General features: G+C 41.4%; 101 protein-coding genes and 1 pseudogene (2 of these 102 only partly in view). 52 read left to right on the top strand and 50 right to left on the bottom strand.

Annotated elements, in window-relative coordinates; all coding sequences use genetic code 11:
• Positions 1 to 310, bottom strand: partial view of a tRNA (N(6)-L-threonylcarbamoyladenosine(37)-C(2))-methylthiotransferase MtaB gene (mtaB, locus tag AC13CS_RS08905; protein ID WP_293164112.1) — the 5' end (the start) only. Its footprint begins 1,019 nt before the window's first position; 310 of the gene's 1,329 nt are visible here — the first part of the coding sequence; it begins with the start codon at positions 308 to 310; its stop codon lies off the left edge, out of view.
• Between the two features lie 230 nt (positions 311 to 540).
• Here mtaB and AC13CS_RS08900 point away from each other — a divergent pair, with 230 nt between their 5' ends.
• Both AC13CS_RS08900 and AC13CS_RS08895 read left to right on the top strand, forming a co-directional pair.
• Complete coding sequence (locus AC13CS_RS08900; protein ID WP_293164114.1) at positions 541 to 1,842, top strand: alpha-L-fucosidase; 1,302 nt, start codon at positions 541 to 543, stop codon at positions 1,840 to 1,842.
• 87 nt (positions 1,843 to 1,929) lie between these two features.
• Positions 1,930 to 3,975 carry an amidohydrolase family protein gene (locus AC13CS_RS08895; protein WP_293164116.1) on the top strand — a complete coding sequence of 682 codons (2,046 nt, stop codon included), beginning with the start codon at positions 1,930 to 1,932 and terminating at the stop codon, positions 3,973 to 3,975.
• Between the two features lie 235 nt (positions 3,976 to 4,210).
• On the opposite strand, the gene AC13CS_RS08890 is transcribed toward AC13CS_RS08895, so the two are convergent.
• From AC13CS_RS08890 to AC13CS_RS08875, 4 genes are all read right to left on the bottom strand, one after another.
• On the bottom strand, positions 4,211 to 4,618 hold the full coding sequence (locus AC13CS_RS08890; protein WP_293164117.1) for a hypothetical protein: 408 nt from the start codon (positions 4,616 to 4,618) through the stop codon (positions 4,211 to 4,213).
• Positions 4,618 to 5,085, bottom strand: coding sequence for a Fic family protein (locus AC13CS_RS08885; protein ID WP_293164119.1), 468 nt, complete (start codon positions 5,083 to 5,085; stop codon positions 4,618 to 4,620). Before AC13CS_RS08885 ends, AC13CS_RS08890 begins: the two co-directional genes overlap by 1 nt.
• Before the next feature lie 205 nt (positions 5,086 to 5,290).
• Positions 5,291 to 6,466, bottom strand: coding sequence for a GlmU family protein (locus AC13CS_RS08880; protein ID WP_293164121.1), 1,176 nt, complete (start codon positions 6,464 to 6,466; stop codon positions 5,291 to 5,293).
• A 127-nt stretch (positions 6,467 to 6,593) separates the two neighbouring features.
• Positions 6,594 to 6,863 carry a type B 50S ribosomal protein L31 gene (locus tag AC13CS_RS08875; protein ID WP_163627426.1) on the bottom strand — a complete coding sequence of 90 codons (270 nt, stop codon included), beginning with the start codon at positions 6,861 to 6,863 and terminating at the stop codon, positions 6,594 to 6,596.
• A 159-nt stretch (positions 6,864 to 7,022) separates the two neighbouring features.
• Here AC13CS_RS08875 and AC13CS_RS08870 point away from each other — a divergent pair, with 159 nt between their 5' ends.
• The 4 genes from AC13CS_RS08870 to AC13CS_RS08855 are packed head-to-tail and all read left to right on the top strand — an operon-like array spanning position 7,023 to position 12,130.
• A complete protein-coding gene (locus AC13CS_RS08870; protein WP_293164124.1) occupies positions 7,023 to 7,544 on the top strand; it encodes a DUF4199 domain-containing protein in 522 nt (173 codons plus the stop codon).
• Between the two features lie 42 nt (positions 7,545 to 7,586).
• Positions 7,587 to 8,534, top strand: coding sequence for a glycosyltransferase family 2 protein (locus tag AC13CS_RS08865; RefSeq protein WP_293164126.1), 948 nt, complete (start codon positions 7,587 to 7,589; stop codon positions 8,532 to 8,534).
• A gap of 58 nt (positions 8,535 to 8,592) precedes the next feature.
• Positions 8,593 to 10,299, top strand: coding sequence for a phospho-sugar mutase (locus tag AC13CS_RS08860; protein ID WP_293164128.1), 1,707 nt, complete (start codon positions 8,593 to 8,595; stop codon positions 10,297 to 10,299).
• Between the two features lie 4 nt (positions 10,300 to 10,303).
• A complete protein-coding gene (locus tag AC13CS_RS08855) occupies positions 10,304 to 12,130 on the top strand; it encodes an ABC transporter ATP-binding protein (RefSeq protein WP_293164130.1) in 1,827 nt (608 codons plus the stop codon).
• 566 nt (positions 12,131 to 12,696) lie between these two features.
• Here the strand turns inward: AC13CS_RS08855 and AC13CS_RS08850 are convergent.
• On the bottom strand, positions 12,697 to 13,761 hold the full coding sequence (locus AC13CS_RS08850) for a beta propeller repeat protein (RefSeq protein ID WP_293164132.1): 1,065 nt from the start codon (positions 13,759 to 13,761) through the stop codon (positions 12,697 to 12,699).
• 59 nt (positions 13,762 to 13,820) lie between these two features.
• Here AC13CS_RS08850 and AC13CS_RS08845 point away from each other — a divergent pair, with 59 nt between their 5' ends.
• A complete protein-coding gene (locus AC13CS_RS08845; RefSeq protein WP_293165246.1) occupies positions 13,821 to 15,035 on the top strand; it encodes a methyltransferase domain-containing protein in 1,215 nt (404 codons plus the stop codon).
• Positions 15,036 to 15,315: 280 nt separating this feature from the next.
• Here the strand turns inward: AC13CS_RS08845 and AC13CS_RS08840 are convergent, their stop codons facing one another.
• Entirely contained in the window at positions 15,316 to 16,908 is a 1,593-nt protein-coding gene (locus tag AC13CS_RS08840) for an amidohydrolase (protein WP_293164134.1), read from the bottom strand.
• A 596-nt stretch (positions 16,909 to 17,504) separates the two neighbouring features.
• Between AC13CS_RS08840 and purL the strand changes: the two genes are divergently transcribed.
• A complete protein-coding gene (purL, locus tag AC13CS_RS08835; protein WP_293164137.1) occupies positions 17,505 to 21,212 on the top strand; it encodes a phosphoribosylformylglycinamidine synthase in 3,708 nt (1,235 codons plus the stop codon).
• A 127-nt stretch (positions 21,213 to 21,339) separates the two neighbouring features.
• A complete protein-coding gene (locus tag AC13CS_RS08830; RefSeq protein ID WP_293164140.1) occupies positions 21,340 to 23,109 on the top strand; it encodes a long-chain fatty acid--CoA ligase in 1,770 nt (589 codons plus the stop codon).
• A gap of 247 nt (positions 23,110 to 23,356) precedes the next feature.
• On the opposite strand, the gene AC13CS_RS08825 is transcribed toward AC13CS_RS08830, so the two are convergent.
• Positions 23,357 to 24,949 (bottom strand): BspA family leucine-rich repeat surface protein, encoded by a 1,593-nt coding sequence (locus AC13CS_RS08825; protein ID WP_293164143.1) that lies wholly within the window; start codon positions 24,947 to 24,949, stop codon positions 23,357 to 23,359.
• 203 nt (positions 24,950 to 25,152) lie between these two features.
• Here AC13CS_RS08825 and AC13CS_RS08820 point away from each other — a divergent pair, with 203 nt between their 5' ends.
• Genes AC13CS_RS08820 through AC13CS_RS08795 form a run of 6 tightly spaced genes read left to right on the top strand, consistent with a single transcriptional unit; the run spans position 25,153 to position 31,923 of the window.
• Positions 25,153 to 25,602 (top strand): MarR family transcriptional regulator, encoded by a 450-nt coding sequence (locus AC13CS_RS08820; protein WP_293164146.1) that lies wholly within the window; start codon positions 25,153 to 25,155, stop codon positions 25,600 to 25,602.
• Positions 25,603 to 25,618: 16 nt separating this feature from the next.
• Positions 25,619 to 28,045 carry a 3-hydroxyacyl-CoA dehydrogenase/enoyl-CoA hydratase family protein gene (locus AC13CS_RS08815; protein ID WP_293164148.1) on the top strand — a complete coding sequence of 809 codons (2,427 nt, stop codon included), beginning with the start codon at positions 25,619 to 25,621 and terminating at the stop codon, positions 28,043 to 28,045.
• Between the two features lie 33 nt (positions 28,046 to 28,078).
• Positions 28,079 to 28,438, top strand: a complete 360-nt coding sequence (locus AC13CS_RS08810; protein ID WP_293164151.1) for a four helix bundle protein — start codon at positions 28,079 to 28,081, stop codon at positions 28,436 to 28,438.
• Positions 28,439 to 28,488: 50 nt separating this feature from the next.
• Positions 28,489 to 29,682 (top strand): acetyl-CoA C-acyltransferase, encoded by a 1,194-nt coding sequence (locus AC13CS_RS08805; RefSeq protein ID WP_293164154.1) that lies wholly within the window; start codon positions 28,489 to 28,491, stop codon positions 29,680 to 29,682.
• A 38-nt stretch (positions 29,683 to 29,720) separates the two neighbouring features.
• Positions 29,721 to 30,074 (top strand): four helix bundle protein, encoded by a 354-nt coding sequence (locus AC13CS_RS08800; protein WP_293164157.1) that lies wholly within the window; start codon positions 29,721 to 29,723, stop codon positions 30,072 to 30,074.
• Positions 30,075 to 30,117: 43 nt separating this feature from the next.
• Positions 30,118 to 31,923, top strand: coding sequence for an acyl-CoA dehydrogenase family protein (locus AC13CS_RS08795; protein WP_293164160.1), 1,806 nt, complete (start codon positions 30,118 to 30,120; stop codon positions 31,921 to 31,923).
• A gap of 184 nt (positions 31,924 to 32,107) precedes the next feature.
• Here AC13CS_RS08795 and AC13CS_RS08790 read toward each other — a convergent pair whose 3' ends face one another.
• Positions 32,108 to 33,907, bottom strand: a complete 1,800-nt coding sequence (locus AC13CS_RS08790; RefSeq protein WP_293164163.1) for a glycoside hydrolase family 15 protein — start codon at positions 33,905 to 33,907, stop codon at positions 32,108 to 32,110.
• Positions 33,908 to 34,010: 103 nt separating this feature from the next.
• On the opposite strand from AC13CS_RS08790, the gene AC13CS_RS08785 reads away from it, so the two are divergent.
• From AC13CS_RS08785 to AC13CS_RS08770, 4 genes are all read left to right on the top strand, one after another.
• Positions 34,011 to 36,221 (top strand): bifunctional alpha,alpha-trehalose-phosphate synthase (UDP-forming)/trehalose-phosphatase, encoded by a 2,211-nt coding sequence (locus tag AC13CS_RS08785; protein WP_293164166.1) that lies wholly within the window; start codon positions 34,011 to 34,013, stop codon positions 36,219 to 36,221.
• Positions 36,218 to 37,741, top strand: coding sequence for a nuclear transport factor 2 family protein (locus AC13CS_RS08780; RefSeq protein ID WP_293164168.1), 1,524 nt, complete (start codon positions 36,218 to 36,220; stop codon positions 37,739 to 37,741). The genes AC13CS_RS08785 and AC13CS_RS08780 overlap by 4 nt, the downstream gene beginning before the upstream one ends.
• Positions 37,742 to 37,766: 25 nt before the next feature.
• Complete coding sequence (locus AC13CS_RS08775) at positions 37,767 to 39,098, top strand: M28 family metallopeptidase (protein WP_293164171.1); 1,332 nt, start codon at positions 37,767 to 37,769, stop codon at positions 39,096 to 39,098.
• Positions 39,099 to 39,291: 193 nt separating this feature from the next.
• Positions 39,292 to 40,902 (top strand): M1 family metallopeptidase, encoded by a 1,611-nt coding sequence (locus AC13CS_RS08770; protein WP_293164174.1) that lies wholly within the window; start codon positions 39,292 to 39,294, stop codon positions 40,900 to 40,902.
• A 71-nt stretch (positions 40,903 to 40,973) separates the two neighbouring features.
• On the opposite strand, the gene AC13CS_RS08765 is transcribed toward AC13CS_RS08770, so the two are convergent.
• A complete protein-coding gene (locus AC13CS_RS08765) occupies positions 40,974 to 44,357 on the bottom strand; it encodes a ThuA domain-containing protein (protein ID WP_293164177.1) in 3,384 nt (1,127 codons plus the stop codon).
• Positions 44,358 to 44,580: 223 nt separating this feature from the next.
• Positions 44,581 to 45,840, bottom strand: coding sequence for an MFS transporter (locus AC13CS_RS08760; protein ID WP_293164180.1), 1,260 nt, complete (start codon positions 45,838 to 45,840; stop codon positions 44,581 to 44,583).
• A gap of 100 nt (positions 45,841 to 45,940) precedes the next feature.
• Between AC13CS_RS08760 and AC13CS_RS08755 the strand changes: the two genes are divergently transcribed.
• The 7 genes from AC13CS_RS08755 to AC13CS_RS08725 all read left to right on the top strand — a co-directional run bounded on the left by AC13CS_RS08755 (position 45,941) and on the right by AC13CS_RS08725 (position 50,927).
• Entirely contained in the window at positions 45,941 to 46,972 is a 1,032-nt protein-coding gene (locus AC13CS_RS08755) for an amidohydrolase family protein (RefSeq protein ID WP_293164183.1), read from the top strand.
• A gap of 16 nt (positions 46,973 to 46,988) precedes the next feature.
• A complete protein-coding gene (locus tag AC13CS_RS08750; RefSeq protein ID WP_293164186.1) occupies positions 46,989 to 47,348 on the top strand; it encodes an amidohydrolase family protein in 360 nt (119 codons plus the stop codon).
• Positions 47,349 to 47,444: 96 nt separating this feature from the next.
• Complete coding sequence (locus tag AC13CS_RS08745; protein WP_293164189.1) at positions 47,445 to 48,137, top strand: DUF2490 domain-containing protein; 693 nt, start codon at positions 47,445 to 47,447, stop codon at positions 48,135 to 48,137.
• Between the two features lie 64 nt (positions 48,138 to 48,201).
• Entirely contained in the window at positions 48,202 to 48,789 is a 588-nt protein-coding gene (locus AC13CS_RS08740) for a superoxide dismutase family protein (protein ID WP_293164192.1), read from the top strand.
• A 106-nt stretch (positions 48,790 to 48,895) separates the two neighbouring features.
• Positions 48,896 to 49,519 carry a hypothetical protein gene (locus AC13CS_RS08735; protein ID WP_293164195.1) on the top strand — a complete coding sequence of 208 codons (624 nt, stop codon included), beginning with the start codon at positions 48,896 to 48,898 and terminating at the stop codon, positions 49,517 to 49,519.
• Positions 49,520 to 49,599: 80 nt separating this feature from the next.
• Positions 49,600 to 50,127 (top strand): sigma-70 family RNA polymerase sigma factor, encoded by a 528-nt coding sequence (locus tag AC13CS_RS08730; protein ID WP_293164198.1) that lies wholly within the window; start codon positions 49,600 to 49,602, stop codon positions 50,125 to 50,127.
• A 2-nt stretch (positions 50,128 to 50,129) separates the two neighbouring features.
• On the top strand, positions 50,130 to 50,927 hold the full coding sequence (locus AC13CS_RS08725) for an anti-sigma factor (RefSeq protein ID WP_293164201.1): 798 nt from the start codon (positions 50,130 to 50,132) through the stop codon (positions 50,925 to 50,927).
• A 13-nt stretch (positions 50,928 to 50,940) separates the two neighbouring features.
• Here the strand turns inward: AC13CS_RS08725 and AC13CS_RS08720 are convergent, their stop codons facing one another.
• On the bottom strand, positions 50,941 to 51,921 hold the full coding sequence (locus AC13CS_RS08720; RefSeq protein ID WP_293164204.1) for a CorA family divalent cation transporter: 981 nt from the start codon (positions 51,919 to 51,921) through the stop codon (positions 50,941 to 50,943).
• Positions 51,922 to 51,991: 70 nt separating this feature from the next.
• On the opposite strand from AC13CS_RS08720, the gene AC13CS_RS08715 reads away from it, so the two are divergent.
• Positions 51,992 to 52,528: a mechanosensitive ion channel domain-containing protein gene (locus AC13CS_RS08715; protein WP_293164207.1), complete on the top strand. Its 537-nt coding sequence runs from the start codon at positions 51,992 to 51,994 to the stop codon at positions 52,526 to 52,528.
• 92 nt (positions 52,529 to 52,620) lie between these two features.
• On the opposite strand, the gene AC13CS_RS08710 is transcribed toward AC13CS_RS08715, so the two are convergent.
• The 3 genes from AC13CS_RS08710 to AC13CS_RS08700 all read right to left on the bottom strand — a co-directional run bounded on the left by AC13CS_RS08710 (position 52,621) and on the right by AC13CS_RS08700 (position 55,425).
• Entirely contained in the window at positions 52,621 to 53,910 is a 1,290-nt protein-coding gene (locus AC13CS_RS08710) for a tetratricopeptide repeat protein (RefSeq protein ID WP_293164210.1), read from the bottom strand.
• Positions 53,911 to 53,975: 65 nt separating this feature from the next.
• Complete coding sequence (locus AC13CS_RS08705; RefSeq protein WP_293164213.1) at positions 53,976 to 54,713, bottom strand: DUF4331 family protein; 738 nt, start codon at positions 54,711 to 54,713, stop codon at positions 53,976 to 53,978.
• Positions 54,714 to 54,732: 19 nt separating this feature from the next.
• Positions 54,733 to 55,425 (bottom strand): DUF4331 family protein, encoded by a 693-nt coding sequence (locus tag AC13CS_RS08700; protein WP_293164216.1) that lies wholly within the window; start codon positions 55,423 to 55,425, stop codon positions 54,733 to 54,735.
• A gap of 165 nt (positions 55,426 to 55,590) precedes the next feature.
• Here AC13CS_RS08700 and AC13CS_RS08695 point away from each other — a divergent pair, with 165 nt between their 5' ends.
• Positions 55,591 to 56,781 carry an LETM1-related biofilm-associated protein gene (locus AC13CS_RS08695; RefSeq protein ID WP_293164219.1) on the top strand — a complete coding sequence of 397 codons (1,191 nt, stop codon included), beginning with the start codon at positions 55,591 to 55,593 and terminating at the stop codon, positions 56,779 to 56,781.
• Between the two features lie 90 nt (positions 56,782 to 56,871).
• Here AC13CS_RS08695 and AC13CS_RS08690 read toward each other — a convergent pair whose 3' ends face one another.
• The 7 genes from AC13CS_RS08690 to AC13CS_RS08660 all read right to left on the bottom strand — a co-directional run bounded on the left by AC13CS_RS08690 (position 56,872) and on the right by AC13CS_RS08660 (position 61,240).
• Positions 56,872 to 57,627 (bottom strand): LytR/AlgR family response regulator transcription factor, encoded by a 756-nt coding sequence (locus tag AC13CS_RS08690; RefSeq protein WP_293164222.1) that lies wholly within the window; start codon positions 57,625 to 57,627, stop codon positions 56,872 to 56,874.
• Between the two features lie 85 nt (positions 57,628 to 57,712).
• Positions 57,713 to 58,048 carry a 2TM domain-containing protein gene (locus AC13CS_RS08685; RefSeq protein WP_293164224.1) on the bottom strand — a complete coding sequence of 112 codons (336 nt, stop codon included), beginning with the start codon at positions 58,046 to 58,048 and terminating at the stop codon, positions 57,713 to 57,715.
• Position 58,049: 1 nt separating this feature from the next.
• Positions 58,050 to 58,355, bottom strand: a complete 306-nt coding sequence (locus tag AC13CS_RS08680; RefSeq protein WP_293164227.1) for a 2TM domain-containing protein — start codon at positions 58,353 to 58,355, stop codon at positions 58,050 to 58,052.
• Positions 58,356 to 58,357: 2 nt separating this feature from the next.
• The gene (locus AC13CS_RS08675; protein WP_239057419.1) at positions 58,358 to 58,660 is read right to left on the bottom strand and encodes a 2TM domain-containing protein; all 303 of its coding nucleotides are present in this window, start codon (positions 58,658 to 58,660) and stop codon (positions 58,358 to 58,360) included.
• Positions 58,661 to 58,704: 44 nt separating this feature from the next.
• On the bottom strand, positions 58,705 to 58,983 hold the full coding sequence (locus AC13CS_RS08670) for a 2TM domain-containing protein (RefSeq protein ID WP_293164232.1): 279 nt from the start codon (positions 58,981 to 58,983) through the stop codon (positions 58,705 to 58,707).
• Positions 58,984 to 59,281: 298 nt separating this feature from the next.
• Positions 59,282 to 60,610, bottom strand: coding sequence for a 2TM domain-containing protein (locus AC13CS_RS08665; RefSeq protein WP_293164234.1), 1,329 nt, complete (start codon positions 60,608 to 60,610; stop codon positions 59,282 to 59,284).
• Positions 60,611 to 60,616: 6 nt separating this feature from the next.
• A complete protein-coding gene (locus tag AC13CS_RS08660) occupies positions 60,617 to 61,240 on the bottom strand; it encodes a hypothetical protein (RefSeq protein WP_293164237.1) in 624 nt (207 codons plus the stop codon).
• Between the two features lie 183 nt (positions 61,241 to 61,423).
• On the opposite strand from AC13CS_RS08660, the gene AC13CS_RS08655 reads away from it, so the two are divergent.
• Complete coding sequence (locus AC13CS_RS08655) at positions 61,424 to 62,035, top strand: FMN-binding negative transcriptional regulator (RefSeq protein ID WP_293164240.1); 612 nt, start codon at positions 61,424 to 61,426, stop codon at positions 62,033 to 62,035.
• Positions 62,036 to 62,038: 3 nt separating this feature from the next.
• Here the strand turns inward: AC13CS_RS08655 and AC13CS_RS08650 are convergent, their stop codons facing one another.
• Positions 62,039 to 63,829 (bottom strand): PorP/SprF family type IX secretion system membrane protein, encoded by a 1,791-nt coding sequence (locus tag AC13CS_RS08650; protein WP_293164243.1) that lies wholly within the window; start codon positions 63,827 to 63,829, stop codon positions 62,039 to 62,041.
• A 272-nt stretch (positions 63,830 to 64,101) separates the two neighbouring features.
• Here AC13CS_RS08650 and AC13CS_RS08645 point away from each other — a divergent pair, with 272 nt between their 5' ends.
• Positions 64,102 to 64,581: a GNAT family N-acetyltransferase gene (locus AC13CS_RS08645; RefSeq protein WP_163625695.1), complete on the top strand. Its 480-nt coding sequence runs from the start codon at positions 64,102 to 64,104 to the stop codon at positions 64,579 to 64,581.
• Positions 64,582 to 64,699: 118 nt separating this feature from the next.
• Complete coding sequence (locus tag AC13CS_RS08640; protein ID WP_293164249.1) at positions 64,700 to 65,122, top strand: DoxX family protein; 423 nt, start codon at positions 64,700 to 64,702, stop codon at positions 65,120 to 65,122.
• Position 65,123: 1 nt separating this feature from the next.
• Here AC13CS_RS08640 and AC13CS_RS08635 read toward each other — a convergent pair whose 3' ends face one another.
• On the bottom strand, positions 65,124 to 67,286 hold the full coding sequence (locus AC13CS_RS08635) for a TonB-dependent receptor (RefSeq protein WP_293164252.1): 2,163 nt from the start codon (positions 67,284 to 67,286) through the stop codon (positions 65,124 to 65,126).
• A gap of 212 nt (positions 67,287 to 67,498) precedes the next feature.
• On the opposite strand from AC13CS_RS08635, the gene AC13CS_RS08630 reads away from it, so the two are divergent.
• Positions 67,499 to 67,918: a DUF2141 domain-containing protein gene (locus AC13CS_RS08630; RefSeq protein WP_293164254.1), complete on the top strand. Its 420-nt coding sequence runs from the start codon at positions 67,499 to 67,501 to the stop codon at positions 67,916 to 67,918.
• Between the two features lie 277 nt (positions 67,919 to 68,195).
• A complete protein-coding gene (locus tag AC13CS_RS08625) occupies positions 68,196 to 69,137 on the top strand; it encodes a LysR substrate-binding domain-containing protein (RefSeq protein WP_293164257.1) in 942 nt (313 codons plus the stop codon).
• A 33-nt stretch (positions 69,138 to 69,170) separates the two neighbouring features.
• On the opposite strand, the gene AC13CS_RS08620 is transcribed toward AC13CS_RS08625, so the two are convergent.
• Entirely contained in the window at positions 69,171 to 69,368 is a 198-nt protein-coding gene (locus tag AC13CS_RS08620) for a hypothetical protein (RefSeq protein ID WP_293164260.1), read from the bottom strand.
• A gap of 121 nt (positions 69,369 to 69,489) precedes the next feature.
• On the opposite strand from AC13CS_RS08620, the gene AC13CS_RS08615 reads away from it, so the two are divergent.
• The gene (locus tag AC13CS_RS08615; protein WP_293164263.1) at positions 69,490 to 70,773 is read left to right on the top strand and encodes a D-alanyl-D-alanine carboxypeptidase; all 1,284 of its coding nucleotides are present in this window, start codon (positions 69,490 to 69,492) and stop codon (positions 70,771 to 70,773) included.
• Here AC13CS_RS08615 and AC13CS_RS08610 read toward each other — a convergent pair.
• Entirely contained in the window at positions 70,767 to 71,354 is a 588-nt protein-coding gene (locus AC13CS_RS08610) for an NUDIX domain-containing protein (protein WP_293164265.1), read from the bottom strand. The genes AC13CS_RS08615 and AC13CS_RS08610 overlap by 7 nt on opposite strands.
• Before the next feature lie 130 nt (positions 71,355 to 71,484).
• On the opposite strand from AC13CS_RS08610, the gene AC13CS_RS08605 reads away from it, so the two are divergent.
• Positions 71,485 to 73,041: a M81 family metallopeptidase gene (locus tag AC13CS_RS08605; RefSeq protein WP_293164267.1), complete on the top strand. Its 1,557-nt coding sequence runs from the start codon at positions 71,485 to 71,487 to the stop codon at positions 73,039 to 73,041.
• Here AC13CS_RS08605 and AC13CS_RS08600 read toward each other — a convergent pair.
• From AC13CS_RS08600 to AC13CS_RS08580, 5 genes are all read right to left on the bottom strand, one after another.
• The gene (locus AC13CS_RS08600) at positions 73,038 to 73,691 is read right to left on the bottom strand and encodes a DUF2461 domain-containing protein (RefSeq protein WP_293164270.1); all 654 of its coding nucleotides are present in this window, start codon (positions 73,689 to 73,691) and stop codon (positions 73,038 to 73,040) included. The genes AC13CS_RS08605 and AC13CS_RS08600 overlap by 4 nt on opposite strands.
• Positions 73,692 to 73,784: 93 nt before the next feature.
• A complete protein-coding gene (locus tag AC13CS_RS08595) occupies positions 73,785 to 74,147 on the bottom strand; it encodes a four helix bundle protein (RefSeq protein WP_293164273.1) in 363 nt (120 codons plus the stop codon).
• 154 nt (positions 74,148 to 74,301) lie between these two features.
• The gene (locus AC13CS_RS08590; protein WP_293164276.1) at positions 74,302 to 75,102 is read right to left on the bottom strand and encodes a TIGR00266 family protein; all 801 of its coding nucleotides are present in this window, start codon (positions 75,100 to 75,102) and stop codon (positions 74,302 to 74,304) included.
• 73 nt (positions 75,103 to 75,175) lie between these two features.
• Positions 75,176 to 75,889 (bottom strand): type II CAAX endopeptidase family protein, encoded by a 714-nt coding sequence (locus tag AC13CS_RS08585; RefSeq protein ID WP_293164279.1) that lies wholly within the window; start codon positions 75,887 to 75,889, stop codon positions 75,176 to 75,178.
• 75 nt (positions 75,890 to 75,964) lie between these two features.
• Positions 75,965 to 76,420 carry a DUF4442 domain-containing protein gene (locus AC13CS_RS08580; RefSeq protein ID WP_293164282.1) on the bottom strand — a complete coding sequence of 152 codons (456 nt, stop codon included), beginning with the start codon at positions 76,418 to 76,420 and terminating at the stop codon, positions 75,965 to 75,967.
• Between the two features lie 169 nt (positions 76,421 to 76,589).
• Here AC13CS_RS08580 and AC13CS_RS08575 point away from each other — a divergent pair, with 169 nt between their 5' ends.
• The 8 genes from AC13CS_RS08575 to AC13CS_RS08540 all read left to right on the top strand — a co-directional run bounded on the left by AC13CS_RS08575 (position 76,590) and on the right by AC13CS_RS08540 (position 84,374).
• Positions 76,590 to 77,072 carry a DUF4870 domain-containing protein gene (locus tag AC13CS_RS08575; protein WP_293164285.1) on the top strand — a complete coding sequence of 161 codons (483 nt, stop codon included), beginning with the start codon at positions 76,590 to 76,592 and terminating at the stop codon, positions 77,070 to 77,072.
• 241 nt (positions 77,073 to 77,313) lie between these two features.
• Complete coding sequence (locus tag AC13CS_RS08570; RefSeq protein WP_014031488.1) at positions 77,314 to 77,643, top strand: PadR family transcriptional regulator; 330 nt, start codon at positions 77,314 to 77,316, stop codon at positions 77,641 to 77,643.
• Positions 77,644 to 77,652: 9 nt separating this feature from the next.
• The gene (locus tag AC13CS_RS08565) at positions 77,653 to 79,374 is read left to right on the top strand and encodes a PspC domain-containing protein (RefSeq protein ID WP_293164294.1); all 1,722 of its coding nucleotides are present in this window, start codon (positions 77,653 to 77,655) and stop codon (positions 79,372 to 79,374) included.
• 37 nt (positions 79,375 to 79,411) lie between these two features.
• Positions 79,412 to 80,014, top strand: a complete 603-nt coding sequence (locus tag AC13CS_RS08560) for a GIN domain-containing protein (RefSeq protein WP_293164297.1) — start codon at positions 79,412 to 79,414, stop codon at positions 80,012 to 80,014.
• Between the two features lie 209 nt (positions 80,015 to 80,223).
• The gene (locus AC13CS_RS08555) at positions 80,224 to 80,946 is read left to right on the top strand and encodes a head GIN domain-containing protein (protein ID WP_293164300.1); all 723 of its coding nucleotides are present in this window, start codon (positions 80,224 to 80,226) and stop codon (positions 80,944 to 80,946) included.
• Positions 80,947 to 81,054: 108 nt separating this feature from the next.
• The gene (locus AC13CS_RS08550; RefSeq protein ID WP_293164303.1) at positions 81,055 to 82,065 is read left to right on the top strand and encodes a dipeptide epimerase; all 1,011 of its coding nucleotides are present in this window, start codon (positions 81,055 to 81,057) and stop codon (positions 82,063 to 82,065) included.
• A complete protein-coding gene (locus AC13CS_RS08545; protein ID WP_293164306.1) occupies positions 82,065 to 83,111 on the top strand; it encodes a pyridoxal phosphate-dependent aminotransferase family protein in 1,047 nt (348 codons plus the stop codon). Before AC13CS_RS08550 ends, AC13CS_RS08545 begins: the two co-directional genes overlap by 1 nt.
• 60 nt (positions 83,112 to 83,171) lie before the next feature.
• Complete coding sequence (locus AC13CS_RS08540; protein ID WP_293164314.1) at positions 83,172 to 84,374, top strand: SH3 domain-containing protein; 1,203 nt, start codon at positions 83,172 to 83,174, stop codon at positions 84,372 to 84,374.
• Positions 84,375 to 84,447: 73 nt separating this feature from the next.
• Here AC13CS_RS08540 and AC13CS_RS08535 read toward each other — a convergent pair whose 3' ends face one another.
• Positions 84,448 to 85,839: a SusD/RagB family nutrient-binding outer membrane lipoprotein gene (locus AC13CS_RS08535; protein WP_293164317.1), complete on the bottom strand. Its 1,392-nt coding sequence runs from the start codon at positions 85,837 to 85,839 to the stop codon at positions 84,448 to 84,450.
• An 11-nt stretch (positions 85,840 to 85,850) separates the two neighbouring features.
• Entirely contained in the window at positions 85,851 to 89,018 is a 3,168-nt protein-coding gene (locus tag AC13CS_RS08530; protein ID WP_293164320.1) for a SusC/RagA family TonB-linked outer membrane protein, read from the bottom strand.
• 294 nt (positions 89,019 to 89,312) lie between these two features.
• On the opposite strand from AC13CS_RS08530, the gene AC13CS_RS08525 reads away from it, so the two are divergent.
• On the top strand, positions 89,313 to 89,756 hold the full coding sequence (locus AC13CS_RS08525; protein ID WP_163625715.1) for a hypothetical protein: 444 nt from the start codon (positions 89,313 to 89,315) through the stop codon (positions 89,754 to 89,756).
• A gap of 65 nt (positions 89,757 to 89,821) precedes the next feature.
• Here AC13CS_RS08525 and trxB read toward each other — a convergent pair whose 3' ends face one another.
• From trxB to AC13CS_RS08475, 10 genes are all read right to left on the bottom strand, one after another.
• Positions 89,822 to 90,790: a thioredoxin-disulfide reductase gene (gene trxB / locus AC13CS_RS08520; protein ID WP_293164326.1), complete on the bottom strand. Its 969-nt coding sequence runs from the start codon at positions 90,788 to 90,790 to the stop codon at positions 89,822 to 89,824.
• Positions 90,791 to 91,338: 548 nt separating this feature from the next.
• Positions 91,339 to 92,709 (bottom strand): 30S ribosomal protein S6--L-glutamate ligase, encoded by a 1,371-nt coding sequence (gene rimK / locus AC13CS_RS08515; RefSeq protein ID WP_293164329.1) that lies wholly within the window; start codon positions 92,707 to 92,709, stop codon positions 91,339 to 91,341.
• Between the two features lie 13 nt (positions 92,710 to 92,722).
• On the bottom strand, positions 92,723 to 93,508 hold the full coding sequence (locus AC13CS_RS08510; RefSeq protein ID WP_293164332.1) for an RMD1 family protein: 786 nt from the start codon (positions 93,506 to 93,508) through the stop codon (positions 92,723 to 92,725).
• 181 nt (positions 93,509 to 93,689) lie between these two features.
• Positions 93,690 to 93,998: a hypothetical protein gene (locus tag AC13CS_RS08505; RefSeq protein ID WP_163625719.1), complete on the bottom strand. Its 309-nt coding sequence runs from the start codon at positions 93,996 to 93,998 to the stop codon at positions 93,690 to 93,692.
• Positions 93,999 to 94,000: 2 nt separating this feature from the next.
• The gene (locus AC13CS_RS08500) at positions 94,001 to 94,975 is read right to left on the bottom strand and encodes a deoxyhypusine synthase family protein (RefSeq protein WP_293164335.1); all 975 of its coding nucleotides are present in this window, start codon (positions 94,973 to 94,975) and stop codon (positions 94,001 to 94,003) included.
• A 53-nt stretch (positions 94,976 to 95,028) separates the two neighbouring features.
• The gene (gene speB / locus AC13CS_RS08495; protein ID WP_293164338.1) at positions 95,029 to 95,901 is read right to left on the bottom strand and encodes an agmatinase; all 873 of its coding nucleotides are present in this window, start codon (positions 95,899 to 95,901) and stop codon (positions 95,029 to 95,031) included.
• Positions 95,902 to 95,920: 19 nt separating this feature from the next.
• Positions 95,921 to 97,375, bottom strand: coding sequence for an arginine decarboxylase (locus tag AC13CS_RS08490; protein WP_293164341.1), 1,455 nt, complete (start codon positions 97,373 to 97,375; stop codon positions 95,921 to 95,923).
• A 462-nt stretch (positions 97,376 to 97,837) separates the two neighbouring features.
• Entirely contained in the window at positions 97,838 to 100,042 is a 2,205-nt protein-coding gene (locus AC13CS_RS08485; RefSeq protein WP_293164343.1) for a molybdopterin cofactor-binding domain-containing protein, read from the bottom strand.
• 17 nt (positions 100,043 to 100,059) lie between these two features.
• Entirely contained in the window at positions 100,060 to 100,515 is a 456-nt protein-coding gene (locus AC13CS_RS08480) for a (2Fe-2S)-binding protein (protein ID WP_293164345.1), read from the bottom strand.
• Positions 100,516 to 100,696: 181 nt separating this feature from the next.
• On the bottom strand, positions 100,697 to 101,527 hold the full coding sequence (locus AC13CS_RS08475) for an endonuclease/exonuclease/phosphatase family protein (protein ID WP_293164347.1): 831 nt from the start codon (positions 101,525 to 101,527) through the stop codon (positions 100,697 to 100,699).
• 358 nt (positions 101,528 to 101,885) lie between these two features.
• Here AC13CS_RS08475 and AC13CS_RS08470 point away from each other — a divergent pair, with 358 nt between their 5' ends.
• Both AC13CS_RS08470 and AC13CS_RS08465 read left to right on the top strand, forming a co-directional pair.
• Positions 101,886 to 102,881 (top strand): transporter family protein, encoded by a 996-nt coding sequence (locus AC13CS_RS08470; protein ID WP_163625726.1) that lies wholly within the window; start codon positions 101,886 to 101,888, stop codon positions 102,879 to 102,881.
• Positions 102,871 to 104,412, top strand: coding sequence for a vanadium-dependent haloperoxidase (locus AC13CS_RS08465; RefSeq protein WP_293164352.1), 1,542 nt, complete (start codon positions 102,871 to 102,873; stop codon positions 104,410 to 104,412). Before AC13CS_RS08470 ends, AC13CS_RS08465 begins: the two co-directional genes overlap by 11 nt.
• On the opposite strand, the gene AC13CS_RS08460 is transcribed toward AC13CS_RS08465, so the two are convergent.
• The 5 genes and pseudogenes from AC13CS_RS08460 to AC13CS_RS08440 form a co-directional block, all read right to left on the bottom strand.
• Entirely contained in the window at positions 104,413 to 105,024 is a 612-nt protein-coding gene (locus tag AC13CS_RS08460) for an alpha-ketoglutarate-dependent dioxygenase AlkB (protein WP_293164355.1), read from the bottom strand.
• Entirely contained in the window at positions 104,993 to 105,259 is a 267-nt protein-coding gene (locus AC13CS_RS08455) for an Ada metal-binding domain-containing protein (protein WP_293164358.1), read from the bottom strand. The genes AC13CS_RS08460 and AC13CS_RS08455 overlap by 32 nt, the downstream gene beginning before the upstream one ends.
• Position 105,260: 1 nt before the next feature.
• A complete protein-coding gene (locus tag AC13CS_RS08450; protein WP_293164361.1) occupies positions 105,261 to 105,974 on the bottom strand; it encodes a 2OG-Fe(II) oxygenase in 714 nt (237 codons plus the stop codon).
• A 37-nt stretch (positions 105,975 to 106,011) separates the two neighbouring features.
• Positions 106,012 to 106,861, bottom strand: a pseudogene (locus AC13CS_RS08445) (bifunctional helix-turn-helix domain-containing protein/methylated-DNA--[protein]-cysteine S-methyltransferase).
• An 81-nt stretch (positions 106,862 to 106,942) separates the two neighbouring features.
• A complete protein-coding gene (locus AC13CS_RS08440) occupies positions 106,943 to 107,905 on the bottom strand; it encodes a helix-turn-helix transcriptional regulator (protein ID WP_203532418.1) in 963 nt (320 codons plus the stop codon).
• Positions 107,906 to 108,242: 337 nt separating this feature from the next.
• Between AC13CS_RS08440 and AC13CS_RS08435 the strand changes: the two genes are divergently transcribed.
• Both AC13CS_RS08435 and AC13CS_RS08430 read left to right on the top strand, forming a co-directional pair.
• Positions 108,243 to 108,737: a DinB family protein gene (locus AC13CS_RS08435; RefSeq protein WP_293164364.1), complete on the top strand. Its 495-nt coding sequence runs from the start codon at positions 108,243 to 108,245 to the stop codon at positions 108,735 to 108,737.
• Between the two features lie 12 nt (positions 108,738 to 108,749).
• Positions 108,750 to 108,968 (top strand): hypothetical protein, encoded by a 219-nt coding sequence (locus AC13CS_RS08430; protein WP_293164366.1) that lies wholly within the window; start codon positions 108,750 to 108,752, stop codon positions 108,966 to 108,968.
• Between the two features lie 125 nt (positions 108,969 to 109,093).
• On the opposite strand, the gene AC13CS_RS08425 is transcribed toward AC13CS_RS08430, so the two are convergent.
• Complete coding sequence (locus AC13CS_RS08425) at positions 109,094 to 112,108, bottom strand: VPS10 domain-containing protein (protein WP_293164368.1); 3,015 nt, start codon at positions 112,106 to 112,108, stop codon at positions 109,094 to 109,096.
• Between the two features lie 314 nt (positions 112,109 to 112,422).
• Complete coding sequence (locus tag AC13CS_RS08420; RefSeq protein ID WP_293164371.1) at positions 112,423 to 113,403, bottom strand: helix-turn-helix domain-containing protein; 981 nt, start codon at positions 113,401 to 113,403, stop codon at positions 112,423 to 112,425.
• A gap of 152 nt (positions 113,404 to 113,555) precedes the next feature.
• Here AC13CS_RS08420 and AC13CS_RS08415 point away from each other — a divergent pair, with 152 nt between their 5' ends.
• The 4 genes in view from AC13CS_RS08415 to AC13CS_RS08400 are tightly spaced (at most 44 nt apart) and all read left to right on the top strand, a layout consistent with a single transcriptional unit that may run on beyond the window.
• Positions 113,556 to 114,089, top strand: coding sequence for a dihydrofolate reductase family protein (locus AC13CS_RS08415; RefSeq protein ID WP_293164374.1), 534 nt, complete (start codon positions 113,556 to 113,558; stop codon positions 114,087 to 114,089).
• A gap of 1 nt (position 114,090) precedes the next feature.
• Positions 114,091 to 114,600 carry a DinB family protein gene (locus AC13CS_RS08410; RefSeq protein ID WP_293164377.1) on the top strand — a complete coding sequence of 170 codons (510 nt, stop codon included), beginning with the start codon at positions 114,091 to 114,093 and terminating at the stop codon, positions 114,598 to 114,600.
• Positions 114,590 to 115,006, top strand: coding sequence for a VOC family protein (locus tag AC13CS_RS08405; protein ID WP_293164380.1), 417 nt, complete (start codon positions 114,590 to 114,592; stop codon positions 115,004 to 115,006). The genes AC13CS_RS08410 and AC13CS_RS08405 overlap by 11 nt, the downstream gene beginning before the upstream one ends.
• A gap of 44 nt (positions 115,007 to 115,050) precedes the next feature.
• Positions 115,051 to 115,343: the 5' portion of a VOC family protein gene (locus tag AC13CS_RS08400; protein WP_293164383.1), read on the top strand. Its footprint extends 118 nt past the window's final position; 293 of the gene's 411 nt are visible here — the first part of the coding sequence; its start codon is at positions 115,051 to 115,053; the stop codon falls past the right edge of the window.

Below are 115,343 nucleotides of genomic sequence, written 5' to 3'. Positions count from 1 at the left end.
ACTTTTCCGTAGCACCAAGTACCAAATCCACACCATCCACTTCCGCCAGTTCTTCGGGTTTTAGCTGCGCATAACAACCTACAGCCGCTACAAAAGCATCAGGATTGGCTTTTTGCGCCTGCTTTACAATGGTTTTAAAACGTTTATCGGCATTCTCGGTTACCGAACAGGTGTTTATTACATACACGTCCGCCTCCTCCGAAAAGTCCACACGCTCAAACTCCTCCTTTTCAAAACTTCTGGCAATGGTAGAGGTTTCGGAGAAATTGAGCTTGCAGCCCAGCGTGTAAAATGCAACTTTTTTGTTCATATACCTGCCATGCGTTTTAGGGGCGCAAAGATAGTGATTTGTTGGGAGTTATCGCAAATGGTCGGATGGTGCAGAGTTTATGGTTTAGGGTTAATCGCCCACTGCCTACTGTCTACTGCCTACTGCCTACTGCCTACTGCCTACCAAAACAATCAATCACATTTTCCCATCAAATTTCCCACATCTTTTAATTAACTTGTTTGCCTATACCAACCATAAAGTGCAACAAAATGAAAAAAATCATTATCCTATCCTTAATTACCCTTGTCTATACCAACCCATCCCTTGCACAGGAATATCAACCTACTGCTGAAAACCTCGAGAACAGGGAATGGTTTCAAGATGCAAAATTCGGGATGTTCATCCATTGGGGCGTGTATTCTGTATTGGGCGTGCACGAATGGGTCATGGAAACACAGTCCATTGATAAAAAGACCTACGAAAAAATACCTGCGTTTTTCAACCCTACCGAGTTTAATGCGGAAGAGTGGGTGCTCTTGGCCAAATCGGCAGGTATGAAATACATCACCATAACCACCAAACACCACGATGGCTTTGGCATGTTCAACAGCAAGCTTACGGACTGGGACATTATGGATAGGACAGTCTACAAAAAGGATATTATAAAACAAATGGCCGAAGCCTGCAAAAAGCATGGTTTAAAACTGTTCCTCTATTACTCGCAACTAGATTGGCACCATAACGACTATTACCCCAGAGGAGACACCGGAAAGAAAACAGGAAGACCCGATAATGGCAATTGGGAAAACTATCTTGAATACATGAACGGTCAACTCACCGAATTGCTCACCAATTATGGAGAGATTGGAGGTGTTTGGTTTGATGGCTGGTGGGACAAAAAAGAGGCCGACTGGCAACTTCAAAAAACGTATGACCTTATCCACGATTTACAGCCACAAGCCATGATAGGAAGTAATCACCATCAAGCACCCAACGCTGGTGAAGACTTTCAGATGTTTGAAAAAGACCTGCCCGGGGAAAACAAAGGAGGTTTCAGTGGCGATTCCGAAGTGGGCAACCTACCCCTCGAAACTGCGGAGACCATGGCACAGCGATGGGGGTTTTCGTTACAGGACAAAGCCTATAAATCTTCCAAGGAATTGATTCAATATTTGGTGAGAGCTGCTGGCTACAACTCCAACTTTCTGTTAAACGTTGGCCCAATGCCCAACGGTAAAATTCAACCCGAATTTATTAAAACCCTAAAAACAATTGGCGATTGGACCGAAAAGTACGGCTCCTCCATTTACGGAACCCGGGGAGGGCCCATACCACCACAAAGTTGGGGCGTATCAACCCAAAAAGATGATAAAATCTATATTCATATTATGGACTGGAAAACCGACAATTTCTTTTTCCCAACCATTACTGGCGATATTAAAAGCATTATTGATTTCCAGTCGAAGAAAAAATTAGACTATAAAACCACTACATACGGCACGCTGGTTCAGCTTCCGGATAATCGCGATTTTGACCAAGCTGATTTTATAGTTGAAGTAAACATAAAGTAAACCCGTGTTTGCCTTACCGAACCGGACAACATAACAGACAAAACCATAAAAATTCGCTACCTTGAAGCTTTAACTCAAACCAACCCTATGAAACTACGCTTATTTGTCGTTGCCCTTGTACTACTGGCCGGCTATTCCTGTAAAACAGAGCCCACATCATCCTTGGCCGACTACCAAGGTGAGGAGAACTACTCCGTAATTATCAGCGAGACCAAAGTGGGCCACCTCAAAACCAACACCTCTGGTGACACCATTACTATTGACTACGATTACAAAAACAACGGTCGTGGACCAACCATGAAGGAAACTATTGTGCTCAACGCCGAAGGCTATCCCGTAAACTGGCAAATAACCGGAAACACCACCTTTGGCAATGCCGTGGACGAACAGTTCTCCCTCGAAGGCGGGGAAGCCTCTTGGACCGATGCCACAGGCTCTGGGAACACCGCTGTGGAATCGCCACAACTCTACGTAAACCAATTTGGAAGTCCGTACAGTGCTGTTTTGGCAGCCCGTTTGCTCATGGACGCGCCCAACAACACCTTGCCCGTGCTCCCCGCAGGTAATTTGACCCTTACCAAGATGGAGGATTTGACCGTACCCAACGCTTCAGGAGAGGGCGAATTGGCCTTGACCACCTATGCGCTGTCCGGTGCCGAGATGAATCCTTCCTATTTTATTATGGATGATTCGGAGCGTTTCTTTGCCTATATCTCGCCTCGCTATATTGTGGTTCGGGATGGTTACGAAGCCGAAGAAAAGGATTTGCGCCAATTGGCCGAAAACTATTCCGCAGAGCGCTACGAAAAACTTCAAAAAGAATACGCCCACAACTACGATAAAAAAGTACGTATTTCCAACGTAAAGGTTTTTGATCCAAAGACACTATCCTTGACCGACCCGGTTTCCGTGGTCGTAGAAGGTGAAAAAATCACAGCTATTGAGGCTCCCGATGCCTCTGGTGAGAATGAAGTGGTCATCGAAGGCAACGGGGGAGCTTTAGTGCCCGGACTGTACGAAATGCACGCTCACACAGGCGACAACGGTGCCCTTTTGAACATTTTGGCAGGGGTCACCTCCTTCCGAGATATGGGGAACAATACCGAGGTGCTGAGCAACTTGATTGAAAAAATCAACTCCGGTGTACTCGCCGGCCCCCGCATTACCCGCCTTGGGTTTATTGAAGGAAAAAGCCCGTACAGCAGTAATAATGGTATTTTGGTGGAAAGCCAGGAAGAGGCTTTGGCCGCTGTGGACACCTACGACAGCCTAGGTTTTTACGGTGTAAAACTCTACAATAGCATGAACGGTGATTGGGCGCCTGCCATCGTAAAAAAAGCGCACGACCAAGGCCTATTCGTAACCGGACATGTACCTGCCTTTTCCAATGCCAATGCCATGCTAAATGCTGGTTATGATGAGATGACGCACATTAACCAGACCATGTTGGGCTGGGTGTTGGAACCGGAAGAAGATACCCGTACTTTATTGCGCCTCACCGCCATGAAACGGTTCCCCGAACTGGATTTGAACAGTGACAAGGTACAAGAGACCTTGGATTTGTTCGTAGCCAACAAAACGGCAATGGATCCCACCTTGGCCATCCACGAACGTTTGATGCTCTCCCGCAACGGAGAGGTAACGCCTGGCGCCTTGGATTATGTAGACCACATGCCACCCAACGAACAACGTAGCCTAAAAATAGCCTTGGCGCAGATTGCGGACGATGAAGAGGACAAAGCCTACCGAGAAGCCTACGATAAAATCGTGGAAACCCTTAAAATGATGAAGGACAAAGGTATTTTAATTGTGGCCGGAACCGATTTGGGAGGTGCCTTTAACCTGCACCGCGAACTGGAACTCTACACCGAACAATTGGGCTACACCCCGGCCGAAGTATTAAAATTGGCCAGTTACGATATGGCGCAATACTTGGGGCACGAAAGTTTGGGAAGTATTGAGCCCGGTAAACTGGCAGATTTCTTCTTGGTGCCCGGCAACCCAGTGGAAGACATTAAAGCCATTAAAACCATTGCCATGGTATCGCGCGGGGGCACTTTTTACTACCCCTCTGATGTGTACCCTGCCTTTGGAATAACGCCGTTTACCGAAAAGCCTGAAGTAAAGGAATAAACCTTTTTAAAAGTATAATTTTTAAAAGCCAGTTGCGTAGTGCTGCTGGTTTTTTTTGATAAAAGTTGAGGAGGAAGACTGTTTGTCAAGATATTGGGCATGTATGGTTTTTAAACGAACTTAGCTGTATGAACTGAACGCCTACCTAGCCAAAGGCAAAGTGTGTTTTAGTATCTGTAGAAAATTCATTGAAACATTTCATATTTCTAACTTTAGCTATAGTCATGACATTACTTCAACTTTTTTTTGAGAATATTAGGTGTTTCTTATATTCATCTAATTCAAGTTCATATAAGTCATCGGATTTTATACAATCCAAAACTTTCTTATATAAATAAGCTTTGGATTCATCTGTTATATTCTCTGAACCAAAATTCCCTGTTTTTGGATGGACAAACATCAAATAGAGGTCTTCTTCTTTGATAATCAAAAGAAAATAACATCTAAAGCCACCTCTGCCTTTTAAACGTTTTTTTATATAGGGTGCATCCGAGCTATGATTCAACCTCGTTCCCGAGCACAAATCTTTGGCTGGTTTGTTAAAAAAATACTTGATTATTTCTCGTTCGAGAGATTTGTAAGACTTCTTTGAAATTAATTTTTCAAACTCGACTTTAAAATCTTCGAGACAATAGATTGTCATTAAACCAAAGATAGTTGTTTAGTGGTTTCAACAAATTCAGGCATTTCTGGAAGAAAAAAGAATACGGATTCTAAATCTTCATATGATTCCCGTAACTCGTCAATTGAATTTTTAAAATCTTTGATTTCTTGTTTTGCAACTCCTTTTTTCCGAAAAGAATTATTCAAGGAAACATATTGCCGGATTAGTGAAGAAAACAAATCCTTTGCAGACGAAATTAAGTCATTAAGAAGCATGAGACTTTCTTCATCTAAATCATCAAACCAAGTGATTTTTTCGATTCTCTTATTTACCTCATAGATTTTTTCAGTCTTCTCTTTTAAAGACTTTTTTAAATCGAGAATCGCATCCAACAAAGCATTGGCCCGCTCTTCATCAAGTAATGGACTTTTCTTTTCGTTAAAAGAAAATGCTCTGACACTTGAAAAAGTATTATTGATTTCGGACTTATGTGCTAAGGCTTCCATATCGTATTATAAGATGACTGAATCTATTGATTCAACAATATACAAATATAAATAACTACAACTAATAACGTATTTGAAAAACAACTAAAACTAGCCATTTTCGATATAGAGTGCTTAAATATAACGCTATATAAGTCGAAAAAGTGTGGATTTCGTTACACGTTACTCTTCATACGCAAAGCGATAACGAAACGCAAAAAAGCCCCTAATAATTCCGCCACTTCTCCGTCAGCTCAAAAACGTGCTCCAAAATTTTGGCTTCGGTATCGTTGAATTCCATGTTGCGGCGTTTCATCATGGCTTCGGCCACTTCAAAAGCCTTATTGGTCCTAAAAGTGGTGTAGCCTGCTGGGCCGCCCCAACTAAAACTGGGAATAAAGTTTCTAGGGAAACCACTGCCAAAAATATTGGCGCTCACCCCCACCACGGTTCCCGTGTTAAACATTACATTAATGCCACATTTGCTATGGTCGCCCATCATCAAACCACAAAATTGCAGCCCTGTTTTGGCAAAACCTTCGGTTTTGTAGTTCCACAGCCGCACGGGTGCGTAATTGTTTTTTAAGTTGGAGGTATTGGTATCCGCCCCAATGTTGCACCACTCCCCCAACACGGAATTTCCAAGAAAACCATCGTGCCCTTTGTTGGAATTGGCGAACAGTACCGCATTATTCACCTCTCCGCCGAGTTTGCAGCCAGGCCCGGCCGTAGTGGGACCATAGATCTTGGCGCCCATCTTTACAATGGCACTTTCGCAAAGCGCAAATCCACCACGGATTTTGCAGCCTTCCATCACCAAAGCATTTTTACCAATATAGATAGGGCCAGTGGACGCATTTAAAATACTGAACTCCACTGTGGCTCCTTCTTCGATAAAAATGTTTTCGGGGCACTTTATCTGATTGGTTTCGGGTATGGGCTGGCTGGTTCTTCCTTCGGTCAGTAGATCAAAATCGGCCTGTAGTGCCTCCCCGTTTTTGGAAAAGATATCCCAGGTATTTTTAATGGTCAATACCTCGCCATCAAAAGGAATGGCTGTGTATGCCGATTCCTCAAAACCCGTTTCTGGGTTTTCTGTTACATAAGCGATATAGCTATCGTTCCCAATCAAAGCTTCACCCATCTTTAAAGTGCGGATGGCTTCCACCAAAGCCCGATTAGGCAAATAACTACCATTAATCACGGTATTTTTAGCCGCAACGGATAACGGAAACTTTTCAGAAAGGTAATCCGCAGTTTGAAAGCTCAAAGAAGCTTTCAGCCATTTTTCCCATTTTTCACTAATCGTTAAGATACCCACCCGAATCCCGGATACCGGCCTCGTGAACGTAAAAGGAAAAAGGTCTTCGCGGTGGTTACCGTCGGAAAGGATATAGTTCATAGCGCAGCTTTGAAGGCCTATTTAGGAAGTTATGATTGAAATTCCCAAACAGGTTACATACCGTAAAAATAAAAAACGCCCTCGAAAACCATCGAGAGCGTCTATATATTTCGTTAAAAAGTGCGACCTACTCGGTCTCCTTCTCTTCTTTCTTGAATTTTTTGTACTTGTTCTTGAACTTGTCAATTCTACCAGCAGTATCGACCAATTTGGTTTTACCGGTGTAGTATGGGTGGGAAGTTCTTGAAATTTCCAATTTTACCAAAGGGTATTCAACACCATCAACAGTGATGGTCTCTTTAGCTTCAGCAGTGGACTTTGTAATAAACACATCGTCGTTGGACATGTCTTTAAAAGCAACCAATCTATAGTTTTCTGGGTGTATACCTTTTCTCATCGTCTTAAATGCTTAATCTCAGAATTTTCAGGGTGCAAATTTAATGATTTCTTTTATTTCTCCAACTTAAAATCCCTAAAAAATTAAAAGTAAATTTATATGTAACAAAATTAAGCATTCTTTAACTAACCTACTATAAGCAACACTAATTTTAAAATCATGGAAGAACAACAACCAAAAACTGGAAAATTTGCACTTAACTACGGATTATTGTTGGGTGTAATATCCGTGGTGTTCGGAGTTATGCTCTACACCCAAAAAATGCACTACGAAAGAAACACAGCAATTATCGTAATTTCCATTGTAATAATGGCTGCCATCGTATTTATGGCGGTCAACGCCTTTAAAAAGGCCAATGGTGGGTATTTAACCATTTCGGAAGCTTTAAAAGTTGCTGTGGGAGCTGCTTTGATCGGGGCTGTAATTTCTTTGGCCTATCAATTTGTACTTACCAATTTTATTGAGCCCGATTTTATGGACAAAGCCATAGAAATGGCCAAACCAAAAGCCATGGAACAAAACCCGAGCATGACGGAGGAGCAATGGGAACAGGGTGTGGAAATGCAAAAAAGCCTCTCTTGGCTACAATATCCCATTGGTTTAATCATAAATTGTGTACTCGGTCTGATTTTGGGCCTTATTACCGGACTGATCTTGAAAAAGTCCAAAGCGGAATACTAAAACAAAAAATACTACTTTTGAAAGGAATTCCAGAATCGAACAATGCAGATTTCCATTGTAATTCCTTTGCTTAACGAACAAGAATCGTTAAAAGAACTACATGATTGGATTGTACAAGTGATGCAATCCAATCATTTTTCTTATGAAATCATCTTTATTGATGATGGCAGTACCGACGGCTCTTGGAAAACCATTTTGGAGCTTTCCAAAACTGACCCAAATACAAAAGCCATTCGTTTTCTAAAAAATTTTGGCAAATCACAGGCCCTGCACGCGGGTTTCAAAGCTGCCGTGGGAGACGTTGTGGTCACCATGGATGCCGACCTTCAGGACAATCCGGAAGAAATCCCCGAAATGTACCGGATGGTCACACAAGAAGGGCATCATGTAGTATCGGGTTGGAAAAAGAAGCGGTACGATTCCGTTATTACCAAGAACATTCCATCTAAACTGTTCAATTGGGCGGCACGGAAAACTTCTGGCGTAAAATTGCACGATTTTAATTGTGGACTCAAAGCCTTTAATCAAAAAGTGATAAAAACCATCGAAGTTTCCGGTGAAATGCATCGGTACATTCCTGTTTTGGCCAAAAATGCCGGCTTCTCCAATATTACCGAAAAAGTGGTACAGCACCAAGCCAGAAAATATGGTTCCACCAAGTTTGGGGCAGAACGTTTTATCAACGGTTTTTTGGATTTGATCACCATTTGGTTCATTTCAAAATTTGGTCGAAGACCCATGCACCTGTTTGGGGCTTGGGGCGTACTCATGTTTGTTGTAGGTTTTGGGTTTTCACTCTATTTGGGCATTGACAAACTCTTTTTAAACCCAACAGGTCGTCTAATTACGCAAAGACCACAATTTTATATAGCGTTGACTGCCATGATCATTGGTACACAATTATTTTTGGCGGGCTTTATTGGAGAAATTATGGTGCGGTCCCGAAAAAATGATACACGATACAACATCTCCGATAAAATTAACCTCTAGGCCATTCCCAAACCCGTTAAACTTTGTATTTTTAAACCTCTAAACAACTATAAATACTATGGATTCCATTACCGATATAGCGCAAACTTGGTTGACCGATTTTTTTGACGAAGACACAAAAAAGGAAATCAAACACCTTATGGAAAACGACCCTGACGAACTCAAGGAACGCTTTTATAAGGATTTAGAGTTTGGTACCGGGGGCATGCGCGGTGTAATGGGTGTTGGCACTAATAGAATTAACAGGTACACCTTGGGGAAAAACACCCAAGGCCTTAGCAATTATCTTAAAAAAACATATACGGACAATGATCTTAGGGTCGTGATCGCTTACGATTGTAGGCACAATTCTAAATCTTTGGCAAAAACGGTGGCAGAGGTTTTCTCGGCCAATGGCATCAGGGTGCACCTGTTTTCCGATTTAAGGACAACCCCTGAACTTTCTTATGCCGTAAAGCATATAGGCTGCCATGCAGGGATTGTACTTACGGCCTCCCACAACCCGCCGGAATACAACGGGTACAAAGTATATTGGGCCGATGGCGGACAGATTGTGCCTCCGCAGGATGAAGAAATTATAGCGGAAATCAATGCGCTATCTTTTGAGGATATCAAATTTGATAAGGATGAAAGTCTGATACATTTAATTGATGAAGATGTGGACGAAGCCTTTTTTGATGCATCTGTAAAAAATGGAAGTTTTGATGCCAAAGGAAAGGACAATTTCAAAATCGTGTTCACGTCCTTGCACGGAACCTCCATTACCGCTATTCCGGAGGTCTTGAAACGAGCAGGTTACAAAAACGTTACCATTATTGAGGAGCAAGCAAAACCTGATGGGGATTTCCCAACTGTGGAATCTCCAAACCCTGAAGAACCGGAAGCATTGTCCATGGCCATAAAAAAAGCCGAAGAGATTGGTGCGGACATGGTGGTGGGCACCGACCCCGATAGCGACCGTTTGGGAATCGCAGTGCGCAACTTGGATGGTAAAATAGAGCTACTGAACGGGAACCAGACCATGGTACTCATGACAAAATTTCTTTTGGACCAATACAAGGAAGAAGGATTTAAGGGTAACGAATTTATCGCTACCACCATTGTTTCCACCCCCATGATGCAGCAAATGGCAAAATCGTACGGTGTGGAATTTAAAACAGCGTTGACTGGCTTTAAATGGATCGGCAAGATGATAAAGGATTTTCCCAACTCCCGATTTATTGGCGGTGGCGAGGAAAGTTTTGGATATATGGTCGGGGACTTTGTACGAGACAAAGATGCAGTAACCGCTACCCTATTGGCCTGCGAAATCGCCGCCAACGCCAAAGCCAATGGAAGCTCTTTTTATAAAGATTTGATCGATGCCTACGTGGAGTTTGGCTTCTACAAGGAAAAACTCATCTCCATCACCAAAAAAGGAATGAGCGGAGCAGAAGAAATCAAACAAATGCTGAAGGGTTTTAAAGAAAATCCAGTAAACAGCGTTCAAGGTTCAAAGCTGCTCTACATTGAAGATTACAATACCTCCATTGTAAAAAATGTACAGACAGGTGAGGAATTTACGCTTCATTTGCCAAAATCCAATGTGTTGATTTACGAGACGGAGGATGGCACCCGAATTGCCGCTCGACCCAGTGGAACCGAGCCCAAAGTCAAGTTCTACATCAGCACAAATGCAAAATTGGACAAGGCAGCGGATTATAAATCCGTAAATTCGCAGTTGGATACCAAAATTGAAGGTATCATTTCTGAGCTGAATTTATAAGTGAATGAACTACTTTAAAAAGATTCTCCAATTTGCGAGACCATACCGCAAATATGGTGTTCTGAATATTTTCTTCAATATTCTTTATGCATTGTTCAGTGCATTGTCCTATGCTGCACTCATTCCAATGCTTAATGTACTTTTTGATAAAACCAAACGAATCAGCGAGCCACCAAAATTTGAAGGTATCGGCAAGCTCAAGGATTATTTTGAAGGTTACATGAATTATCAAGTGACCCAATTCTCTGGTGAGGATCCCATGAAAGGACTGCTTTTGGCCGTGGGTCTCATTTTGTTTTTATTCCTCTTCAAGAACATCTTCAATTACTTGGCAATGTATTTTATTACCTTTTTGCGTAATGGAGTACTCAAGGACATCCGTAACAAAATGTACCGGAAAATCGTGGATTTGCCCATCTCCTACTTCTCCGAGAAAAAGAAAGGCGATGTTATTGCCAGGATCACTTCCGATGTATTGGAAATACAACATTCCTTTCTATCCATTTTGGAATTGATCGTGCGCGAGCCATTGACCATTCTGTTTACGATCATTGTAATGTTCATCATTAGTGTAAAGCTGACCATTTTCGTTTTTATTTTTATTCCCATCGCTGGAATGATCATATCCCGGATTGGGAAATCTTTAAAGAAAAAATCGGACAGGGTACAAAAGGAACAAGGTGAATTTCTCTCCATCGTTGAAGAAACCTTGGGCGGACTTCGCGTCATCAAAGCATTTAACGCGGAATCTAAATTCTATAATATATTTAAAACCTCAACTTCACGCTTTTTTAGGTTTTCAAACTCCTTGTTGAACCGTCAAAACCTCTCATCACCGACCAGCGAGTTCCTTGGAATTGTTGTTTTTGGCGTACTGCTTTGGTTTGGTGGACGGATGGTACTTTTGGAGGGAACCTTGGACGCCGCTTCTTTTATATCCTATATGGGGTTGGCATTTAATATATTAACGCCTGCAAAAGCCATTAGCAAGGCTTCCTATGCCGTTAAAAAAGGAAATTCCGCTGCCGAGCGTGTTTTGGAAATACTCGAATCCGAAAATCCCATCACCGATATTGATGGAGCTGAAGATAAAACGGATTTTAATTCAGGTATTGAATTGAAAGAAGTCGGTTTCAAATATGAAGACGATTACATCCTTAAAAATTTCAACCTAAAGGTTGATAAAGGGAAAACTGTTGCCTTGGTGGGACAATCCGGTAGTGGAAAAAGCACCGTGGCCAATCTGGTCACCCGTTTTTACGATGTAAATAAAGGAGACATACTGATTGACGGCACCAACATCAAACACATTACCAAAAAGTCGTTGCGCGGACTCATGGGGTTGGTAACGCAGGACTCCATTCTCTTTAACGATTCCGTAAAGAACAACATTGCCCTAGGCAAGGAAAATGCCACGATGGACGAGATTATCGCCGCTGCAAAGGTCGCCAATGCCCACGATTTTATTATGGAGCTCCCTCATGGCTACGATACCAATATTGGAGATAGCGGAAATAAATTGAGTGGTGGACAAAAACAACGCTTGTCCATTGCAAGAGCCGTGCTCAAAAATCCGCCCATCATGATATTGGACGAGGCAACCTCCGCCTTGGATACTGAAAGTGAGCGATTGGTACAGGACGCCTTGGAAAAAATGATGCTGAACCGCACTTCCATTGTAATTGCGCATCGACTGTCCACCATACAAAATGCAGATACCATAGTGGTGATGAGCAAAGGGGAAATTGTGGAACAAGGCACCCACGAAGAACTGATGAAATCAGCCAAAAGCTACAAAAAACTAGTGGAGATGCAGTCGTTTACTTCGTAGAGAGTTGGATTTTTTGATTGTTAGATTTTTGGAAGGTTGGATCATGAGTTCCCAACTCCGGAAGATTAAGGTTTTTCGTCCGCGATAGTTATCGGAACGCTCAGAATGACATTAAACTTCTCACATCGAGCGCAGTCGAGATGTTTTGGTTCGAGAAAATTAGTGCAATTCGTGTCAAGCAAGCTATGGACTCCTGCTTTCGCAGGAGTGACACGATGAAAAGGTCTAAAATGTCATTCCGCACTTGATGCGGAATCCAAACCCATCTAAATGAGATGCTGAAAACCAGTTCAGCATGACGAGCTTCTTTTAAATTGTCACATCGAGCGCAGTCGAGATGTTTTGGTTCGAGAAAATTAGTGCAATTCGTGTCAAGACAAGTTCAAGCTCAAGTTCAAGTTCAAACATCAAGTTCAAGCTCAAACTCAAATATCAAGCTCCCAAAACTCCCGATGTTTCGACTTTAGTTTATCCTGAGCATAGCCGAAGGGCTCAACGTGACACTTCGAACTTCGTGCTTCCGACACCGCGCACCGCGCATCAAACTCAAACATCAAGTTCAAATGTTACTGTGAACTCCTGACTCCTAAAGAACCCTTTTGCTTGAACACCAATTGTGCAATCCTGTTTTTTCCTGCAGCGTATGCAATTGAATCATTCAAAAAACGTAGAGTATAAAAAGGTTCTTCACTCAATTGCAACCAACTTTCACCCCCATCATGGGAATAGGAAACTCCTGTAAACCCGACGGCGACCAAAGCTTGTCCGTTGGAATTTGGAACAAACTGCACACAACTTTTATATCCAGGTTCCAGGCCATCAGCTACCAATTGCCAGGTTTTACCGCCATCAACCGTTTTTATTTTATTCGCCCTGTTGGATTCTGGTCGGGTGTAATCCCCTCCAATGGCAAACCCGGTCTGCTCATCAAAAAAGTCCATGGAATAAATACCTTGGGTGGGTTCATCCGAAATAACAGGAGTTTCTTGTATCTCCCAAGTCGCTCCTTTATCACCTGAAAAATAAATTCTTCCCTCCGTGGTTCCAATCCAAACTTTATTTCCCTGCACGGCAATATTGCTGTTACTGGCAGCAAAAGCACCTTCGCCCTCAATACCTTTAGGCAAGTCTGAACATGGTAATTTGCTCCACGAAGCCCCTCCATCTCTTGTAATAATAACAGAAAGGCATCCATTCACCGTATCGCCTACCGCAATACCTTCGGAATCGTTCCAAAACATAAGGCTATCATAAAAAACACCCTCCCCATCTTCCGTATATACCAATTCCATCTTTCCTTGGTCACCTGTTTTGTACAATAAGGCAGGGCTTTCCACCGAGAGCATAAAAAAATCACTTGAAGTATGCCCTACGGCCCTAAAATGCAGTTGAATGGAATCAAACATCTGAACATTTGCCCTAACCTTGTGCGAATTAACATCAACGGCGCCATACACTCCATTGCTCCCTGCAAATGCCAATGTTCTGTTATCCAAAAAGGTAATCGCCCGTATACTTACGGAGTCTTCAAAAACAGGTGTTATTGCAACAGATTGAAAGGGTTTTTGTTTTGGCTCCCCAGCACAGGAAACCAATACAAGAGCCATTAAAAAGGAAATGATTGACCTCATTGTATTTATTTTCCTCAAAAGTAAGCAGAAATCATACCTTTGCAACCTTATTTTATATGATGCGTTTACACAGAAACCTAGTATTTGCCGTAATTGATGCCCTTCACATGATTTTTAATGAGGGGGAATATGCCGATAAGGTCATAGAAAAAGTATTGCGGTACGATAAACGCTGGGGCGCTCGCGATCGTGGTTTTATTGCCGAGACCACTTATGATATTGTTCGGTGGAAACGTCTGTATTCAGAAATTGCTGAAGTTCACGAACCGTACAGCAAGCCCCATTTGTTCCGATTGTTCGGGGTTTGGTGCGTGCTACGTGGTGTCCGAATCCCCGATTGGAAACAATTGGAAGGTACCCCGGAACGTCGTATAAAAGGTAGGTTTGATGAGCTTTCCAAAATCCGAAAGTATAGGGAATCCATTCCCGATTGGATGGACGAACTTGGGGAAAAATCGTTGGGCAATGAGCTTTGGACAAAAGAAATTACCGCTCAAAACCAACAAGCCGATGTTATTTTGCGAACCAACACGCTAAAAGTCCCCAAACCGCAGCTAAAGAATTTTTTGGCGAAGGAGGACATTGCCACGGAATTTATAGAAGGGTACCCCGATGCATTAAAACTGGTGGAACGCAAGAATGTTTTTGTAACCCAAGCCTTTAAAGATGGTTTGTTCGAAGTGCAGGATGCCTCTTCCCAATTAGTGGCTCCATTTTTAGAGGTTGAACCGGGACAACGGGTGGTAGATGCCTGTGCCGGTGCGGGAGGCAAAACGCTTCATTTAGCCTCACAAATGCAAAACAAGGGCCAACTGATCGCTTTGGACATTTATGAAAGTAAATTGAAGAAGCTAAAAAAAAGGGCCAGACGGAATGGTGTGCACAATGTGGAAACCAGAGTGATTGATTCCACCAAAGTGATCAAAAAACTATATAATAGCGCAGACCGTTTATTGTTGGATGCACCCTGTTCAGGATTAGGGGTAATCAAAAGAAACCCCGACTCCAAATGGAAATTGGAACCTGAATTTGTGGACCGTATTATGGGAGTGCAGCAAGATATCCTTCAGAATTACAGCAAAATGGTAAAAAAAGGCGGACAGATGGTGTATGCTACCTGTTCCATACTTCCACAGGAAAATACAGAGCAAGTCAAAAAGTTTTTGGAGTCCGAAAACGGGAAAGATTTTGAGTTTGTAAGAGAACGTAATGTTTTTGCTTCGGAGACTGGCTTTGATGGGTTTTATATGGCGTTGTTGAAAAAGAAAGCCTAACAACAAAGAATCGAATTTAACATCAAGTACAGTCGAGATGTTGTATTCGAGAAAATTCGTGTCATTAGTGTCAAACAAGCTACGGATTCCTGCTTTTGCAGGAATGACAAGATGAAAAAGGTCTAAAACTATCATTCCGCACTTGATGCGGAATCCAAACCCAATTGGATGGGATGCTGAAACTAGTTCAGCATGACGCTTAAAAAATGAAACTTTGTCACATCGAGCGCAGTCGAGATGTGCTTAAGTTCTCGACTGCGCTTGAACTGACACATATTAATTATTCCTTCACCGTTGGATATTCTACCCCTAACTGCTCCAAATAGCTATCGTATTTGGTTTCATCATAGTAATACTTCTCCAATGCCGGTCTAAACATATCCTGCTTGTCCTTGTTCAAGAACGTTGGCGGCATATCATCTGCAGAAATCATGGGCTCGTACTTGGTTTCCTTGGTCTGTTCGTTATTGAAGTAGTCCCAAGCTTGGGTCAACAATTCGGGTTTTAACAAAAAATCCATAATGGTCATAGCTTCTGCTTTTGCGCCCGCTGTAGCCCCTTTGTGTGCAATCGGGGTCGCCATGGCAATGGCATTGGCCCAGTGATGCCCTGGCAGCCCAGGGATGTTGGACGGAAAACGCATAGTTACCGTGGGAACTTTCCACGAAATATCTCCAATATCATCAGAACCCCCACTCACAGGTTCCAACACTGGAAGTCCCAATTCGGACAATTCTGTGGGCAATCCTTCTATTTTTTTGGATTTCATCTCTGTTTGCACAGCTTTTGCCAATTTTTGGTCGGCTTCGGACCAAGTGGGCAAACCAACTTCCTTTATATTTTCATGCATGGTCTCTGCGATTACCTTGTTAAAGTGTCTTGGCCATGCGGTACCCAACACGCGGGAAGTCATTTTGGTTCCTGTCATCATTGCAGCACCTTTGGCAATATCGTTGGCCTCTGCATACATTTCCATAATACCTTCGTAGGTAACGTCCCTAAAATAGAACCAAATAGCAGCTTTGGATGGCACTACATTGGGCTGGTCTCCTGCATCGGTAAAAATGGAATGGGAACGCTTCAACGGGTGAAGGTGTTCTCTCTTGTAATTCCATCCCACGTTCATAAGTTCCGCTGCATCCAGCGCACTACGTCCCCTCCAAGGTGCTCCGGCGGAATGTGCCGCTTCACCCTCAAACATATATTCCACAGAAATAAGGCCAGTTCCCCGAGTAGGCCCCCAAGAAACGCTCAGGTTACTGCTCACATGGGTAAAAATGCACATATCAATATCATCAAAAAGGCCATCTCTTACATACCAGGCTTTGGCTGCAACCAATTCCTCGGCAATTCCTGGCCAAAGAATCAATGTTCCTCCAATCCCTTCTTTTTCCATCACCTCTTTTACGGCCAATGCCGATGTGATATTCAATGGAATACCGGCATTGTGCCCTTCACCGTGCCCAGGCGCTCCTTCCACAATAGGTTTATGATATGCTACGCCTGGATACTGTGATGCTTTGGGAATACAATCCACATCGCTCCCTAAAGCAATAACGGGACCTTCCCCATTACTCCATGTTGCAAACCATGATGTTGGAATGTTGGAAACGGAATGTTCAACGGTAAAACCGTTATCTTCTAAAATGCCAGTAAGGTATTTGGAACTTTCCTCTTCTTGGAACCCCAGTTCGGCAAAACTAAAAATTTTGTCGACCATTACCTGTGTCTGCTTTTTATTGGCTTCCACTAGGGCTTCTACTTCGGCCTTGAATTTTTTGATTTGACTTTTTGAGTATTTTTTTTGTGCAATCGAAGAAGTTGCTCCTGCAAAAAGCATAATCCCGCACAATAGGATGTTGGTAGTTTTCATAAGGTTGGTTTTGAGTTAGCTATATTTCATCCAAGATAGGAAAAGTTGCTTAACTTACCCGATAATCAAGGTTTAAATGCTCCGAGGCTTGCCCCAGGGGTAGTTTTATGCCCAAAGGTATTTGACCTACCGTTTTTAGTGAATTGACAAAATCATTCAACAAAATTTTGAGCAAAACCAGAATGAGCCCAACAAAAAACATAAAACTGTTTGCCCGGCCTTGTTTTTCAGGTATAAAATCCAATCAAAACATGTTCCTGACGATATTTCTTATTAGGTGCCTGAAAAAATTATTCCAATTCCAATCATCCTCAAACAAGCCAATCAAAATAATGAGAACAATCAGAAATACAATTACAAGTGCTTGATTCCTATAATTTGTTCTTTTATTCTCTTCCATTCAAGTGATTGCTTAAAGCTCCACCAAATATATACGAATGCTCTACGTACAATGTGTTGAATTGATGGATGCCCTTTTTGAATTGACGAATATGCTATCAACAGCACTTCGTTAACAAAACACCTTTACAGTAGGATGAATTACGTTCCAAAATCGTAAATTTGCACTTTCTTAAACCGTTCAACGCACAGATTGTATGATCCATTTTTTTGGGGACAAGGCGACCAAGGTTTTTGCCGTCCAAACCGCTCAGGAAATCACTCAGGAAAACATTAATAAACTGACATGGTTGTTTGGCAACCAGCCTAAGATTGAAGCGGCGTCTCTCGACGCCTTTTTTGTTGGGCCACGTGCCGCCATGATTACGCCCTGGAGCACAAACGCTACCGAGATCACCCAAAATATGGGCATCGCTGGAATTATCCGTATTGAGGAATTCCACGCGGTAACGGAAAAATTCACCGATTTTGACCCAATGCTGTCCCAGAAATATAGCTCTTTGGGGCAAGATATTTTCACCATCAACATAGTTCCTGAGGCTATCCAAGAGATTGATAACATCGCTTCTTACAATGAGAAAGAGGGACTTGCCCTTAGTGATGAAGAGGTGGAATATCTTGAAGGGCTTTCCAAAAAGTTGAATCGTAAGCTGACGGATTCCGAAGTATTTGGTTTCAGTCAGGTAAATTCCGAGCATTGCAGGCACAAAATTTTTAATGGGACCTTTGTGATTGATGGAGAGGAGAAACCTTCTTCCCTATTTAAATTAATCAAAAAAACATCCGAAGCCAACCCTAATGATATCGTTTCGGCTTACAAGGACAATGTTGCCTTTATAAAAGGGCCCAAAGCAGTTCAGTTTGCACCCAAAAGTGCGGATAAGCCCGACTTTTATGAAGAAAAAGAGTTTGACTCCGTACTATCGCTAAAAGCGGAGACCCATAACTTCCCGACCACCGTGGAGCCTTTTAACGGTGCCGCAACAGGTTCTGGAGGTGAAATCAGAGATCGTTTGGCTGGCGGAAAAGGGTCTTTGCCTTTGGCAGGAACCGCTGTGTATATGACCTCCTACTCCCGCTTGGAAAAAAACCGTCCATGGGAAAATGGAATGAAAGAACGGGATTGGCTGTATCAAACCCCAATGGATATTTTGATCAAAGCATCCAACGGAGCATCCGATTTTGGAAATAAATTCGGTCAACCTTTGATTGCGGGTTCCGTGCTTACTTTTGAGCATGATGAATCAAAAGACATCTCGACTGCGCTCGATATGACACCTCGAAAACTGGGCTTCGATAAGGTAATTATGATGGCTGGAGGTATTGGCTATGGTAAAACCGGCCAAGCTTTGAAAGATACACCAAGCAAAGGAGACAGAATAGTTGTTCTAGGCGGTGACAACTACCGTATTGGGATGGGTGGAGCCGCCGTATCCAGTGCAGATACTGGTGAATTCAGTTCTGCCATTGAACTGAATGCCGTGCAGCGTTCCAACCCAGAAATGCAAAAAAGAGCTTCAAACGCCGTACGTGGCCTGTTTGAAAGTCATGACAACCCCATTGTTTCCATTCACGATCACGGAGCAGGTGGACACTTGAACTGTCTGTCCGAATTAGTAGAGGAAACCGGGGGAACCATTGATACGGACAAGTTGCCCGTTGGAGACCCTACGCTTTCCAAAAAAGAATTGATAGGCAACGAATCCCAAGAACGGATGGGATTGGTAATCGGTGAAAAGGATTTGGACCTATTGGACCGTGTTTCGGCACGTGAACGTTCGCCCATGTACAACGTAGGCGAAGTGACAGGCGACCATACGTTTAAATTTACTTCAGGAGAAACAGGGGAAACCCCAATGAACTTGGAACTTTCCGATATGTTCGGAAGTTCTCCCAAAACCATTATGGCCGACAAAACGGCCCAGCAAAAATATCCCGCCCTTTCATATTCTTTGGAGCATTTCCACGATTATTTAGAGCAAGTGCTACAATTGGAAGCCGTGGCCTGTAAAGATTGGCTAACGAATAAAGTAGACCGTTGTGTTGGCGGTCGCGTTGCAAAGCAACAGTGTGCTGGCCCATTGCAATTGCCATTGAACAACTGCGGTGTAATGGCGCTCGATTTTAAAGGCAAGGAAGGAATTGCCACCAGTATTGGCCACTCCCCTATTTCGGCTTTGATTGACCCTGTTGCCGGTAGTAGAAACAGCGTAGCGGAATCGTTGACCAACATTGTTTGGGCACCGTTGAAAGATGGTTTAAAATCCGTGTCACTCTCCGCAAACTGGATGTGGCCTTGTAGAAATGAAGGTGAGGATGCCCGTTTGTATGCTGCAGTAGAGTCTCTGTCTAAATTTGCCATAGATTTGGGCATTAACGTGCCCACTGGAAAGGATTCGCTTTCCATGAAACAAAAATATAAGGATGGTGAAGTATTGTCCCCAGGAACTGTAATCATCTCCGCAGCAGCTAATTGCAACAACATCAACCAAGTGGTGGAGCCCGTTATGCAGAAAGACGGTGGCGATATCTACTACATCAACCTATCCAAGGATAGCCACAAACTGGGCGGTTCCTCTTTTGCACAGATTTTGAATGGTATTGGTGACGAAGCACCATCTGTTTTGGATGCCAGCTATTTTAAGACGGCTTTCAACACCTTGCAAAAACTTATCAAAAATGGCCAGATTTTGGCAGGTCACGATGTAGCTTCAGGTGGTTTGATAACAACCTTATTGGAACTTTGCTTTGCGGATAATGATTTGGGTGCCAACTTGGATTTGTCCAGCTTGAACGAGCAGGATATCATCAAACTATTGTTCTCCGAAAACATTGGAGTGGTGTTCCAATCCAAAGATGCATCAGTAGAAAAGGAACTGAAGGCTGCGGGTATTGAATTTGCCAAAATCGGTACGCCAACCTCCGAAAGCACTTTGAAAATCAAAAATAATGGTATAGAAATCGGGTTAAATATTGCCTCATTGCGTGACACTTGGTTCAAAACGTCTTATCTATTGGACAACAAGCAAACCGCAAATGGTTTGGCCAAAGACCGTTATGATAACTACAAGAAACAACCGTTGCACTATATTTTCCCTAAAAATTTTGATGGAAAACTTACCCCCTCACCCTTAGGGGGAGGTCGGGAGGGGGCTCCCAAAGCAGCCATTCTGCGCGAAAAGGGAAGCAATTCCGAACGTGAAATGGCCAATGCCATGTACTTGGCTGGTTTTGATGTAAAAGATGTACACATGACCGACCTTATCACGGGTAGGGAAACCTTGGAGGACATACAGTTTATTGGTGCCGTTGGAGGTTTCTCCAACTCCGATGTTTTGGGAAGCGCCAAAGGATGGGCGGGAGCCTTTAAGTACAACGAAAAAGCCAACAAAGCCTTAAAAGATTTCTTTGCCAGACCAGACACTTTATCCGTAGGGATTTGTAATGGTTGCCAATTGTTCATGGAGTTGGACCTCATCAACCCAGAACATGAAACTCACGGAAGATTGACCTATAACGACTCCAACAAGCACGAGAGTAATTTTACTTCGGTTAAAATTCAAGAGAACAATTCTGTGATGCTTTCCAACATGGCAGGAACCACGCTCGGGGTTTGGATAAGTCATGGTGAAGGCAAATTTAGTCTTCCACATACCGAGGACCAATACCATATTGTGGCCAAATACGGTTACGAGAGCTACCCGGCCAATCCAAACGGAAGTGATTACAATTCAGCCATGCTTTGCGACAAAACAGGTCGCCATTTAGTGACCATGCCGCATATCGAGCGTTCTACGTTTCCTTGGAACTGGGCGCACTATCCAAAGGATAGAACCGATGAAGTGTCGCCTTGGCTACAGGCATTTGTGAATGCACGGGAATGGTTGGAAAATTTGGAAGATTAGTATAATTTACCCTGCTTGGAGGTTATTATTTGGGGATTTTTCAAAATTTACCTTATCTAATTGTTAAATCTGTTTCATTGTTAAGGTCTGATTTGCTAATTTGCAATCGCTTAACATATAACTAACTATGCAGACGGTTACCCGATTATTTGATTTCCCATACTATCAACTTGAAAAATACCCCTTAGAAAAATCATTGGTCACCAAAAGTGACGGTAAATGGATAGCTACATCCACACAACAGTACATTGACAAAGCCAATGCCGTGAGCAGGGCCTTACTTCGTATGGGCGTTAAGCCTAACGACAAAATTGCTGTGATTTCCATGACCAACCGAACGGAATGGAATATTGTTGATATTGGAATTCTTCAAATTGGGGCACAGAACGTACCCATTTACCCTACCATTTCCGAAGAAGATTACGAGTATGTCCTGAACCATTCCGAAGCAAAATATTGTTTTGTTTCCTGTGGCGAAGTGTTGGAAAAGGTCTTGTCCATAAGCTCAAAAACTGACAAGCTGGAAGAGATTTATTCCTTTGATGAACTGGATAATTGCAAAAACTGGAAAGAGGTCGTGGAATTGGGAGCCGATACGTCCAACCAAGGTGAGGTCGAAAAATTAAAAGATGCCGTAAAGCCTGATGACTTAGCTACCCTCATATATACTTCTGGTACCACAGGAAAACCAAAAGGAGTTATGCTATCTCACAACAATATAGTTTCCAACGTGGTCGATAGCCAAGTTAGGGTTCCTTTTGAAACGGGTGGAACCGCCCTGAGTTTTTTGCCTGTTTGCCACATTTTTGAACGGATGATTCTTTACCTCTACCAATATTGTGGTGTAGAAATTCATTTTGCGGAAGGGCTGGACAAAATCAGTGATAACGTGAAAGAGGTGAAACCCCATGTAATGAGTGTTGTTCCCCGATTGCTGGAGAAAGTCTATGATGCCATTATTGCCAAGGGAACCAATTTAACGGGCATAAAAAAGAAACTCTTTTTCTGGGCTGTGGAAGTGGGACTCAAATTTGAGCCTTACGGTGCAAACGGCTGGTGGTACGAGAAAAAACTTGGGCTTGCCCGTAAATTAATATTTAGCAAATGGAAAGAAGGTCTCGGTGGTAATCTATCCGTTATGGTTTCCGGTAGTGCCGCGCTACAACCAAGGCTTGCCAGAATTTTTGCTGCAGCGGAGATGCCCGTAATGGAAGGATACGGACTTACGGAGACCTCGCCCGTAATTGCTGTAAACGACCAACGCAACAAAGGTTGGAAAATTGGCACCGTAGGAAAAATGATCGACAACGTAGAAGTGAAGATTGCCGAGGACGGGGAAATTCTTTGCAAAGGCCCCAATGTAATGATGGGCTACTACAAAGACCCGGAAAAAACCGCAGAAGTGATGACAGGAGCCTATTTCCATACCGGTGACATCGGCGAGATTGATGCTGAGGGCTTTTTACGCATTACCGACCGTAAAAAAGAGATGTTTAAAACATCCGGCGGAAAATACGTGGCGCCACAGTTATTGGAAAACCGTTTTAAACAATCCCGATTTATAGAACAAATAATGGTTGTAGGCGAAGGTGAAAAAATGCCGGCAGCTTTGATTCAGCCCAATTTTGAATTTGTAAAGGAATGGGCCAAGCGCCATAATATTGACTTGGGATCAAATGATGAACTGGTCAAAAACGAAAAGGTGATCGCCCGTATGCAGGAAGAAGTGGATTGGGCCAACCAAGAGTTCGCCAAATGGGAAAAGGTAAAACAGTTCAGACTTACCCCTGATGTTTGGAGCGTGGAAGAGGGACACCTAACCCCTACCATGAAATTGAAACGCAAGCCAGTTAAAGAAATGTATCTGGATTTGTACAATGACATCTACGGATATTAATCAATTTATAATGACCAATTATTAATAGACAACAATCAATGTTCACCGCCATTTCGAGGTGGTATCCTTAGCGGAGTAGAAGGAACCATAGATAAATCTCTTGAAGTTCGACTTGGAAATGAACAATGAGTTGTATTCAAAACTTGATTGTCATTCCGACTGTCCCAAAAGTTATTGAAGAATCCATTGACTTTTGAGTTTCCAGCAATAAAAAAACCAACGGAAATCCGTTGGTTTTTTACTTAAATCAATTGCCAGAGCAATCAACCATATCCGGCGGACTAGAGAATGCCCATTCCAATTCAATATTGAGTTTAAAGACCATTGCGTCCAATGCTTCTTGATTATCGCTACAAAGACTCATTCCTTCAATACCTACAGGAATGTACGGTTGAAGGTTTGGATTGCTAGCCCAACCTATCATTGTATCTGAAAATCTCTCTGGAGACATCCCTGAATCATTAAATATTCCAGTCATATCTTCAACACCTGCAATATCCCAAGCCCCAATGTTTTGATTAAAAGAATGGGCATTTAAAAACATTTCTGACATATCTTCAACTTTTGATACATTCCAACCGCCAATATCTGAATTGAATGATTCTGCTGCTCTAAACATTCTCTTCATATCTGTGACATTGCCGGTTTCCCATAAACCAATATCTCCATTGAAAGAAGTGGCCTCAGAAAACATTTTTTCCATTGTTGTAACATTACTTACATCCCAGTTACTCAAGTCTCCATTAAATGAAGTATTATTAGCAAACATACTGCGCATATTTGTCACTTCACTTACATCCCATCCACTGATATCTGCATTAAATGTTTCCGTTGAGAAAAACATACCTTGCATATTTGTTACATTACTTACATCCCATCCACTAATGTCCGCATTAAATTTTGTCGCTGAGGAAAACATACTTCCCATATTTGTTACATTACTTACATCCCAACTACCAATATCACCATTAAATGAATAAGCATCAGCAAACATTAAATCTGTTCTTGTAACATTGCTTACATCCCACTCACTAAGATCACCGTCGAAAAGATTCGCCCAATGAAAAGCTTGTGACATACTTTGGACATTTTCTAAATTTGGTATATCAGTAGCATTATATTCCATATATTGACATAATGCAAAAGCACCAGAGAAACTTTGCCAAACAATATTGCCCCACTGTTCTATGCCTTTTAAGGTTCTCCTAATATGAATAGGTTGATCCCGCATCAAAATATGGGGGAAATCTCCTTGAATGGAAACATAATAGGTTCCTACATTTGTATAAATGTGGGTTGGGTTTCTTGACGTCAGCTCTTCAACAGGAGAGCCATCTCCCCAATCAATTTTATAATCATATTCAAGTTCCATTGATGTGCCCGTACCAATGGTTAATTCAAAATTACTGCTGGATATTTCCCATTTGGTAATAAAGGATTCGGGGTCTTCAACCATACTGTCAAAAACATTGGTAACAGTAATTGTCATTAAACCATTTCTAACCTGTTTACCGTCGGATACTGATACAAGAATAGTATGTTCGGTAGATAATTCATAGTTCAACTCTTTCCCAGGAGCAAGACTTATTACTCCCGATTCCGTAATTTCAAATAAATCATTATCATTTTGGACAATACTGAAAATAAGGGTATCCTCATCTTTATCTGTGGCAGCAACAACTCCGATTTCCTCCGAATCAGAAATATCTTCAGCAACCGTAAAACTTTGCACCTCAACTTTAGGGGCATTGTTCTTAGCTGGTTCCGGACCGTCGTCTTTACCACAGGACCATAGCAATACAAGCGAAATAATCGCACATAATAGATTTTTGATATTCATAATAAATATTTTGATAAATAGGTATTTTCACAATATCCAATATTCATGCTGTTATTTTGACTACGATCTGACCGATGCCCCATTTGAATTGATGTATGAAGTATTCTTCTCAATTTTTGATAAAAAAACATCAATACTTAACCTAAATTTATTATGCATGCATAATAAATTTTTCATATATTTGAGAACACCAAACCTGTTCCATGAAAGATTTGACCATTGATTACGCCCTAAGGGCCACTTGGCAGGCTGTTAGCAAAATGTACAATGAGGAAGCTAAAAACTATGGGCTTACAATGGCCATTGGATTTACCTTACTGAGCATTGACCCCAAAGGAGGTACACCAAGTACCACATTGGGGCCCAAAATGGGGATGGAAGCAACTAGTTTGTCAAGGATCTTAAAAAATATTGAGCAAAAAGGTTACATACAACGTAAACGTAACCCAAAAGATGGGCGCGGCGTTCTAATTCACTTAACCCCTTTGGGTTTGGAAAAACGAGAGGAGTCCAAAGAAGTGGTATTGCGTTTCAACGAAGTGGTAAAAGAACATACCTCTCAAGAGGATTTGGTGGGCTTTTTTAGCGTCATTGAAACTATAAATAAACTTATTACAGATAAAAAGATCTATTCAAAAACAACTAATAACTAAAATTACAAACTCGCACATGAAAAGGCATATAAACAAAGTTGCCGTAATCGGTTCCGGAATAATGGGAAGTGGCATTGCATGCCATTTTGCGAACATTGGGGTTGAGGTTCTATTATTGGATATAGTTCCCCGTGAACTTACCGACAAGGAGAAGGCCCAGGGGCTTACTTTAGAGGATAAAGTGGTCCGCAACCGTCTCGTAAACGATTCACTGGCGTCCGCCCTTAAATCCAAACCATCCCCTATTTATCACAAAAAATTTGCCGATTGCATTACCACTGGAAACCTAGAAGACGATATTTCCAAAGTGGCTGATGTGGATTGGATCATTGAAGTGGTCGTGGAACGCTTGGACATCAAAAAACAGGTATTTGAAAACTTAGATAAACACCGCACACCTGGTACTTTGATCACTTCGAACACTTCTGGAATCCCTATCCGATTTATGAGCGAAGGAAGAAGCGATGATTTCCAGAAGCATTTCTGTGGCACGCACTTTTTCAACCCAGCCAGATATTTAAAACTTTTTGAAATTATTCCTGGACCTAAAACTTCACAGGATGTTTTGGACTTCCTTAATGGCTATGGCGAACAGTTCTTGGGAAAAACTTCCGTAGTTGCCAAGGACACACCTGCCTTTATCGGTAATAGAATCGGAATCTTTAGTATTCAAAGTCTGTTCCATGCCGTAAAAGAAATGGGCATGACGGTTGAGGAAGTCGACAAACTCACTGGACCAGTGATCGGACGACCGAAATCCGCCACCTTCCGCACCGTAGATGTAGTAGGACTGGACACCTTGGTGCACGTGGCCAACGGAATCAGTGAAAACTGCAAGGACGATGAGCGCCACGAATTGTTCCAGTTGCCGGATTTTATCCAAACCATGATGGACAACAAATGGTTGGGAAGCAAATCTGGACAAGGTTTTTATAAAAAAGTCAAAGGAGACGATGGCAAGAGCGAAATCTTGACCTTGGATTTGGACACCATGGACTACCGTTCCAAAAAGAGCGCAAAATTTGCCACTCTGGAGCTTACCAAAACCATTGACAAAGTAATTGATCGTTTCCCAGTGTTGGTGGATGGCAAAGACAAGGCCGGAGAGTTCTACAGAAAGAGTTTTGGAGCACTTTTTGCCTACGTTACCCATCGTATTCCTGAAATTACGGATGAGTTATACAAGATAGATGATGCCATGAAGGCTGGTTTTGGTTGGGAACACGGACCATTCCAAATTTGGGATGCCGTTGGGCTCGAAAAAGGACTTGAATTCATTAAGGCTGAAGGTTTGGAGGCTGCTTCATGGGTGTCCGAAATGAAAGAAGCCGGAATTGATTCCTTCTACACCGTTAAAGAAGGGAACACCTACTTCTACGACATCCCAAAAAACCTGCCTGCCGGCAAGGCAGGAACCATGGAAAAAGTTCCGGGCCAGGATGCATTCATCATTTTGGACAATATCAGAAAAACCAAGGAAGTCTTTAAAAACAGTGGTGTTGTTATCGAAGATTTGGGTGATGGAATCCTCAATTGTGAGTTCCAATCCAAAATGAACACCATTGGAGGTGACGTATTGGCTGGCTTGAACAAAGCGGTAGATCTTGCCGAAAAGGATTTTGCAGGATTGGTGGTTGGTAACCAAGCTGCCAACTTCTCTGTTGGCGCCAACATCGGAATGATTTTCATGATGGCGGTGGAACAAGAATATGATGAGCTGAACATGGCCATCAAAATGTTCCAGGACACCATGATGCGTATGCGATATTCCTCCATTCCAACCGTAGCTGCACCACACGGTATGGCACTTGGGGGTGGATGTGAACTTTCACTCCATGCCGATAAAGTGGTAGCCGCTGCCGAAACCTATATCGGTTTGGTGGAGTTTGGCGTTGGGGTAATCCCCGGCGGAGGTGGTTCCAAGGAAATGGCGCTACGTGCTTCCGACACCTTCAGAAAAAACGATGTGGAGCTCAATGTACTTCAAGAGTACTTCCTCACCATCGGAATGGCCAAAGTATCAACTTCGGCTTATGAGGCCTATGACTTGGGCATCCTTCAAAAAGGAAAAGATGTAGTTGTGGTCAACAAAGACCGTCAGATTGCAACAGCAAAAGCGTATGCTAAACTGATGGCCGATGCAGGCTATACCAAACCGGTTAAACGAAAAGATGTCAAGGTACTTGGAAAACAAGCCTTGGGTATGTTCTTGGTAGGAACGGACTCCATGGAAGCTGGACATTACATTTCGGAGCACGACAAAAAGATTGCCGATAAACTAGCCTACGTAATGGCAGGCGGTGACCTTTCGGAAGCCACAATGGTAACCGAACAATATCTTTTGGATTTGGAACGAGAAGCTTTCTTGTCCCTTTGTACCGAAAGAAAGACTTTGGAACGCATACAACACATGTTGAAGACAGGAAAACCACTGAGAAATTAGATTTTGGACAACTAGAATCTAGAAATTAGACAAATGGCAATACATAATTTTAAAAAATTAAAGGTTTGGCAAGATGGTATTGAATTTGTGAAAGATAGTTATAACCTAACAAGAACTTTCCCTGATTTTGAACGATTCAATCTTGCAAGTCAAATGAACAGATGCGCTGTATCCATACCTTCAAATATTTCGGAAGGTTCTAGCAAAAGTACTGACAGACTCTTTAAAAAGTTTTTAGAAAATAGTCTTGGTTCTGCCTTCGAATGGGAAACACAATTAATAGTTTCTTTTAACGAAGGATATTTAGATAAAAACGATTTCAAAGCATTAGAAAATAAAATACTACAAATTCAAAAAATGTTAGGCAAGTTTATTGATAATCTAAGCGATTAGTCTAAACTCCAATCATCTAGATTCTAGATTCCAAAATAATATATAAAACTATGAACAAAACAGCATATATAGTAAAAGCATACAGAACAGCCGTGGGCAAAGCTCCAAAAGGTCTGTTCAGGTTTAAGCGTCCGGACGAACTGGCTGCCGAAACCATCGAATACATGATGAAAGAACTTCCCCAATTGGATAAAAAACGTATTGATGATGTTATTGTGGGGAACGCGATGCCCGAAGCCGAACAAGGTTTGAACATGGCTAGGCTTATCTCTCTAATGGGATTGGACATTGATGATGTGCCCGGGGTGACCGTAAACCGGTATTGTGCATCCGGATTGGAAACTATTGGTATCGCTACGGCCAAAATCCAATCGGGAATGGCGGATTGTATCATCGCTGGTGGTGCGGAAAGCATGAGCTACATCCCCATGGGAGGTTACAAACCAACACCAGATTACGCAACTGCCAAAGAAGGCCATGAAGATTACTATTGGGGCATGGGACTTACTGCCGAAGCTGTGGCCAAACAATTCAAGGTATCTCGCGAAGATCAAGATGAATTTGCCTTCAATTCGCACATGAAAGCGTTAAAAGCGCAAGAAGAAGACCGTTTTCAGGACCAAATTGTTCCTATTGAAGTAGAACACACTTTTGTGAACGAAGCTGGTAAAAAAGAAACAAAAAATTACACCGTCAATAAAGATGAAGGCCCGAGAAAAGGCACCAACATTCCAACCTTGAACAAACTTAGGCCTGTTTTTGCCGAAGGTGGGAGCGTTACCGCTGGAAATTCATCACAAATGAGTGATGGTGCCGCTTTTGTTATGGTAATGAGCGAAGAAATGGTGAAAGAACTCAACTTGGAACCCATTGCACGATTGGTAAACTATGCCGCAGCAGGTGTTGAACCACGAATCATGGGAATTGGCCCTGTAAAAGCCATTCCAAAAGCATTGAAACAAGCTGGAATGAAACAGGACCAAATAGACCTTATTGAGTTAAACGAAGCCTTTGCATCGCAATCGTTGGCCGTTATCAGGGAACTTGGCCTAAACCAAGACATTGTAAACGTAAACGGGGGAGCTATTGCACTGGGGCACCCACTGGGATGTACCGGGGCCAAACTATCTGTCCAACTTTTTGATGAGATGAGAAAGCGCGACATGAAAGGCAAATACGGTATGGTCACCATGTGCGTGGGAACTGGCCAGGGTGCCGCGGGGATATATGAGTTTCTTTCCTAAAGTAGAAGAAAAGAGATTAGAGAAAAGAGACATCTTCGATGAAAAGGCACAATTATAAAAAAATGAAAATTTGGTTGCTCGGATTGGAAATAGCCAACGACATTTCCGATTTGCTCCTCAATTTTCCAAAACATGAACGATATGATCTAAGTTCCCAGATAAGTAGATGCTCAGTTTCAATGCCTAGTAATATTGCTGAAGGATCATCTAGAACAGATAAATCTTTTAAGTACTTCATAGATATTGCATTAGGGTCCTCTTTTGAACTCGGGACACAACTTTTAATAGCTAGACATAGAAACTATATTAACCCTAAAAATTTAAATACACTTGAAGATAAAATTGAAGAATGGCAAAAAATGACCATGGGGTTTCAAAACCGATTGGAATAAGTCTTTCATCTATTTTCTATCTTCTTTAATATCATAATCAAAAATGGAAACAAAAGAAAAAGACATACTGAGAGGAGGTCAATTCTTGGTCAAGGAGACCAAATGTGAGGACGTGTTCACCCTTGAAGATCTCAACGAAGAACAAAAAATGATGCGCGAAAGCACCAAGGAATTTGTAGACCGTGAGCTTTGGGCACATTGGGAACGTTTTGAGAAAAAAGACTACGCCTATACCGAAGAGTGCATGAAAAAAGCTGGAGAACTCGGTCTTCTAAGTGTTGCTGTACCCGAAGCCTATGGAGGTATGGGCATGGGATTTGTTTCCACTATGCTGGTCTGTGATTACATTTCAGGCGCCACGGGATCTTTTAGTACAGCATTTGGAGCGCATACTGGAATTGGAACCTTGCCCATTACATTATATGGAACCGAAGAGCAAAAACAGAAATATGTGCCCAGATTGGCCACTGGTGAGTGGTTTGGAGCCTATTGCTTAACAGAACCTGGAGCTGGTTCCGATGCAAACTCAGGTAAAACAAAGGCCGTGCTTTCCGATGATGGCAAATATTACAACATCACAGGACAGAAAATGTGGATTTCCAACGCTGGTTTCTGTAACCTGTTCATTGTTTTTGCCAGAATCGAAGACGATAAAAATATTACCGGATTTATTGTAGAGAACGATCCGAAAAATGGAATCAGTCTTGGTGATGAGGAAAAAAAATTGGGTATACACTCCTCTTCTACCCGTCAAGTATTTTTCAATGAAACCAAGGTTCCCGTTGAAAACATGCTTTCCGAAAGAGGCAATGGGTTCAAAATTGCCATGAACGCCCTTAACGTAGGTCGTATCAAATTGGCTGCTGCCTGTTTAGAAGCACAACGTCGTGTAATCAACGAAGCTACAAAATATGCCAACGAACGTGTTCAGTTTAAAACCCCGATCATAAACTTTGGTGCTATTAAGGCCAAGATTGCAGACATGGCCACCAACGCTTACGTAGATGAAGCTGCTTGTTACCGTGCCGCCAAAAATATTGAAGATAGAATCGCCATTCGCGAAGCCAGTGGAAATTCACATCAAGAAGCAGAGCTTAAAGGTGTTGAAGAATATGCGATTGAGTGCTCTATTTTGAAAGTGGCCGTATCTGAGCACGTACAGCATACCACCGACGAAGGCATCCAAATTTTTGGAGGAATGGGCTTTAGTGCCGATACCCCAATGGAATCGGCATGGCGAGATGCCCGTATTTCTAGAATTTATGAAGGTACGAACGAAATTAACCGTATGCTCTCCGTAGGCATGTTGGTTAAAAAAGCCATGAAAGGCCATGTAGACCTTTTAGGTCCAGCTACTGCCGTTGGTGAAGAACTGATGGGCATACCATCTTTTGAAACACCTGATTATTCTGAGTTACTATCAGAAGAAAAAGACTTACTGTCTCGATTGAAAAAAGTATTCTTGATGGTTGCTGGTAGTGCCGTTCAAAAATTCGGACCCGACTTGGAAAAACATCAAATGTTGTTGATGGCCGCTTCCGATATCTTGATTCAAATTTATATGGTAGAATCAGCTATCCTAAGAACGGAGAAAAATGCAAAACGCTTTGGTGAAGAAGCCCAAGCAACACAAATAGCCATGACCAAATTGTATTTGTACAGGGCTGTTGACATTATCCAACAAAAAGCTAAGGAAGGTATTGTCTCCTTTGCCGAAGGTGATGAACAACGTATGATGTTGATGGGACTCAAACGCTTTACCAAGTATACAAACCAACCCAATGTAGTGAAGCTTAGGACGCAAATTGCTGATAAAGTCGCTGCAGACAACGGGTATACCTTTGACTAATTCAAATATATGTTGGGATAAAAACCCACTTGGATTTGAAAACGCCCCGATTGGGGCGTTTTTTTGTTTTCTACTTCTATTTGATGCACTGTGTCAGGTCGATCGCAGTCGATACCAATCTAAGGCTCAGGCTTTTGTAAGACCTCTCGACTGCGCTCGAGTTGACAATCATTCTTTACACAGCTTACTTGATGGATTCCAATATTTGCTCGTCTTTCTGTTTTTTAGAAAAGTTAATGGCACATTCAATTAGTGCCAAATGCGAGTATGCTTGTGGAAAGTTGCCCAACAACCTTTTAGTTTTAAAGTCGATGTCCTCGCTAAACAGCCCCAAATGGTTGCTGTAGCCCAATAAACGTTCAAACTGTTCCAAGGCCTTTTCCTCCTCCCCTATTTTGAACAAGGCATTGATGAACCAAAATGTACAAATGGTGAATGATGAGGAAGGAAGCCCAAAATCATCTTCGTTTTTATAGCGGTACAAAAGACCATCGTTGCTAAGCCCATCTTCTATGGCTTTGACCGTATTTACATATTTAGGGTCGCGCGCATGGATAAAACCATACGGTTCCATCAAAAGCACCGAGGCATCCAAATGGCGGGACCCATAACATTGCACAAAGGCATTGATATCATTGTTCCAGGCGTTTTCGTGGATATCTTCCTTAATTTCCTGCTCAAGGGCCGTCCAACGTGCCAGTTTTCGGGTTTTACCGAACATTTGAGCCACTTTTATAGCGCGATCCAAAGCTACCCAACACAACACTTTGGAAAAGGTAAAATGTTTGTCTTCCCCACGGAATTCCCAGATACCTTTGTCCGGTTCCTTCCAGTGTTTTCCAACAATCCAAACAATTCCTTTGGTAATGCTCCAAAGTTCCTCCACATTCTCAATATCGTTGCTAAAGTTCTTTAACTGCTCATAAATCACATCCATCAAAATGCCATAAATATCATTTTGACGTTGTTTGTAAGCCGCATTACCAACGCGAACAGGTTTGGAGCCCCTATAACCATCAAAATGATCCAAGGTCTTCTCTGTTAATGTTTTTTCCTTGTTAATGCCATACATAATCTGGAGTTTCTCATCCTTGTCGGGCATCAAATCAATAATAAACTGAAGGTAGCGTTTTGCGGAGTTTTTATGTCCAAGTTCGGAAACCACCTTGATTACCATGGAGGCATCACGAATCCAGCAGAAACGGTAATCCCAATTCCTAACCTCACCTATGGTTTCGGGCAAGGATGTGGTCGCAGCCGCCAAAACCGCCCCTGTTTTGTCGTAAGTCAACATTTTTAGGGTTATGGCGCTTCGTATAATTTCATCTTTGAATTTTTGGTAGTCCGGTGTTTTTGCAACCCAATCCAACCAATATACCTTGGTGCGTTCCAGTTCCAGCCCCATTTTATCCGTGGTCGGCATCAATATTTTTTCGTTGTAACGAATCAAAAAGTATCCGTCTTCCCCCAAACTTATCTCCTCGCCACCCAAAACGCGTTCCTTATCAAAAGATGTATATAGGAAAAGTGTATCGTATTTTAACTTATGGGTAAGGCTGGCAATAAAATCCTCTTTTACAAAATGTTTGGTTGCACCTAATCCATATTCCAATTTAGGGTCATATTTTACCGTGAACTTTGGTGCACCAGAAATATATTTTACATAGCGGATAATCTCTGGCTGTGCTTTGTACTTCCCGTTCATTTTATGATGTCGGGGCATAAAGTCGTGTAGTTCAAAAACATTATTGCCCTCCGTATAACGCGTGATCAAAATTGCGGTGTTTCTGTAATATTCCTGTTCAATGGTATAATCCCCTTTAGGATGGATTTCAAAACTGCCCCCTTTTTGCTCATCCAGCAACTTTGCAAATATCGACGTAGAGTCAAATTGTGGCAGGCAGCACCAGTCTATGGAGCCTTCTTTGGAAATCAATGCCGCACTCCTGCAATTTCCTATAATTCCGTAATTCAAATTGTCCATAGGTCAAAAATTCTCAAAAGGGTTAGAATGAATTGGTTTTGCGCTCGAATTTCCCGAATTTTAAAGAAACAAAAAATTAAAATACGTCAAAAATCATCCTTTTATGGGCAAAACTATCATAATCTCAAATCGATTACCCGTTCAGTTACAAATTAGCAACGGAACCATTAATGCAATACCAAGTGTTGGGGGTTTGGCTACGGGGATGAAATCCGTACATAGCGGTGGCGAAAGTCTTTGGATAGGTTGGTCCGGGTTAACCGACGAGGACACACCCGAAGAACTTGAAAATGACATTGATAAAGCCTTAAAAGAACATGGTTGTGCCAAGGTAAAGCTCAATTCCGATGAAATTGATGGTTTTTACTACGGTTTTAGCAATAGAACCATTTGGCCCCTGTTCCATTATTTTTTGAAGTATTCCGAGTTTGAACTGAATTATTGGGACACCTATAAAAAGGTAAACCAGAAATTTGCAGATGCCATTATTGAAAATTCGGACGAGGACGACACTATTTGGATCCATGATTACCAATTGATGCTGGTTCCTCAAATGGTGCGTGAAAAACGTCCCGATACTACAATCGGATTCTTTTTACATATTCCCTTCCCCTCTTTTGAAATATTCCGAACATTACCTTGGCGTGATGAAATTTTGGAAGGATTGTTAGGCTCGGATCTTATAGGTTTCCATACTTACGATTACGAAAGACACTTTTTAAGTTCTGTACGAAGGCTTATAGGATTGGATGTAAGCTTCAACGAGATTTATTTGGACAATCGGGTCATTAAAGTGGACTCCTTCCCTATGGGAATTGATTACAAAAAATTCAGGGATGCCGCAATCTCGCACGAATCCAAAAGCCAAGATGAACGAAGTGATCTTCAGGTAAGGTTGGACAACCATAAAGCCTCGGCCCCAGATACTAAGCTCATCCTTTCCATAGACCGATTGGATTATAGCAAGGGCATTGCAAAACGTATCAATGCATTTGAGTACTTCCTTCAAAAATATCCAGAATACAAAGAAAAGGTGCGATTGATCATCCTAGCTGTGCCATCTCGCTCCAACGTACCGCAATATCAACTGTTAAAAAGAGAGGTTGACGAACTGGTCGGAAGGATCAATGGGGAATTGTCCACCATAAATTGGACCCCGATCTGGTATTTCTACCGTTCTCTGCCATTCGAAAGCTTGATCGACCTTTACACATCCAGCGACATAGCGTGGCTTACCCCGCTCCGAGACGGCATGAACCTGGTCGCCAAGGAATATATCGCCACACGAACGGACAAGTCCGGAGTACTTATTTTAAGTGAAATGGCCGGTTCCGCATACGAAATGAACGAAGCCCTGTTAATCAATCCCAATAACTTTGAGCAACAAGCGGACACCCTAAAAAGAGCCTTTAACATGCCATTGGAAGAGCAAGTTTCCAGGAACACTTTTTTACAAAAAAGATTGGAACGCTACAATGTGGAGGTCTGGGCCAACGAGTTCATGAACGCCCTAAAGGAAAATAGGGATTTGGGCCAAGCCTTTATTTCCGAAAAAATGTCGCCACAAATCCTCATGTCCATTGAAAAAGCTTATACAGCATCGAAAAAACGCTTGTTGTTCTTGGATTATGACGGTACCTTGGCCGGTTTTCACAAAGACCCCCAACAAGCCTCTCCCGATGAAGAATTATATGAGCTGTTGGATGAATTGCACCAGCAAGAGAACACCACTATATTTTTAATAAGCGGAAGGGACAAGGAAACCTTTGGCCGTTGGTTTTTGCCAAAAAAATATAATATGATCGTAGAACATGGGGTGTGGATTTCCAGAAACGGCGATGACTTTAAGTTACTGGAACAAGTAAAAAGCGGATGGATGAGCAAAATAAGACCTGTTTTGGAATCTTTCGTGGATAGGACACCCGGCTCCTTTATCGAGGAAAAAAATTATTCCCTGGCTTGGCATTACAGAAACACCGATCCCGATTTTGGTACAAAAAGAGCAACAGAACTTAATACTGTTTTACGTAGTTTAATCGGGAATGACGATATTAGCGTTTTGAACGGAAACAAGGTCATGGAGGTAAAAAGCAGCAATGTAAACAAAGGTAGGGCCGCCACGAGAATGTTGAGTGAAGATGATTATGACTTTGTATTTGCCATTGGTGATGACTGGACGGATGAATTTATGTTCCAAGAACTGCCCGATTCGGCAATTACCGTAAAAGTGGGACTCAAAAAAACACAGGCCAAATACCATGTGGAAAACACCAAAAGGGTACGGCAACTTTTAAAACGTTTTACAAAACAATGACACGAGGTTTTTTTTTGATTTGCTCATTATTGGTAAGCGCTCTAGGGTGGGCGCAGACCGATACGGAAGTCTATCTTTTTGACCTTAAGGTAAACAATGGAAAACCTACCCTGTCCAATCCAAAAAATATTTCCAACAATCCCGGTTACGACAACCAACCCTCTTTTTGGGATGATGATTCTATTCTGTTTGCTTCAACAAGGCAAGACCAAACAGACATTCTTCAATTTAATGTGAATGAGGGCAGCACTTCGTCCTGGTTGACCTATACCACGGCAGGAAGCGAATATTCGCCCCTTCGCATCCCCGGCAAAAATGCCATTTCTGCAATTCGGTTGGATTTAGATGGCCTGCAACGTTTGTATGAGTATGACTTTGAAACAAGCGAATCCACCACGATCACAGATTTAAAGATTGGATACCATGTTTGGTTCAACCACCATATTTTGGTTGCTACTGTTTTGATGGAAAATCGAATGGACTTAAAAGTTATGGACCTTGAAAAAGGAACACAAAAAACCGTTCACCAAAACGTAGGACGGTCGTTGCATAAAATACCGGGTACTGATCTTATTAGTTTTATAAGTAAGAGAAATAATACTTGGGAAATAATGTCTTTGGACCCCATTACGGGTGAATCAAAGAAAATAACCAAGACTTATGCCCAAGAAGAAGATATTTGTTGGTTGGATGAAAACACCATCATTACTGGAGCGGGTAAAAGGCTTTTGACAAAGAAACTGAGTTCAGATGCTGATTGGGAAACCATCATTGAGTTTCCACAAGAAGAAATCAATAACATTAGCCGTATTGCTATCAGCCCTAACAGCAAACGATTGGCATTTGTGGCCGAGGAATCACCGGCAAAAATTATTCAAAAGCAAGTAAAAGCCTTTAATAGTCGAGATTTAGATGGATTCGTAGCCTGCTTTGCAGACAATGTACTGGTACAGCGTTTTCCCAATGAGAAAATGTATCAAGGCAATAGCACAATGCGGGACAACTACGAACGCTTCTTCGAAAACGTAAAATCCTCAAGCGTAGAAGTGATGAACCGTATCATCCTCGGAAACACTATAATAGATGAGGAAAAAACCAAAGTAGATGGCAGGGACGGACACCAAGTCGCCATCTATCAAGTGGAAAATAGATTGATTGCTTCCATGACCTTTGTTTTCCCCGATGGGCCTTTGACCGATGCCGAAAGTATTGTACAGGAACAATTGGATGCATACAACAATAGGGATATCGAGGCTTTTGCCAATACTTATGCCAATACTATCGAGCTATATAATTTTCCGCAATCGCTCAACCTAAAAGGTAAATCCAAACTTGCACAACAGTACGGTTCCTTTTTTGAAAATACACCGGATTTGCATTGTGAAATACAAAACAGAATCGTAATCGGAAACAAGGTAATTGACCACGAATCCCTAACCATCAATGGAATGCTTGTAAAGGCCATTGCCATTTATGAAGTGGAAAATGGCGAAATTGCCAAGGTTACATTCATCAAGTAATTTAAACTAACTAAACCTCATAAAGATGAAAAAAATACTTACACTCCTAGTGTTCACAATCACATCCATTGGTTTTTCCCAAACCGATACCCGGATGTACGACATCATCAATTCCGTATCGGCAGATCGTATTGAAAGTGATGTGACCACCCTTGTTAATTTTGGTACAAGGCACACTTTGAGCGATACCGTTTCACAAACCCGAGGAATTGGTGCCGCAAGAAGATGGATCAAGTCGGAGTTCGACAAAATTTCTTCTAATTGTGGAGATTGTTTGGAAGTGTTTTATCAAAAAAACCTGATTGAAGAAGGGGATAATGCCCGAATAGTAAAAGATGTTGAAGTTGTAAACGTAGTAGCGATTCAGCGTGGAACCAAGTTTCCGAACCGCTTTATTATTATGAGCGGTGATATTGATTCACGCGTAAGCAATCCAACCAATTACACTTCCGATTCTCCTGGAGCCAACGATAATGCCAGCGGTATGGCGGGCACCATTGAAGCTTCGCGCGTGCTCTCCAAGTATAAATTTGAAAGCAGCATTATTTACGTTGGTCTTTCGGGTGAAGAGCAAGGACTGTATGGTGGAAAAGGTTTAGCTGCTTATGCCAAGGAAAAAGGCTGGGATATTGTGGGTATCCTCAATAATGATATGATTGGGAACATCACCGGAGTGGACGGTGTGGTGAGCAATAGGGATTTCAGGATTTTCTCGGAACCCGTTCCACCTACCGAAACCGAACAAGAGCGAAGAGCTAGACGTTTTTACGGTGGCGAAGTAGATGGTATTTCACGCCAATTGGCCAGATACGTGTACAAAACCACAAAGACCTATATGCCCGAAATGAACCCCATGATGATTTACCGACTGGACAGATTTGGGCGCGGTGGCCACCACAGACCTTTTAATGATGCGGGATACGCGGGCATTCGAATTATGGAGGCCCATGAGAATTACACACAGCAGCATCAAGATATTCGTGTGGAAGACGGCATCGCCTATGGTGATGTGTTGGAGCACGTAAATTTTGAATATGCCAAAAAACTCACGGCGGTCAATGCCATTAACCTAGCTTCTATTGCGTGGGCTCCGCCAGCTCCCGAGACCGTAGAAATTGGTGGTATTGTAGAACCTAGTGCCAAACTAAAATGGAGCAAGGTAGATGGGGCTGTTGGCTATAAAATCTATTGGAGGGACACCACCTCCCCCACTTGGGACAACTACAAATATGTGGGCGATGTTAGCGAACACACTTTGGAAGGCGTGGTTATTGACAATTACTTCTTTGGAGTGGCCGCTGTTGGTAAGGATGGGCACGAAAGCCCAGTGGTTTTCCCAAATAAAGTTTTCAGGTAGGGTGTTTGTTGTAATACATTCAACGATTTAAATGTCATTCCTGCTGACCCCTGAGCGTAGTCGAAGGGAAGCAGGAATCCATCGAGTACGGAATGGCAAGTTTTCACAAAAAGAGGTATAGAAACTGAATATACCGCGATGTAAGCATACGCCTGCAATTTAAACAGGGGCTATTTTTAACTAAACATAAAATATGAAGCAAAAATTTTTTCTAGTTTTCCTTTTGGGGCTGAGCATTGTATCTGCACAAAATTTTACTAAACAAGACACTTTAAGGGGCAGTATAACTCCAGAAAGGGAATGGTGGGATTTGAACTACTACCACCTCAACGTGAAGGTGGAACCTTCCAATAAGTTTATCTCGGGGCACAATATTGTTCGGTACAAGGTTTTGGAAGCGGCCAAAATACTTCAAATTGACCTACAAGAGCCCATGAAAATTGAATCTATCACACAAGACGGTAAAAAATTAAAATACACTTCTGTAGGAAACGCTCATTTCATCAAACTGAAGAAAAAACAGGTCCCCGGTGAATTCAACGAACTAAAAATAGCATACTCTGGGCATCCTAGAGAAGCGGTAAGAGCTCCATGGGACGGTGGGTTTTCATGGAAAGAAGATGCTAATGGCAACCCTTTTGTTGCTACATCGTGCCAAGGTTTGGGCGCCAGTGTTTGGTGGCCCAATAAAGACCACATGTACGACGAGGTGGACAGTATGCGCATTAGTGTCACCGTTCCCAAAGATCTTATGGATGTATCCAACGGACAATTGGAAAGCGTTGCCGACAAAGGCGATTTTAAAACCTATAACTGGGTGGTAAAGAATCCCATAAACAACTACGGTGTTAATGTTAATATTGGAAATTACAGGCACTTCAGCGAAAAATATGAAGGGGAAAACGGTCCTTTGCAACTGGATTACTACGTCTTGCCCGAAAACTTGGAAAAAGCCAAAAAACAATTCGCCCAAACCCCAATGATGCTCAGAGCTTTTGAACATTGGTTTGGCCCCTACCCTTTTTACGAAGATGGCTTTAAATTGGTTGAAGTGCCTTATTTGGGCATGGAACACCAAAGTTCTGTTACCTATGGCAATAAATATGAAAATGGTTATTTGGGTCGGGATTTGTCGGGCACTGGTTGGGGCCTACAATTCGATTTTATCATTATCCACGAGGCAGGTCACGAATGGTTCGCCAACAACATTACCTACAAAGATATTGCCGACATGTGGGTGCATGAAGGTTTTACGGCCTACTCCGAAAATCTGTACCTCGATTATCATTTTGGCAAAAAAGCATCTGCCGAGTACGTTATCGGAACCCGTAGCAACATCCAAAACGACATACCCATTATTGGGCCCTACGGAGTAAATCAAAAAGGTTCGGGGGATATGTATTACAAGGGTGCCAACATATTGCATACCCTGCGCCAATTGGTGGATGATGATGAAAAATGGCGTCAAATATTGCGAGGACTCAATAAAGATTTTTACCATCAAACGGTAACCACCAATCAAATTGAAGATTATTTAAGTGAAAAATCGGATAAGGATCTATCCGCTTTCTTCAATCAATATTTGCGTACCACTATGATTCCTACCTTGGAATATAAACTTGAAGGAGAAACCATCAGTTTTAGGTATATGGACATTGTGGAGGGTTTTGATATGCCCATCAAAATAACTGTAGATGGTTCGGAAAAATGGATATTCCCTGATGCTGAATGGCAAACAGAGGAACTAGAGGGGAGCAAGGTTGTTTTTGATGAAAATTTCTATATCGAAACGAAAAAAATCTAATCCAAAAGACTTTGACAAAACAAAAAGGCTCCGCATATTACGGAGCCTTTTTTATTTGATTTATCAGTTGTTTAATTAAACTGTACCTGTGTCAGTGCAAAAGGGCTTCCACCTTCACCTTCAGCTTTGTAGGTAAGGTATAGCTTAGGTTGTACTCCATCGGTTTTTTCAATGGGTATTATAATAGCTCCTCCTTGGCCACTGAGACCATCAGGATTAAGTTGTCCTGTTCCGAGGACTTCGCCATCAGGAGCTCCAGCCCTTAACTCCATGGTATAACCTATACTTGGAGGCTCTTGCCATCCAACAATGGCCATCAATCTACTTACACCTGTCAAATCTGTGTTTTCTATTTTCAACCATCCTTCGGCAGCGTTCAAAAGTTGCAACTGCATTCCACCAAAGGCCATGGCCTGCATACCCTCCGTAGGCGTGCCCTCTGGAAAAGTCATGGTATTACTGGCCAAAACAACCGTTTTTGAGCCTGTTAATGGCAACGCTTCCGCTGTACCTTGGTCGGTATAACTGGCTGTTAGTAAAAATACTTCTCCCTTCTCCTTTGCCTCTGGCTTTACTGTACCGGTTAAAGGGAGTGATGGTTGCTTATTGCCGCCACCTGTCAAGGACTGAATATACTGGGTAATCTGTCTAGCTTCCATTTGAGTGACATTAGGGTGGGCTGGCATTACCACTTCGCCCCAGACACCGGAACCACCTCCAATAATTTTAGCCATTAAATAGTTGGTTGCACCTCGGTCGCCCTTGTACTTCTCCGAAACTTCAAGATAGTTTGGTCCAATCGACGCCTCTTTTTCCTTGTGGCATGATTTGCAGTCTAAACTCTGGGTTAACGCTTTGCCCATTACAGCACCAGATACTTGCTGGTGGCCCAAATTCATGTTCACCTCATCCATACCGGAACGGTATTCTACCGAAACATAAACATTATCCTCATCAACTTCGCTATCCGCATCCGAAACCGAAACCTTGTATCCGATTGGTTGTCCCGGAATGTAAAATGATGAATTCGCCTGGTCCAATTCAATATCCACTACAGGTCGCTCATTACCCGCAACTATAGTTTGGTCAAGGCTCGAAACTTCCTCGCCTGCTGTATCTTTAGCTATCACACTAAGTTTATAGGAACCTGCATCTTTGTACGTATACGTTAAAGTGGGTTCCGTGGTCTCCTGGGTAGTTCCATCTCCCAAATCCCAAACATAACTCATGCTATCGCCTTCCCGATCGTGGGCTTCAACAGTGGCTGTAACGGTAAGTGGCAGTGAACCGGAATCGGTATCCACTATAAAATTGTCTACTACAGGGGCTCGGTTACCTCCATTGTATTCAATATAGCTCAAACCACTGTCCGGGTTTGCAGAGAACCAACCACTTCCGTATTCCAATAGGTAAACGCGTCCATCGGGACTCATTTCCATATCAATCAAATTGCTTAATTCGATGTCTGGGGCAAAAGGTTCCATTTTGTTTACAGAACCATCTTCAAAAAGATGAACGGCCATCATCCAACCTCTCATCCAGTCATAAATGATTACTTTTCCATTGTAATAAGACGGTAAACCTCCGCCATTAGGGTATAAATCTGACCAATACGTGGGTCCTGCCATAGCGTTTCTTCCTCCCGAACCTGTTTGGGGGAAATCCTGGCTTTCTCCATAATGATAGTATGCATATGCTGGTTGGGCAGGGGGCAATTCTTTTAAACCTGTATTGTTTTTGGAGTCGTTGATTGGTTTCTCCGGATCGAAAAACCTTCCGGATTCCCCTGTTTCATAATTATACTTGCTATAGGCAAAATTATCTCCGATAAACATGGGCCAACCGTAATTTCCGGGCTCACGGGCCTGGTTCATTTCATCATATCCTCTTGGGCCACGGGTTTCGAGACTGTCAACTCGTGCATCAGGTCCCACATCGCCCCAATACAAATATCCACGTTTTAAATCAACCGAAATCCTGTATGGGTTACGGTGTCCCATGGTATAAATCTCTGGTCGTGTTTTTTCTGTACCTACAGGGAAAAGGTTGCCTTCAGGTATATCGTAACTTCCATCTTCGTTGACTTTAATTCTAAGTATTTTACCACGAAGATCGTTGGTATTTGCAGAAGTACGTCTAGCATCAAATTGTTCCTTGCCCGGTATATCGTTCAAGGGTGCATATCCACTATTTACATATTTGGCCTCTTTGTCATCAAAAGGTGTTGAATTGTCCCCTGTTGATAGATATAGATTCCCATCTGGTCCAAAAGCAATAGATCCTCCTGTATGGCAGCATATTTCACGTTGGCTGTCTAACTCAAGAATTACTTGCTCGGAATCCATATCAAAATTCCCATCCTTAAACTTAAAACGCGAAAGTCGATTTATCCAATTGTCGCCTGATGGAGCATAATACAGGTAAATCCAATTATTTTCCGAAAAATTTGGGTCTTTTTGAAGCCCCATCAGCCCTTGTTCAGCATTTACCCCTGGTGTTTCCAGTGTTTTATGGTATACATCCAAAAAGGCAACTTGGCTGATTTCTTTGGTCTCATCGGAATACAACATTACTTCTCCCCTACGCTGTGCAATCAACACATCATTGTTTGGTAGCACGGTCATTTCCGTAGGTTCAAAAAATTGTCCCGTAGACAATGTTACTTTACTGAAGCGGTCGGTCTCGGGTGGTATTTGGGATGTTGCCTTGGCATAATCCAATTCAAGGTTTTTACCAATGGCATAGTTAATACCTCCAAGAACATGTTTTAGAAAGAGTTCCTCGGTATAACTTTCGTCCGTATGTCCTGCTGCAGTGTAAAACGCACGGCCACCATCAAATTCGTGATACCAGGCCATTGGATGGTATTCACCGTTTTCACCACCTTCGTAGGTTGACTCGTCCACGGTCATCAAAACATTGATGCCATCGTAAATATTTTTGTAGTTGTACAATTCATCGCTACGGTGCCATACGGAATCTGTAAAAAATTCTGTAGATGGATGGTTTTTATCTTTTATGATAAAATCCGCCTCAGGTGTTCCTGCCGGATGGCTCAAGAATTGAGCACCGACCAATTTGTTGTACCAGCCCCAATCGTACTCGGTATCGGCCGCTGCGTGAATGCCCACATAGCCTCCCCCTGCTTGAATGTAACGCTCAAAAGCTGCTTCTTCACGTGCATTGAGTACATTTCCTGTTGTACTTAAAAACACGATTGCGGAATACTTGGCCAAATTTTCGTCGGTAAATAATTGGCCGTTTGTTGTAGTGTCAACAACAAAATTGTTCTCTTGGCCCAATCTTTCAAGAGCCGCGATTCCTGATGGGATAGAAGCATGTTTAAATGCCATTGTTTTTGAAAAAACCAAAAGCTTGGGCGGCCCTTGGCGTTTTTTCTCACACCCAACAAGAACAAAAAGTAGGCATAACGCCCCTAAAATGTAATTCTTCATGTGCATTAATAATTGTTGTAAAATCTTAAAGTTTAGTTTTGGCAATTAGCTAATAGCTAACTATGTGGCAATATAATTACTATTTTGGTGAAAACCGGCCTCTATTGTCTCAAATTGTAAAAATAAACGGATTCGTTGTAATTCAACGATATTATAACTCTGTTTCAATTGGTTTATCATGCCTTTTTACAAATTGAGGCACCACTTCCATAAATAGTCTTCATTATTTGTCCCTACCGTACTTTTTGTGATAAATCCATGCTGCTACTCCCCCAACAAATGCAAAAGCGCTCAACATCCAGAATACATTTTGGTGTCCCAATTCCTCTCCGGGGTGTGCATCCAGCAGCATACCGTAGGCCGGACCCGCAAAGACATCGGGGGTATAGCCGATCAAAGAGATGAGTCCGACAGCGGTTCCCGTTAATGCCAATGGTATTTTACCAACGTGCATTACTCCAAAATACAGGGCCCGTATGCCATAAACCCCTGCCGCAATAACAACTACCGATATAAAAAACAAGAGTGTGGTTGTTGGGGCTATCACGCCACTGACAAAGAGCAATCCTCCAATCAATGCCAAAACAAAGCTTACCACTAACAGCCATGTAATTTTCAATCTATCCGCTATCAAACCAAAAAGAATGCCTGTGGTAGGACGTAGAAATTGTAGCAGGGTTCCCACTTTGGCGGAATCCACTTGATTGTACAACATGACTTCTTCGGTATATTGCGAGATGATATCCGTAATCTTGTAACCTACATAACCACACAGTATAATTACCATGAGCAACCAAACCGAAGGTAATTTAAGCACTTGTTTTATATCTTTCCAAGAAATGCGTTCGAGAATGATTTTCTGATCACTTTCTGTGGTTTTCATGAAAAACCACACTAAAACCCCTACTAAAATAATAATGATGGAGGCTGTATATAGAACATAAGTGAACGCTTTTTTGCGGTCATCAAGATTGGCAAGATCGGGAGACTCCGATAAAAAAAACGAAAAGACCACTACGCCCATCAAACTGAACAAGGCACCTGTTAGTCCTCGACCACCATCGAGAAAGCCAAAGGCTTTTCCTTGGGAATCGGTTCCTCCCCAAATTCTTGTGGCCTTGATCATGGGTGCCCAAAAAAGAAAAATAGTGGTAAAACCCCACCAACCGTATAATATTTGGAGTACCCAAAATGCTGGATAGTGAGCAAACACAAAGCCACCCAAAGCGGTCATCCATAAGGCAATGGCTATCAATTTTCGGGCTTGATATTTATCTGCCAAAGGTCCACCCAACACATAAGAAACCATAGCCACCAAACCGTACACCGAAAAGCAAAGCCCCAATTGAACATTGTCCAACTCCAAAACATCCAATACAGTGGGTCTAAAAACGCGCGGCAATACAAAAGGAAGGATAAAGATGGCCTCACCCGAAAGAATCAACAATAATAAATAGAACCAACTTGGTTTTGTTTCGTTCAAAACTAGGATTTGGATAAAAGTCACTAAAAAAACCGGAAAAACCCAAAAGCATGAAGAATAAAAAATCGGGTATCTTTAAGGTTTCTAAAATCGATCCTAAATGATCCGACTACTTTTTTTATCTCTTATACCTATTATAATAAGCTGTAAAAAGGAGACCACCAACCATTTCGATTTGGCAATCACCAATGCCCAGGTCATCCATCTGGAAACTGGAAAAGTTGAACACCAGAACATTTTTATTTCCAACGGTATAATCAAAGCGGTCGAAGCGGTTGGCTCAAGTAATTTTAAAGCTGATTCCACCATCGACGCCTCTGGAAAATATCTACTGCCCGGTTTTTGGGACAATCACATCCATTTACGTGGTGGGGACACTTTGATTGCAAACAACAAGAATTTTTTAAAATTATTTATTGCCAACGGCATTACCACGGTCCGTGATGCAGGTGGTGACCTTACCCATTCTGTTATGGAATGGAAAAACAAAATCGCTTCGGAAGAATTGACCGGCCCCACGATTTTTACTGCAGGACCTAAAATTGATGGCCCAAAAGCCACTTGGGCGGGCTCTTTGGAAGTTGAAACGGAAGAAGCTGTTGTACAGGCTTTGGATTCCCTTGAAGCCTTGAACGTAGACTTTGTAAAAATTTATGATAGCAGAATTTCTCCTAAAAACTACCTAAAAGCTATCGAAGAAGCCAAAAAAAGGGGATTCACTGTATCGGGCCACATGCCGTTTACTGTTACTTTGGATGAAACCATTAATGCTGGGATGGATGGCATTGAACACCTCTACTACATAATGAAGGGGAGTGCCGGCAATGAACTTGAGGTTACCAAAAAAATGAACAATGGCGAAATGGGCTTTTGGAACGCCATGCCCGCTCTTTTGGACGCTTATTCGGATAGTACCGCGCAGGCGACTTTTAATAAATTAAAAGAAAACGATGTCTTTGTGGTGCCAACACTTCATATTGGAAAAACATTGAGTTATTTGGATGAGGTTGACCATACCAAGGACAAATACCTTAACTACATGGGCCAGGGAATAATCAAGACCTACCAAGGTAGAATCCGGTCAGCATTAAATTCATCAGAAGAAGCTAGGGAAAATCGTAAAAAAACTTGATACATTCTTTGGTAAATTGGCTAAATCACTTAACGATGCCGGTGTTCAGCTATTGGCCGGGTCGGATAGTGGTGCATTTAACTCCTACACATACCCCGGCATATCCTTGCACAAAGAATTACAGGTAATGGTGGAAAACGGAGTATCACCATTGGATGCGCTTCGCACCTCAGCCTTTAACGGCGCCAAGTTTTTACATAAAACCGATGATTATGGAACTGTTTCCAAAGGAAAAGTATCAGACTTGGTTATTTTGGAAGCCAACCCTTTGGATGATATTGAAAACAGTCAAAAGATCTTTACAGTAATCAAAGGAACCCAAGTATTTTCCAAAAGTGAGTTACAAGAATTATTGAAGAGTGCTGCAATTGAATAACATCGTTTTGAACTAACGCAATTCCTTTACACTAATTAAAGATCAAAGTATCATATTTTGGTATCTTTAGCATTTCATTTTTTTTAAACCTATTATATGATCAAAAAATTAGCAACCCTATTTATCTTATTTGGATTATTAACTGTAAATGCACAACAACCCGGGGAGGATGAAATGGGTGCCTGGTACATGTATTTTGGCACCAACAAAGTTTCGGAACGCTTCAGTATTCATACCGAGGCCCAGTTCCGGTTTTACGAAACCACCAGCAACTTTAACCAAATGCTTCTGCGAACCGGACTCAATTATCATATAAATCCAAATGCCATAGCTACGGCCGGTTATGGTTATATTGATACCGACAATACCTACTTTGAGCTCGAAGGCGAGGTCAACTCCAAAGAACATCGGATTTTTGAGCAGTTTATTCTAAAGAATAAAGTTTGGGAACTTCTATTTGAGCACCGTTACAGGTTAGAACAACGTTTCCTGGATTTTGGCGAAACCACCGAAACCCAACATAGGGCCCGCTACCGTATTCAGATGACCTTGCCTCTTACAGATACATTCTTCCTCAACTTTTATGATGAACTTTTTATTAACCTCCAGGATGATTTGTTCGGTCAAAACCGACTATACGGAGCTGTTGGCGTACACATTACGGAGAACAGTAGTGTACAGTTGGGATACCTGAGAAACCAGTTTGCAAATGCCGTTTACAACCGATTACAGTTCGGAGTTTTCTACAATCCGGATTTGAGGGGACTCTTCAAAAAGAAGAAACCTTAAAAATGTTTGACAGCAGTACATATTATCCCTAACTTATAGGCTAATCTTTAAAACAATCATTTTAATGAAAAAAGTACAAATAACAGTCTTGACGCTACTATTTATAACGGCCTTTAGCTGTAAACAAGCAAAAAAAGAAGCCCAAGAAACAACGGAGGAAGTCGAGGAAACCGTTGAACAAGTGGCAGAAAAAATCGACCCACAGGTCATTACTTTTGAAATGGAACCAAAAAGCGATAGCAACGTAAGTGGTGAAGTCGTTTTTACCCAAGATCAAGGAGAAGTAATCATGAGAGCTACCTTTTTAGGACTTGACGAAGGTGAGCATGCCATTCACCTGCACGAAAAGGCCGATTGTTCGTCTGCCGATGGAAAATCAACCGGAGGACACTGGAACCCAACTTTTGAAGAACACGGAAAATGGGGTTCGGAAGATGGTTACCACAAAGGTGATATTGGTAATTTTACCGCTGATGCCGATGGCAACGCCACCGTAGAATTTTCTACGGACGAATGGTGCATTGGTTGCGGCGATGAGAAAAAAGATATTTTGGGAAAAGCGGTAATCGTTCACCAAGGTGTTGATGATTACACATCGCAACCCTCAGGTGCCGCAGGAGCAAGAATTGCCTGTACCGGCATCATTCAATAATATTGAAATAACAACAATGTAAAAAGCTGTCCAACCGGGCAGCTTTTTTTTTGTTGACCACCCTTTAAATATTGTCTAACTTGGACCTAAATTTAAAATAACCAGGATGAAAAAATTTCAAATTGCTGTATTAAGCCTATTACTGGTAGCCGGTTTTAGCTGCAAGCAAACAAAAAAAGAAGAAGAAAAAACGAAAGAAACGGTTGCCAAGACCTATAGTATTGTAGAAGATTCTACCAATGTTAGGTTTACTGCCTATAAAACAACAGATAAAGTTCCTGTTGGTGGAACTTTTCAAGAAGTTGAATTGACCTATACCTCTGGCGAAACACCCGAGGAAACATTGGATGGCCTTAAATTTTCCATTCCAGTGAGCAGCCTTTTCACTAACGATACCACAAATACAAGAGATCCTAAAATCATCCGTTTCTTTTTTGATGTAATGGCAGAAACCCAATCCATAACCGGAACTTTTTCTTTTGATGAAAACAACAAGTGCTCCGTAAACCTAAGTATGAACGGAGTTTCCACTGATCTCCCAATGGAATATGAGATTACGGACGATAACCATGTGAATTTTTCCGGAGTAATGGATTTGAAAAAATGGAATGCCCTGGACGCATTGACATCATTGAACAAAGCGTGCATGGATCTACACACTGGAGCTGATGGTGTGAGCAAAACTTGGGAAGATGTCGCTATCAAAGCATCTGTTTTGCTTAAACAATAACACCCAACCACACGTCCATCAAGATTTATGAAAAGAGCTGCCAAGAGCAGCTCTTTTTTTATATATTTAACCAACTACAAATGAATCTGGACAACCTCATACAACAATATCAGAAAAAGGATAAAGTAGCTTTTGAGACTTTGTACAATATGTACGCTGAAAATATTTGTGGGGCAATCAATGTAATTGTGAAAGATTCTGAACGCTCCCAAGAAATTTGTCAAGATGTCTTTATAAAAATTTGGGAGAAATCCGACCAGTACAATCCGTCCAAGGGACGCTTTTTTACATGGTTATTAAACATTGCACGGAATGCCGCTATAGATGAAGTGCGCTCAAAAGCCCATAAGAACAAAAAAAAGAACCTTCCCGTTGATTCCCTCGTAGGTATTTATGAAAACGACGAGGATTTAAACAGTAAAATGGACACCATTGGCCTTCAATCTTTATTAAAAGGGTTGAAAGAAAAGTGCATTTTATTGATAGATATGCTTTATTTTAAGGGGTATACCCAGAAAGAAGCGGCCAAAGAGCTCAACACGCCAATTGGCACTATAAAAACAAGGATAAGAAGCTGTATTTCTAGCATTAGAAAAAATATGGCATAAGCATGGATGTAGAAGAATACATAGCGTCTGGAATATTGGAACTCTACGTTGCTGGAGCACTGTCCCCCGAAGAAAATTTGGAGGTGCAGCATTATGCCATTCAGTACCCTGAAATCAGAAAGGAAATTGAAGCAATTGAAAGAGCTATCCTTGAAATTACCGAAGCCGCTTCGCCAAAAATGCCACAGGATGGGTTTGCCAAGATAAAAGCTGAAATAGATGATGTTATTCCATTTACTCCCCAAGCCACTTCAAGCAAGGGGACTCCGTGGAGAAGTTATTTAGGATGGGCAGCATCGGTACTATTGGCCATTGGTTTGTTCTGGATGTACACGGAAAATTCGAAGTTGAAATCTGAGATAGAGATTACCAATCAGGAAAAGCAAAGCTTGGAGGACGTTCTGTCCAACACCCAAGAAGAAATAACCCTTAAGGAAAGCCTATTGCAACAGCTTAGGGACAAAAACGTGACAGTGATCGCCCTTGGCGGACAAACGGTATCCCCATCATCTTACGCAAAAGCCTACTGGAACAAAGAAGAAAACAAAGTGATTATTGATGGGCAAGGTCTGCCTGAACCACCAGATGGGTTCACCTATCAGGTTTGGTCCCTGAAATTGGACCCGCTCACCCCTACCAGTATTGGTTTGCTGGATGATTTCGCATCACAGGACACCAAACTCTTTACCCTGGAAAATGCCAACGAATCCGAAGCCTTTGGAATTACTTTGGAGCCTGAAGGCGGTAGTGAAACGCCAACGCTGGAACAATTGTATACCTTGGGTGCGGTCGGTTCTTAAAGCAGATTGCCTTCTAAAACCATTTTTTTCGCTTAAAAATGATAATGGAGATTACGGTAACAACCAACATTACCCCCAATAAGGTAAAATAGCCGTAGGGCCATTTTAATTCGGGCATATTTTCAAAGTTCATACCATAAATACCTGCCAAAAATGTAAGTGGGATAAACACTACCGAAAAAATGGTCAAGGTCTTCATAACTTCGTTCAATCGGTGTCCCTGTACACTAAAAAACAAGTTTATTTGGCTTTCCAGTTCCATAATATCGGAATCTATATCGGTAATCAATCCATTGATCTGCTCCCTGAGTTCACTAAAATACTTAGTCTGAAATCCCTTTACCTCTACCCTTTCCAGTTTAACTATAATATCCCTAAGCCCATGTGACGCCTTTTTAAAATCTTGAATGATTGCCTTTTTTTGTTCCACTTCGAACATAAATTCCGGTGTAGGCTCACGTTTTACAATGGCGTCCAATGCGTTTTCCATTATCACACTTTCCTCATATTTATCCTTATAGTTGTTTATCAAGGTTTCCAGAATAAAAAAGAGGAGGTAGTCCGCCCGTTTTTTTCTGATGATTCCCTTGTTTTCAAATATGCGTTGGCGAATCCAATCAAAATGGTCGCCCCGTTTTTCTTGTATGCACCAATTAAAATCCTTGGACACCACAAAATACATTTGTTCGGATTCCATACTATATCCTTCGGTTTTTAGGATTTGGGCAGCAATAAACAATTGGTCTTCCAATACAATGACCTTATTGCCCATTTTTGGATTCAACAACAATCGTAATAAAAAATCATCCAGGCCATTGCCACCAACCATTTGTCTAAACTCCTCCATATACTCCAACCCATAAGTGTTTACCCAGGTAATGGATTTATCCCCTTTGGACAGTAATAGATCTTCTTGCAAAGAGAATTTTCGATTATAGTAATTGTCCGGTGAGTAATTTATTACCCATGAATTTTCTTCAAATTCTGTTATCATGGCTTAAAAAGTGAAAGGGTTTATTCGTAGTTTAGGACTATAAGTTAATCCAAATTTACTAAGAACCATTATGATTGACCCCATGTCCTTTAAATCCGAGATTTTATTCACTATTGTCCTTCTGGCCATCATCATAGCCCTCAATTCGTTGAGCAAAAGGGCCATTAGGCGTTTTGGCAAAATCAGTTCCATTGATATGAACAGCAGGAAAATTATTTTTTACTTGAGCAACTTGCTGTATTATCTAGTGGCGTTCATTGGGATTTCGTTGATCTGGGGTGTGAACTGGGAAGATTTTTCTGTGTTTATATCCTCCATTCTGGCCATTTTGGGAATTGGATTTGTGGCCCAATGGTCCATTTTGTCCAACTTAACGGCCAGTGTTATACTGTTTTTCAATCATCCATTGCGTTTGGGCGACAGAATCCGCGTAATGGACAAAGATTTTGATTGGACGGGAAAAGTAGAGGATATCAGCGGTTTTTACCTTTTTATGCGCACTGATGATGGCAAACAAATAACAATACCTACCAACTTGGTGATTCAAAAAGGAATAGAAATATTAAAAGAGGAAAAAACGGAACCCGACTTAAGTGCCGATAAATAAAACGCCATGGCTTTACAACCATGGCGCACCTAAAAACAACAACCAAGCCGAGACCATGGCGATCTCCAACCTAGGTTCTTAAAGGGTAAAGCTCAAAGACTGGCAATTTGAGCCTCTTTAATAGGCCCAAGTTCGTATGTTGCCCCCATTAGCTCTTGCTTTAATTCGCTTACTTTTTCTTTTTTGCCATTGGCCTTATAGATTTCTGCCGCTTGGTGAAGAATGGCCGGCTCATACGTAGCACCGATTACGTGCTTTTCTATAACCTCCATGGCTTTTTGTTCCTCTCCCAAATAAAGTAAGCTATATGCCAACCATCCATAAGACTCTGGCGTAGGTCTGTTGTTCACTTCTTTCTGTGCCAGTTTAAATGCACTCTGTTCCACATCCATGCTCAATAAAAAATCTACATTATGGGCATTGTACATATCGCCATAATCTTTGTTGTTGCCCACAATCCTATAATAGCTGTCCAATGCTTGGACTTTGAGCATATCATCATTTAAAAAGGAGGCCACTTCGGCTTTCAACAGGTAATATTCGGGAGATTTGTTCTTTTTCATGATGGAGTCCAATATCCGGAGGGCCTCGGTGCCATTTCTTTCGTGTGAGTATACTATCCAAGCTATACCTTTTTTGGCGTATGCATTTTGAGCATCTATCCGGAGCGCTCTTAGGTACAGCTTATAAGAATCTTCAATTCGCCCAGCATGTCCATAAAAATCGGCAAGATTGGTGTAGGACCACAATAGCAAATCTTTGTTTTTTGATGATTCGGCCTTAGCCGTGGCCTTTTCCATAAATTGAATGGCCGTGTCCAAATCGCCTTTGTGATCGTTCCATTTTGCCACACGGATCAAATAGCCAAAGTCGGACATATTCTGGATGCTATCCAAATATTGGTTGGCCAAATCATAATTGCCCAATTCCATGTGCAGGTCAAACAGCAAACTCTGCGTTTCGTTTACGCCACTTCCCAAAACCCTGGCTTCCTTGGCTAATTGCAGTGCTTCTTTAAAACGGTGTTGGGAGATATAATTCCTGGCAAGAGCCCGCAAATATCCCGATTTGCCCACAGCAGCGATTTCCACGGCTTTTTTAAGGGATTGCTCGGCATCTTTTAAATATTTGATGTCACCCGTTCCTTTAAAAAAACGGCTGTATTCTCCAGCTACATTGCCCAAACTGAGCAATTGTATACTATCGGATTTGATTTTGTTATCCCAAAGTTTAAAGTATTTGGATGTGGTCCTTACAGGTTCTGATGCCAAAAAGTGATCGTAATCCTGTCTATTCGTTTTGAATTCAGTTTCTTCCTGCTGACACGACACCAAAAACAACAGGGCAAGCGGCAAAAAGATATATTGTATTGTAGTTTTCATTTTGTTGTTGTTTTTAATTAAAAAAGGGGAAGGAAAGTTTCCTTCCCCCATCCCTTTCATAGCAATTACTCGGGTGCTCCCAAATAGGGAAATGTAGTTGAAATATTGGCCGTAAGCCCAACACCATCAGATGTTAGCCTTGGCAAATCGGCCATACCATCGTCATCAAGATCTTGACCACTAAACCGGTCACCTTCCATACCTCCGAAGAACAAAATCAGCGATACATCAATAATGTCATCGTTTGGGTGTCTTCCTGTTAGAGCCACCTCATCCCCGTCGGGCACCAACACATTGCCATCGCCATCAAGGTCGGTGCCTGGATTAAAATATGTTGTAGGAAGATCTGGAGCTACTTCCAAAACGTCTGCCGCCAAAACAGTAGTCAAGGTTGCGGCATCCAATCCTAGAATATTGTTCTCATAATTCACATCTGCAGGGTCCAATCCCAGTTTAAGGGCGTAAACGTCGTGGTATTGCTCCAATCTGGCTTGAAATCCTGCTTGGAAGGTGGCTGCCATTTCCGAAGGAATTGTGGTGTTGTGGGCATCTTTAACGCTTGCCTCACCTTCCATATCAAAACTCAATGTGGTATTTATTCCTGGGCGACCAAGGTGGTCTACCTGTGCAAATGTTCCTGTAAAATCGGCTCCCATCATATCGTCGTCGTCCATCATATCATCATCCATCATCATATCATCGTCCATCATCATGTCGGCTCCGTTGTCATCATTGCTGCAGCCAACCACTAGGCCTAAGCTAAGCACAAGGGCTGTTATGTAAATTGATTGTCTTAGTTTCATAATATCTGTTTAAAGTTTCTTATTGTTTTCTGTTTGTAGTCACCCAAGTTTTATATACTGAAAGTCCAAGGGCGTTCGTAGCTGTTGGTACTCCCAACATGCTGTTTGGAATTTCCACTACAATGGAAAGTGTATTGGCACCATCAAAAGTGTCTGCAGCTTCTTCTGGGGGCAAAAACCCTCCTGGAGCGGAATCCGTCTCAGGAGATATCACTGCATTGAACTGGAAAAAGTCAAAAAAGAATGGGTCTTGTCTGGGCCCGGCAAAAAGTAATACTCCATCCGAGGTTGTTTCTACAATGGCGGTAGCACCAGAAATCTCCACATCACCCAAAGCGGCATCGGTATACACTTCGCTGCTCAAACCTGTTTGAGAAGGAGCCGTTGGACCAAAAAAGTACATTCTACCGTCTCTTGCGATGGCTTGGATCACTTGGTCTTCTACCAAATCCCCATCCAAATCAATATTGATTTCGGTAAGTACATCCTCGTCAAAAGTTCCGTAAGCCAACTCGGGCAATACATTGGATTGCAGGTCTACCACAAATACGGTATTGTCCGACCCCTCGCTGGGTTCAAAAGCATAAAAATCGGCAATGTCCGCAGTGGTTCCAGCCGAAGAGGGCGCATCTATATGGTCTGCAGCAACCAATACTGTAGCTGCAATTACCAAGGCGCCTAAGCCTAATAGGTATTTCGTTGTTTTTTTCATGTTACTTGTTTTAAAGTTTCGTTCACCCCTACCTACGGAACCTTTTAGAGGGTGGTTTGGTTTTAAAATGTTAAAATTGTCTTAATGTAATTTTAATGAAGTACTCGTCCCTAGATCAAAAAAAGTCGGATAATTTGTTTTACTTTGGCTAGTCAATTCATTAAAATGAACCCTTCTGCCTCTGGATGGATTAATAAGTTTGGTCACCTTGTAGACCAAGAGTCTTCTAAATTTAAAGACTTTAACAGCCTGTACAGGGAACTCAAAGCAAATGGCTTTATTTACGGCGTGCATTTAAATATATCTTCCTTTATTGAGGTGGAACACACCTTGAGCGAAGATGAAATTGCCAAGATCAACTTGCTCACCGCTTTATATTTTACCTATACTTTTGAAGTGGGGAAAACGGATTTCGAAGCATTTGTAAACAAAGTGTTCGAGTACTATCAGTCTTTGAATGTTAGCAAGGTTTCTTTCCTTAATAGAATATTGAGCGGTTCCAAAACGGAGTCCCAACTTGAAAAATTGATTGATTCCAGAATCTATTTAAGCGACAATACTTTTAGCAGGGCATTGGGAAATAGCCTGACCAATTCCTTGCTGTATGTTGACATCCTTATATTTATGGTTTACCTCCGAGGCAATAGGGACATGATGGAACATGCCCGACTTTTGGAGTACGTGACCATCAACATTGTTTACCATGCGCTCAACTCCAAAGAGACCCACGAATCTGATGAGAAATTGATTCAATTATTGGGTTCATCCCTAACCTATGTCGACCTCGACAAAACAAAATTTATTGGAAATTTTTCCGATTTATTGACCCAAAATTTTACCGAAAATGAAAAGGATTATTTTTTGGATATGGCCTGCTTGACGATCTGGGAAGACAAGGCTTTGGACTACACCGAAACGGACTATATTTTTGGTTTGGGAAAGGACCTTGGAAAGTCTAAAAAAGAGGTGGAATTTGAGTTGGGATTTGTTGCGGATTTCTTTGAAAAAAACAAGGACAAAATTGCCTATCTGAACAGCAAAAATTTGGCCGTTCAGTTTTACGATGGTATGTCCAAAAATGTGAGCAAACTTATTCTTAGAAATAGCAAAAGATTAAAAAAGGAGCTCACCCAAAGTAGGGAGTTGGTCGCGCTTTTATCCAAGTCCACGGTCAAGGATTTAAATGCTGAAGAGAAGAAAAAAGTACAAAATCAATTGCTCGATATTTTTAAGAGTATTCCCTCTTTGGCTATTTTTATGTTGCCCGGCGGTGCGATTCTTCTGCCTATTTTTATTAAATTGATTCCGAAGTTGCTTCCCTCTGCTTTTGATGATAACCGGGTGGAAGAAAAATAGCGTTTTTTACCTAAAAAAGCCACTATAAGAAATATTTATAGTTAGTTTTATAAATATTTTAATATTTGATAACCAGCTATTTAAATATTGTTATTCTAACCATAACTTAAAGTCCCTGACACGCTCTCTACTTACAATAATATCATGCTCATTAAATCGGTTCAGCTTGATTTGAAGCCTTGAATTTGAGTATGAAATGATGTCTCCTATGTGGTTGATGTTCACGTAGAACTTTCGGCTCACCCTAAAAAATGTCTGAGGTTCCAACTCCTCCTCCAACTGTTCCAAAGTAGTGTCCAACAAATAATTTCTTCCATCCGAAGTTGCCGCATAGGTTCCTTTGTTTTCGCTATAAAAACATTCCACATCATCGGCGTTTATAATTTTTAAATGTTGCCCCACCTTGGCCGTAAATCGTTTTTTGTATTCCCTCTCCAAAGGGTTGATCAAAAGATTTTTTATGTCGTTAAAATCAATCGGTATTCTTCGATTTTCGGGCTTAAAATTTCGGTACTTTTTCACCGCACTTTCCAGCTCCTCTTCGTCTATTGGTTTCAGTAAATAATCAATGCTATTTAACTTAAAAGCTTGGAGCGCATATTCGTCATAAGCGGTGGTAAAAATGATGGCACTTTTTACCTCGATCGCATCAAAAATTTCGAACGAAAGCCCATCGGATAATTGAATGTCCAAAAAGATTAAATCGGGGTGGGGATTATCTTGAAACCAAGCAATGGAATCTTCAACGGAATGCAACATGGTGGAGACCTCAATTTGCAATTCCGAAAGCAATCTGGACAATCGTCTTGCCGCTGGTTTTTCGTCTTCAATGATCAGGACATTCATTTTTACGTTAATTGTTTTTTGGTTAGATACTTTATTGCCTACTGCTCTCTAAAATATAACAACTGACTTTCTACCTATTGTTTTCTTATCTGTATTTATCAACATCATCTTTGTCCTCATCCATATATTTTCGAATCTGTCTTTCTTCCCATTTTTTGAAAAAAGTGAGCCTGTGTCGCGATACAATGATTGAATGGACGGCCAAAATCACTCCCCAAATCAGGATGTTGGCATTGATCCAATCGTAGTAATAGGATTCCTTTGGAAATGTCTCGGGTAAGAAGGACGTCAGAACACCCAATTTGAGCAACAACAAAGTACCATTTACGATAACAAATATGCCGATATGCCTATAATAGCCTTTGAGTTCCTGAACTCGTTTTTTAGCGGCCTCCCTGGCCATGTCTCTGTCTGTCATCATTTTACTTGTACTTGTTCATTTCCTCTTTGTCCTCATCCATATATTTTTGGATTTGACGCTCTTCCCAATCCTTGCCCAACAAGGGGTTGAACCCAAAGGTTCTGGATGCATGGAACAACACTCCCACCCCCCAAGCTACCAATGTGATAAAATGTTCCCATTGCCAAAAACTATCTGACCTTAGGGAGATATTGATCAAAATAAAGGTGTTTATTACCACATAAATGGCCAAGTGTATATAAAAGCCTTTTAGTTCTTCAACCCTTTTCTTGGCTTTATTGTATTTTTCCTTATTAAAGTTTTCCATGATTATTTCCATTTATTGTTCTGTTCTTCATCGCGCATAATCTTCTCTATCTTGCGCTTTTCCCATTGTTTTCCAAAAAAAGGGTTAAGATCAAAAGTTTTAATGGCATGAAAAACAATACCGATACCCCACCCAAAAGCGGCCCACAAAAACCACATATAGCCAAAACCGGTGGTAAAATAATTGATCAGTGCCAATCCTGATATCACTAAAACATAGGAAGTCAGGTTTCCGTAAAACTTTTTAAGCTCGTCCACGCGCTCTCTTGCCCGCATGTACTTATTTTCTTTATCGGTATTTTCCATGGTATTCGTATTTGATGTGATGTTGCAGTTAAAAATACTCATTATTAAAATTCTTTATCGTTCATAAGTTCCTGAATCTTACGCTCTTCCCATTCTTTTCCAAAAAGGGGATTGTGTCCGTAAGCCGACATCCAGTGACCTATTAGTCCAAGTCCCCATCCCACGGCCGGAAAAATAATCCATGGGAAACTTGTAGTGCTATAATTGAGATATCCCAGTAAAGGAATCACAATTAGGTAAGCTGTAAGATTGTAGTAAAAAGATTTGATGCATTCCACCCTTTCCTTGGCTTTGGCATATCGAAGTTCTGTTGCGTTTTCCATGACTGTTCGTTTTTGATTTTTGATTACACTGCTAAATTCGGTATAGCAACTCCCTTAATGAAAAATGAATTTCTGAACTGTGCATTTATTGGGATGAATTGTAGTGTTGGGGTTTAGGGTTTGGGAGAGCAAGCAAAAAGGTTTGATGAAAACAACATAAAACCATTTTAATTGAACTTGAGCTTAGCTAGCCAAAGGGTTCTCGACTGCTCCTTCGACTGTCTGCCCGTGCGACTGGCGGGCGCTCAGGATGACAGCTCGAACTGACATCCGACATCCGACATCCGACATCCAAATTCTAAAAATCATCCTTATCCATAAGCTCCCTGATCTTGCGCTCTTCCCAGCGCTTGCCCCAAAGTGGGTTATAGCCGAAGGCTTCCATTCCATGCACAAGCACACCGAACCCCCAGCCGAATGTTGGAAAAAATGCCCAGAGAAAATCCGTTGTTCTAAAATTGAGCCACCACAAAAAGGGAATCACAATACAATAGGCCATAAGGTTGCCGTAAAAGTCCTTAATTGCCTTTACCCGTTCTTTGGCCTTTACGTACCGTTTTTCTTCGATATAGCTCTCTTGGGTCTCCAATATGGTATATTTTTGGGTGAGCATGGGCAGAGACACACTAAAATCCGTTTCTGTTTTTTTAACGACCATTTCGCGGTCGGTTAAAATACGGTAGCGTTGCTTTATATTCTGTAATCCGACCCCGCTGCTTTTTTTCACCACTTGTTTTTCTTGAAGGTTATTGCTCACGACCAACATGCCTTGTTGTTCAAAAACTTTGATGTGCAATGGCCTTGATGAAGTGACCACATTATGTTTTACGGCATTTTCCAGCAATAGTTGTAGGGACAGCGGCACAATTTTAGCTTCAGGTTGGGAACAGCTATCCGGAATATCGAAGATGATACTGTCCTCAAAACGCATCTTTAGAAGTCTTACGTAAGTTCTGGCGAACTTCAGTTCTTCATCCACGGTAACCAAGTCCTTATTTTTCTGCTCCAGCACATACCTATAAACTTTGGACAGTGATGTTGTAAAGTTTTGGGCCTGATGTGGGTCTTCATCTATCAAACTTGTTAAAACATTGAGGCTGTTGAACAAAAAATGGGGGTCCAACTGGTTTTTTAAAGCATCGAAACGGGCAGATGCCGACCCTGCTATGATCTTCTGTTCTTTTACCTGCTTCTCTTTGTAATATTTATAGTAATAAGCAGCATAGAACAAAATGGCCACTGCCATGGAAATCAAAAAAGAGCTCACATAATACTCCATGCGCTCTTCTGCCAAAAATTGATCTATTGATTTTTGATATACCAGCACCACCAGAACAAATCTGGAAATACCAATTCCGATAATCGAGGCTATAACATTTCCCAGAAAACCATAGCCTATATATTTTTTCGTAAAAAGCTGTTTATCATACTTCCGCATCAAAATGATAAAGGAAGCAGAGTTGAGCATATAAATAATCACGGAAAAAACCATACTCTCCCAAAACTCTGTCCAAAGCTCTTGAAAAGTAAGGTCCCACCCCTTAACAAAAAAAATAATGAGCAAGACCATGTAAATGGCCACCCCCACTAAAAACGCCCTTACAAGTTCCCTTATTAAGAGTTTCATACTTTTCTATTTACCACAGTTTGCCAAAACCTCTTTCGCTCTTTCTTCTCCCCAAGTAGGGTAAAACGGTGTTTCGGATTTAAAGGTAGCAAAAAGTTCCAAGGCTCTTTCCACATCTTTACAATATGGTGTGGTGTCCTTGCCAAAGTATTTTGCCGACCCCATGTCCCACTCTGCCTTGGAGAGTATAACCCGGGGGTTGTTTGGGGCCAGTTCCAATGCTTTTTGATAGAGTTGTGCATTTTTTTGTGACAGGGTCATCCCATAAGTGGCACCATCAAAAGCAATCCAAGCTGTATTAATGAGTGCTTCTTGGATCAATATCTCAGGGTTGTTCGGTGAAATAGCTTTGGCCACATCTATAAATTCTTTGGCTTTTTCGAGCTGTTTGCTCAGTTTTTCTTCATCCTTTTCTCCAAATGAGATTATCGTGTTTATTTGAGAAGCATAATAATAAGGTAACCACTTGTCCGGTTCCGTAGTTGCTATTCGTTCGAACATGTTGGATGCTTCCACTACCTTTTGGTTTTGCCATAATTCAAATGCCTTTTCCATACCCTTTGCGTAGCGGTCTTGTGCGTTAACAAAGGTGGCTCCCATTAATAACATTGATAAAATCAGATTCTTCATGACTGTCGTTTTTTTTATGCTCAGCTTAACTGCGCATTGATTATTGATACCACAAAAATGAACCAGGAACCAAAACTTTAAAAAGAAGGATTACCGAACTGTAAACATTCGAGGATGAACTGTAAGGTATGCAAGCTTTAATTTTTACTTTAGCTGTTCGGTTCCAAAAAATTAAAGCAATCCATGTACATTCCACCTCACTACAACAATCAAAACATTGAAGAAATCAAGGATTTCTTGAGGAACAATAGTTTTGGCATATTGATCAACATTGTAGACGACAAACCATGGGGCACCCATATTCCTTTGGAACTGGAAACCGACGAAAACGGAAATGATATTTTGGTGGGCCACATTGCCAAAGCCAATCCTCAATGGAAAAATTTTACGGACAAAACAGAAGTTCTGTGCATTTTTAATGGTCCGCATGCCTATGTTTCATCTTCTTGGTATAAAGAGGAAGAAGTGCCTACTTGGAACTATATAGCAGTACATGTGTACGGAAATCTAAAGGTTTTAACCGAAGAAGAGACCATGCAATCCATGCACCGACTGGTAGATAAGTACGAGAAAGTCTCCAAAAACCCGATTTCCCTTAAAAACTTATCCCCAAAAACCTTGCGCCAAGTAAAAGGAGTGGTGGGTTTTAAAGTGCAAGTATCGGATATACAGGCTACCTACAAGCTATCCCAGACCCAAGCCAATGATCACCATAAAATAATATCAGAACTTGAGGAAATTCCAGACCCGGGAAGTCGAGGTATTGCCCAGCACATGAAAGGCAAAGCCACTTAGTGGCTATTCTATATCTTGAAAATTGGTATCCGCCCAATTGGAATACCTCGGGTTCTCAACATGCATGATCCAAATTTCGTCTTGGTACTTGCCCTTCATTTTTGATTGATATGCAGCGTATGCCATTTCATTTTCTTCATATTTTGCCAAATACACATAATTGAGACCGTTATCCGGGTTCCTGAAGTATTGTGCCTGCAATCCCTTGCTTTTCAATTCTTTCATAAAGTTTTTTAGGTAGGTCTCATTTTTGAAAACGTTGGCCACAATATAGTGCCCTTGCCCTACTCCTTCAAGGTCAATGTATTTTTCAATGGGCTTAAACGCACCTCCATGAAAAGTTCCTTCACTTTTCTTATTGGATTGTTTGTTTACGGATTTGGAATTATCCACAAGAGCAGCTTGCGCTGTAGAAGCTTCAATTTCATTGTAAACAGAGTCCAAATCCTTGTTGTCCGCCAAATATAGTTTTTGGGCCTTGGTCTCAATATCGGGAATCTCATCCCCATTGTGCCTTTTCACGATTCGCATAACCATCTCAAAGCGTTTTTCCATTTCTTGTTCCCTGCCCTGTTTCATGGAATCTATTTTGTAAAGGAGGTCATCAATTACAGCGTAGCTATCTTCTTGCTGCTCCTGCAATTGTGCTACGCGCTCTTCCCAATAGGCTCTGTCCTCTTTATTGGAGGGACGCAGAGTGGTTTCTACATCCAACTTGCCATGTTGCTTTGCTTTTGCGGTTTCATCACTTGCTTCAGCGACAGCCGTATTTTCAACCTTCTTTTTCTCTTCATCGTCGTTGGAAACGAATGTGTTTTTGGAAAGATTGGGAACAAAAGAATAAGCAATTGAAATTTCGTGGGTTACACCAAGGTTGGCAATGTTGCTGTTCAAGCTTTTTTCAAAATTATAGCCAAAGGACAATCGTTGGTTCAAATTGAATCCAGTACCGGCCGATGCACCATAAAATTGGTCGTATCCACCTTGAATCCAACCCAATTTGGGAAGATCCAAAATAATCCCTCCTCCAAAGATAGGGTCTTCGCTCCCTTCAAATCGTGCTCGTGCCAGGGGCATTAATCTCCCATCCTCAAAAACACCTCTTCCATTTTCCAACTCTTTAACAAACTGTACGTGACCTGAAAAAGTTTTTTGGTTTAGGTTGCTCAGGGATTTTCCTGACTTTAAATTATAATCCACCAAATTTTGGGCGAACACTCCAAAGTCGAATTTGCCCAAACTAAGGTTAAGTCCTGGCTGGAACGATATTACAGAACTTTCCTCAGCTTCCATCAAAATGGGATCTCCTCCCTGAGTTACCGCTCTACTAGGATCATAGCCTGTTACATAGTAAGGGATATTCACCCCAAAGGTTAAGCTACTCTCTTCTCCCAACGGGATACCGTGGGAATAATTGGCCATGACACCTAAATTGGAAATGACCCCTTCTTGCTGGTTATATAAGCTGAACCCAAGTCCAACCCTATCGTTCAATCTACCGCTGTAACTCAAAAAGTAGTTCTGGCGGTTGTTTTCGAAATCAGCACTTTGACTGCGATGGAAAAAGTTGATGTACGATTTATCCTCCCGTATTGATGAAAAGGTAGGATTGATCAGAAATCGGTTGAACTTCAACAAATTCTGAAATGGTACATCGTAACTAACATAGGGGTTGCTTTCTTCTTGGGCCTGTAACGGGAAACCCAGAAAAACAAAAATCAATAACGCATAAACATAGCGTTCAAATTGGGGCGGAAATGTGATTTGGGGGAACGGGGGTAGTTTTATCTCCATAGCCGATTGGGATTTGTAGGTTAATATTCCTGATTGGGACAGGACCATATGTTTTTGATAGTCTCATTCGCAAGATTTGGGACTTGTAAGAATTTTATGACTAATTATAATGTAAATCTACATATTTTATCGTCCAACAGGTAATTTTTTCGTTGAACGGTCTATTGAATTGATAGATAAGCAGTTTGAATTCATAAAAATTGAATTTCAGTTTATAAAATGTTCTGGAATTAAATTTATTTTTGACAATAAAATTCAAAATATTCCCCAACATGGATGCGTCTTTTACCATTGTTCCCTATTCTGAAACTTATAAAGATGCTTTTAGGAGCCTGAACGAGGAATGGATTACCAAATATTTTCAGATGGAGGAAATGGACCGTGTTGCGCTCCACCATCCCAAAGAATATATTTTGGACAAAGGCGGGTATATTGCGGTAGCTTTAATAAATGGAGAACCGGTGGGAGTTTGCGCTTTAATTCCTTGCCAATATGCCGGTTATGATTTTGAACTTTCTAAAATGGGCGTCTCCCCCAAAGCGCAAGGCAAAGGTATAGGCAAATTGTTGGGACAGCACATTATTGATAAAGCCAAAGGGTTGGGAGCCCAAAAAATATTTTTGGAGAGCAATCGAAAATTGGCCCCGGCCCTATCGCTTTACAAAAAATTAGGTTTTAAGGAAATGACCAAAATTTCGTCACCTTATGCCCGTAGCGATATTCAAATGGAATTAACAATAACCTCTGCCTAGTACTGCACATGCCAGGTTTGTACCTGTCTTACATTTTTGTAAGGTTTTAAACGACCACCTATTTACTATATCGTTAAAAATGAGTATCTTATAGTGTCAAACCTTAAACCTCATTGTCATGGCTCTAATAAAATCGCTCAATAAATGGGCAAATGCCCGTACTTATCTCCTCTTGGACTTGATCAGAGTTATGCTTGGTATCATCTTTTTTGTCAAGGGAATCGAGTTTATGACCAATTTCACAGAAATGGAGCGAATGGCACGTCCTTTTGAAGGGGTGCCAGGGGGCATGTTCATTCTGCATTATATAGCTCCTGCTCATTTTGTTGGTGGTATTCTTATCGTTGTAGGATTGCTGACTAGATGGGCCTGTATTGCACAGCTACCCATACTTTTGGGTGCCGTTCTTACTAATTTCTTGGGCGAGATGGACACCAACAACCTTATGTTGGCCACCATTGTTTTATTAGCTACCCTCTTCTTTATTGTTTATGGTTCCGGGAAACATTCTGTGGATTATTACCTTAAAATGCAGCAATAGTCTATAAATTGTCCAGTTGGTTGCTCTTGCCATCCGAGCTTATCGTCCAGAAAAATCCAACAAAGAAGAAACTGTCGGCCGGGGGGGTAATTGCTCTTCTATTGAATACTCCGTTGGCATCCGGAACTTCTGCATATTGATAATTGCTCACATTATTGAAACTCAAAAGGTTGCTCACCGAGAAGTATAAAATCTTTTGTTGATCAATAAGATAGGCCCAATTGAAGCTGAGATTATTGTAAGACTTTGTCTTTTCCGTCATAAAACCAGATGTATTGGGGTTGTGGTACGGCCTGCCGGAACCGTACGAATAAGAAAGTCCGACTTGCGACCTTAGCTTATCCACCCAATATTTGGTAACCAACGATACATTATGTTTTGGCGCAAAGTTCGGAGTGGCTTTCTCAGGAAAGTTTCGATAGTTCCGTTCAGTATCCAAAAAGGAATACGAGAACCAATAATCCAAATTCTCAATGCTCTTACTATCCCTCCAAAAAACATCGACGCCCTTGGCATACCCGCCTCCCGAATTGGTGTAATTGGAATTGAACTGTGGCGCATCCGTATCATATTTGACCAACTGGTCATAATCCTTATAATAGGCCTCAGTCCTAAAAGTTTTTCCATTATTGATGTATTGGTAATTGAGGATATAGTGAGATGCTTTTTCCATGTCCAAATTTTGCGTGAACTTAACCACTTCGGTAAGCGGTCTCTGATAAAAATCGCCATAGGCCAAAGAAAACTGCCCGTCCTCTCCCGGTTTATAGGCCAAAGACACCCTTGGCGATATTGTAAACCCATCCAGCAAGCTGCTGTGCACTCCCCGGATACCCAGCTTCATGGCGAACTTGTTGCTCAAGAATATATCTGATTCTGCAAAAGCGGCCCATAAACCATCATTATAACCACTATTGAACTCATCCACATCAACATCGGTATAGGTTTCATCATAATTGGTATTGAAATACTCTGTCCCAAAACTCAAATCATACCGATTACTAAAATTTTTACGTGCCTTTATCTTGATATGTGATGAAGTTTCTTTAGCATCGACCTTGTCTTCCTGTATACCAATATCATTGGTGTCCCATGCAATAGAAGCCCCAGAGGTGAGACTCCAATCGTTAGCAAAAAAGTATTTGTAAGATGAATTAAAATATAGGTTGTTGTTCTTTAAACGGAACTGTACATAATCATCAAAATTGATGTCCTCCTGTTCAATATCCAGATTGGAATGGTTGAATCCCGTGTACAGTTTAAACATACTCTTTTCACCTTTGCTTCTAAAAACCGCTTCCCCAGAAATGGATTCGTACGGGCTGTTCCAACGAACACCTTGGGTGGATGGAATCAAAGCCTCATAAGGGGCAAGATTCATGTAAGATGTATTGATGCTGAGCGATTGGTCGCCCCAAATCTTTGTATGCCCCACTCCACCCCCAACACTCATTATGGAGATATCCGTTTTCTCCTGTAACGGCACATCCGTAGTGTTCAACAAAAGCACACTGGACAATGCCTGTCCATACTCTGCCGAATATCCTCCCGTGCTAAAAGAAATCCCTTTAAAAAGAAATGGTGAAAATCTACCGCGGGTCGGTGTATTATTGGGTGTAGCGTTGAACGGTTGAAAAACACGTAGCCCGTCTATAAAAACCTGGGTCTCTCCTGCCGTACCCCCACGAACGAACAAACGACCGTCCTCGTTTACCGTTGTGGTTCCAGGTAGTGTTTGCAAAGCAGCCACAAAATCGCCCGCAGCCCCTGCTGTGGTAACAATATCCAACGGTTTCAGCACAGACACCTTGGAATTATCTCCTGCCTCAAAGGTTCCCGCGGTCAAAGTAACGCCCGACAACGAATTGACGGACTCCATCAATTTAATATGTAAATCCTTAAAATAGGAAACATCTCCTGCCTCGTAATGTGGTTCGTAGGACAACATGGAAACAACCAGGGTCTGCATTCCCTCTTCAGTTGTCTCAAAGCTAAAATTACCGTCGGCATCCGATGAGGCGCCATCGTAAGTTCCTTCCAAATAAATGTTGGCACCTTCGATGGGGTTGTTTTTGGCATCGGTAACTTTTCCATTGATGGTCTGCTGTGCAAAAACAACTCCGGTACTTAATAATAATGTAATTAGATTGATGATGATTTTCATGACTGATCGTTTTGATTGATGCCACAAAATTGCTCTTGAACACCTTACCAAACGAAAAGGAAATACTCAATTGTAGTTTTTTATTGCTGAATTGAATTACAGTTTTCACTTTGCAGTTCACTCCATAAAATCAACATTTCGGTAGGTTGAAATTTTTATAGACGGTCTTCTTTCTGAATTTTGGAGTAGACAAAACATCAAATACAAATAGTATGAAAACTGTTACACTAGCTTTAAGCTTCCTCTTTGTAAGCATCATTGCCATGGCGCAAGAAAAAACCAACGTAGCTATTACCGTTACCATTGACAATGTAACCAGTGATGAAGGAAAAGTACTTGCCAGCCTGCACACCACCGAAACTTTTATGAAAGGCCCAGGCATACAAAACTTGGAAAGTACCATTGAAAACGGAAAAGTAATCCTGAAGTTCAACAAGGTAGCACCAGGCACCTATGCCATAATGGCCCTGCACGATGCCAACGAAAACAACCGAATGGATTACCAGTCCAACGGAATGCCAAAGGAAAGCTACGGGATGTCCGGCAACGAAATGACCATGGGCCCACCGGATTTTAAAAGTGCCCAGTTTACCGTTGGCGATGAGGATTTGGAAATGAACATCCGGTTTTAATCAAAAAACAACAGTCAATTATTAGAAGAGCCCGTCTAAAAAGCTTGTAGCCTGTCAGTTCGAGCGCAGTAGAGAACCTAAATAACGTTGATAATCAATGGGTTTCGACTTTAGTTTATCCTGAGAAGTCGAAGGGCTCAACCTGACAAAGTCAAAATTTTGTTGCTTTTTAGACGGACTCTTAGCTTTAATACAATCTGCGCCTTTTAGGATTCTTTCTTTTCTATAGACTAACCTAATGGTTTTTTATACTTTTATGCCCTAAACCTATAATTGAATGACCATTACCCAGCTTCAATATGTGCTGGCTGTTGCCGAGCACAAGAACTTTACCCTTGCCGCAGAAAAGAGTTTTGTTACCCAACCCACCTTGAGCATGCAGGTACAAAAGTTGGAGGACGAACTCGATGTCCTCATTTTTGACAGGGGCAAAAAACCCATCACCATTACCGAAGTAGGGGAAAAAATTGTGGCCCAGGCAAAGAACATTGTGGCCGAAGCAGAACGAATCAAGGATATTGTTGATCAAGATAAAGGGTATGTTGGGGGAGATTACACCTTGGGGATAATACCAACTGTAATGCCCACACTGCTCCCCATGTTCCTAAATGCTTTTATAAAAAAATATCCCAAGGTTAACCTCATCATCAAGGAACAATCCACCCAAACTATGATCAAAAATATTATGGATGGGCATTTGGATGCTGGAATAGCCGCAACACCGCTAGAAATTGAGTTTATCAAAGAACGCCCATTATATTATGAACCTTTTGTAGGTTACGTCCCAAAAAATCATAGGCTGGCATCAGAAAATGAAATATCTACGGATGATCTGGATGTAAACGATATTCTTTTGTTGCAGGATGGCCATTGCTTTCGAGAAGGGGTAATCAACCTTTGCAAAGCCTCCAAAAACCGACATGGTGACCATTTTAAAATTGAGAGTGGAAGTTTTGAGACCTTGGTCAGTTTAGCGGATGAAGGCATGGGAATGACCCTATTGCCCTACTTGAATACCCTACACTTGGAAGAGGACAAGAGAACTAACCTAAAATCCTTCCAAAAACCTACTCCGGCACGTGAAATAAGTTTGATTTACCATAAAAGCGAACTGAAAATACAAATTACGGATGCTCTCAGAGAGGTAATCTCCAGTATTGTTCGTGGAGCAATTGCTTTTCAGGATGTGAAAATAATAAGCCCCTTGGCCAAAAATTAAAAGAGCCGCTTTTTAGCGGCTCTTAGTTAGTGTTTATACTTTTAATAATACTAATGTTGATTGTAACTCTGGCTTGTCCACAAGATAAAATTGCAACCAGATTCTAAGCTCTTCCACTTCACTTGGCAATAATCTAGAAATAGCTTTCTGAAGTTCCCTAGCAAAGAGTTTAACATCAAAACTCACCTTTTGAAGGATTGTTTTGGTGTAATCTAACATAGCTCTAGGCATAATAATTTGATTAAATTGAATGTAAAAGGTTGTGTTCTAAATTAGTGAAAAACACGTTTAAAAAACCTAAGTTTCAGTTAAAAAATGAATATCTTGTTGTTAAAATTGACCAAGGGCGTATATGAACCAACCACAAACAAAAACATCTAACCCACTGTTTTTCAAGGTTTTTATTATCATTTTTTTGTTGACAGGATGTAGTCCCATCAAAAAAACACTGAACTCGAATATTGAGAGCGACAACCTGAAAAATTCTTTCCATGGCCTTGTAATTATTGATGCCAATACTAAAAAAGAGATCTATGATCACAATGGCGACAAATACTTTACCCCTGCCAGCAACACAAAGATTGTAACTTTATATACAGGTCTAAAGTTACTTCCCAAATACATTCCCACCCTAAAATATAAAGTGACCCAAGACACGATATTTATTGAAGGTACCGGTGACCCATCATGGCTGCACCCCTATTTTAAGGACAGCACAGCAATAGCTTGGTTAAAAAATCAGGAAACCATTGCCCTTTACACCAAAAATCACAGCGAACCCCGTTATGGGCCCGGTTGGGCCTGGGAAGATTACGACACTTATTTTTCGCCCGAAAAATCCACTTTGCCCCTTTATGGCAACGTAGCTACCATTTCCAACAACAATGGATTGGAAGTTTCTCCAAAAACATTCTTCCATAAAACCATAATCAAGGACACCACTTTTAAAAGAAAAGAATTCCACAACAAGTTTTATATCTCTTCTACGGAACAGGACACTTTGGAAATTCCTTTTATGGCCAGTGAAAATTTGACCAAAGAATTACTTGAGACAGCCCTTGGGAAAAAAATTGCTTTGACCCCACATTTTCCATCTGGAGAGAAGCAAACCTTGTATGGAATAGAAACCGACTCTATTTTTAAGCGTATGCTTTTTAAGAGCGATAACTTTTTGGCAGAACAATTATTAATAGCGGCCTCGGCAACACTATCCGATACCTTGAGCACCGAAAAAGCCATAGATTTTATGTTGAACAATCATTTAAAGGACTTGGAACATCAACCGCGCTGGGTAGATGGGTCCGGACTTTCCCGTTATAATTTGTTTACGCCCCGTTCCTTTGTTCAAATTCTTCAAAAACTATATGAAGAAGTACAGGAAGAACGTCTTTTTGGGATATTTCCGATGTGGGGACCCAACAATACGGTCCAAGAATGGGAAGACCACACAACGGAGCCGTTCCTATTTGCCAAATCGGGCTCCGTGGGCAACAACTATAATTTGAGCGGCTACGTGAAGACCAAATCGGGCAAATTGCTCATCTTTAGTTTTATGAACAATCATTTTCGGGTGCCATCATCAGAAATAAGGGAAACCATGTATACTACCTTAAAGAATCTCTACGAAAACTACTGATGCATAATTCCCTGCACTTGGGCGTATTGCAATAGCATTATAGTCTTGGCATCTTTTATTTCACCGTTTTGCATCATGGCAATCGCTTTTTTAAAATCCAGCTCCAACACCTCAATGTTTTCGGTTTCATCCGCTGCGCCACCGCCCTCACTTACTTTCATGGCATCTTTATACTCACCAACAAAAAAATGAAGAATCTCAGTAACCGAACCGGGTGACATGTAGGCTTCAAAAACCTTTTCCACCTTATCAATTTTATAACCCGTCTCCTCCTCTACTTCCATTTTTATCGTTTCCTCAGCATTTCCCTTCTCCAAAAGTCCCGCACATACCTCGATCATCATCCCATCATCATTACCGTTCACATAGGTGGGCATACGAAACTGTTTGGTAAGCACAACCTTTCTTTTTTCAACATTATAAAGAAGTATCGCAGCACCATTGCCACGGTCATATGCTTCGCGGATTTGCTTTTCCCAAACACCATCGTCCCGTAAATATTCAAAAGTGATTTTTTCTAGGGAATACCAGTTGTCTGATAGCAGTTCCCGTTGTATGTTTCTGATTCTGTTGCTAGCCAAAATGAATAAGTTTTGGTTAAATATACAAGCTTATCCACTTATCACTCTGAATTACTGCAATCACTTTTGACATCAATATTATTATGTCGATATTTATGTTTTTTGATGAAAACCGACCAAACCCAATATTATGCGTAACTCCTTACTCCTTCTGTTACTTTTTGCCATTCTGATAAGTTGTGATACCAAAACAGAAAAAAAACTGCCTCGAATAGCCATTGCAGGACTGGGGATTGAATCCAGTACGTTTTCGCCCGCCCTTACGCATGAAGAAGCATTCCATCCCAAAATTGGAGATTCCATATTTAACCGCTACTCTTTTATGGATACAGATTCTTCCTTGAGAAAACGAGCCGAATGGGTTCCCACTTTAGTGGGAAAATCATTGCCCGGGGGAACCGTAACTCGAGAAGCTTACGAATCCTTGGTGGGCAAAACATTAAAAATGTTGGAAGAAAATAAGCCTTACGATGGGCTTTTCTTTGACATTCATGGAGCCATGAGCGTTGTTGGACTAGATGACCCAGAAGGAGACCTCATCAAACGTATTCGAGAAGTTGTGGGAACCGACGTATTGATTTCGACCTCCATGGATCTCCATGGCAATGTTTCCAAACGATTGGCACAACATTCCGATTTGATTACTTGTTACAGAATGGCTCCACACGAAGATGCCACCGAATCGCGCAAAAGAGCCGTGAAAAACTTGGTGTCACGATTAGAAAACGGAAAAGGCAAACCCAAATACAAAGCTTGGGTTCCCATACCGATTTTATTACCCGGCGAAAAAACAAGCACACGAGTAGAACCCGGAAAAAGTCTTTACGCCAAAGTGCCCGAAGTGGAGCAAAAAGAAGGCGTAATCGATGCCGCTATCTGGATTGGCTACGCTTGGGCCGATGAACCCCGAAACCATGCCGTGGTCATGGTTACAGGAGATAATAAAGACCAAGTAACCGAAGGAGTTGAAAAATTGGCTAATAGTTTTTGGGATGTCCGCGAAGAATTTGAGTTCGTAGCCCCCACAAAATCCTACGAAGAAGCATTGGAACTTGCTTTGGCGAGTGACAAAAAACCATTTATGTTGAGTGATATGGGCGACAACCCCACCGCTGGTGGCGCAGGTGATGTTACTTGGACATTGACGGAGCTTTTAAAAAGGGAGGAGTTTCATACAGTAGGTGGCAAATCCTTGATTTACGCCTCTATTCCCGGGCCTAAATTGGTGGAACAAGCTATGCAAGTTGGCGTTGGCGGAGAAGTCAGTGCTCCTGTTGGTGCCGATATTGACGATAGATATGCCCCACCCCTTATGCTAACGGGAGAAGTTACTGCCATAAAACATGGCGATGTTCATGCAGAAACCGAGGTTGTGGTACGAGTGGACAATGCCCATGTTATTGTGACCAAAAAGAGGAAACCCTACCACAGAAAATCTGACTTTACCAATTTGGGACTTGTTCCCAGTGAAACGGATATTATAGTAGTTAAAATTGGGTATTTGGTTCCAGAACTTTATAATATGCGAGGGGATTGGGTCATGGCCTTGACCCCAGGTGGCGTGGACCAAGATTTGGAACGTTTGGGCCATAAAAGAATTATTAGACCCATGTTCCCATACGACCCCGACATGGAGCGCCCCGACCTTTCTGCCCGATTGATCAAGGCTTCGGATGAACTGGACTAAACAGTTACGGCTTGATTTAAATATTGCCGAAAGGGAAGCATTTCCTTGTAAACGGCAACGATTTTTTCTTTGAAATCAGGATTCAGCACGTCTGCTTTTGTCAGTTTGTACTCCACCGCGAAGGTTTTGTTGCGCAACAATTCAATATGCGGATGGTCGTTGGAAAACCCTTTGGGGGATGACACCAATTTCTCGTCCTCATATAAGCCGCCAAACATTTTTTTGAAGGATGGTTTGTCCAGAATCTGCTGCAATTCCTCACCATTATAATCAATGGCATCTCGGATACTGCGAAGCGTTTTGGAGTCAGGTCGCCATCGACCGCCTGCCAACAAGCAATGTTTTAGTCCAATTTCAATATAAAAATCGGCGGAATTGGGCGCTTTGTCCAACCCTGCACCCAAATGGTCTTTGTAGATAGGTTTATTCGGATGGAACATTAAATTATTATTGATTCTGTTGATGCCCTTTTTGCCTGGAGTTGGGTAATAATCGTCATGGAGTTGTACCATGGTCAAATCCAAATCATCCAACCAAGCGATAAAATCGTTGCGAAGGGATTTGTACCATTTGCGGTTCGCATCCATCCATTCTTTGTTATTGTTCTTTTGAAGTTCTTCTAGAAAATGGAACAGGTCGTTGAAATTCATGGATTGTTCGGTGTTGGATGTTTGATGCTCGGTGTTTGGTGTTCGGTGTTCGGTGTTCGGTGTTTGATGTTAAGGGTCTTTAATGATGTGAAGCTATATCTTGTTTCGAAAAGCTATAATCATGTTCATTAACTTGAAACAACAATCATATAATTTTTCAAATTCCTTATCGGAAATATACGCTCTATTACTAGCCTTATACAAACAAGTCACCACTTCTGCCAGTGAACGTACAGAATAACCCAGAAACTTTCTCAACTCAGGCTTTGACTGAACAATGGAACCTTCAGAAATATTAAGGGCCACCGAATCTGCTGCTCGACAGATTTGGGATGATAAGTTATATGTTTCTTTTTTGGGAAAATCATTGGTAATCAAGTTTATTTGTTCTCCCAAATTCATGGCATCCTGCCATATATGTAGTCTTTCAAATTTAAACTTTGTTTTTCCAACCATATAACAATTGACATTCTGCATCAAGCACCTAACATCCGGCTTCAAGCAACTTAAAATCTATTATCAATACTTACTTTTATTCTTTTGGAATTGAGCTTCCAAGCTCAGACTTCTGACTTCTGACTTCGGACATCCAACACCCAACACCCGACATCTAAAACCTATTATCCCCATCCAACAAATCGCCGATACCGCCCAAAATGCTACCTTCTCCCTTGTCTTTTCCGCCACCTCTCGGTGCAGCGGCCCAAACTCGGCTGGCCAACCTACTGAACGGCAAGGATTGAATATAAACGGTTCCCGGACCACGTAGCGTAGCAAAGAAAAGTCCTTCCCCGCCAAAAACAGTATTTTTAATGCCGCCCACAAACTCAATATCATAATCCACAGTTTGGGAAAAACCAACAATACAGCCTGTATCCACTTTTAAGGTCTCTCCAGGTGCCAATGTTTTTTTCGCCATGGTTCCACCAGCGTGCACAAAGGCCATTCCGTCACCTTCCAGCTTTTGCATAATAAAGCCTTCGCCTCCAAAAAACCCACGGCCCAAGCGTTTGGAGAACTCAATGCCCACGGAAACACCTTTAGCGGCACAAAGGAATGCATCCTTTTGGCAAATAAACTTGCCGCCTTTTTCGGAGAGATCTATGGGGACAATTTTACCTGGATAAGGCGAAGCAAAGCTCACAAGTTTTTTACCTTGACCAATGTTCAAGAAAGCGGTCATAAAAAGGCTCTCGCCCGTGAGCATTCGTTTACCTGCGGAGAACAATTTGCCCAATACCCCAGTATCTTGGTTGGAACCGTCCCCGAAGATGGTATCCATTTTAATATCGGTATCCATCATCATGAAACTGCCGGCTTCGGCAACAACGGCTTCTTGTGGGTCCAGTTCTATTTCCACATATTGCATTTCTTCGCCGTAAATGTGGTAGTCTATTTCGTGTGCGTTCATTATGTATTGATGTTTTTTGATTTCTATTTATATGTTGATGGATAGGTGGATTTGTTACAGTTCTTTTCAACCTTTATTCCTTGACTAACAATCTAAGCTTTTTGATAGTTAGAATAATACCATAAGCACTTGCAATATATATGATAACGCCTAAAATCATTGGAGAATCTGATACTCCATAAAATTCCAGTTTGGTAATACTGGCTGAAATGTTATGAATGATATGAACCAAAATAATCAACCATAGTGATTTGGTTAGATAATAAATATAGTTATATACAAGGCCTATCAAAAAATAAGCGAATAAGCCTTCCATACTTAAATGCATCATTGAAAAAAGCAATGCGGTAGCCACCATGCTAAAGTAGAAGCCATACCTTTTCAATAATGAATTGAAAATAAGATATCTAAATAATATTTCCTCCAAAACTGGGGCTACCAAAATTGATAGGATAGTTGAAACTGTTATATAAGCTCCTTTTTGAAATGGTATTTCCCAAGCTAAAAACCGAAACTCCCCATTTACTAAGTTTCTCCAAAATGGAACATCAACTAGAGTTTGAAAAATAAATAAGAAAACGGATAAGAAGATACATTGTATAACTATACTGTATCGTATTTTATCGTTATTAATAAACCACTTTATTTTTAAAAGTTTAAAGGAAAGTAATATTCCAGCAAGATATATTATTGGAAAAGAGGAAACTAATACTATGCCTTCCGCTTCATAGGAGAAAAAGTTTAAAGAATTCAAAACATACCAAAGCATTGCTGATATGAAATTCATTAAAACCAATAAAGCTATAAAGTAGAAAAGAACGAGATGTCTTCTTATGAAGTGCACTGTAAAAGTCTTATAACATTATTCTTTCACCTTCACCGTCCACTCAAAATGAAAGGTGGATACCTCTACCCCATCTTGGTTCACCCCAACCGATTTCATCCAGCAGGTCTCTCCTTCCCCATTCTCAACAGTTTTTTGAATGGCATCAGCGATTAATCCGCCATCCTCGCAAGTAAATGTGATTTTCCCCGTAGCTTTTTTTGTAAAGGTGGCCTTGTTGTTGGCCACGAGCATGGAGATTTTCTTTCCACTCTTTTGGATTTCGTTCATTACCAATGCACCCGTACTTAGCTCAGCAGCCATCCCCTGCACGGCCCAAAACATGGATTTAAACGGATTTTGATTCACCCATTTATACTTTACCGAGGTGATTGCCTTTTTGTCATCAATATACTTAAGCCTTACCCCACACCACCATGCAGAAGGAAGTTTCATAAATGTAAACGTATTGATTTTACTGGGTGTAAGTGCCATATCCTGTATTTATAATCGCCTAAAAATAGGTAAAAAGATGATATATATTATTGTTAATTTTATGTTAAATTATAGTACTTTGTTTTGCATAGTACCATCTTTTGGATATATATTTGTATCGTAAGCTAATAGGTTAACCCCTTTACAATCAAAAAACATCAATCAGAAAATGGCAACTACAATCACCAAACACGAACGAAATTTATCCGCAATCATCCATGCGTCCATGTTCTCGAAGTACTTTATCCCCTTTGGGAATTTTATACTTCCCCTGATCCTATGGACCGCCAATAAAAAGCAACATGAGTTTGTGGATTATAATGGTAAACAAGCACTTAATTTTCAAATTAGCATGTTACTCTATTCCATTGTAGCAGGTTTGATCACTATTCCATTCTTTATTGGGTTTTGGCCAGACCTGTTCGATTGGAACTTTTTTGGGTTCCACGACTTGAGCGATTTGAACAATCTGAACTTTCATATAGATAGTGACGATTTTAGATTGGGACGACTTATTTGGCCCGTAGGAATATCTGGTTTTTTGCAGGTTGCCTTGGGCATTGTGAACATTGTTTTCACCATTTTGGCCACCATCAGAACCAATGAAGGGGAATATTTTAAATATCCATTCACCATAAAATTCATCAAATAATATATATATAAGGAGCTTAATCACCTCCGCCATAATCATCATCAATCAAAAAAATCGGAGTTTAACCATCAATCAAAAAACGAAAAAAATCAACCTGCCCTGAGCGCAGTCGAAGGGTCAATCATCAATCAAAAAACCGTTTCCACTCCCCTGCCCAATTCGGGGGAATGGAGTGGAAACGTTGCCAAACAAAGTTTGGCAGAACAAAAACGAACAGTTAATTTAATAGAACCATGAAGTTATGAACATAGAAAACACAAAAGCACAGATGCGCAAGGGGGTTCTGGAGTATTGCATTCTGTCCATCCTTAAGGATGACGACAAGTATGCCTCAGAAATTCTGGGAGCCTTAAAGGACGCTAAGATGTTAGTAGTGGAAGGTACCATATACCCTTTGCTCACAAGGCTAAAGAACGCGGGATTGCTCAACTACCGTTGGGAAGAGTCCACATCGGGGCCGCCCCGTAAATATTATGCCCTCACGGAAACAGGCCAGTTGTTCCTAAACGAACTCAATGGCACCTGGGACGAACTTAGAAACGCAGTCAATCTGGTAACCAACACAAAATAAAATCAAAAAATGAACAAGACAGTAAATATAAATTTAGCAAATACGCTCTTCCATATAGACGACGATGCGTATAACAAGCTGAGACGGTACTTGGAATCCATAAAACGTTCCTTTTCAGGTACCAAGGGAAGCGATGAAATTATTGCCGATATAGAAGCTAGGATTGCCGAGCTCTTCCTCGAGAAAATGGAGAACGAACGGCAAGTGATCACGCATAAGGAAGTAGACCAGGTAATCGATGTTATGGGGCAGCCCGAAGATTACATGGTGGACGAGGACATTTTTGAGGACGAACCCAAAAAGGCCTATGCAGAATCCACAGGGAAAGGCAAAAAACTGTACAGGGACATAGACCATAAATATATTGGTGGTGTATGTGCCGGTCTGGAGCATTACTTGGGCATAGACGCGCTATGGGTTAGACTCATATTCATTCTATTGGCCGTATTCACCAGTGGTTTTGGACTTATCGCCTATATCCTACTTTGGATTTTGGTGCCCGAAGCCGCAACAACCTCCCAAAAATTGGATATGCGGGGGGAGCCCGTCAACATCAGCAATATAGAACGCAAAGTTAAAGAGGGGTTTGATGATGTTGCGGAAAAAGTAAAAAGTGTTGACTACGATAAAGTGGGCAACAAGGTCAAAAGCAGCTCCAAGACCTTTTTTGATACCATCGGGGACATTATTCTGTTCCTCTTTAAGGTATTCGGCAAGTTCATAGGCATTTTGTTGATCATCATCGGTGCATCTACATTGGTAGGATTGTTCTTTGGACTGTTCACCGTGGGCATGTTCGATGCAGTACATGTACCTGGAATAGATTTTTATGAGATCGTCAACACCTCTGGAGCACCGGTTTGGGTGGTATCCATCTTATTGTTCTTTGCCGTAGGGATTCCGTTCTTCTTCCTGTTATATTTAGGTTTGAAGATATTGGTGAACAACCTTAAATCCATCGGAAACATTGCCAAATTCTCCCTGTTGGGCCTTTGGTTGATTTCCGTAGGACTGTTGATTGTATTTGGAATACGCCAAGCTGCTGAGTTCTCTTATACTGGAAGTGTAAACGATAGGACCGAACCGGCTTTGGAAATTCCTTCCGACACCTTGATTATTACAATGAAAGATGCTTACATGGAATATGACAGGGATGATATTCATTTTGGAAGGATGACCTTTGGTTATGATGAAAATGACAACCGTGTGCTGATGTCCGACGAAGTCGATATCAAAATCAGAAAGTCGGATACCGATTCCATCAGCATTAATATTAGAAAAGATGCAGATGGTAGCTCTACTCCAGCAGCCCGTGACCGTGCAAGGAACATTGAATATACCTACACGGTTGATGGCAATGAAATTGTACTGGACAAATATCTGACCACCGAGACATCTAACAAAGCTAGAAACCAAGAAGTGACCATTACCATTTATGTTCCAGAAAATATGACGGTATATTTTGATGATTCCACAAGCAGATACATTGGGCGGGGAATTGACAATGACCAAGGGTTTTACAGAAGTGGTATGGCAGGGCAACACTGGTTGATGGGTGATGACGGAGAGTTGCAATGTTTGGATTGCCCAGAAGACGATGACGAGGATAGAGATGGTAACGGTAAAATCATCATCAATGAAGATGGCATTGACATCGACATTAAAGACAATCAAGATTCCTTTGAGATGAAGATCAACGAGGATGGGGTAAAAGTCAAAGCAAAAAACTAGACAGGCCAGTACCCTGTAATCCTATAAAAAAATCGACATGATAAAGTTTATTTTATTACCCATAATTCTGTTCAGTCTCATTGCAGTACCGTCCTGCAAAGCACAAGACAATTCTTCTTCCGGGAACAAAGATGTTGTAAAAGAAGAGAGATCTATCCCACCTTTTAACAGTTTGATTGTTACGACAGGAGGAAACATCTATCTGCACCCTACTTCGGCAACCAAATTGCAGTTGAAAGGCAAAAAAAGTTGTGTGGAAAAGATCGATGCCGACGTTTCATCAAAAGCCTTGCACATTTCGAGCAAGGACAACCACTCAGACAACTGCCATGTCGAAATCCATATTGGGACTCCAAATTTTGATGATATTCAGTTAAGTGGAGGCGGGTCGCTCAAAATAGAGGATGGTTTTGCCCCAATAGAAATTCTCAAATGCACTGTAAAAAGTGGAGGAAATCTTGAAATGGCATCAACACCTGTCGATTCCCTGTTCGCCATCGTCTACGGAGGTGGAAAAATAACCGCACAAGTCGGCACACTCCTTAACGGCACAGTAAAGGATGGAGGAACTATTTTTTATACAGGTAAACCTATAATCAAGTCGGATCTATCAAATGGTGGTGTAATAAAACGCAGATAAATAAAGGAAAAGGCATAAACCAAAAATTACAATTGGGGAACGATTTTCTACAATTGGGCATTTTTAAATTCCAATAACACATACAAAACAGGACATTTAAGCTGATTAATTTCAGTATCGATCACAACTAAATCATAAATCAATCAATAATAGATGCCCAGTCTAGCTGAGAGATACTCAACCAAGCTGAGCATAAAAAAACAACAATCATGACAACACTAGCAAGATTAGCAATCGCCGCACTCCTATCTCTCTTTGCATCCTCATGCATGATGGATATGAACTTCGGCAATGGAAAAACAGGCAACGGCGAAATCGTAGAAGAAAGCCGTGATGTAAAAGAGGATTTTGACATCGTATCCGCTTCCGAAGGAATTGATGTATTCGTAACGCAAGGCTCCGATTTCAACATTTCGGTAGAGGCAGATGAGAACATTATTGACCTTATCGGAACCGATATTAAGGATGGAAGACTTAAAATCCATGCCATTGAAAACATTGGAAGAGCCACCAAGAACGTTTATGTGACCCTACCAGAAATTACGGCATTGGAGAGTTCCAGTGGTGCCGACCTTATCGCCCAAAATGTGATAAAGGCAGAAAACATTGAACTTGACTCTAGTAGTGGTGCCGATCTACATGTAGAGGTTGTGGCGGGCGAAGTATCTGCAGATGCCAGCAGCGGTGCCGACATCAAGGTTTCTGGTCAGGCAGATGCACTGTTTGCCGACGCCAGTAGCGGTTCGGATATTAAAGCACAAGACCTGATCGTAAAAAGATGTAACGCAGATGCCAGCAGTGGTGCCGATATTTCCGTAAATGTTTCGGAATCCTTGGTGGCAGACGCAAGCAGCGGAGCGGATATTAAATATACAGGCGAGGCAAGTGTGCAGACCAAAAAATCCGTTTCGGGAAGCGTTCGTAAATATTAATCCAATTCCCTTTACATATGCAAAGGCCCGCTTAATTTTAGGTGGGCTTTTGTTTATAATATGTTTGTATGAAGCCCTATATTAGCAAGACGCAATTATGGAAAACTCATGCAGATAACTTTAAAAAAGTACACACTTCAACTAGCCCACACTTTCACCATTTCCAGAGAATCCAGGGATGAACAGGACACCCTTATCGTTTGTTTGTCGCTTAATGGGCAAACAGGTTATGGCGAAGCCACATCCAACCCCTATTATAAAATAACCATTGAGGGGATGATGGCCGAAATAGAAGCTGTAAGAAATCAAATTGAAGGGTACACCTTTGAAACACCTGAGAACTTTTACGAGCATTTAGAGTCCCTCAACCTCCATAAATTTACCCTTTGCGCCTTGGATTTGGCGGCAAACGACCTTTATGGAAAACTAAAAGGAAAACCCCTTTACGAAATTTGGGGCACCAATACGGACAAGTACCCCATCACCAATTACACCATTGGTATTGATACCATCGAGAAAATGGTGGCCAAACTCCAAAAAAAACCTTGGCCCGTTTACAAAATTAAGTTGGGAACCTCCGACGATGTTGCCATTGTACGCGAACTCAGAAAACATACGAACAGTATTTTTCGAATTGATGCCAATTGTGCATGGGGTCCAGAAGAAACTATTAAAAATGCCCCTTTATTAAAAGAACTGGGGGTAGAATTTTTGGAACAGCCGTTGAAGGCCGATAATTGGGAGGGAATGGCCATGGTTAAAGAGCAATCCGCACTTCCCATTATTGCCGATGAAAGCTGCATTGTGGAAAGCGATGTAGAACAATGTGGCCCTTATTTTCATGGTATCAATATTAAATTGACAAAATGTGGAGGATTGACACCTGCCAGGCGTATGATCAAAAAAGGTAAGGAATTGGGGCTGCAACTCATGGTCGGATGTATGACGGAATCTACCGTTGGAATTTCTGCCATTGCCCAACTTTTGCCCCAGCTTGATTATGTGGACATGGATGGTGCCATGCTCCTAAAAGGTGATATTGCAAAAGGCGTGGAGATTTTGGAAAACGGTAAAGTAATTTTTCCTGAACTACCAGGAAGCGGAATAGAACTGCTATAATGGCTTACCAAATTCAAAGTATACCCGATAGAGAGATATTGATTGATGGTAAACCACATTTATATTTTGGGGGCACCTCCTATTTAGGTTTACAAAACTACGCCCCTTTCAAGGAGCTGTACTTAAAAAATGTCTCCAAGTATGGAATGCATTATGGTGCTTCCAGAAAATCCAATGTAAAACTGGGTGTTTACGAAGAAGCTGAAAATTATTTGGCTAACTGGGCGGGCAGTGAACGTTGTTTGACCATGTCCAGCGGTTATTTGGCGGCACAATTGGTGGTTCAGACCCTAATAGAGAAAGGACATACCGTAATTGCCGCACCATATGCCCATGCCGCACTTTGCACCAGTAGGATAATTAAAACCAAAGGTTGGGAGGAATTGGAGCAGCTGGTATCAAAAGAAATTGCCAAAAACCAACTGATGCCCGTTGTACTTTTTGACACTATTGATTTTTCGGGTGAACAATTTCCAAATTTCAAAAGTTTAAGGAACCTCTCTTTGGATAAGGTGATTTTAATCGGAGACGATTCCCATGGCATCGGAATCGTGGGCGACAACGGAAATGGTTGTTATCGTATGCTCAAAGCTCTTCAACCCGCCAAACTTATGGTTTGTTGTTCGTTGGGCAAGGCATTGGGCATACAGGCAGGGGCTGTTTTTGGCGCTAAAGAGGACATACAAATGTTGGAATCCACTCCTTTTTATGGAGGGGCAAGCCCTGCATCTCCTGCTTTTATGGCAACGCTATTGGATGCCAAAGAAATATATTCGGAGCGCTTGGAAAAACTTAGGGACAACTACCGTTATTTTAAATCCATACTAGAAACACCGTCCTTTTTCACCCATATGGAAGGACATCCCACTTTTGAATTCCAAAATACAGAGGTGGTATCATCTTTAAACAAAAGTGGTTTTGTTTTTACCAATTTCAATTATCCTGATGACAATGGCCCTATTGTGAGCCGTTTTGTATGGAGCGCTTATCATAAAAAAGAGGATGTGCTACAATTGGCCAATTGTTTGAACACCCTCTTGGGTTGATCATTATATCTCATAAATTGGTTATTTTGCAAGCATTAAATAAAGTAACATTATTATTTTATGAAGTTTCCATCTTTCCAAAATAATAGGGTTTACCTGTTTTTGTTGGTTGTCCTTATTTTTTCAGCCTGTAAAACAGAGCAAAGCACAGAGCCAAATAAGGTAGATCAAATGATTTCTTCCGTTCGGGAAACCTATGCCCCGGATAAGCGAGTGGCTCTTTTTGACATTCAATCAAAAGAAAATGTCAAAGGATATACCTTAACGGGCAAAACCAATCTTCCCGATGCTCTGGATGCCCTGCATCAAGAATTGGAGTCCCAACAAATTGCTTATTCGGATAGTATTGAAGTGCTCCCTGCCTCTGACTTGGAAGGTAAAATTTATGGTGTCATCAAACTTTCGGTGGCCAATTTAAGGTCTAACCCTTCGCATTCGGCCGAAATGGTTACGCAAGGGACTATGGGAATGCCCATCAATGTGTATCAAAAAGAAAGAAACTGGTATCAAATACAAACCCCGGACAACTACTTGGGATGGGTGGATAGCGGCGGTATCGAGGTAATGAACAAAGCTGAGTTTGACGCATGGCAAGCTTCAGAAAAATTGATCTATACAAGCACTTATGGTAAATCCCATTCGAAAGCGGACGCAACTTCAGAGGTAGTTTCTGATGTTGTAGCCGGAAACATTTTCAGTCTAATGGCAGATGAAGACAATTTTTACCAGGTAAAATACCCTGATGGAAGAAATGCTTTTGTATCCAAATCAGAGGCATTGCCCTATATGGATTGGAAATCCACATTGCCCTTTTCCATGGAAGCTTTGGTCAAGACCTCCAAAACCATGATCGGTGTACCATATTTGTGGGGAGGGACTTCTACAAAAGGTGTTGATTGCAGTGGTTTTACCAAAACCGTTTATTTTATGAATGGGATCATTATACCTCGTGATGCGTCTCAACAGATACATGAAGGGATTTTGGTAGATGACTCAAAGGAGTTTGACAAGCTCGTTCCAGGGGATTTGCTCTTTTTTGGAAGAAAAGCCACAGAATCAAGTCCAGAACGGGTTGTCCATGTGGGGATGTGGATTGGAAACAACGAATTCATTCACTCAGCGGGCAATGTCCATATTAGTAGTATGGATAAAAACGCCGAAAATTTTGATGCATACAATTACAACCGCTACCTACGTACCAAGCGAATTTTAAATGAAACGGGGGAAGGGTTATTGTACCTGACCAAGGAGAATGTTTTTTAATATTGTATGAACCTATAAATATAAAGGCCATCCAAATTGGATGGCCTTTAATTTTTATGATAAACGTGTTAATTTATTGATCCCACCAAAGTGGCTTATGAATGCTGTCGTCTCCTCCAAATTGACGCTGTACCGCATCATTATAATTGGTTTCATTGTTAAAGGCTTCGTTATCCGGATAACTTAATCTTAAAGGTACCTCAACACCATTCGGTGAGACCATGATATCAGGAAAGCCCGTTCTTCTCCATTCGGCCCAAGCTTCATAACCGAACATAAACAAATGAACCCAACGTTGAGTGGCTATTTGTTCTATAGCCATAGAATCATCATAGGTGACCCCAGGTTGCGCCAAAAATTCTGCTGCACCGTCCGTGCTTCCTGTCCATTGCAATATGGATTGCTCGACTGCCATCTCATAATAAGAAGCTGCATCTCCAGCTATCCAACTTCTTTCAGGAGTGGCAGCTTCTGCCATTGCAAAAAGGATTTGGGCATAAGTAAGCAAATGAACAGGGGCGTCCTGCGCATAAATAGCATCTCCCAACAACGAATATTCTTCTGTTCCAATATTCTCCTCTTCACCGAAAAGCAATCCAATATATTCCCCCGAGTTTCTCGTCAAGTTTCCATAAACTGGAAGTCTGGGGTCATCAACGGGCTGCATTTCTGCAACCAGATTTTCTGTAAGGGCCCACCATTCCCTATTTTGGTTCACAATTTGTCCGTACCAATAGTTTTGGTTGTTGGCTTCTGCCAAATGCTGAAACACAAGATTATCGTCATTTGACTCCAAAACGCCATCTTCCATAGCATCATTGAATTCCGCTTGGGCTACGGCAGGTGCAACTTCCGAAAGACGGAGGGCCATAAGCATTCTAATGGAGTTCGCCAGTTTACGCCATTTTTCCATGTCTCCATTATAAATAATGTCATTGGCTATGCTACCGCTTTCAATTAGATCTACAGCTTCCTTTAGTTCTGCAAACAAATCTTCATAAATGGATTCCTGTAAGTCATACACTGGGGTGAAATTATCAACTCCCTGTAATGCTTCTTTGTAGGGAACATCTCCCCATCGGTCGGTTATATTCCAAAAATAATAGGCTTTTAGAATCTTGGCCACCGCAATTTGATTGTTTACGGGCCCATCGTTACCATTGAGTTCCTCGGAATTCAAAACTGCTTCCAAATCTGCCAATGGACCATAATACCATCCATAAAAACTGGTACTCTGTTCAGGGTAAAGGGAAGCACCTACGTATTGGGTCTCGGCCAAGTACTGTGCCATAAATTCTCCTTGTGGGGATGAACTCAAACCTGGCAGTGAAAGTTGTGCCTGGGCAATAAGCTGTGTTCCCGATGCCTGATTCGGAAGGTTGGGGTTCTGATTGATATCCTCATCAAAATCGCTGCAACTTACCCCTAAAAAAGCTGACAAAACTATTATATATATCTTCTTCATCTTATATCCTTTTAAAATGTTACGTTTAGGTTAAGACCATACGATCTTACCGAAGGTAATTGGCCTGACTCGTACCAACTTATGGACTGGGCCCCTGTTGAAATCTCTGATGGGTTTATGCCCCTTGGAGCTTTTTGCCAAATCATGTAGGGGTTTCTCGCTATAAATGAAAGGCTCATTGTTTTAAAAGGTAATTTATTCATAATCTTATCACCCAAGTTATATTGAACCCTTACCTCCCTTAATTTTATAAAGGATGCATCATACAACCATTCCTCATAAATTCTTCTACCGACCACATTTCTATAATAGGAACGGGCGTCCACATATGCTGTTACTTCCTCCCCTGTCAATTCAGAAATCCCGGTGACCTTAACCCCGCCCCCATCTTCAACGGCATCCCTCACGTTCATACCGTTATCATTTGTGGCTACTGTCAAGGCATCTTGGCCTGTTCTTACGGACAACATTTTTGATCTACTGAAGAACTGTCCTCCACCTTGGAAATCAATCATTGCTGCAATATTGAATTGGCCTATCCTAAAATTATTTTGAATTCCTCCGTTAAAATCTGGCAATACCGAACCAAAGTCGTGCGTGGCATCGGTATACAACGGCATGTTATCATCACCAAGTAATATCATCCCCGTAGCTTCATCCCTTTCATACGCTTGCCCTACCAAACTACCGAACGGCTTTCCTTCGTAGGAGTTCAAATAACTTGTAACGCTTGAGTAGGTAGTGGAATCGTAGGTATAAACATCTATGCCCGGTGCGAGTTCCACAACTTCACTTTCATTTTTATTGATGTTAAAGGTAAAATCCCATGAAAAGAAGTTGGATCTAATGGGGTTGGCATTTACCGATAGTTCAAAACCATTGTTCTGAATCAAACCTGCATTGATGATACTGGAATTATACCCACTGGTTCCTGAAACATCCAAACTTATAATCTGATCCTTGTTCTTTTGCTCATAATAAGTAAAGTCAAAGCCCAATCGATTTTTGAAAAAATCCAATTCAATTCCTGCCTCAAAAGAATTTGAAAAAGAAGGTTTTATATTGGGATTGTTCAAATTGTCCGGCACATACAGTGTATTTATGCCATTGTACACTGTTCCCACACCATAAACGGTACTGGTCTGATACGGATTCAAATCTGATCCTGCCTGCGCATAACTGGCCCTGATCTTACCGAACGACAACGGTTCCCAATTCAACAATTCACTAAAAACAATACTTCCTGATAAAGAAGGATACCAATATGAATTATTATCCTCTGGCAATGCGGACGAATTATCGTTTCGTATGGATGCATCTATAAAATAAGTTCCATCGTATCCGAATGAAACCAAACTATACAAGCTACGTATTTGTTTTTCCAAAAGATAAGAAGTGGTATTGGGTCTATCTATTGATGCATCAATATTGTAGAAGCCTGGTGTTGAAAGTCCGCCGACCGTGCTCATTGAGAGATACGAATAACGTCGGTCATATATATTGCCACCTATACTGCCATCAAAAGAAAAATCTCCCCATGACTTTTTGTATTGTGCCAAAAATTCGTAATTGAACTCCCTGTTCTGATATTTTCCAACGGAATAGGAAGGAACTCTCCTACCGCCAAAAGCCGATCTATTTTCTATGTTTTGGGTATACATATCCGAACGGATGAATCCACTGACTTCCAATTCCGGTAAAATCTTGTACGAAATGCCTATATCTCCAAAGAAACGATCTCGTCTATCGTTGCTGTTGTTTTCATAAACTTCAAAATAAGGGTTGTTCCAATAGAGCGGATCAAAATCAGAAATCTGGCCGGATTCTGAATCTGGACGGCTCAAGTTCCAATGTAAAAATGTCCCGTCATCGTATTGATAATCCCTCAATCTATTCATATCCAAATTACGCTGGAACCATTGTACCATGTAACTTGCCCCATATTCGGAACCTTGGCCTGGACGCTGGCCTTCATTTCTGGCATAGTTCATATTGCTGGAAACAGTTACCTTTTCATTCAAGTTTAAACTTGCACTCAAACCAATGTTATTTCTATTGAGATATGTATTTGGGACAACGCCTTCAATACGTGTGTCATTTGCGCTTAGGCGGAAAGATGTATTCTCATTTCCTCCGGTAACGGACACACTATTGTTGTAGGTTGCACCTGTCCTGTAATAATCTTTAACATTGTTGGGCTGTGGCACAAATGGCCTAAGTTGCCCATATTCAGGATCCTGAGGATAGAAACTGAAAACATGGCGAACAGGAGTACCGTCCATTAAAGGCCCCCAACTTTCATCTACACTCATATCTACAAATGGTTGGCCATTATCCAGTACTCTAAAGGTCTGACTGGAACCGCCCCCGTACATATTTTGTAAGGGGATAAAATTATATGTGGATTCCAATGAAACAGAAGATGAAATCTGTACATTAACGTCTTTGACTCCTTTTTTGCCCTTTTTGGTAGTAATCATTATAACCCCGAACTGCCCCCTGATTCCATACAATGCAGAAGCAGCTGGCCCTTTCAATACATTCACAGATTCAATATCTGCTGGGTTGATGTCCTGCGCAAGGTTTCCATAATCCGCTTGGTCACTCCCAGAGAAATTAGCGTTGGAAATTGGGGTTCCATCAATAACAATTAACGGTTGGTCTCCTCCACTAATGGAGTTCACACCTCTAATTTTGATTTTCTGGGTACCTCCCATACTAGCCCCGGAAGCTCCAGTTACCTGTACCCCGGCAACTCGTCCGGAAAGGGATCCCAAAACATTTTGCTCATTGGTCAAATTAAAATTATCTCCATCGACCTCTTGTGTAGCATAACCCAGCGACTTTTTATCCCTCGAAATGCCCAAAGCAGTAACCACAACCTCCCCCAATTGTTCTGCATCTTCTTCCAAAGACACATTGATAGTCGTTTGAGTACCTACGGTAACTTCTTTTGGTTTCATTCCCAAATAAGAAAATCTCAAGATCTGCCCGCTAGAGGCGCTAATGGAATAGTTTCCATCAAAATCTGTAGTTGTTCCGGTGTTTGTGCCACTTACCACAATGGTCACGCCGGGCAAAGGTGTACCCGAAGTATCGGACACTGTACCAGTAACGGTCTGACCAAATGCAGCAACACAAGAAAACACTGCAATAATTGTCAAATAAATGTTTCTCATTACTAAAGTTTGTGTTAATAGACCCGAAATTTGTTTAATTTTTTTTACAAATCAAACATTTAATCCAAAAAATGTTTAATTCATAAATATTAACTCCATTCAGTCAATAATTTTTAAATCCTTGGCAAACCTTTTAAAAAATACGTTTTTTTACCAGACTTTTTAGTGTAAAAAAATTCTCCTCCATAGCACTTTAGCTTGACAAAATATTAACATTTTGAGTCTAAATTCTTAATTTTTACAAAAATTATTGCTATCTTTTAAATATTCTAACACTTTTAAAAGTAGAGCATTATGAAAAAATCAGTTTTACTTTTCACTATTATTCTTGTTTTCTTGCTTACAGGAAGTTTTAATGGACAAAAACCCAACAGTCCTACTATTGAAGGTACTTGGGAACTACAAAGTTTTTATAACTATGACGGAGAAAATGTTATAGATACCATAATAAAATCTGATGGTTACAGACAGGTTAAAATGTATTCCAAAGAAAAGATTATGTGGACCCGATATGTACCGGACGACCCTAACGGTAGATTTGGCTATGGTTCATACAAAATAACGGACAGCTCATTGATCGAGGTAATTGAGTATGGTGACGACGAGATGATGAAAGCTCTGGATACCATGCGAAACTTCACTTTTGAGCTCATCTTAAAAGAAAATACATTCAGCCAAATTACAGTTGACTCGGATGGCAACAGAACTTTTTCAGAAAATTACAAGCGGATTGATTGAGTTACAATCAACAAAAAAGGCACTGAAGTTTCAGTGCCTTTTAAATTTTTAGTACAAACTACTACTTATGATGCCAATACTTCTTTGCTCTCTACCGAAGCCAAGTAACGCTCTGCATCCAAAGCGGCCATACATCCAGTTCCTGCAGCAGTAACCGCCTGTCGGTATATTTTATCCTGCGCATCGCCACTGGCAAAAACACCTGGTTTGTTTGTTTTGGTAGATTTTGGCTGAGTAATAATGTAGCCTGTTTCGTCCATATCCAATTGTCCCTTAAATATATCGGTATTAGGTTTATGCCCAATGGCGATAAACAATCCTGTAACTGGTATTTCTTCTTTCTCACCAGTTTGATTGTTCACCACACGAACACCTTCCACAACCTGTTCTCCCAAAACTTCATCTATTTCGGTATTGTATCGGATTTCAATATTGTCCAAACTATTTACACGATGCTGCATGGCTTTGGAAGCCCGCATGTAGTCTTTACGAACCAACATGGTCACTTTTGTGCATATATTGGCTAAATAGGATGCTTCCTCTGCCGCAGTATCCCCAGCTCCCACAATGGCCACATCCTGACCTTTATAGAAAAAACCGTCGCAAACCGCACAGGCCGATACTCCACCGCCCCTTAGTCGCTGCTCGCTTGGTATATTCAAGTACTTGGCGGAAGCTCCTGTTGAGATTATCACGGTTTCAGCTTCCAATTGGGTGGAATCGTCGACTGTAATTTTATGTATTCCACCAACCTCATCACTAAGTTCCACAGCGGTTACCATACCAATTCTCACCTCGGTACCAAACCTTTCTGCCTGCTGTTGCAACTGCATCATCATGGTTGGGCCATCGATACCTTCTGGATAGCCTGGGAAATTATCCACTTCGGTAGTAGTGGTCAATTGCCCACCGGGCTCCATTCCGGTGTACATTACTGGTTTTAAATCTGCCCTAGAGGCATAAATGGCCGCGGTATAACCGGCTGGTCCTGATCCAATGATCAATGTTTTGATTCTTTCCACTTGTTCTGACATAAATCTTCTTCCTGAAATGTTACTTTACAAAAGTAGGTTTTTTGTCCAAAACCTTACACCATGCCGTTTTTATGTTTTCTTAAAAGATGTGAACAATTGTGAATGATTCGACTCTTTGCCGTATTTTAAATCTTTCCCAAATAAAAAGGAGCCGTAAAAACGGCTCCTTTCCGAAAAAGTAGGTCAAATTTATGGGAACATAATTTGATCTTAGAAAACCGTTACAACCAAGGGGCTCAACCTCAAAAACCCCTTGGAGCAACGTAAACCTTGTTATAAATAAGATATTAGGTAAAGAACACATAGTACCCTATAATCACCCCATCCTATTCTTAAGGTTTTAACTCAAGCTGTAAAGCTTTGCGTTAACTGGAACAAACATACTATTGTCCTTTGATTTGGAAGGGGTACAATTAACCAATGGGGCTTCTCCGTTTACGGATGCCCGTTTTCAATTTATATTTGGATTTTTGGAGCCTTGTGTAGGAAAATATATCTAAAAATAGATAATTATTTGAATTTCAAATAATTGAGTAAAATCAGTGGCCTTATTGCTTATATTTCAATTTTTTCTCGATAGTCTCTATCATCACATTGGCAATATCCTTTCCCGTAGTATTTTCAATTCCTTGAAGCCCCGGTGAAGAATTCACCTCCAAAAGCAAGGGGCCTTTGTTAGACCGGATAAGGTCAACCCCTGCAACATCCAAATTAAAGACCTTTGCAGATTTAATGGCCAATTTTCGCTCCTCTGGGGTTATCTTAACTTTTGATGCTGCCCCACCTTGGTGGATATTGGCCCTAAACTCTCCTTTTTCTGCAGTACGTTGCATGGAGGCCACCACTTTTCCGTTCACTACAAAACAACGAATATCGTGCCCGTTGGCTTCTTTGATGAACTCTTGTACCAAAATGTTGGTCTGTACACTTTTAAAAGCGTTGATCACACTCTCCGCCGCTTTATTGGTTTCGGCCAAGACCACCCCTTTTCCTTGGGTGCTCTCCAACAATTTAATTATGAGCGGGGCTCCACTTACCATACGAATAAGGTCTTTGGTATCCATCGGGGATTTGGCAAAGCCCGTAGTGGGTATATGAATATCGTTTTTGGAGAACAATTGTGATGCAAAAAGCTTGTCCCTAGATCTACCAATGGAGTCAGCAGAGTTTAAACAATACACCCCCAATGTATCAAACTGCCTTAAAAGAGCACAACCGTAAAAAGTAACGGCGGGTTTAATTCTTGGAATCACGGCATCGAACTTATCCAAAATGTTTCCGCCACGGTATCTAATCTCGGGAGTTGCGGCATCCAATTTCATGTAAACGTGCTCCACATTCAAAAAAACCACTTTATGGCCCCGCATCTCGCCTGCCTCAATAATTCTTTTGTTGCTGTACAGGTTTGGGTTACTGGCCAACAACCCCAATCGAAGTCCTTTTTTCTCCGTAGTGAAGGGTTGGTACTTTTGCTCAAGGTCCTCATCGGAAATATCTCCCTGCACAAAACTTTGGGATGGGTCTACCAAATATCGTCCATTGATCGCCTCACGACCAAGCAACATTCGATACTCCATGGTGTCTCTATTGGCCAGGGTAAGTTCAATTTCATAGACATTGCCCGAAATATTTACATTGGTCTTGATTACGGGACGTTCCTCTGCAATGCCTTGCGAACTTTTTACGCTACGCACATCGACCAACTTGGCCTGACACAAGATGGATATACTTCTATTGTCTTGAACCGGGTTTACCTCAAAACGTACCCATTCTTCGAGGCCTTTGTTAAAAATTTTAATCTTACTGGCTTGAATGGATGATGTTTTTGCTCCGGAATCTACTCTGGCCTTTATGGCCGGAATTCTCAAATCATCAAACTGGCACCATTCTTCGCTGCCCAAAATTTTAAAATCGTTCAAAACAAATATGTATTTAACTAATTAATCGCATAATGAACAGGTCCACAACCTCGACCAAAATCAAGATAATAATAATCCACTCAAGCCTGCTACTTTCCCTATGGTCCATAATATTCATGAACAGACTGAGGTTTTCCTTGATCACATTGCCCTGTTCCTTTATATTTCGGTACCTTTCCTTTAGGTCAAAGATTTGTTTTAAACCTTTGTCCAATCGGTCGAGCTCCAAATCTTCCCAAACTACTTCGTGGGAATCAAAAATATAGAGGTTTTCGGAAATTTGATTGTTAATGTTCAATACTTTGGCGATATGTTTTTTCAACTTTTTCCCTCCTATGTCCAACTTTCCTTTTTGCTCCAAATATGTGGTATGCTGTCGGGTTTCTTTCATGGCCTCTTCCGATAGTCCCTCAAAATAATCCAGGGCCACAGATTGCGACAAATGCAACAATGCCAAACGAATGCCTTCTACATTGGATTCTGGCAATATTACCTTATCATGGTCAATGATTGCTTCTTCCTGATCGTTCACCAATTCCATATCCATGGTTTCAGTGATGTAGGATTCCTTCCATTCCTTGCCAAAAGGCTTGATTTCGCCCAAAAGTTGGCTTATGTCCGCCTCACTGTATCCAAAAAAGGATATAACACCGTATCTGAAGACATAAAGGTAACGTGATGCATCGGAATAAAAAAGTTCATCCCTATCACCATAAACAAGTTCCTTGACCAAAGCTTTCCTGCAAGCTGGGATATTGATACTCGCTGCCAAGTGCAGAGCCATTGCCTTTGATTCCATTTTGGTAAGCTATTAATATGATTAAAACCAGTCAGTTCGAATTTTTTCCTTTAGGAAAAAGTACCTGCCTGCCGGTGGCAGGTCGAGAACAAGGTCTATTTCTCGATACATTTTTTTGAACTTAGGTTCAAAAAACCACTCGAAATGACCACTTTTTGGCAAAATGTGTTTCGAGTTAACATTATTCTTCTTCCGAAGCCTCAAGCTCATCGGTATCCAAATCTGAGTCTTCGCTATCATCGTTGTCCGAATCATCAAAATCCTCCATGGCCATCACCAAACGTTTGCTAACTTTTACCAAATAGGCGGTGTCTTCGGTACGGACCTCAACACACTCAACTACCTCATTATTGGCGTTCCGGTAGGTAACAATGTCATCATCATCGTATCCATCGGGAAATTTTTCCACAAGAAGATTGAGCATGTTTTTATCCAACTTTTTGTAGTCTACTATCACTCGTTTTAAAACTGGTATTTGTCCTTTTCTCATGGCTACATGTCTAATAGATAAGCAAAAATCAAAGGCGCCACAATGGTCGCATCCGATTCTACAATAAATTTGGGTGTGTCAATATCCAATTTGCCCCAAGTGATTTTCTCGTTGGGAACGGCTCCGGAGTATGACCCGTAACTTGTAGTGGAATCACTGATTTGGCAAAAATAGCTCCAAAATGGCGTTTCTGTCTGTTCCAAGTCTTGATAGAGCATCGGTACCACACAAATAGGGAAATCTCCTGCGATACCTCCACCAATTTGGAAGAACCCAATACCGTTTTCCGAGTTTTTCTGATACCAATCGGCCAAAAAAGTCATATACTCAATACCGGATTTTACGGTACTGGCCTTAAGTTCGCCTTTGATCACGTAGCTGGCAAAAATGTTACCCATGGTGCTATCTTCCCAACCGGGGACCACAATGGGCAAGTTTTTTTCTGCTGCCGCATACATCCAAGAATCCTTTATGTCTATTTCGTAGTACTGCTCCAAAACACCCGAAAGCAGGAGTTTGTACATAAACTCATGCGGAAAATAACGCTCTCCATTGGCCTCTGCCTCTTTCCAAATGTCGTAAATGTGTTTTTGCAGCCTTCTAAAGGCTTCTTCTTCGGGAATGCAGGTGTCAGTTACTCGGTTTAGACCTTTTTCCAAAAGGTCCCACTCTTCTTGTGGGGTCAAATCCCTGTAGTTGGGCACTCTTTTGTAGTGGGAGTGTGCTACCAGGTTCATTAAATCCTCTTCGAGATTGGCCCCTGTGCAAGATATAATATGAACTTTATCAGTACGGATCATTTCCGCAAATATTTTGCCCAATTCGGCCGTACTCATCGCCCCAGCCAAGGAAACCAACATTTTGGACCCCTTGTTCAATTGCTCTTCGTAGCCTTTGGCCGCATCCACCAAAGCGGCAGAGTTAAAGTGCAAAAAGTATTTTTGTATAAATTGTGATATTTCTCCTTTGTTACTCATTGTAATTACTATGTTTTTGGAATTTTCGAAGACTGTGTAGTTGCTTCAAATCTTTATTCCGTGAAATCGTTGTTTTCTGAAAATTTATAGCTCAACATTTTGTAGTAGAGCTTTGCTGCCAAGAAATCTGATGATTTATCGACATCATTTGGACACAATTCCACAATATCGAAACCAACAACATTCTTTTCATTAAAAACTCTTCGTAAAAATTCAAGGGTTTCGTACCACAAGAGTCCGCCTGGCTCCGGTGTTCCGGTTGATGGCAATATGGATGGGTCGAAAGCATCCAAATCAAAAGTGATGTACACATTGTCCGTCATTAAATCGAGGGCGGAATCCATCCAAAAATCATCGGAAACCATTTCGTGGGCAAAGAACACCTTGTCCCTGTCCATCACCAAGGTCTCGGCATGATCCATACTGCGAATACCTACTTGTACCAAATTTGTGGTCTCGTTGGCTTCATATAAGGCACAGGCATGATTGTATTTAGTGCCTCCATATTCTTTGCGCAAATCGGCATGTGCATCAATCTGAAGCACGGTAAAATCTTCAAAACATTCGTTGAAAGCTCTTATGGCCCCAATGGAAATGGAATGCTCCCCTCCTATCATGGTCACCAATTTGTTCCGGTTGATGTACTCTTTAACGGTTTTGTGTACCGCTGCTACCATGGTTTCGGGCGATGCAAAATCTTCTATGGCATCCGCCAAGTAAACCCCTTGTTTATAAACTTCGCTATCCGTTTCAATATCGTAAACCTCCATATTTTCCGAGGCTTCCAAAAAGGCTTCGGGACCTTTGTCCGCACCTTTTCCCCAAGTACTCGTACCATCATAAGGTACTGGCAACAATACTACTTTGGCTTTTTCGGCCGTGCCGTATTCTTTTGGAATACCGGCGTATGTTCTTTCTGTTTTCATTTTTTTTATAATTCCTTTTTCAATTTTTGCTTGGTACTGATAAATCATTGGCTTTCACCATAACATCAGTAGGTTTTGAGTTTCCGTATCCCAATATGGACAAAAACTCATCAGCTGTTTGTTGCTCTGCAAATACCGATGTTTTTATATTCCCCTCCTCATCTTTGTCAATGAGAATATGCTTAGGATGGGGAATCAAGCAATGTTGCAATCCGCCAAAACCTCCTATGGTTTCTTGGTAAGCACCTGTATTGAAAAATCCAATGTAAAGGGGTTTGTCCTTTCTATATTTGGGAAGATAAATGGCATTCATGTGTTGCTCCGAGTTATAATAATCATCGCTATCACAGGTAAGTCCTCCCAGAAGAATACGTTCATATTCATCGTTCCAACGGTTTATGGCCAGCATAATAAACCTTTTGCTAATGGCCCAAGAATCTGGCATGGTGGTTATAAAAGATGAGTTGATCATGTTCCACTTTTCACGATCGTTCTGTTGTTTTTGGTAGAGTACCTCGTAAATGTTTCCACCACTCTCCCCAACGGTGAAGCTTCCAAATTCGGTGAAAATATTTGGGGGCTCCACGCCTGCTTCTTCACATGCCTGGGCAATTTGATGGGTAATCTCGTCTACCATATATTCATAATCGTATTCAAAGGCCAAGGAGTTCTTGATTGGAAACCCGCCACCAATGTTCAGGCTATCCAATGTTGGACACACTTTTTTTAGGTTGATGTAGACCTTTAAGCACTTTAAAAGTTCGTTCCAGTAGTATGCCGTATCCCGTATTCCCGTATTGATGAAGAAATGAAGCATCTTCAACTCAACTTGTTTATTGGGTTTTATGGATTGATTGAAAAAAGGCACTATGTTTTTATAGCCGATACCCAATCTAGAGGTATAAAACTCAAACTTGGGCTCTTCTTCGGAGGCAATTCGGATTCCGATCTGGAATTTTCCATCAATTACTTCGCCCAACAAATTAATTTCCTCGTAATTATCAATTATCGGGATGCAGTTTCGATGGCCTCCATTAATCAACTTCGCAATGTTTTGGATGTATTGATCCCTTTTAAAACCATTACAGATCACATAGGTATCTTTTGTGATTTTGCCAGCACGCTTCAAATGCTCAACAATATTGATATCAAAAGCCGATGAAGTCTCAATATGAATGTCATTTTTAAGGGCTTCATTCAAAACATGCTCAAAATGTGAGCTTTTGGTACAATAACAATAATGGTATTTGCCTGGATAGTTATGATTTTTGATAGCTGTGTTGAACCATCCCTTCGCCCTTTGGATATTCTCGGATATTTTGGGCAAATAGGTAAATTTTAAAGGTGTTCCGTAGCGTTGCACCAAACCATAAAGGTCTATTCCGTGAAACTGTAATTTATTGTCTTCCAACTGAAATTCCTTTTGGGGAAAATCATAGGTCTGCTCGATTAAATCGATGTATTTCGTTTTCATTTAAATTTCGTAATTATATTATAAGATATTAATAAAATAGGAGGTCTGGAAATATATACTTCTCAGATACGAAATTCAAAAATGGTATATGGTACAAAGTAAGGGGTCCGTGAAAAATCACGGTCAATATGATATAGCTCTTCGAAAGTCAGCCCGTATATCCGGTGTCTTGATCTTAAGACGGCTTTTTGGGTAGACTTTCTTATCCCCAAAAGCCCGAACATGAAAAAAGTCTTCAAAGCTTATAGGCAATGCGTCCATATTCGGTGGACTCATTTATGGGGCAAACATAACTAAAAATCCAATACTGCAACTTTTTTTACAATTTTTTTTATTGGGTATATTTTTTTGAATATCAATGTTTTACATCAAAAAAAGGAAAATAAAAGTAATTGTAAACGAAAGCTGGCCAGTAAAAAACATCTACTGACCAGCTTCTCTCTATTATTTAAATCAATGTGATTAACCTACTAACGGCGGTTTGTCATTAATGAAAGGTTGTTTGTAGAAACGTCTTCCTTTTGCTTTGTACAATGCATTGGATAATGCGGCTATGGCAGGTGGTAAGGAAGGCTCTCCCAAACCAGTTGGGTCTATTCCATTGTCCACAAAGAATACTTCAATATTTTTTGGTGCTTCGGAATTGCGCATGAGACGATAGGTATCAAAATTTGATTGCTCTGGTTTACCCTCCTCGAAAGTCAACGCACTGTACATTGAGTGGCCAATACCATCTACTATCCCACCTTCAATCTGGTTTTTTGCAGCCAATGGATTAATTACGATACCGCAATCCACGGCACAGGTCACTTTACTAACTCTTGGTATATCGCCGCCGCCATTTTCCAATTCCAATACTTGGGCTACATAGGAATTATGACAATAATATGCTGCTACACCTCGGGATTCGCCTGTTTCGGTGTCCCAATTGGATTTTTCCTTGACAAGTTTCAGCACTCCCGCATAACGTTCTGGGTCATAATCATTTTTCTCTGGGTCGCCCACAGGATTGTTTATGGCTCTATCGAAAAGCTCCAAACGAAATTCCAATGGGTCTTTGCCTGCTGCTTCTGCCACCTCATCCATAAAGGCTTGTTCGGCCCCTGCAATAAAGTTGGAACGTGGTGCTCTCCATGCTCCAGTGGTCACATTGGTTTCCAAGCTGTGCTTTTCAGCCAAATAGTTGTCCACGGCTCCTGCAGGAAAACGGTTTTCAAAGATAAGGTCATCGTTGGTACCTGCTCCGCGCACATGCCAAGCAATCAGGTTTCCGTTCTCGTCCAAGCCCGCTTTATATTTTACTTTGTAAGAGGGTCGGTAGGTACCTTGGGTCATATCATCCTCCCTAGAGTACACCAATTTCACCGGAGCATTCATTTTTTGGGAAATCGTGGCTGCCTCCACTGCAAAAGTTCCATATAAGCGACGGCCAAAACCTCCGCCCATACGGGTCATCATTACATCAATCTTTTCTGCTGGCATACCTAATCTGGATACCAATGTCTGTTCTAAAAATTCAGGAGTCTGTATTGGACCCAACAATTCTGCCTTTTCTGGGGTAACGTGCGCAAAAAAGTTCATGGGCTCCATGGTATTATGGGCCAAATAGGGTGCTGAATAGGTACTTTCAACAATTTTTGCCGCTTTTTTGAAAGCTGCCTCCACATCTCCATCCTTTCTTGCTGGTTCTTCTTGGGGTTTTTCCAAAAGTGATGCAAGCGCTTCTTCATGGTAAGAGGTACTTTCCAATTTAGATACCTCTTCCCACTCTACATTCAATGCTTTCTTGGCCTGCATACATTCCCATGTACTGTTGCCTACAATGGCGACCAGTTCTGGGATAGCACCTCCATCCGACCATTGTTTTTCTACATCTTCGGGATATGCCTCAAAGTGAAAAACATCTTTTATTCCGGGCATGGACTTTACCGATTCTGCATTCATGCTCTTGAATTTCATACCAAAAGCAGGCGGGTGCACGATCATGGCGGTAAGCATCCCGTCTTTATACACATCCAATCCAAAAAGTGGTTTACCGGTAACTATCTTTTTACCATCCACATTTTTCTTATCCGTACCTATAATAGAGAAGTTACCATTGTCTTTTAACTGTACCTCTTCGGGCACTTCAATACCGGTTGCAGCGGACGCCATATCTCCATAGCCTGCGGAATTTCCGCTTGCTTCGTGGGTCAGCACACCATCTTTCGTGGTAATTTCATCTGCCGAAACGCCCCAAGCCTGTGCGGCTGCTTCTTTCAACATGTGTTTTGCAGTGGCTCCTGCCATTCGTAAACTTTCCCATCCTTGTCTGATGGACTGACTACCACCGGCCAATTGCCGTGTGAAAATATCTGTGTTCAGTGGTGCTTGTTCCACTAATACATTTTTCCAAGCCACGTCTAGCTCTTCGGCTACAATCATGGGCATGGATGTTTTAACGTTTTGACCGATTTCAGGGTTGGGCGACATGATAGTCACCATACCATTATCCCCTACTTTGAGAAAACCGTTGAGTTCGAACCACTCATCGGGCAGGCTATTTACCTGCTCAGGTGTCATTTTACAAGAAGCCAACCAGCTAAACCCAATAACAAGTCCACCACTGGCCAATCCTGTATTCCTAATGAAGGCACGTCGTCCTATTTTTGTCTTTACAAGTGTCATGATCCTAGTTTTATGGGTTATGATTTGGCCGCTAGTTTCACGGCTTTTTTGATTCTTGTGTATGTTCCACAACGGCAGATATTGCCGTTCATGGCCATTTCAATTTCTTCGTCTGTAGGATTTGGATTTTTCTCCAGAAGTGCGGAAGCTGTCATAATTTGACCTGCTTGACAGTACCCGCATTGGGGCACATCAACTTCCAACCAAGCTTTTTGAACTGGGTGATCACCCTCTTTGGATAATCCTTCAATAGTTGTTATTTCTTGGTTACCCACCGATGATACGGTTAGCATACAAGCTCTTGTTGCCGTACCATCTAAATGAATGGTGCAGGCGCCGCATTGCGCTATTCCGCATCCGTATTTTGTTCCAACCAAGTTTAAGTGGTCTCTTAAAACCCAGAGTACCGGTGTAGACGGGTCCACATCGACCTCCTGTTTTGTTCCGTTGATGTTAAGTGTAAATTTCGCCATGATGTTGATTAATTCCTTTGAAGTTAATTATTTCTTGCAACAAATCGAACCGTAAACTCAAACATCTGTTAAAAATTAACATTGTTTTTAGGTTTTTTGAGATTACTTAAAATCAGTATAAATAAGGAGCGGTGATTCTTATTCTGAATAAGAAAAACAATTCCCGATATATTGACCGAACTCAGTATTTCAATCGGGCAAAAACTGGAAGGTGGTCTGATGGGTAGCGTGCATCCTTGGAGTCACTGAGAATAGCACTTTTTAACACCTCGAGTTCATCAGAAACGAAAATATAATCTATTCTGCGTTTTACGGGCTTGTTGAACTCAAACCCATTAAAGGTTCCTTCTGGACCAAAGGCATTCGCACCAGCAGCAATGTGGGTATCCGCCATTTCCGTCAATATAACTTGCACACCTGGACTATTGCTTTCCAAGTTGAAATCTCCAGTAACCACTACTGGGTAGCCTTCGGTATTCAACTCCTTGATTTTTTCAAGGATGAGCTTGGAACTTTCCTCGCGTGCCTTTACCCCGACATGATCAAAATGCGTATTGAACACCATAAATTTGACACCATCACTTTTGTTTTTAAAAATTCCGTAAGTGCAAGTTCGGGGCAAAGCAGCATCCCATCCTTTTGATGGTTTTTCAGGGGTAAGGGATAGCCAAAACGTGGATTCTTCCAAGAGCTCAACCCGTTCCGCATTGTAGAAAACGGCCGTGTGTTCCCCTCTCTCATCACCATAATCGCGGCCTACTCCGAAATAGGCATAGTCCTCCAAACCTTCATCAATTTCTTTGACCTGATGAATCAACCCTTCTTGTATACCGAATACATCTGGATTGTAAAAATTGAGCTGTGAAATAAGAAACTCCTTTCTGTTATCCCAATTGTTGGGGGCATCATCTGGATTATCGTATCTAATATTATAAGAAATGACGTCGATTGTCTGTGCCTGACTATTTAGAACTGTTCCGATAGCAAAAAGAACAAAGAAAATGTTTTTCATGAGTTTGTGTACTTGTTTTGATTACATCCAAAGTAATGCAAACTATCCATTTTTTAGGTTTAAAAGGTTATCAAATCTTTATCTTCCATGATTTCCATTATACGGTAATGTCATGGAAAGTGCATTCTTATTTGACTTTTATTAAGCCTTACACCTAACATTGGTCATTCATTTTACTTTTCTATAATCCAATTTAACCTTTTCACAATCCTTTTACCTTTTCCATAATAATTATTGGGAACTCCTTAATCCCTCTGCTTTATAGCACCTATTATTTTAGCCACCTAAATTTTCAGAATCAATACATCAATTAAAAACCAACAGTTAACCAATTCAATAAACCTTCCAATTCCAATTTATGAAATTAAACAAACGCCTTTGCTTTTACGCTTTTAAAAAGGATAGGGTTTTAGCACTTTATGGGTTCTTGGCACTTCTTTTTTTAGCCACCCCATTAGATGCACAAACACCTTCCGATGCCCTTATGATGCCCTCCAAGAACATTTGCGTTCTTTTTTCTTATGATATGGGCACTTTTGACCGATACTGGGAGGGCTCATACCTAAGATCCAATGAAACCATAGCCACTGTAGACCGAAACACCGTACTTCCTATGGCGGCCATTGGTATTCTTGACGACCTTAATTTCTATGTAAGCCTGCCTTATGTAAAAACCGAATCTTCAGAACCCAACGGGGGAAAGTTCGCTGGGGCAAGAGGTTTTCAGGACATTGGCTTCGCCCTAAAATACCGGGCCATACATAGTGATGTAGGAACCGGAAAACTTACTGCCCTTGCAACAGCGGGATTTTCGACCCCTTTCACCAACTATCTTTCAGATTATAGGCCATATAGCATTGGTGCTGGAGCACCGGAATTTTCTTTGCGTGCCATCGGTCAGTATGAGTTGAGCAGCCAATTCTACTTTAGGGCATCCGTTGCACATCTTTGGCGGGGCTATACCGAGGCCGAACGGGACTATTACTACAACAATGGCAGCTATTACACCGCTTGGATGGACGTACCCAACGCATGGACCTACGAGGCCATTCTTGGCAAATGGCTTTTCGACACCTCTTTAAAACTGGAATTAAGTTATACCGATCTTACCTCGACCAGTGGGGACGACATACGAGCTTACAATGCGGCACAGCCCACCAACAAAATTGAGTTTGATAGAATAGGCTTCTCCGCACAGTACTTTTTTAAATCCATCAAAGGTTTAGGAGTGGTTGCCTACCATAACCGGGTAGTCAACGGAAGAAACGTTCCTAAATTCAGTAATACAGGATTTGGACTGACTTATCAATTCAATGTAATCAAGAAACAAACTGAAACTACCGATGAACAATAAAATATACATACTTTTTATAGCCTTTGGCCTTATACTTTTGGCTTCTTGCGAGAAAGACACACCTCAGTACATCCCTTACGAGGGCTATGCATATTCCGAACTCGATGAAGATGGCGGAAATTGGGTCCCGGTCCTTGAAGAATCCGGTGCATCCATTGAGATACCGGCTCCAGAGGCTACTGATTCACAAGCCTATCAAAATGAATTAAACGAGGTAAAAGAAGCTATGTCCAACATAACTTCCGACCAAAAAAGGGCCATTAGGTATTGGACCAATAATCCAGCAGTAAGATGGAACGAAATCGCATTGGAACTCATTGCCAAGTACAACATAATACCTGGCCCCAATGCAGATGGCACCTATACTTTGCCCAACCCTGCCAATCCAGAAGGTCCACCAGCATTCCCATTTGCACACCCGCCTTATGCATGTAGGGCATTGGCGTATATGTCCGTGGCCCAGTTTGATGGACTCATTTCCGCCTGGCACCATAAATACCAATACAATAGAGCCGCTCCTGTTGCTGTAGATGAAAATATCGAATACGCTTATGAAGAAAACGACATTCCTTCGTACCCTTCAGATGGAGCAGTTATTGCCAGGGCATCCAAAAATATCCTAACAGCCATGTTTCCTCTTGAAGCCGAATACCTCCAGCAAATGGAAGACGAGCATCTGGAAAGCCTTATGCTTTCGGGAGGAAATGTAGCAAGTGACATTAATGCGGGAACAGTTATTGGCGATGCAGTTTCGGAAACGGCATTAACACGAGCCTCCAACGATGGCATGAAGAACGCACAGACACCAAAAGCCGTATCGGATTCCATTAAACAGGCCGCTTACGATAGATTTGGATGGGCTTGGGACAATTTAGAGATTCCAGAACGTCCCGTAGGCTTGACCCCGCTTTTTAGCCAAGTGACCATGTGGAGCATTGACGATGTGGAAAGTGTACGCCCGATAGCCCCTCCTGGTCTGAACTCCCAAGAATTATTGGACGATGTGGAACTGTTGAAGGATTATGCCAAAAATATGACAGAGGAACACCGTAGAATTGCCAATTTTTGGCAAGATGGGTTAGGAACATATACCCCCCCAGGACATTGGAACCATATCGCCAATGAATTGATCGTGGAGAAAAAATTGAACCCATTGCAAACAACACGGACTTTGGCCTACATGAACATGGCCATTATGGATTCCGGTATCAGTTGCTGGGACGCCAAATATTACTATCATTACCCAAGACCTATACAGTTGATCGAAGGATTTGAAACCATTGCAGGAACGCCTAATTTTCCGAGTTATACCTCTGGGCATAGTGTTTTCTCTGCAGCAGCATCCGAAGTTTTGGCCTATATTTTCCCTGAAGAAGCCGAACAAATGAGGGCTTGGGCAGAAGAAGCTGCAATTTCAAGGGTTTATGGGGGTATCCACTGGAGTTTTGACGCCACGGTGGGCACAGACCAAGGACGAGAAGTTGCTCAATACACGATTGACAGGGCAAAGGCAGATGGGGCAGACCAATAACTAAACACTAACTATTGTTCTAAACGTAAGGTTGATTCTCGGTGTCCTCACCAACTTTGTTGGTGGTAAGCGGTGCAGCCAATGTGATTGGGTACTCCCTTTCATTACCAAAAGGCTTCCGTGATCGAGGGTCAACCCTACTTTTTCTTTGGACTCTTTATGCTTAAAAACAAACTTTCGTTCCGCTCCAAAGCTCAGGGAAGCAATGGCTCCATTTTTCTTCAAATCTTTCTCGGCATCACTGTGCCATGCCATACCTTCTTCCCCCGAGTGATATAAATTCAACAAACAAGAATTGTAGGTCTCTTTGGTTCGTTTTTCAATCAATGCTTTTAATTCCAAGAGTTCTGGAGTCCAAGGCAATGCTTTTTTGGTGTGATTGGAATAGGTATATTCAAAAGGTTCATCACCGTACCATGCCACTTTTCGCTTGGTTTCTATCCGTTTGCCATAAATCAAGGCAACATCCTTCTTCCAGGCAATGGTATCAAAAAGTTGTTGAAAATAGTGATTGGCTTCTTCATGCTTCATGATTGGACCATAATAATTGACCACACCATCTTTTGGCAGCCAATTCTTCTCAGGGTTTATTTGATTGGTGAACAAATCCATCTTTCCATACTTTATATGTTACTCTCATACAATGTCCGCAGGGCCTGAATCCCAATTTTCGGGCTTCGCTTTCAGTATTGAAGAAAACTCTGTTCTCCTTTTTCATTCGTTTGCCCGAAGCACACTTAAAGGTACCATAAATTTTCAACCTTTTATGCCCTGCCAATATGATCTCGCCCTTTCGAATCAAGTTTCTTACTTCTTTTTCATTGAGGTTGGCGTGGTGGTAAATCATCTTAACTGATGGCATCATGAAAAATAATCCCCAACGTATATCTTTCGCCATGATGCAATTCACTCACCCCATGTTTCATATTGACCCGATAATACCCCTTCTTTCCTTTTACAGGCCTAAAATTGGTGGTGAACAATAGCATATCACCCTTTTGGGGCCTCAACACTATAGCCTTTGATTGGGCCCTGGGCGTCTGCTGGGTCATTACAAACTCTCCTCCTTCATAATCTATATTGGGGTCACTCAAAAAAAGTACTGCTTGGATAGGAAAATAGACTTCCCCGTACAAATCTTGGTGTAGGGTATTGAAACCTCCCTTACCGTATTTTAAAATAAGGGGAGTGGGTTTTAACTGGTTTTGTTCCTTGCATTGTGCAATTAATTCCTGATGGGTTTCCGGGAAAGTTTTTTCAATTTTCAGAGCTTTCATCCAAAGATTAGCAATGGGCACAAGATGTGGATATAATTCACTTCTATAGTCTTGGATTATCTTGGGCAGTGGGTAATCAAAATATTTATACGCTCCCAGACCAAAACGATAACGCTCCATAATCACCGTCTTTCTATATCTTTCTTTTTGATCGTATAATTCCTTTAGGGCATTGCACATGTTTGGTTCCAAAAAACCGGGAACCAAGGCATATCCTTTACTATGGAGATTTTCTTCGACTTCGTCCCATTTCACCTTGAAACCTTGGGATGTTATATTATTCATGTTGATTGTTCGATTATTGATTGATGTTTGCATTTTTTTATTCGGTTGAGGCCATTTGGGCAGCTTCCCATCCTAATAATGGCACTTTTTCTTGTGTTGCCCCACATATACCCCCCTATTTTGCCGGATGATTGGATGACCCTGTGACATGGAATCAAAAAGGCGACGGGGTTTTTACCTATTGCTGACCCTACCGCTCTGGAAGCTTTGGGTCTTTCGATTTTTTGGGCAATGGATCCATATACAGATAAACTACCACTTGGAATCTTGAGCAGGGTTTCCCAGACCTTTAATTGAAATGGCGTACCGTTCAAGTGCAACTTAATCTGTTCTTGTTTGCTCCAATCGTTTTGGAAAATGGACAACCCATCCTGTTGGTGCTTATCCAAAAACTGGCGATATGTGGCATTGGGAAAACGCAACTTTAGGTCATCAAATGCTTTTTGCCCATCATCGATAAAAGACATGTGGCAGATACCTTTTGAGGTAGAGGCAACAATCAGTTTACCAAAAGGGCTTTCTGCAAAACTATAATTGATTTCCAAGCTTTCTCCCCCATTTTTGTATTCTCCCGGTGTCATCCCCTCAATGCTTACAAAAAGGTCATGAAGCCTTCCGGTGCCCGAAAAACCAGTTTCCATAGCGGCTTCCAGTAATGTAACCTGTCTTTCTTTTAATAGTTTTTTTGCATACTCAACGCTGATGTACTGCATAAACTTTTTGGGACTCACTCCTGCCCATTCCGTGAACAAGCGTTGAAAATGATAAGGGCTTAAATGAATGGATGCTGCAATCTCGTTCAAAGAAGGCTGCTCCTGAAAATTACTTCGTATAAATTCAATGGCCTTTGCCACTCTATTGTAATTGAATTCTGCTTGCGTACTCATGGTTTAGCTTATTTGAAACAAAAGTACACGGTACATGAGGGCGATAAAACCCGAATCTTGCTAACTATTTGAGCAAAACAATTAGTTCGTTAGCATACTCTGGCTCTTTTTCAAGATATCGGCCACTCTTTCTTTTAATGCTTTGGGTTCAACGATCTTGGCATAATCTCCAAACATCAAGTACCATCTGGCAAAGCCATTTTCCAAATCGGTTGTCATAAAGGTCATTTCCACTTCTTTTCCTTTGACTTCCTCTGAAATAAGGCCATAGTATTTGCTTTGATTGCGAATATACTTGGCAATAGATTTATCGACCAATATTTTCACTTTTGTTTTGTTGACTTCCTCTCTTTTCTTTCGGTGCTCATCAATAGTACCGTGTTCCAACATAAAATCCAATGATGTTCGAGCTATTCGGTGAATTCTATCCGTTCGGAAATGCCTGTAATCTGTCCTCAAATGACAATAGCCCAATATATACCAAAATCCATTTTCATGAAAAAGCCCAACGGGCTCTATCCTACGTTCGGATGGGGTTTCTTCCCGCAATGATTCGTATCTTAAAAAAACCTGCTTCCGTTCGGCAATGCTCTCGAACAAAATTTCAAGGGCATTGGGCACCTTTTCGTTAAACAGAACTTGTCCCGGTACTATGGACACTTGGGACTCCAAGGTTTCCACCCAATCTTTTTCCTTTCCCCTTAGCACTGACTTCAATTTATACATGGCGGATTCATAATACGCGCCAAGGGACTTATCGGTAAATTTTTGCATCAGTTTTTCTGCGGCCACAAAACTTCCGGCTTCTTCGCGGGTAAACATTACCGGGGGCAAACGGTACCCTTCCATAATGGTATAGCCAACTCCTGCTTCGCTCACAATGGGCACACCAGAAGCCTCCAAAGTCCTAATGTCCCTGTAAATGGTACGTAGGCTCACATCAAATCGGTCAGCCAGTTCTTGGGCTTTTACAATCCGCTTGGATTGCAACTGTATTAAAATGGCAACTATCCTATCAAAACGTTTTGCGGTATCCATTCCCATAATTGTGTGAGCTATCTCCCAAAGATAGGATTTCAATCCAAGGACGGGAGATCTTTTCTTGCTCATCTTGATTCGTTTATAAATTAATTAGGCTCTTGTGATTTTCATAATCATTTGTCTTCTCGAGCGCAGTCGAGAGGCAATTTGCTCTACTTTTAAGGGTCTCGACTGCGCTCGACCTGACATCTTGCCACTTTTTCAAAACTAGGCACGTAGAGTGACAACTGCTTGTCATGAACTTTTTTTTCTACCCATTTTTTTCTACTGACAAAGGGCTGTCACACCCCCCTCCTACTTTTGGTGTCAGAAACAATAAACCTTTAAAAAACAAAGCATCATGGAAAACACCATTAAAAAGCAAACTGAAGCACAAGTTATTACCTCAACACAATTGTTGGAACATTACCAAGGCCATAGAGCACTTACCCGAAGGGTAATCGAAGCCTTTCCGGAAAAAGAGTTTTTTAATTACAGTATTGGCGGAATGCGTCCTTTTTCCGAGATGGTAAAGGAACTTTTTGCCATTGCCGTTCCCGGACTTACCGAAATTGTTTCGAGCAAAATCGGTGATTTTGATGAAAACAAGGACTATGGCAGCACAAAGGCCCAGTTTTTGGAAAAATGGGACCAAGACACGGAAGAAATCATTAAGCTCTGGAGCCAGATTGACTTGGAGCGTTTTCAAGAGCATGTAAAACTCTTTGGGCAGTATGAAGGTACCGTACAATCTTCCATTTTTTATTTTATTGACAATGAGATCCACCACCGTGGACAGGGGTATGTTTATTTGAGGGCCTTGGATATTGAGCCTCCATTTTTCTACGAAAGATAAACCTTAATTGGGATGAAGACTATTTTGGTATTCAAAACGTCCGTTTGGGGCGAATCGCAAGTAAGACAGTTACGTCCCCTGTTGAACCAATTGGTGAACAAGGATGGGTGTTGGAACTTTGACCTGGAGGATTGTGACAACATTCTCCGGGTCGAGACCCAAGGGGTACCGGCTCTATCCATTGCCTCACTACTGCACAGCAATGGTTTTCATTGTGAGGAACTGCATTGATTGTAGATGTAAGCTCAAATTATGTCAGGTTGAGCGCAGTCGAAACCTATTGATTAACAGCAATCATTAAATTCTCGACTGCGCTCGAATTGACATTGTACTGATTTTTTTGACAGTTCTTTATATTACAGGTCAACTTTTTGTTTGAGCTCGTTGAATTGGGCCAACAGCTCTTGATAGCTGTCTTTTTCTTCTTGCCCTGGCGCTTTATCGGCACTGCTTAAAATATAGTACAGATATGAAATTTGGGCTACCATTACCACTTCTGGATAGGCTCCCTCATCATTTTTGAGTTGTTTTAATGCATCCTTGTATGGCTTCAATGCTGCTTCACCCACTTTATTTTTTTCAAGTTCCTTGATTTTTTCCTCAACCTTATCCTGAAGTTGTCTAGCTTCCGATAGTAAATTGATTACCTTAAACTGAAGCTCTTGCTGCTCTTTCATATCTGACAAGGAAACTCCTTCTTCTTCCAGTCTAGGATCCATAAGGATTTCAAAAGGTTTCTCGAAAGACTGATTGCCAATTGTTAATTTAGCGGTATACTTTCCTGGCAATACCATTGGCCCGTTTTTGTAGCGCCTTTTCTTGTTTTTTGCCCAAGCTCCTTTTTGCTGCAGGTTCCATTCAAAACGGTTGATGCCCTTTTTGGTCTCCAGTTTTTCATCCATGTAAACAAAGGTCATGCTAAGGCTCATATCCTCCACTTTTTCTGTGGTGGATTTCAATTTAGTGGAATCACTGACAATGGTTGCCACCTCTTTACCTTGTGCATCCATAATCTGAAGACTTACGCCTTCCTTGATATCAGAGGGCAGGTAGTAATCAATAATCAGACTGGTTGATGGATATTCAGGAAAATCTCCCCCGCCCCAAGGTGTTTGGTATCTGTAGGTATTATCAGGCTTGAACAATACAGGAGTGTCATCAAGTTGGGTAATATTCTCATCTTGAAGGGTAGTAACCTTGTCCAAAATCCAGAAACCACGTCCCATGGTACTCAAAATTAAATCTCCACGGAAAAGCGTAATATCCGTAATCGGGGTTACAGGTAGGTTTTGCTGGAATTTCTTCCAAGTTCCGCCGTCATCAAACGATACGAACATTCCAAACTCGGTCCCGGCATACAACAGTCCTTCGCGAACAGGGTCTTCTCTTAGCACCCTTGTGGTATAATCGGATGGTATTCCGTTGGATTCGGTACTGATCAACTCCCAGCTCTCACCGTAGTCTTCTGTTTTATAGAGGTAAGGTGTGGTATCGCCCATTAAATGACGATCCACCGCAATATACGCTTTGGCCGGGTTGAACTGTGATGGTTCCACGGATTCTACCCTACCGCCTTTTGGCAATTTTTTAGGCGTGACATTTTTCCAGGTTTCCCCACCATCCTTGGTAATGGAAATAATCCCATCATTGGAGCCCGTCCATATTACGCCCTTGCTTATTTTTGACTCCCTGATGGAATACAAAGTACTGTAATATTCTTCTCCGGTAATATCGCGAGTGATAGGTTTTCCGGAGATTACCTGTTTGTCCGGTTCGTTGGCAGTAAGGTCTGGGGAGATAATTTCCCAATTTTTGCCACCATTACTGGTTTTGTGCAAAAATTGAGAGCCCATGTACACCACTTCTGGATCAAAAGGGGATACATGGATGGGTGCTACGCGCTGGAACCTATATTTTAAGTCTTTAGGATTGTGTCCGTAAATATTGGATGCACCAATGGAATATTCGCGGCTTTGTCCCGTTTTTTTGCTGTACACGCTAAAGCGCCCCTTACAGTTGTTATAAACAATGTAATGGTTGCCCGGCATGGGGATTACGGGGCCGGTTTCACAACCGCCCACATTCATCATAATGCTTTCGTTGGGCGTGGTCGTAGCTTTGGGCGCCCTGCTTGGGATGGCCAAGGTGGTATTGTCTTGCTGGGCTCCGTACACCCAATACGGATACTGGTCATCCACAGCAACTTGGTAGATTTCTGCCGTAGGCTGATTGTACTGTGTAGACCATGTTTCACCTCCGTTATGTGAAACGTTGGCTCCTCCATCGTTACACTGGATCAATAAATCGGGGTTGTCCGGATTGAGCCAAATATCATGATTATCACCGTGGGGCACACTCATGCGTTTCCATGTTTTTCCCCCGTCCATGGATTTTATCAATGGGTTGGCATTGGAATACACGATATCGGGGTTGGTCGGGTCCAGTTCAATATTAGTGTAGTAAAATGGTCTGTTCACCAATCTCACATCATCGGAAACGTGTGTAAAGGATTTTCCTTGATCTACGGATTTATACAATCCCCTATCTTCACCCGGTGCTTCGATAACGGCATAAAGTATTTTTGAATCCGTTGGCGAAACCGCTAAATCAATTTTACCAATCAACCCTTTTGGCAGCCCCTCTTCCAGTTTTTCCCAATCTTTTCCCCCATTAATGGATTTGTAGATGCCTCCTTCGCTGTTCTCACCGCCAGAATCGATGGTCCAAGGTGTACGGCGTGCCTTCCAAGCGGCAGCATATACAATATTTGGGTTACCGGGGAGCAGTTCCAAGTCGGCAAACCCTGTTTCATCGGAAACGTACAGGATCTTTTCCCATGTTTTTCCTCCATCGGTCGTCTTAAAAATTCCGCGTTCCTTGTTGGGTTTAAATGCATTTCCAATGGCGGCAACCCAAACAATGTTGCTATTTGTAGGGTCGATTTCCACAGCACCGATTTGACCTACATTTTCCAATCCGATATGTTCCCACGTTTTTCCCGCATCAATGGATTTGTACACCCCTTTCCCTGAAATGATATTGCTACGGATTCCATCGGAACCTGTTCCCACATAAACGATATTGGGGTCATTGGCTGCGATTTCGATAGCGCCTATGGAGGGTGTTTTAAAGAAGCTATCGGAAACATTGTTCCAAGTGGTCCCATAGTCATCTGTTTTCCAGACACCTGCACCGGATGCCCCAAAATAAAAAGTCCCCGGGAGCATGGCTGTTCCGGTAACGGTGGTTACCCTTCCTCCCCTTGCGGGTCCTATGGTTCGGTATTGTAATGCTTCAAAATCCTGGGCCAAGGTTGCACAGGTTACTAAAAAAGTAAAAAGAAAATAAAAAAAGCTTTGCTTTAAGGTCATGAGTTAGTAGAATAGTTGGTTTCTTCCCAAATCTACTAAATACCTAGCCAATCTGAAATTGAATATAGATGGAATTATTGCCCTTAATAAAAAGTTGAACGGTTCGTCTGTTTATTCTTGTGGAAAAGAAAGGATTCTTCTTAATGTGTTTTTGATTGTCCGGATTTTATCATATACAGAACTTTCGTCAACCTGAACTTGTTTCAGGTTCTCATCAGGCTTTTGATTACTAGTGTAATGAGATTCCGAAATAAATTCGGAATGACGTGTAAAAGGAAATTATTTCAGGTAATGGATATTCAATATACCTTTTATCAAATTGCAACTGCCCTACTGTACTTATTTAAATATTTCGAGGGGGTCATATTCGTAATCTTCTTAAAAGTATCCCTAAACGCTTTGGGGTCGTTGTATCCCACCTCATACATTACTTCATTGACCGTTTTTCTCCCTTTTTCCAGTTCTTTCTTGGCAGCTTCCACTTTAACGCGCTTCAGGTATTCGATAACCGTGTTTGAGGTAGCCTTTTTAAAACGCCTTTCGAAGGTTCTTCGGCTTACCGCAATTTTTTCGGATAGCTCATCAACGGTTATTTTATCTTGATAATTTTGCTCGATAAATTCCTGAGCCTTTAAAACCTCTTTATCGTTATGGGATTTTTGTCCTTTGAAGATGATAAAAGGCGATTGGCTGACACGGCTTATGTCTATTTCAAAAACTTTTGAAGATAGCACCGCCATATCGCGACCAGCAAACTTTTCCACTAAATAAAGGTTTAGGTTTAAAGATGAATAGGCTCCCCCGCTAGTGTACAAACCGTTCTCATCGGTGATGATTTTATCATCCACCAGATTTACTTTGGGGTACATCTCCCTAAACTCACTTGCTGCCAGCCAATGCGTGGCACACTCTTTTCCATCGAGTAAACCCGTACCTGCCAATATAAATGCACCAATGCACAGACTCGCCACTTCGGCACCATTGCTATATTGCTCTTTGATCCAAGGAATAAGTGCTCTGTTTTTAGAAACTACCTCCTTGTAATCACCATGAATTGCAGGAATAATGATCAAGTCGGTTTTCTTTATATCTTCAATAGCGGTATTTGGTATAATATTGAACATCCCGTTGCTTGACCTCGCTGTTTTTTGAGCGCCCACAAGGTGAGTGGCAAACATTGGGGCTTTGCCCGCTCTTTGCAGGGCACTATTGGTCATATTGAACATTTTAAAAGTTGCCTCCAAATTGCTCAGGCTCGAATCGCCTTCTGGAACAAGTATCGATATATGCTTCATTTGCTGAAAATCAATTGATTAACTTTAATTCAAAGGTATATTAAGTTGCTGTCGCAATCAACCCGTTTTATTGACGTAAATATACCCCCAAAGTACAAATTAGTACACATACCTTTGGTAACACCTTGATTGTTAAACAGAAAACAAGTGTTATGAGACAGGTTATTTTATCTATGCTAGTGTCCATCGACGGTTATATTGAAGGGGTGGACAATGATATAAATTGGCACGTTTGGGATGATGAAATGCAAGCTTATATGATGGATTTTTTGCAAACCATCGACACTTTTATCTATGGTAGAAAATCGTATGAGTTGATGCTTGATTATTGGCCCGATCAAAAAGGTGAATTTGCAGATATAATGAACCAAACATCCAAAATTGTATTCTCCACAACCCTACAAAAGGCAAAAATGAATGCCAGAATAGCTCGCGGAAACGTCGCAGAAGAAATACAACAAGAAAAAGAAAAACCGGGGAAGAATATGGTGTTGTTCGCTGGGGCCAATATGGCCTCTTCATTTATAGAGCACAACTTGATAGATGAATACCGAATTATTGTAAACCCTGTGGTGCTGGGCAAAGGAACACCTTTGTTCAAAACCGGGAAACAGCAACAACTTAAATTGGTAAGCGCCAAACCTTTTAAATGTGGCAATGTGCTGCTTACATACAAAGCAAAATAATATGGATAGGAACATTTTAAAAGCGTATGATATCGCGACCTCAACGCTTATTGAGCTGCTCTCTTCGTTGACCAATGAGCAACTCAATATAAAGCCCACCAAAAATAGTTGGACCGCCGGGCAGGTCGGTGATCATTTGGAGAAATCATACGAAGTATCCAAAATTTTGCTGGGAGAAGTTGAAGATACCCAACGCCCCCCAGACCAAAAACTGGCTGAAATACGTGCGTTGTTTTTAAATTTTGACATCAAAATGGATTCGCCCAAAGCGATTGTTCCAACAAATGACCCCATTGACAAAAAATGTCTTCTTATCAGTTTGGAAGAGAAAATTCAATGGGTCAATACGAACTCCAAGAATATGGACCTGTCAAAAATCTGTCTGGATTTTGAAATCTCAGAATATGGGCCATTCACCCGCCTCGAGTGGATTGGTTTTAATACAGTACATACACAGCGCCATAACCATCAACTACAACAAATCATTAAAAACATAAAAAATGACACCTAAACAAATCTGGGCAAACCTAGGCGTAGAAAATATTGAAAGAACACAAAAGTTTTATCTGGCACTGGGGTTTAAGCAAAACGGAACTCCCTCAAAAGATTTGGTAAGCTTCTTGTTCGGTGACGATGAGTTTGTTATTCACTTTTTTAAAAAAGAAAAGCTAAAAACAAGTCTCGAAGGGGAGGTGGCCGATTTAAGCCAAGGCAATGAGATTATATTCACCCTCTCCGCGGAAAGCAAGGAAGAAATCCACGAATGCATAGAAAAAGTAAAAAAGATAGGGGGAACCATTCGTTTTGACCCTAGGAAGGACAGAAAAAGTTTTTACGACGATAACGGTTATTACGTTGGTGTCTTCGCCGATTTGGATGGGCACTTATTCAACCTCTTCTGCAATTTGAACAAATAATCCCTGCATCAAGCAGGCGGAGAACATAACTTAAACTAAAAAACATGAAAACTATTTGGTTGAACCTACCTGTAAAGGACATTAAAAAATCGAAGGAATTTTTTAACGCTATCGGATTCAAAGAAAACCCAATGCATAAAAATGCCGAGCATTTGGGAAGTTTCTATATAGGAGAGAACAATTTTGTAATGATGTTGTTTCCCGAGAACACTTTTAAAGGGTTTGCACAGAATGAAATCAGTGATACCCAAAAAGGAACGGAAGTATTGATCAATATTGATGCCCAGAGCAGATCGGAAGTGGATGCAATGGCCAAAACAGTACAAAAAGCCGGCGG

The organism is Flagellimonas sp. B-3, from assembly GCF_056857835.1.
This window is presented reverse-complemented; position numbering and strand designations above follow the sequence as displayed.

Coding starts and splice junctions, on each gene's coding strand:
- AC13CS_RS08555 (WP_293164300.1), top strand. CDS start 80,224: ATGACAACACTAGCAAGATTAGCAATCGCCGCACTCCTATCTCTCTTT.
- purL (WP_293164137.1), top strand. CDS start 17,505: ATGATCCATTTTTTTGGGGACAAGGCGACCAAGGTTTTTGCCGTCCAA.
- AC13CS_RS08875 (WP_163627426.1), bottom strand. CDS start 6,863: ATGAGAAAAGGTATACACCCAGAAAACTATAGATTGGTTGCTTTTAAA.
- AC13CS_RS08530 (WP_293164320.1), bottom strand. CDS start 89,018: ATGAGAAACATTTATTTGACAATTATTGCAGTGTTTTCTTGTGTTGCT.
- AC13CS_RS08735 (WP_293164195.1), top strand. CDS start 48,896: ATGAAAAAATTTCAAATTGCTGTATTAAGCCTATTACTGGTAGCCGGT.
- AC13CS_RS08895 (WP_293164116.1), top strand. CDS start 1,930: ATGAAACTACGCTTATTTGTCGTTGCCCTTGTACTACTGGCCGGCTAT.
- AC13CS_RS08800 (WP_293164157.1), top strand. CDS start 29,721: ATGAAAAGGCACAATTATAAAAAAATGAAAATTTGGTTGCTCGGATTG.
- AC13CS_RS08600 (WP_293164270.1), bottom strand. CDS start 73,691: ATGAATTTCAACGACCTGTTCCATTTTCTAGAAGAACTTCAAAAGAAC.
- AC13CS_RS08605 (WP_293164267.1), top strand. CDS start 71,485: ATGCGTAACTCCTTACTCCTTCTGTTACTTTTTGCCATTCTGATAAGT.
- AC13CS_RS08565 (WP_293164294.1), top strand. CDS start 77,653: ATGAACAAGACAGTAAATATAAATTTAGCAAATACGCTCTTCCATATA.
- AC13CS_RS08635 (WP_293164252.1), bottom strand. CDS start 67,286: ATGAAAATCATCATCAATCTAATTACATTATTATTAAGTACCGGAGTT.
- AC13CS_RS08795 (WP_293164160.1), top strand. CDS start 30,118: ATGGAAACAAAAGAAAAAGACATACTGAGAGGAGGTCAATTCTTGGTC.
- AC13CS_RS08410 (WP_293164377.1), top strand. CDS start 114,091: ATGGATAGGAACATTTTAAAAGCGTATGATATCGCGACCTCAACGCTT.
- AC13CS_RS08580 (WP_293164282.1), bottom strand. CDS start 76,420: ATGGCACTTACACCCAGTAAAATCAATACGTTTACATTTATGAAACTT.
- AC13CS_RS08420 (WP_293164371.1), bottom strand. CDS start 113,403: ATGAAGCATATATCGATACTTGTTCCAGAAGGCGATTCGAGCCTGAGC.
- AC13CS_RS08720 (WP_293164204.1), bottom strand. CDS start 51,921: ATGATAACAGAATTTGAAGAAAATTCATGGGTAATAAATTACTCACCG.
- AC13CS_RS08535 (WP_293164317.1), bottom strand. CDS start 85,839: ATGAAGAAGATATATATAATAGTTTTGTCAGCTTTTTTAGGGGTAAGT.
- speB (WP_293164338.1), bottom strand. CDS start 95,901: ATGAAAACAGAAAGAACATACGCCGGTATTCCAAAAGAATACGGCACG.
- AC13CS_RS08685 (WP_293164224.1), bottom strand. CDS start 58,048: ATGATGACAGACAGAGACATGGCCAGGGAGGCCGCTAAAAAACGAGTT.
- AC13CS_RS08820 (WP_293164146.1), top strand. CDS start 25,153: ATGAAAGATTTGACCATTGATTACGCCCTAAGGGCCACTTGGCAGGCT.
- AC13CS_RS08625 (WP_293164257.1), top strand. CDS start 68,196: ATGACCATTACCCAGCTTCAATATGTGCTGGCTGTTGCCGAGCACAAG.
- AC13CS_RS08745 (WP_293164189.1), top strand. CDS start 47,445: ATGATCAAAAAATTAGCAACCCTATTTATCTTATTTGGATTATTAACT.
- AC13CS_RS08680 (WP_293164227.1), bottom strand. CDS start 58,355: ATGGAAAACTTTAATAAGGAAAAATACAATAAAGCCAAGAAAAGGGTT.
- AC13CS_RS08900 (WP_293164114.1), top strand. CDS start 541: ATGAAAAAAATCATTATCCTATCCTTAATTACCCTTGTCTATACCAAC.
- AC13CS_RS08595 (WP_293164273.1), bottom strand. CDS start 74,147: ATGGTTGGAAAAACAAAGTTTAAATTTGAAAGACTACATATATGGCAG.
- AC13CS_RS08830 (WP_293164140.1), top strand. CDS start 21,340: ATGCAGACGGTTACCCGATTATTTGATTTCCCATACTATCAACTTGAA.
- AC13CS_RS08860 (WP_293164128.1), top strand. CDS start 8,593: ATGGATTCCATTACCGATATAGCGCAAACTTGGTTGACCGATTTTTTT.
- AC13CS_RS08490 (WP_293164341.1), bottom strand. CDS start 97,375: ATGAAAACGAAATACATCGATTTAATCGAGCAGACCTATGATTTTCCC.
- AC13CS_RS08460 (WP_293164355.1), bottom strand. CDS start 105,024: ATGGATTTGTTCACCAATCAAATAAACCCTGAGAAGAATTGGCTGCCA.
- AC13CS_RS08590 (WP_293164276.1), bottom strand. CDS start 75,102: ATGAACGCACACGAAATAGACTACCACATTTACGGCGAAGAAATGCAA.
- AC13CS_RS08765 (WP_293164177.1), bottom strand. CDS start 44,357: ATGAAGAATTACATTTTAGGGGCGTTATGCCTACTTTTTGTTCTTGTT.
- AC13CS_RS08805 (WP_293164154.1), top strand. CDS start 28,489: ATGAACAAAACAGCATATATAGTAAAAGCATACAGAACAGCCGTGGGC.
- AC13CS_RS08475 (WP_293164347.1), bottom strand. CDS start 101,527: ATGAAAAACATTTTCTTTGTTCTTTTTGCTATCGGAACAGTTCTAAAT.
- AC13CS_RS08855 (WP_293164130.1), top strand. CDS start 10,304: ATGAACTACTTTAAAAAGATTCTCCAATTTGCGAGACCATACCGCAAA.
- AC13CS_RS08740 (WP_293164192.1), top strand. CDS start 48,202: ATGAAAAAAGTACAAATAACAGTCTTGACGCTACTATTTATAACGGCC.
- AC13CS_RS08615 (WP_293164263.1), top strand. CDS start 69,490: ATGAACCAACCACAAACAAAAACATCTAACCCACTGTTTTTCAAGGTT.
- AC13CS_RS08620 (WP_293164260.1), bottom strand. CDS start 69,368: ATGCCTAGAGCTATGTTAGATTACACCAAAACAATCCTTCAAAAGGTG.
- AC13CS_RS08700 (WP_293164216.1), bottom strand. CDS start 55,425: ATGAAAAAAACAACGAAATACCTATTAGGCTTAGGCGCCTTGGTAATT.
- AC13CS_RS08845 (WP_293165246.1), top strand. CDS start 13,821: ATGCGTTTACACAGAAACCTAGTATTTGCCGTAATTGATGCCCTTCAC.
- AC13CS_RS08850 (WP_293164132.1), bottom strand. CDS start 13,761: ATGAGGTCAATCATTTCCTTTTTAATGGCTCTTGTATTGGTTTCCTGT.
- AC13CS_RS08575 (WP_293164285.1), top strand. CDS start 76,590: ATGGCAACTACAATCACCAAACACGAACGAAATTTATCCGCAATCATC.
- AC13CS_RS08440 (WP_203532418.1), bottom strand. CDS start 107,905: ATGGGAATGGATACCGCAAAACGTTTTGATAGGATAGTTGCCATTTTA.
- AC13CS_RS08655 (WP_293164240.1), top strand. CDS start 61,424: ATGTACATTCCACCTCACTACAACAATCAAAACATTGAAGAAATCAAG.
- AC13CS_RS08665 (WP_293164234.1), bottom strand. CDS start 60,610: ATGAAACTCTTAATAAGGGAACTTGTAAGGGCGTTTTTAGTGGGGGTG.
- AC13CS_RS08780 (WP_293164168.1), top strand. CDS start 36,218: ATGACACGAGGTTTTTTTTTGATTTGCTCATTATTGGTAAGCGCTCTA.
- AC13CS_RS08415 (WP_293164374.1), top strand. CDS start 113,556: ATGAGACAGGTTATTTTATCTATGCTAGTGTCCATCGACGGTTATATT.
- AC13CS_RS08450 (WP_293164361.1), bottom strand. CDS start 105,974: ATGAATAATATAACATCCCAAGGTTTCAAGGTGAAATGGGACGAAGTC.
- AC13CS_RS08525 (WP_163625715.1), top strand. CDS start 89,313: ATGAAAAAATCAGTTTTACTTTTCACTATTATTCTTGTTTTCTTGCTT.
- AC13CS_RS08670 (WP_293164232.1), bottom strand. CDS start 58,983: ATGGAAAACGCAACAGAACTTCGATATGCCAAAGCCAAGGAAAGGGTG.
- AC13CS_RS08810 (WP_293164151.1), top strand. CDS start 28,079: ATGGCAATACATAATTTTAAAAAATTAAAGGTTTGGCAAGATGGTATT.
- AC13CS_RS08715 (WP_293164207.1), top strand. CDS start 51,992: ATGATTGACCCCATGTCCTTTAAATCCGAGATTTTATTCACTATTGTC.
- AC13CS_RS08465 (WP_293164352.1), top strand. CDS start 102,871: ATGAACAATAAAATATACATACTTTTTATAGCCTTTGGCCTTATACTT.
- AC13CS_RS08485 (WP_293164343.1), bottom strand. CDS start 100,042: ATGACACTTGTAAAGACAAAAATAGGACGACGTGCCTTCATTAGGAAT.
- AC13CS_RS08880 (WP_293164121.1), bottom strand. CDS start 6,466: ATGAACTATATCCTTTCCGACGGTAACCACCGCGAAGACCTTTTTCCT.
- AC13CS_RS08775 (WP_293164171.1), top strand. CDS start 37,767: ATGAAAAAAATACTTACACTCCTAGTGTTCACAATCACATCCATTGGT.
- AC13CS_RS08500 (WP_293164335.1), bottom strand. CDS start 94,975: ATGAGTAACAAAGGAGAAATATCACAATTTATACAAAAATACTTTTTG.
- AC13CS_RS08870 (WP_293164124.1), top strand. CDS start 7,023: ATGGAAGAACAACAACCAAAAACTGGAAAATTTGCACTTAACTACGGA.
- AC13CS_RS08645 (WP_163625695.1), top strand. CDS start 64,102: ATGGATGCGTCTTTTACCATTGTTCCCTATTCTGAAACTTATAAAGAT.
- AC13CS_RS08865 (WP_293164126.1), top strand. CDS start 7,587: ATGCAGATTTCCATTGTAATTCCTTTGCTTAACGAACAAGAATCGTTA.
- AC13CS_RS08730 (WP_293164198.1), top strand. CDS start 49,600: ATGAATCTGGACAACCTCATACAACAATATCAGAAAAAGGATAAAGTA.
- AC13CS_RS08755 (WP_293164183.1), top strand. CDS start 45,941: ATGATCCGACTACTTTTTTTATCTCTTATACCTATTATAATAAGCTGT.
- AC13CS_RS08705 (WP_293164213.1), bottom strand. CDS start 54,713: ATGAAACTAAGACAATCAATTTACATAACAGCCCTTGTGCTTAGCTTA.
- trxB (WP_293164326.1), bottom strand. CDS start 90,790: ATGTCAGAACAAGTGGAAAGAATCAAAACATTGATCATTGGATCAGGA.
- AC13CS_RS08570 (WP_014031488.1), top strand. CDS start 77,314: ATGAACATAGAAAACACAAAAGCACAGATGCGCAAGGGGGTTCTGGAG.
- AC13CS_RS08725 (WP_293164201.1), top strand. CDS start 50,130: ATGGATGTAGAAGAATACATAGCGTCTGGAATATTGGAACTCTACGTT.
- AC13CS_RS08425 (WP_293164368.1), bottom strand. CDS start 112,108: ATGACCTTAAAGCAAAGCTTTTTTTATTTTCTTTTTACTTTTTTAGTA.
- AC13CS_RS08470 (WP_163625726.1), top strand. CDS start 101,886: ATGAAATTAAACAAACGCCTTTGCTTTTACGCTTTTAAAAAGGATAGG.
- AC13CS_RS08815 (WP_293164148.1), top strand. CDS start 25,619: ATGAAAAGGCATATAAACAAAGTTGCCGTAATCGGTTCCGGAATAATG.
- AC13CS_RS08585 (WP_293164279.1), bottom strand. CDS start 75,889: ATGAATTTCATATCAGCAATGCTTTGGTATGTTTTGAATTCTTTAAAC.
- AC13CS_RS08885 (WP_293164119.1), bottom strand. CDS start 5,085: ATGGAAGCCTTAGCACATAAGTCCGAAATCAATAATACTTTTTCAAGT.
- AC13CS_RS08825 (WP_293164143.1), bottom strand. CDS start 24,949: ATGAATATCAAAAATCTATTATGTGCGATTATTTCGCTTGTATTGCTA.
- AC13CS_RS08455 (WP_293164358.1), bottom strand. CDS start 105,259: ATGATTTACCACCACGCCAACCTCAATGAAAAAGAAGTAAGAAACTTG.
- AC13CS_RS08540 (WP_293164314.1), top strand. CDS start 83,172: ATGAAGTTTCCATCTTTCCAAAATAATAGGGTTTACCTGTTTTTGTTG.
- AC13CS_RS08790 (WP_293164163.1), bottom strand. CDS start 33,907: ATGGACAATTTGAATTACGGAATTATAGGAAATTGCAGGAGTGCGGCA.
- AC13CS_RS08770 (WP_293164174.1), top strand. CDS start 39,292: ATGAAGCAAAAATTTTTTCTAGTTTTCCTTTTGGGGCTGAGCATTGTA.
- AC13CS_RS08510 (WP_293164332.1), bottom strand. CDS start 93,508: ATGGAATCAAAGGCAATGGCTCTGCACTTGGCAGCGAGTATCAATATC.
- AC13CS_RS08550 (WP_293164303.1), top strand. CDS start 81,055: ATGCAGATAACTTTAAAAAAGTACACACTTCAACTAGCCCACACTTTC.
- AC13CS_RS08435 (WP_293164364.1), top strand. CDS start 108,243: ATGGAAAACACCATTAAAAAGCAAACTGAAGCACAAGTTATTACCTCA.
- AC13CS_RS08560 (WP_293164297.1), top strand. CDS start 79,412: ATGATAAAGTTTATTTTATTACCCATAATTCTGTTCAGTCTCATTGCA.
- AC13CS_RS08710 (WP_293164210.1), bottom strand. CDS start 53,910: ATGAAAACTACAATACAATATATCTTTTTGCCGCTTGCCCTGTTGTTT.
- AC13CS_RS08545 (WP_293164306.1), top strand. CDS start 82,065: ATGGCTTACCAAATTCAAAGTATACCCGATAGAGAGATATTGATTGAT.
- AC13CS_RS08630 (WP_293164254.1), top strand. CDS start 67,499: ATGAAAACTGTTACACTAGCTTTAAGCTTCCTCTTTGTAAGCATCATT.
- AC13CS_RS08505 (WP_163625719.1), bottom strand. CDS start 93,998: ATGAGAAAAGGACAAATACCAGTTTTAAAACGAGTGATAGTAGACTAC.
- AC13CS_RS08695 (WP_293164219.1), top strand. CDS start 55,591: ATGAACCCTTCTGCCTCTGGATGGATTAATAAGTTTGGTCACCTTGTA.
- AC13CS_RS08430 (WP_293164366.1), top strand. CDS start 108,750: ATGAAGACTATTTTGGTATTCAAAACGTCCGTTTGGGGCGAATCGCAA.
- AC13CS_RS08650 (WP_293164243.1), bottom strand. CDS start 63,829: ATGGAGATAAAACTACCCCCGTTCCCCCAAATCACATTTCCGCCCCAA.
- AC13CS_RS08690 (WP_293164222.1), bottom strand. CDS start 57,627: ATGAATGTCCTGATCATTGAAGACGAAAAACCAGCGGCAAGACGATTG.
- AC13CS_RS08640 (WP_293164249.1), top strand. CDS start 64,700: ATGGCTCTAATAAAATCGCTCAATAAATGGGCAAATGCCCGTACTTAT.
- AC13CS_RS08675 (WP_239057419.1), bottom strand. CDS start 58,660: ATGGAAAATACCGATAAAGAAAATAAGTACATGCGGGCAAGAGAGCGC.
- AC13CS_RS08405 (WP_293164380.1), top strand. CDS start 114,590: ATGACACCTAAACAAATCTGGGCAAACCTAGGCGTAGAAAATATTGAA.
- AC13CS_RS08840 (WP_293164134.1), bottom strand. CDS start 16,908: ATGAAAACTACCAACATCCTATTGTGCGGGATTATGCTTTTTGCAGGA.
- AC13CS_RS08480 (WP_293164345.1), bottom strand. CDS start 100,515: ATGGCGAAATTTACACTTAACATCAACGGAACAAAACAGGAGGTCGAT.
- AC13CS_RS08785 (WP_293164166.1), top strand. CDS start 34,011: ATGGGCAAAACTATCATAATCTCAAATCGATTACCCGTTCAGTTACAA.
- AC13CS_RS08660 (WP_293164237.1), bottom strand. CDS start 61,240: ATGAAGAATCTGATTTTATCAATGTTATTAATGGGAGCCACCTTTGTT.
- AC13CS_RS08890 (WP_293164117.1), bottom strand. CDS start 4,618: ATGACAATCTATTGTCTCGAAGATTTTAAAGTCGAGTTTGAAAAATTA.